Source organism: Bradyrhizobium sp. AUGA SZCCT0158 (assembly GCF_018130065.1).
GTDB lineage: Bacteria > Pseudomonadota > Alphaproteobacteria > Rhizobiales > Xanthobacteraceae > Bradyrhizobium.
The window spans coordinates 304,964-402,539 of record NZ_JAFCME010000003.1; the positions used below are offsets into that span (position 1 = coordinate 304,964).

Sequence of the window (97,576 nt, forward strand, 5' to 3'; positions counted from 1 at the left end):
TTCTCGGGTCGCTTGCACGGCGAGTTCTGAGCCTCGGCGTCAGAAGCTTCGGCATCACGCTGGCGTCGTGGCGGCATCGTCGATGCGCGTCGCCAGCGCCTTGTCGATACGCCGGCCGTCGAGATCGACGATCTCGAAGCGCCAGCCCTGCGCCTCCACGTGATCGCCGACGCCAGGTATCGCGCCGAACTGCTGGAGCAGGAAGCCGGCCATGGTTTGATACTGCCGCGACGACGGCAGGACGATCTGGAGCAGATTCGCAAATTCGACGGCAGGCATCCAGCCCGAGATCAGATACGAGCCGTCGTCCCGTTTCACCACCGCCGCTTCGGGCGGCCCCTCTTCGGTATGGAAACCGCCGACGATCGATTCGAGAATGTCGGCACTGGTCACGACGCCCTGGAAGGCGCCGTATTCATCATGCACCAGCCCCATATGCACGGGGGAGTCACGAAGCACCGCGACGACGTCCCTGGCATCGAGGAATTCCGGAATGATCGGCGCATCCCGGACCAGCGTGCGAATATCGGGTGCCTGCCCTGACAAATAGCTGTCCAGCATGTCCTTGGACTGGACAATGCCGAGCGCCGCATCCGGATCCTTGTCGAACACCACAAAGCGGGAATGGTTGCTGCCGGCAAGCGCAGCAAAGATAATTTCAGGCGGATCCGCCAGATTGATCATGCTGACTTCGGGGCGGGGCGTCATGACGGCGCCGACCGGAAGATCGCCAAGACGCATGACGCCCGCGATCATTTCCTTTTCGCCGGGCTCGAGTACCCCGGCGTTCTCGGCCTCGACCACCAATGTGCGGATTTCGTCCTCACTGACCTTGTCTTCGGCTTCACCCCGATGGCCGAGCAGCCACAACAGCCCCTTGCCGGAGCGATCCAGCAGCCACACCAGGGGCGACGAAATCTTCGAGAGCAACATCATGTAGGGCGCGACGCGCACCGCCACCGATTCCGGGTCGCGCAAGGCGATCTGCTTGGGGACCAATTCGCCAATGATGAGTGAGGCGTAGGTGATGACGCTCACCACGACGCCGACGCCGATCGCGTCAGCCAGGCCTTTCGACAATCCCGATTCGACCAGCAGGTTGGTCAGGCGCTGGCCCAGCGTGGCGCCGGAAAACGCACCCGACAGCACGCCGATCAGCGTGATCCCGATCTGGACCGTCGACAGGAACTTGCCGGGATCAGACGCCAGCGCGAGTGCACGGCGGGAACCCGTGACGTTCTTTTCGACGAGCGCGGCGAGCCGTGCCGGCCGCGACGAGACAATGGCAAGCTCCGACATTGCAAGCAGGCCATTGGTGATGATCAGGACCGTCACGATCCCGAGTTCCAGATAAAGCATTGTCTCCCTTTTTTACGGGCAGTCATTCCAGAGAGAGGCTTTATCAGAGCAGCGGCCCTGCGGCGATAGCTTGTCGTCCCGGCCTCGAGCCGGGATGACGTAAGCGTGAAGGCTCACCCCGCCGGCTGGAACGAATCCGCCCGGGCCATATCCCAGGCGTCGCGGAAGCGTGCATCGCTGGTGCCGTCGATCAGCTCGCCCGGGCGCAGCGGCGGATAAAGTTTCGCGAACGTCAATGTGTCGTTCGTGGAGGATCGCTGCGAGAAGTGGATCGGCCGTAACTGCTGCGGATGGTCGAGGCCAGCAGCGGCGAGCAGCTCGGCCAACGCATGCAAGGTGGCGTGATGATAGTTGTAGACGCGATCGATCTTGTGCGGCACCACCAGCGCGCGCGCGCGCGACGGGTCCTGCGTAGTCACCCCGGTCGGGCAACGGTCGGTATGGCAGCTCAGCGATTGGATGCAGCCCAGCGCGAACATGAAGCCGCGCGCCGAATTGCACCAATCGGCGCCGATCGCCATCGCGCGCGCCATGTCGAAGGCGGTCGCGATCTTGCCGGCGGCGCCGATGCGGATGCGGTCGCGCGCGTTGATGCCCACCAGCGCGTTATGGACGAAATTGACGCCCTCGCGCATCGGCATGCCCAGATGGTCCATGAATTCCAGCGGAGCGGCGCCGGTGCCGCCTTCATTGCCGTCGACCACGATGAAATCAGGATAGATCCCGGTCTGCAGCATCGCCTTGCAGATGGCCAGGAACTCCCAGGGATGGCCGACGCACAGCTTGAATCCGGCGGGCTTGCCGCCGGACAACCGCCGCATTTCACCGATGAAGGCCATCATTTCGAGCGGCGTCGAAAACGCGCGGTGGCTGGCCGGCGAGATGCAGTCTTCGCCCATCGGCACGCCCCGGATCTTTGAAATCTCTTCCGAGACCTTGGCCGCCGGCAACACGCCGCCGTGTCCGGGCTTGGCGCCCTGGCTGATCTTGAGTTCGACCATCTTGATCTGGTCGTCGGAAGCAATGCGCGCGAACAATTCGGGATTGAAGCCGCCGTCCCGGTTGCGGCAGCCGAAATAGCCGGATCCGATTTCCCAGATGATGTCGCCGCCGTTCTCGCGGTGGTAGGGACTGACGCCGCCCTCGCCGGTGTCATGCGCGAAATCACCTTTTTTGGCGCCCGCATTCAACGCGCGTACGGCATTTGGACTAAGCGCGCCAAAACTCATCGCCGAAATGTTGAACACCGAGGCCGAATACGGCTTGGTGCAATCCGGACCGCCGATGGTGACGCGAAACTGCTCGACGGCGCGAGCCTTCGGTGCCATCGAATGATGCATCCATTCATAACCGTCGCGATAGACGTCTTCCTGGGTGCCGAACGGCCGCTTGTCGAGCTGCATCTTGGCGCGCTGATAGACCAGCGCGCGGGTATCGCGGGAGAACGGCATGCCGTCCTTCTCGCTCTCGAAGAAATACTGCCGCATCTCCGGCCGGATCTCTTCCAGCAGAAAACGGATGTGCGCGGAGATCGGATAATTCCGCAGCACCGCGTGGCTCTCTTGCGTGAGGTCGCGAATGCCGAGAACGGTGAGCCCGCCGAAGATCACGATGGGAACCAGCAATATTTCCCACACCTTCAAATTTTGATCGAAGATGCCGATGCCGATCAGCAGTGCCGTGACGACCGCGCAGATCGTCAGCACGATGTAGCGTGGCGAGAACGGCATCAACAGCGTTTCCATGACAACCCCTCAGCCGGAATATTCTTGCGGAATTATTCTTGTCCGCCAGCAGCTTAATCCAACCATTGGCATAAGCACCATACGATATACGGTCCAGCCGTCGCCGACGTGACAGGGGATCGCAAAATATTTGCACAAGCTCGTGGTGGTTGAATCAATTGATCGGAAGCTGCTTTTGCAGTGCAGCGTAACCGTCGCGCCTCAGTGGCTGTGCAGCCGCATTTCCCCGGGAATCTTGCCCTGCTGCAGGCCATGGTGGGCGAGCCACGCATCTGTCGTGGCAATCGCGCGGTCGATGTGATCGGCGGTGCGCGAAAAATCGTAAGGTGATCCCACCAGTGGGCATAGCGGCGGCACCACGAAATATTCGATGCCGGGATCGAGGCCCTCCAGCTCAATGACCAATTGCCGCGCGATCAGCAGCGTCAGCGCATGCAGCGCATTGGCGACCGCGCCGACGGGTGGAGCCTGCGTGGCGCAGGCGTGCCCGGTTGGCAGGATGATCAACCGCTTGGCGCCTTTCTGAACCGCGACCTGGATCGGCGTGTTGCTGGAGATCGCACCATCGGCGAGATAGTAATTCTTGTAGGGGATCGGCGCGAAAGCGCCGGGGATCGCGGTCGAAGCGACGATCGCCTCCGAAGTCGAGCCTTCCGACAGCACAACGCTGTCGCCGGAAATGATGTCGGTGGTGACGATATGCACCGGCACCTTGGCATCCTGCAGATTGCGATAGGGAATGTGGTCGTCGATCAGTTTGCGGATGCCGTCGTGGGAAATCAGGAAATCGCGGCGCCACAGAAAGCTCAGCACCGTGCGCCAACTCATCGGAAACACGTCGTGCCGGGTTAATCCGCGCCAGATGTCGCCCAGCCGCTCCACGCCCTTGAGCGTCGGATCGCCGGCATAAAAGGCGCCGTTGAGGGCGCCGACGCTGGAGCCGACCACCATATCGGCGGAAATTCCGTGCGCGGCGAGCGAATGCAACATGCCGACCTGAATGGCGCCAAAGCTGCCGCCGCCGGCGAACACAAAGGCGGTCTTCACCGGGCCGATCTGATCGCGTACCGACAACGCCTGGCTCCCTGATCGCCGCGTCGGCACAGGCCGCATGGCGTTGGGAGGGTTATAGCAGCGGGGGAATGGGATGGGCTACTGGGAGAGCGACGCTCTTTCCCCACGTCGTCCCGGCCTCGAGCTCAGATGCGCAATTGCGCATCGGGGGACCCATACGCCGCGGCCCGCGTTGTTGGAAAAAGAAGATAACAACCAGCGTGCAGACCAATTGCCGCCGGTGGCTATGGGTCCCGGCTCAAGGCCGGGACGACATCGTTAGCGTTCCACGAACGCCTTTTCGATCACGAAGTGACCGGGCTGGCTGTGGCTGCCTTCGAGGAAGTCGCGGGTCTCGAACAGCTGGCGCAGTTCTTCCAGCATGCCGGGGCTGCCGCACATCATGATGCGGTCGGTCGCGATATCGAGCGGCGGCTGGTGGATGTCGTTGAACAGCTGTTCCGAGGTGATCAGGTCGGTGATGCGGCCGCGATTGCGGAACGGCTCGCGGGTCACGGTCGGATAATACAGCAGTTTCTCGGACAGTAGCGGCCCGAACAATTCGTCGTCGCGCAGCTTCGCGACCAGCTCCTCGCCATAAGCGAGTTCGGAAACCTGCCGGCAGCCATGAACCAGCACGATGGTTTCATAGCGCTCATAGACATCCGGGTCCTTGATCAGGCTCGCGAACGGCGCAAGCCCGGTGCCGGTCGACAGCAGCAGCAGGCGCTTGCCCGGAATCAGATTGTCGGTGATCAGCGTTCCCGTCGCCTTGCGGCCGACCAGGATGGTGTCGCCTTCGCGGATCTTCTGCAGCTTCGAGGTCAGCGGCCCGTCCGCAACCTTGATCGAGAAGAACTCGAGTTCCTCCTCGTGATTGGCGCTCGCCATGCTGTAGGCACGCAGCAGCGGGCGGCCCTCGACCTCGAGGCCGATCATCGCGAACTGCCCATTCTGGAAACGGAAGCCGGAATCGCGGGTGGCGGTGAAGCTGAAAAGCGTATCGGTCCAATGACGGACAGAAAGAACTTTCTCTCTATAGAACGCGCTCATGTGTTTTCGTTTTTCCTGACGTCTTGGTGTAGAACAAATCAGTTTCTTGCCGGTTTTTCGGGGCTCAAAGAGCTAAAAACCCGCGAAATCATTGGCGATTTGACGTTTCAATTGCGCCAATGACAGAGATAGTCAAGATCAATTGGCGTACAATTGAGAACTCGGAATGGCAGTCGGTTTATTTTGCGGAAAGGTTCGATTGGTCTTCGTTAATGGAGATCTCACACGCAATTAACTTGCTGAAATTGACGCCGATCTGGCAATAAATTGCTACGCGAATTTTAGAACGCGTCAAAAGAGACCGCATGCGAAGCGTGAAAGAATTTCGACAAGGTAAACCGGGCTTTTATCCGGACCAGTCGATCTACGCCGAATTCGCCTGCGCTGAATTCGGGCTCGCCTTTCGCGATCTCGACGGCGGCTCCGGGCTGCTCTTCAGCGTCGCTTCGCCGAACAAATTGCTGCATTTCGGCGCCGGCCGCTGCTCCTGGTATCCGCAGAACAATGCCACCGCCTCGACGCTGGCGTCCGATAAATACTTCACCGGCAAAGTTCTTGAAGAGGCCGGGATATCGACGATTAGCAGCAAGTACTTCTTCCTCCATGAACGCTATCGCGCACATCGCCCCCCAGGGCATGAGCGCGAGGACGCGTTGACACACTTTCGCGAATTGGGCGCATCCGCCTTCGTCAAGCCGCTGACGGGATCGCGCGGCGATTTCGCGCAAAGGATTCACGGCGAAGCTGCGCTCATTGGATATCTCGACGACGTCGCGAAATATTACGACGCGGTGCTGATCCAGCCGATCGTCGAGGGCACCGAGTACAGGGTCTTTCTGCTCGACGACGACGCGCTGTATTGCGCGCGCAAAAATCCGCCCTTCGTCCGCGGCGACGGCGTGCACACGTTGCGCGAATTATTTACCGCCCATAACGATGCCCTTCGCGCCCGCGGTCTCTCGCCGGCCTCCCCCGGGGAGCGCGACCCCTCGCTCGACGCCGTGCTGCCGCAAGGCGAGCGCCGCGACATTCCCGGGCGGATGAATCTGAGCGCCGGCGGAACGATGGTGCTCGAAGCTGCGCCTTCCGAAGCAGCCACGCTGGCGAAAAAAGCCGCAAGCGCACTTGGGCTTCGCGTCGCCGCCGTCGATCTGTTCGTCGGGATCGGCGGCGATCCCGGCGCCATGGCGGTGATCGAAGTCAATTCCAACCCGTCGATCCGGCTGCTGGAAGAATCCGACCGCGGCGATCTGATCCTGAAGATCTGGCAGCACACGTTTCACGCGATGGGACTGCTCGGTGTTTGACCTGCCAAAATACGGCGACGGCATCTGCCTCGCGCGCCTGGCCGAATTGCTCGACGCGCTCAAGATCGATCGCGCGCGGCTGCAGCGAAACTCGGTCGTGGTGACCGGCTCGAACGGCAAAGGCAGCACGGCTGCGGTGTGCGCCGCGATCGGCCGCGCCTGTGGCCTGCGAACCGGTCTTTTTACTTCCCCTCACTTGCTGCGCTTCAACGAACGCATCCGGATCGATGATGCCGAGATCGGTGATGATGATTTCGCCCGGTGCAAGCAAAGGGTTGAGACCGCCATCGCCGAAATCTCGCAGCAGCGCGGCGAACAGTTCGGCGCGTTCGAAGCGTTGTTCGCCCTCGCCTGCCTGCATTTCCAGGAAAACGATTGCGAATTCACGGTGTTCGAGGCCGGCATCGGCGGCCGCTACGATCCCGTCCGCCTGGTCGGCGCACGCGAAACCTGCGTGACGTCGGTCGATTTCGAACACGTCGAATTGCTCGGCAACACGCTGGCGCTGATCGCTTCCGACAAGAGCGACGCCTGCGCCGACGGCGGCACCATCATCTATGGCGAGAATTGCCGCGGCCTGCGGCGGCATCTGCTCGAATATAATCGCCATCGTGGAGTCACGTCGCTGTTCGTCCGCGATGAGATCGGTATCGACGGCGAGTCCGCGTCCCCGTCAGGACAGCGGTTCGATTACCGGTTCGGCCATCACCACTATCGCCACCTCGAGATGCGCCTGCTCGGCGCGGTTCAGTTCAACAACGCCGCGATCGCCGTCACGCTGTTCCTGCTCTGGCTGCAGGGCGCGCAGGCGAGCAAGGCGCCTGAGCGGATCGAGCAAGCTATCCGCACCGGCCTGCGCCAGACGCAATGGCCCGGCCGTCTCGAAATCATCGCGCAGGCCCCACTGACGGTGATCGATGTCGGCCATACCCCCGACGGCATCCGACAATCGCTGGCGAGCCTGAAGGCGATCCACGGCGCCGACGACTGGATCCTCGTCACCGGCGCCTCCGGCGACAAGAAGGCGAACGAGATCGTAGGCAGCCTGGCGCCGGCTTTCGACACGATCATCTGCACGGCGGCGTACCACAAGGGCGCCAAGCCGCACGACATCGCTGCCGCGGCGCGGTTCGCCAATCCAGCCGCGGATATTCGTGTCGCGGATACGATCGAAGAAGCGGTGCGGCTGGCCGGTGCGTTGGCGGCGTCGCAGAAGCGCAAAGTATATGTCGCGGGCGGACTGTTCCTGGCGATCGAATACGCCACGACCGCCCGCGGCGGACGCGCGCAGGATTTGCAATTCTTCTGAAGCCTGGATTCTTACAGCTCTGGAGGGAGACGCAACACAGCGAGTGCAATTGGCCGCCTGATATGCGATCAACTGCATCAAGAACGATCAAGCCGAGGGAGAAAACGCCATGAACGCCACCGTCAATCGCCAGATCCTGCTGGTGGAAAAGCCGACCGGCAAGCTCGGACCCGAGCATTTCAAGATGTCGGAGGGTGCAGTGCCGGAGCCGAAGGACGGCGAGGTGCTGGTGCGGGCGCGCTATATCTCGCTCGACGCCGCCAACCGCGCATGGATGCACGGCGCCACCTATCGCGCCGCGGTCGAAGCCAACACCGTGATGGCCGGCGGCGGCATCGCCGAGGTCGTGTCCTCGAAGGCACCTGGCCTCAGCCCGGGTGACATCGTGTTCGGCGACACCGGCTGGCAGGATTACGCGGCGGTGCCCGCAAAGCATTTGACCAAGATGCCCCGGATGGAGCCGATGACGCATCTGCTCAGCGTCTACGGCATTGCCGGCCTCACCGCCTATTTCGGCCTGCTCCATGTCGGCAAGCCTAAGGAAGGTGAAACCGTCGTGGTCTCGGCCGCCGCCGGCTCGGTCGGCTCGATCGTCGGCCAGATTGCGAAGATAAAAGGCTGCCACGTCGTCGGCATCGCCGGCGGCAAGGACAAATGCAACTGGCTCACCAGCGAGCTCGGCTTCGACGCCGCGGTCGATTACAAGGACGGCGCGACCTACAAGGCGCTGCGGGCGGCGGCGCCGAAGGGCATCGACGTCTATTTCGACAATGTCGGCGGCGACATTCTGGAGGCCTGCATCGCGCTGATGAACAACCGCGGCCGCATCTCCTGCTGCGGCGCGATCTCGCAGTATGACGGCGTGCCGTCGGCGACCGGCCCGCGCGGCGTGCCCGGCCTGATCGTGGTAAAGCGCCTGATCATGCAAGGCTTCATCGTGATGGACTACATGAACGAGCGCGATTCTGCGTTGAAGGACCTGCAGTCCTGGGTCGCTTCCGGCAAACTGAAGGTGCAGGAAGACGTCATCAACGGCCTGGAGAACACGCCGCAGGCGCTGATCGGATTGCTCGCCGGCGAGAACCGCGGCAAGCGGATGGTGAAGGTGTAGGCGCAACTCCATCAACCGTCGTCCCCGCGAACGCGGGGACCCATACGCCGCGGCGGTTATTGTTACGGAAGGTATCTAACGCCAGCGTTCTCGCCGATAGGCTGCGGCGTATGGGTCCCGGCTCAAGGCCGGGACGACACCGTGAGTCTAACGCGCACCCGGCGCCGCCTGCGCGCCCGCTTTCTTCCGCTTCCGCTCACTGAGCCAGTTCTCGAACCGCTGCACCACGACAAAGAACGTCGGCACGAACAGCACCGCGAGACAGGTCGAGGCCAGCATGCCCGAGAACACGGTGATGCCGATCGATTTGCGGGCGTTGGCGCCGGCGCCGGTCGCCAGCACCAGCGGCACCACGCCGAGGATGAAGGCAAACGAGGTCATCAGGATCGGGCGGAACCGGGCTCGCGCCGCCTCAACCGCGGATTCCAGCAGCGGCTTGCGGTCGCGCACATGAAGTTCGAGCGCGACCTCGACAATCAGAATGGCGTTCTTCGCCGACAGCGCGATCAGCAGGATGATGCCGATCTGGGTATAGAGGTTGTTCTCGATCCGCAGCCCCGTCAGCACGATCATCGGACCGAGCAGCGACAACGGCACCGCTAATATCACCGAGATCGGCGCGAACCAGCTTTCATACTGTCCGGCCAGCACGAGATAGACCAATAGCAGCGCGAGCCCGAACGCCCAGTAGATCTGGCCGCCGACGACCTTCTCCTGGTACGACATTGCCGTCCATTCAAAGCCGGTGCCCTGCGGCAGGGTCTTTCCGGCGATCTCCTCCATCAGTTTCATCGACTGGCCCGAGCTGTAGCCCGTGGCGGGCAGGCCGATGATGCTTGCGGACGGATAGAGATTGTACAGGCTGATCAGCGAGGGGCCGACCGAGGGCGTGATCTTGGCGACCGTGCCGAGCGGGATCATGTCGCCATTGCTGTTGCGCACCATCATGTTCGCCATGTCGCGCAAGGTCAGGCGATACTGCGCATCCGCCTGGGCATAGACCTGGAAGGTGCGGCCGAACTTGTTGAACTGGTTGACGTAGGTCGAACCCATGTAGGACGACAGCGTCGAGAAGATCTGGTCGGTCGTGACATGCAGGGTCTGGGTCTTGACCCGGTCGACCTCGACGTCGAATTGCGGCACCATCGAGCGGAACGACGAGCTGACGCGCTGCAGCGCGCTCTGCGTCTGCGCGTTGGAGACGATGGCGCCGGCAATCGCCTGCAGTTTGCCGTAGTCGGCATTGCCGTCGCGCAACTGAACCTGCATCGCAAAACCGGCAGCGTTGCCGATGCCCTGGATCGGCGGCGGCGGGATCACCAGGATTCGCGCCTCCTCGATGGCAGACATCTTATCGTTCAGGCCGACGAACAGCGAGCGCAGATCCTCGCCCTCGCCGCGCGCGCTCCACTCCTTCAAAATCAGGTAGGCGACGCCGGCATTGGCCAGGCTCGACGAACTATCCAGCGCCGAGATGCCGGAAATGCTGATGACCTGATCGACGCCGGGGTGCTTGCCGGCGATGTCGCTGACGCGGGTAAGCACTTGCTGGGTGCGGTCGAGCGAGGCCCCGTCGGGCAGTTGCACGGCGACCAGGAGATAGCCCTGATCTTCAATGGGAATAAACCCGGTCGGCACCCGCGACAGGCCATAGCCGGCGCCACAGATCAGGATGAGCGCTGCGATCACCGAGACGTTGCTGTGCGCGACCAGGCGGCCGATCAGCCGGGCATAGCCGCGCTCGAGCCGGTCGTAGACCGCGTTGAAGCCGCGGTAGAAGAAATTGCGCTGTTCCGGCGGCGCCGGTCGGCGCAGCCACAGCGCGCATTGGGTCGGCTTCAGCGTCGCGGCATTGATGGCGCTGAGCAGCGCGGTCGCCGCAATCACCAGCGCGAATTGCGAATACATGCGCCCGGTCAATCCCGGCAGGAAGGCCGACGGCAGGAACACCGAGATCAGCACCAGCGTGATGCCGACGATTGGCGCGAACAGCGCGTCCATCGCCGATATCGCGGCGTCATGGCCGGACATGCCCTTCTCGATGTTATGCGCGGCGCCCTCGACCACAACGATGGCGTCGTCGACCACGATGCCGATCGCCAGCACGATCGCGAACAGGGTCGAGATGTTGACGGTAAAGCCGAGCGCCGCCATCGCGGCGAAGGCGCCGATGATCGTCACCGGCACGGTGGTTGCCGGCACCAGCATCGCGCGCCAGTCCTGCAGGAAGATCAGGATCACGATCAGGACGAGGAAGCCCGCCTCGATCAGCGTCTTGTAGACCTCCTTGATCGATTCCGAGACGAATTTCGTGGTGTCGAACGGCGTGTCATGTTTCACGTCCTGCGGAAACGCCTTGGCGAGCACCGTCATCTTTTCCCTGACGGCCTTCTCGACCTCGAGCGCGTTGGCGCCGGGCGACTGGAACACGCCGATGCCGGTGGCGGGCTTGTTGTTGAGCGAGAACGCCTGGCTGTAGGTCTGGGCGCCGAGTTCGACCCAGCCGACGTCGCGGACGCGGGTGACATCGCCGTTGCTGCCGGTCTTGACGATGATGTCCTCGAACTCGCTCTTGTCGCTGAGCCGCCCGCTGACGTTCAGCGTGTACTGGAACGCCTGACCCGAAGGCGCCGGCGGGGCGCCGACCTGCCCTGCCGTGACCTGCTGGCTCTGCTGCTGGATCGAGGTGACGACATCCTGCGGCATCAGGTTGCGGACCTGCAGCTTGTTCGGATCGAGCCAGACCCGCATCGAATACTGGCCAGCGCCGAACACCGTGACGTTGCCGACGCCGGGCAGCCGCGACAGCTCGTCTCTGATGTTGATGGTAGCGTAATTGCTCAGGAACAGGCTGTCATAGGTCGCATTCGGCGACGTCAGCGTCACGAACAGCAGGACCGCCGTCGACTTCTTCTGCACGGTGACGCCCTGGTTCTGCACCGATTGCGGCAGCTGCGCCAGCGCGCTCGACACCCGGTTCTGCACCAACACCTGCGCGAAGTTGAGGTCGGTGCCGATCTTGAACGTCACCGTCAGCGAATAGGTGCCGTCGGCGCCGCTGTAGGACTGCATGTACAGCATGTCCTCGACGCCGTTGACCTGCTGCTCGATCGGCAGCGCCACGGTATCGATCACGGTCTTGGCACTGGCGCCGGGATAGCGCGTCGTCACCTGCACCGTCGGCGGCACCACATCAGGGTATTGCGCCACCGCGAGGCGAAACAGGCATACCCCGCCGATCAGGATCATCAGGATCGCGATGACGTTGGAAAGGACGGGCCGCTCGATGAAGAATTTCGAAATCATGGCCGGTCCCTATTTGGTTGGTGCCGGCGACGCTTCGATTTTCTTGATCTGCGGGTCGACCTTCTGACCGGGGATCGCGCGGAGGAGCCCGGCGGTGACGACGCGATCGTCGCCCTTCAAACCGCTTTCGATCACGCGCAAAGCGCCCTCGAGCGGCCCGGTTTGTACCTTGCGCTGTTCGACCACGTTCTCGCCGTTGACAACCAGCACGTAGCGGCCGGCCTGGTCGCTGCCGAGCGCGACATCGGGCACCAGCAGCGCATTCGACTGCTCGTCAAAGGGCACGCGGACCCGGACGAAGAATCCCGGCAGCAACGCCCGATCGGGATTCGGCAATAGGCCGCGCACCGCGAGCGTGCCGGTTGATTGATTGAGGGTCGGCGAGACGTAGTCGAGCTTGCCCTTGTGCGGAAAGCCGCTCTCGGTCTGCAATCCGACCTCGACCGGCAACTGGCGGATTTCCTCGACGGTTATGCCCCGCCGTCTTGCCTCTTCCCGGATCCGCTGCACATCCTGTTCGTTGACGTTGAAGTTCACATAGATCGGATCGAGCGCCACGATGTTGGCAAGCTGCGTCGGCGACGAGACGCCGACCAGTTCGCCGACCGACACCAGATGCGCGCTGACGATGCCGTCGAACGGCGCCGTGACGTTGGTATAGCCGTAGTTGACGGCCGCAATCTTGGTGTTGACCTGGGCCTGCTGCAGGTTCGCCTGCGCGTTCTCGCGCGCCGCCGTTGAAGTATCGAGCGTGGCCTGCGAGACCGCCTGTCGTTGCACCAGCTCCGACTGCCGTTTGAAATCGGCTTCGGCCTGCTTCATCGACGCCTGCATGCCGGTTTCGGCAGCCTGCGCTTGATCGAGCTTCAATTTGTAGGTTTCCGGCTCGATCGTGAACAGCGTGGTGCCTTCTTTCACGAAGGTGCCGTCCTTGTAGTTGATCGATTGCAGGAAGCCCTGCACGCGCGCGACCAGATCGACGTTCTTGATCGGCGCAGTATTGCCGGTCGCCTCCAGATAGCGCGTGATGCTGCGCTGCACCGGCACGGCGACCTCAACTTTCGGCGGCGGCGGCGGTACAAAAGTATTCTGTTCGCAGGCACTTAAGGCGCCGAATGCGGCAATGGCGACGACCGCGCGACACGCAATGGCGCCTCTCTGTCTGAAGGTGTCATGTGGTCTGCTGCATGCCAGCGAACGCGCAGATTTCATTTGCGTGCCTCAATACGTTTGTTCTTGCAAAGGGCGTTCTATTCAAATTATGGCGTTCGACCATCCCATAAAAATAGCAACAATCCACTTGCAGGGGAACCGGAAACCGAAAATGATGTCGCGCGCGAAATTTTCTTCGCTTTCTCGTTCATGATTTCACTTCTGTTGAAGCGGCGACTCCAGCGACGACAAAAGGATTTATTCAAATGTTCAACACGTTGACACGTGCGGCAACGCTCGGGGCGTTGATGACGGCAGTGATATTCGCAAGTGCAGCACCAGCTTTTGCGCAGGCGCCGAGCCAGGCGCAGCGCGACGCGATCAAGACCCAATGCCGGTCGGATTATATCGCGCATTGCTCCAGCATTCCGCCGGGCGGCGAAGCTTCGCTGCAATGCCTGCAGAAGAACATGTCGAGCCTATCATCGAGCTGTCAAAGCGCGGTGCGCGCCGTGGCAGCGCCGGCTGCCGCCGCGCCCGCGGCCAAGCCCGAATCCGCTCCGACCGCGGCCGGCGCAAAGCCTGCCACCACGACCGCGGCGCCCAAGGCCGATGCCAAGCCCGCGGCCGCAGCCGCGGGGCAGCCGTCGAGCGCGCAGGTTTCCGCGGTCCGCAGCGCCTGCCGCTCCGACTATCCAAAAGTCTGCGCCGGCGTGCCGACCGGCGGTGCGCCGGCGCTGCAATGCCTGGACAAGAACAAAGCAAAACTTTCGCCGGCTTGCGAGAAGGCGGTCACTGCGGCTGTCGGCGGTGGCGCAGCATCGGCGGCCGGCGCCGCTCCTGGCGCGGCGGCGGCTCCGGCAGCGGCAGGCGCGGCCGCACCCACCGTGATCGTGCTGCGGCCGCTGCGGCCGCGCGAAGAACTGCTCGTGCTACGCTCGGCTTGCGGCGCCGATGTCCGCACGATCTGCGGCGGCGTGGCACCGGGTGGCGGCCGTATCGTGCAGTGTCTCGCGACCAACGCGGGCAGGCTGTCGCCGGCTTGCCAGGACGTGCTGGCCCAGTTCAAGGCGCAGTAGCAGGCCGCGCTACCCGGTTCGCGCCGTGAAAACGGCGCGATCGGACTACGCATGCGCAACGGTACCGACGAACTGCTGCAATTCCGGCGTCCGCGGTGCGGCAAACACCTCTTTCGGAACGCCCTCTTCATGCACCTTGCCGTGGTGCATGAAGACGAGCTTGGTGCCGACGTCGCGGGCGAAACGCATTTCGTGCGTGACCAGGATCAGCGTCATGCCTTCGCGCGCCAACTGCTCGACCACGCGCAGCACCTCGTTGACCAGTTCCGGGTCGAGCGCCGAAGTGATTTCATCGCATAGCAGCACTTTTGGCCGCATCGCCAGCGAACGTGCGATCGCGACACGCTGCTGCTGGCCGCCGGAGAGCTGGTTCGGATAGGCATCCATCTTCTCGGACAGCCCGACCTTCGCCAGCACCTCGGCCGCAATGGCACGCGCTTCCTTGGAAGCCACCTTGTTGACGACGGTCGGCGCCAGCATCACGTTCTCGGCGGCGGTCAGATGCGGAAACAGATTGAACTGCTGGAACACCATGCCGACATGGCGGCGCAGTTCGCGCAGATTGGTGGTGGAGCCGCCGACCTCGATGCTGTCGGCGATGATCGCGCCGGACTGATAGGTCTCCAGGCCGTTGATGCAGCGGAGCAGCGTACTCTTGCCCGATCCGGAGCGGCCGATGATGGCGACCACGTCGCCCTTGGCGACCTCGAGCGAGACGCCCTTCAGCACCTCGTTCGGACCAAAACTCTTTCTGACGTCACGAATGCTAACGAGCGACATTGAGGCGGCTCTCGATTTTTTTCGCCCACCAGGACAGCGGGAAACACAGGCAGAAATAAATCAGCGCGACCAGCGAGTAGACCACGAACGGGCGGAAGGTCGCATTGTTGAGCATGGTGCCGGCCTTGGTCAGCTCGACGAAGCCGATGATCGAAGCCAGCGCGGTACCTTTGACCACCTGCACCGAGAAGCCGACGGTTGGCGCCACCGCGATCCGCGAGGCCTGCGGCAGGATGACGTAACGCATCTGCTCGATGTAGCTCATGGCGAGGCTGGAAGAGGCTTCCCACTGCCCCTTCGGAATCGACTCGACGCAGCCACGCCAGATCTCGGCGAGAAAGGCGCTGGTCCAGAACGTCAGCGCCAGGGTCGCGGCCATCCACGGGCTCACCTCGACGCCGAACAGCGCGATGCCGAAGAAGAACAGAAACAGCTGCATCAGCAGCGGCGTACCCTGGAACAGCTCGATGTAGATCTTGGTGGACCATTCCAGCACCGGGATCCGGGAGGTCCGCATGAACAGCAAGACCAGCCCGACAACGCCGCCGCAGACAAAGGCGATCAGCGACAGCACGATGGTCCACTGTGTGGCGATCAGGAGGTTCGACAGGATGTCCCAGAGGCTGAACTGCAACATGCTCACTTCGCCTTGAACAGGATGCGGCCGAGGCCGCGCAGCAGCGAACGCGTCAGCATGGCGAGCAAGAGATAGGCCAAGGCCACCAGCAGATAGACCTCGAAGTTGCGGAAATTGCGCGATGCGATGAGGTTGGCGGCGTAGGTCAGGTCCTGCGCCGAGATCTGCGACACCACCGCCGAGCCCAGCATGACGATGATGATCTGCGACGACAGCGCCGGATAGATCTTCTCGAACGCCTGCTTGAGGACGATGTGGCGCAGCACTTCCCATTTGGTCATGGCAAGGCTGATACCGGCCTCGATATGGCCTTTCGGCACCGCCTCGATGCCGGCGCGGATGATCTCGGTCGAATAGGCGCCGAGGTTGACGGTCATGGCGAGGAATGCCGCGGTCGATTCACTGAGCTTCAGCCCGGCGGCCGGCAGGCCGAAGAAGATAAAGAACAACTGCACGATGAACGGCGTGTTGCGGATCACCTCGACATAGGCCGCAACCAGGCTGCCCAGCCATTTCGGCCCGAAGGTGCGCGCCGATGCGCCGGCGGTGCCGACGGCGATACCGGCGACGGTCGAGACGACCGTGAGTACGACGGTGAACAGCAACCCCCACAGCAGCACATCCCAGTGGGGCAGCAATTCACCGAATTGAAGCTTGTAGTTCATGACGGGCTGACCGCCGCGACCAGGTCAAAAGCCCGGCGGCAAGGGCGCCTTTAGCCACTTCTCCGACAGTTTGGCGATGTCGCCGGACGTCTTGGCCTGCGCGATGATGTCGTTGAGCTTGGCCAGCAGCTTTGGCTCTTCCTTGTTGAGCCCGATGAAGCACGGGCTGTCCTTGATCACGAATTTGAGCGCGGGCGCCCGGGCCGGGACCTTCTCGGCGATGGCGGCGGCGACCGTATTGCCGGTCGCGATCAGGTCGACCTGTCCGGATACGAAGGCGGCAATGGTGGCGTTGTTATCCTCGAAACGCTTGATCGTGGTGTCAGCCGGCGCGAGCTTGGTCAGCTCCTGCTCCTCGATGGCGCCGCGGGTGGCGCCGATCGTCTTGCCCTTGAGCTCGTCGGCCGATGCCACCTTGATTTCCTTGGTACCGAACACGCCGGAGAAGAACGGCGCGTAGGCGACGGAAAAGTCGATCACCTTCTCGCGCTCGGCATTCTTGCCGAGGCTGGAAATGACGATGTCGGCCTTCTTGGTCTGCAGATAGGGAATCCGGTTGGCGCTAGTGACGGCGATGATCTCGACCTTCACCCCGAGCGCCTTGCCGATCAGGTTGGCCATGTCGATGTCGTAGCCCTGCGGCTTGAGATCGAGCCCGGCGGAGCCGAACGGCGCAAAATCCTGCGGCACTGCAACCTTGATGACCTTGGCCGCCATGATCGAGTCCAGCGCGTCGGCATGTGCCGGCGTGGTCAGCGCGGCGGTGACGAGCGCGAAAGCCGCGGCAAGCATCGATTTCTTGATCAGCATCCTATTGTCCCCTGTGCATCGCAACACCGGCGGGTCAGTTTGGCCGATGTCTTCGGATCCCCTTCGCAGTGCGGGACCCTGCCCGATGCTCAATCATCAGGCAATGCCTCGAACTGCTCCTAATTTTATCATCGACTGCCCTGGAATTAGGCTGCATTGGGTGACAGATTCACGTCCAAATGATACACGTCCTGCCATTCGATGCAGGGTTGTGGCGCGCTAGTCGCCACGAAACGCGAGGATCAATTGAACCAACCTCACGGATCGCGCGACATAACAAATCGTCATCGCGATCTGACACGCGGTGTGCCAATTGACCTTTGCCCTGCCGATACGATCAACGTTCCGATGATCAATTTTTCGACGTGCAGAAATATTTTCTTGGAAGCCGGCTCGACATGATCGGCACGGAATGAAAGCCATCCGGCTCTGATCTCCGCCATGGGTTCTCCTGATTTCGCAACAAAAAGGGAGCTTCAATACAGCGAGATCGAGAAGCAAGCAGGCGGCCTGGCTGACGCTTTGAGAACAACAATCATCAACCAACGCGAGGAGGAAAAACAGATGCTACGTGCCATCCTGACTGCATCCACCTTGTTGATTGCGTCGCAAGCGTTCGCGCAGGAGCTGACTGCCGCGCAACGCGACGCCTGCATGGGCGACTTCGAAAAATACTGCAAGAGCGTCACCCCGGGCGGCGGGCGGATCATCGCCTGCCTCTCCAAGGAAAGCGACAAGCTCACACCTGCTTGCAAGAAAGTATTGCAGGCGGCGGAGAAGAAATAGACGCGCGGCCTGAGACGCATCCGCAGCACCTTCCAGAAGAAACCTGAACACCAACCAAGATAAATCCAGGGAGAACAACATGCGTGCTTTTCTGCTCCTTGCCGCCGCCTTGCTCGCCATCGGCACTGCCATGACCTTCGAGTCGACCGATGCCAACGCGGCTGTCTGCGCAGACGGCGTCGTTCGCGCCGGCTGTGCGGGACCTCGAGGCGCGGTCGTCGTCAAAAAGCCAAAGCCGGCGGTCGTGTGCCGCACCGTGATCGTGAACGGCGTGAAGGTTCGCCGCTGCACCTGATCGAAGCTGATCCGGCTCAGAACTGAAGACATCTGCACTTGCCGGCCGCGGCTACCGTCATTGGCGGCGCCACGGCCGGCACTTGCCATTCCCTGTTTTGCCGGATCGCGCATGATGTGCCAGCATTGGACGCTGCGAAGTTCAATGGCTGTGAATCCGGAATGAGGAATTATTCAATCGCATTGCCATTCTGGGCCCGGGCGTTCCTGCTGGCGGGCCTTGCCGGCATTGTCCTCGGCGCCGGCCTTATCGCCTATCGTTACTACGACAGGCCGACGGTGCTGAGCGTCGCGGTGGGGTCGTTCGACGGTGAAGCTGCCAAGGTCGCGTCCGTCATCGCCGCCCGGCTGGAAGCCACCAAATCCGCGGTCCGTTTGAAGATCGTTCCGGCCGACAACGTGCTCGATTCCGCAAAAATCTTTGCCGAGGGAAAGACCGACCTTGCCATCGTGCGCGCCGATGTCGGCGATCTCTCGCTGGCGCGGAGCGTGGCGCTGATCACCAAATCGGTCCTGATGATCCTGGCCCTGCCGGGATCGCAGGTGACCAGCATCGAGAAGATGAAGGGCCACACCGTCGGCGTCGTCGGTGGCGAGATCAATCAGAAGATCGTCGAGGCCCTGAAAGCGGAATACGACCTCGGCGACAAGGTGATCTTCAAGAACATGGCGCCGGCGGATACGCCGGGCGCGATACAGTCGAAAGCGGCGAGCGCGTTCGTGCTGGTCGTCCCGCTCAGCGAAAAGTATATCTCCCTGGTGAGGCGCTTCTTCCGGGGCGGGCATAACTCCTTCCCCGCATTGATCCCGGTGGAATCGGCCGGCGCCATCGCCGATGTCGAAGGCGCCTATGAAAGCTTCGATATTCCGCAAGGCACGCTGCGCGGCAATCCGCCGGTGCCGGACGCCGACCTGACCACACTCCGCGTCGCGACTTATCTGGTGGCCAACAAGAAGATCGACCCGGACACGATCACGACGCTGACCCAGGCGCTGGTCACCGCCCGCAACGATCTCGTGCGCGACCAGCCGCTGCTGGCCGGGCTGACGGCACCCGATACCGACCCCGGCGCCTATATCCCGGTCCATCCAGGGGCAGCTGCCTACTACAACGGGACCCAGCAAAGCTTCATGGATAAATACGGCAACTGGATTTACCTGACGCCGATGGTGCTGGGCGCGCTGGCCTCGATCTTCGCAACCGCATGGCGGTTTCTTGGCGGCCGGCAGGAGCCAGCCGAGACGACGTTGCGCAGCCTGTTCGCCTTGCCGCGGCGGATCAGGGAAGTGAAGAGCGAGGCCGAACTGACCGAGATCGAAAACCAGGTCGACCAGGCGCTGGATGCCGAGATGGCGAGCGCGATCAGAAGCGAGAACGCACAGGATATTTCGACGCTGGTTTCAATGGCGCATCGGCTGGAAGATTCGATCTATCGCCGCCGGCAAATGCTGGCGGAGGAGCCTGCCGGCGCTATTGAATCGAATCGGCACACGTCATTCTGAGGTGCGAGCAAAGCGAGCCTCGAAGGATGGGTTACGGGCGCTTCTCATCCTTCGAGGCGCACAAGAGCGCGCACCTCAGGATGACGCGATACGGAGCGAGTGGTGGTATTAAATCTCGGCTCATCACGTTCCAGTCCCGGGTTGCACCCAGACAAGCATCCGCCTGGCCCGTTTTGGCAATTTTTTTGGTAGCGTCATTCCCCGGTCCGGTTTAGGGTGGCTCAAATAGTAAGTATACTGTCAATCAGGAGGGAACCTGTGCGTATCGCCGTCATCGGCGGAGGCCCCGGCGGTCTCTACTTCGCCTATCTCTGGAAGCGCCGTCATCCGGACGCAGAGATCGACCTGTTCGAGCAGAATCCCGAAGGCGCGACCTGGGGTTTTGGTGTCGTGTTCTCCGAACAGGCGCTGGAATTTTTGCGTGCCGACGACCCCGAGACGGTCGATGCGATCACGCCGCGGATGGAAAGCTGGAAGAACATCACGCTCAATTTGCGGGGCGAGAGCGTCGAGATCGACGGCGTCGGCTTCTCCTCGATCGGCCGGCTCGAATTGCTGACTATCCTGCAGCAGCGCGTGCGCGCCGCCGGCATCACGCCGCGATACGACACCATCATCCAGTCGCTGGACGAACTCAGGGGTTATGACCTGATCGTCGCCGCCGACGGGCTGAACTCACTGGTGCGCCGCAACTTTGAGAAGGAATTCGGCGCCTCGGTCTCGCATTCGACCAACAAATTTGCCTGGTATGGCACCAGCAAACGTTTTGCCACGCTGTCGCAGACCTTTGTGAAGACCGATCTCGGGTCTTTCAACGCGCATCACTACCGTTATGCGCCCGCCATGAGCACCTTCCTGGTCGAATGCGACGCGGCGACCTGGCAGGCCTATGGTTTCGAGCACAAGACCATCGAACAATCGCAGGCTATCTGCGAACAGGTCTTTGCCGACACGCTCGACGGCCATTCGCTGGTGTCGAACAAATCGGTATGGCGCAATTTTCCCTGGATCTGGAACGAGAACTGGTCGCACGGCAACATGGTGCTGATCGGCGATGCCCTGCATTCGGCGCATTTCTCGATCGGCTCGGGAACAAGGCTGGCGATCGAGGACGCCATCGCGCTGACCAAGGCGCTGGAGGCGGAAGCGGACATTCCGGCGGGCCTTGCCCGCTACCAGAGCGAACGCAAGCCGATCGTGAAGAAACTGGTGACGGCGGCGCGCACCAGCGCCGACTGGTACGAACATTTCCCCGAACACATGAAGCTCGATCTGATGGATTTTGCCTACAGCTACATCACCCGCTCCGGACGGATCGACGATGCGCGCCTACGCGCGATGTCGCCGGCCTTCATGGCGCGCTATGAAGCAGCAAAGAACAGCCGGAGCCGGTCATGATGATCGACGATCAGGTACCTCTGGAAAATCCCGGCGCGCGCGAAATCGGTTTCGCGATCCCGGAGCGCTACAACGCCAGCCGCATCCTGTTCGACAACCTCGTGCACGGCCGCGGTGAACGCCTGGCCCTGACCGGACCCGCCGGCACACGCAGCTATGTCGAGCTGTGCCGCGAGGCCTCGCAATGGGGTCACGGCTTTCAGTCGCTGGGGCTGAAGCGCGGCAACCGCATCCTGTTGTTCCTCGACGATACGCCGGCTTACCCGGCCGCCTTCTTCGGCGCGGTCCGCTCCGGCTTCGTGCCGCTGTTGATCAACACCCTGACGCCGCCGGACCTGCTGCAGTTTTATCTCTCGGACGCCGGCGCCGCTGTCGCGGTGACCGATGCCGAGTTCACTTCCCGATTCGACGCGGTCGCCTGCAAGGACACGCCACTGCACACGTTGATCGTGGTCAACGGCACCGCCGGCGAGCACGCCGTGCCGAAGACGCTTGCCGCCGATACCTGGCTGAAGGCCTTCCCAACCGAACTCGCGGAGGCCGACACGCACCGCAACGAGATGGCGTTCTGGATGTACTCGTCCGGCTCGACCGGGCGGCCCAAAGGCATCGTACATCTGCAGCACGACATGGCCTACAGCGAAGCCGCGTTCGCACGTAGCGTGCTCAAGCTCGCCCCCGACGATATCTGCTTCTCGGTGCCGAAGATTTTCTTCGCCTACGGCTTCGGCAATTCCATCACCTTCCCGTTCTCGGTCGGCGCCGCCACGCTATTATTGCCCGGCCAGCCGAAGCCCGCCGCTATCTTCGAGGCGATCGGGCGCTACCGTCCGAGCGTGTTTTTCGGATTGCCGACGCTTTATACGTCATTGACCAAGGCCGATGGCGCGGCGGCAGCCGACTTCTCGTCGCTACGGATGGCGCTGTCCGCCGCCGAGGTGCTGTCGGGTGAAGTGTTCAACGGCTGGAAGACGCTGACCGGGCTCGAGATCATCGAGGGCCTGGGTTCGACCGAGGCACTGCACATCTACCTTTCCAACCGGCCCGATCACAAGAAGCTCGGCGCGGCGGGGCTGCGTGTCCCCGGTTATGAAATCGCGCTCCGGGACAAGGAAGGACGCGACGTCGGCGACAACGAGGAAGGGATCATGTGGGTGCGCGGCGATTCCAATACGCCGCTGTACTGGAACCGGCCGGACAAATCAGCGGAGACGATCCGCGAGGGCGGCTGGATCTACACCGGCGACCGTTTTGTCCGCGATGCCGACGGCTTCCATTTCTTCCGCGGCCGCGCCGACGACCTGATCAAGATTTCCGGCCAGTGGGTCTATCCGCTCGAAGTCGAGCTCTGCCTTGCCGAGCACCCCGACGTCCGTGAATGCGCCGTCTTCGCTGCCGAGCTGCCGGACCGGCGCATGACGCTGAAGGCGGTGGTGGTGATGAACCAGGGCGGCTTCGACGCGGGCGATGCCACCAAGCGGCTGCAGGATTTCGTCAAGGCAAAGCTGTTGCCTTACAAATACCCGCGCGAGGTACGATTCATCGATGAACTGCCGAAGACCGGAACAGGCAAGATCGACCGGCAGGCGCTGTTGAGGATGTAGGACATACTCCGTGTCGTCCCGGCCTTGAGCCGGGACCCATACGCCGCGGCCCGCGTTGCTGGAAAGAAAAGATAACGACCAGCGTGCAAGATAATTCCTGCCGGTGGTTAAGGGTCCCGGCTCAAGGCCGGGACGACAATAACTAGTTGTCCGGCCGCCTCAACCCGATTTACCCAGATGCTCGAGCGCGTCCTCGGCGCGCAGCGGCACGCGCGAGGCCTCGTTGTTGAGATCGACGAGTTGCGTCATCAGCGTCAGCAACACCTTGCGGTCGGCGGCCTTCAGCGGCTGCAGCATCCGCGCCTGCGCCCGCTCGACCGATGGCATGATCTCGCGCAGCGTGGCGGCACCCGCTTTGGTCAGATAGAGCAATTTTACCCTCTTGTCCTCGCGGCCGGCCCTGCGCTCGATAAAGGCCTTTGCCTCCAGCCGCTCGATCACATTGCCGAGCGTCGAGCGGTCGAACGCGATCACCGCCGACAGCCGCGTCGCGTCGATGCCGGGATGGGTGTGGATCGAAACCAGCGCGGCATATTGCACCGGCGTCAGGTCGAAGGCCTTGCATTCCTCGACAAAGATCGCGACCGCGATCTGCTGCATGCGCCGAAACAAATAGCCCGGCGCCGCATAGACGGCGTCCATGGTGATGGGCGTGGGCTTACTCGGCATCGGGCTGCTTGTCCGGTGCGGCGTCGGCGAACGCCTTGATTTCCTTCGCCGCGGCTTTAGCCTTGAGCAGGCGCGGGAAGACCGAGACATCCACCCCGAAGCGCCGCGCGTTGCCGAGTTGCGGCACCAGGCAGAGATCGGCGATCGTCGGCGTTGCACCGAAACAGAATGGCCCCTTTTCGCCGGTGGCCAGTGCTTCGCAAGCCGTCAGTCCCTCGCGGTTGACCCAGGCCGCCCACTCCGTCACCTTTTCCTCGGGTAAACCGAGTTGCCGAAGCCGGTTCAACACTTTCAGGTTCTGCACCGGGTGGGTGTCACAGGCCAGCGCCATGGCGAAGGCGCGAACTTTTGCGCGACCCAGCGCATCGCCGGGCAGCAGCGCCGGTTCGGGATAGGTTTCATCCAGCCATTCAATGATCGCCAACGATTGCGTGAGTACGGCGCCGGCGTCGTCCTCCAGTGCGGGCACGAGCCCCTGCGGGTTGATGGCGAGATAGGCCGGCGCGCATTGTTCGCCCTTGCGAAGGTGATGCGGCAAATGTTCGGGTCGCAGCCCCTTCAGATTCAAGGCGATCCTGACCCGGTAGGCCGCGGCACTGCGGAAATAGCCGTGCAGCTTCATCGGAACCTCCCCGTAAATCTATCGTTGCGGTCTACGCCGTCATTGACGCTACCCATATTGTAAGTATGCTGTCAATAAATGGACGGACAAGAATAACGGGAGGCTATCTATGGAAGCCGTGCAGAAGACCCCGGAACGCGAGGCGTTCTACAAGAAGATCGACGGCGAGAACCTCTCCGCACTCTGGAACGTGATGGGCGATCTGATCACACCGGAGCCGCGCAGCGCCTGCCGGCCGCATCTGTGGAAGTTCGACCAGATCCGCGACTACATGACCGAGGCCGGCAAGCTGATCACCGCCAAGGAAGCCGAGCGGCGGGTGCTGGTGCTGGAAAATCCGGGCCTGCGCGGCCAGTCGAAGATCACGACCTCGCTGTTTGCCGGCGTGCAGATGGTGGTCCCCGGCGACGTCGCCCCGGCGCACCGCCACAGCCAGTCGGCGTTGCGTTTCGTGCTCGAGGGCAAGGGGGCGGCAACCGCGGTCGACGGCGAGAAGACGCTGATGGAGCCCGGCGATTTCGTCATCACGCCATCGATGACCTGGCATGATCATTCCAACGAAACCTCCGAGCCGATGTTCTGGCTCGACGGGCTCGACATTCCGATGGTGCAGTTCTTCGATGCGTCCTTTGCCGAAGGCTCGAACGAGGACCAGCAGAAGATCACGCGGCCTTCCGGCGACAGCTTTGCCCGCTACGGACGCAACCTCCTCCCCGTCGACGAGAAGCGAAAGTCGAAGACATCACCGATCTTCAACTATCCCTACAGCTACACCCGCGAGGCGCTGGAGCAGGCCAAGATCCGCAATGAGTGGGACGCCTGCCACGGGCTGAAGCTGAAATTCTCCAACCCCGAAACCGGCGAATTCGCGATGCCGACCATCGGTACTTTCATCCAGATGCTGCCGAAGGGTTTTAAGACAGCGCGCTATCGCTCCACCGACGCGACCGTGTTCGCCGCGATCGAGGGCAAGGGCCGCACGCGGGTCGGCGATCAGACGTTTGAGTGGGGCGCGCGCGATCTGTTCGTGGTGCCGAGCTGGCAATGGGTCACCCACGAAGCCGATGTCGATTCGGTGCTGTTCAGCTTCTCCGACCGTCCGGTGCAACAGAAGCTCGATTTGTTCCGCGAAGACCGCGGGAATGCGTGAGGCAACCACCGCTGTCGTCCCGGCCTTGAGCCGGGACCCATAACCACCGACGCTCATTTTGCGAACAGCGTTAGCTACCTCGGGCCATCGATAGATCACGCGGTATGGGTCCCGGCTCAAGGCCGGGACGACGGTGTTGTTTGTCGCGCCAATTTTGGCTCGCTCACGCCGACGCACATCACCGCCAGTGCAGCAGCCTTGCCTCCAGCAAATTAATCCCCTTCCCCACCACCAGCCCGAACACCGACAGGATCACAACGCCGGCCAGCAGCTGATCGGTCTGCATCAGATTGCCGGCCTGCAGCACGAAGGCGCCGATGCCGTATTGGGCGCCGATCATTTCCGCACTCACCACCAGCAGCAGCGCGACCGACGCCGTGATGCGAAAACCCGCGAGGATCGAGGGCAGCGCGCCCGGCCAGATCACGCGGCGCACGATCAGGTGGAACGGCACGTTAAAACTCTGCGCCATCCGGATCAGATTGCGCGGCACCGCGTCGACGCCGCTATAGACCGAGATCGCGGTGGAGAAGAACACGCCGAGCGCGATGGTCGCGATCTTCGGCTCCTCGCCGATCCCGAGCCACAGGATCAGCAGCGGCAGCAGCGCGATCTTCGGAATCGGAAACAGCGCCGAGATGAAGGTGATGCCGACACCGCGCGCCAGCGTCGATAACCCGATCCCGAAACCGACGATGACGCCGGCAGCCGTGCCGAGGATCCAGCCCGATCCGATCCGCATCACCGACCAGGACAGATGCTGCCAGAGCGCGCCCGATAGCGCGAGCTTGTAGATCGCAACCGCGATCGCCGAGGGGGGTGGCAGGAACAGAGCATTGACCCAGCCGGCGCTGCCGGCGAGCTGCCAGAACGCAATCACCAGGATAAGCGCGATCCAGCCGGAATAGCGGCCGGCGCTTGGCGTAAAGCCGGCGCCGCGAAACGCCACCGGCCGCGGCGTGATCTCGTCCTGCGTCCCCTGCGGCGCGCGGTCAAGCATGCTGGACCTCACGCTCGGCGTCGATCGCCTCCTCACGGATCAGCGACCACAGATCATTTTGTATCGCGAGCAGTTTTCCGCGGGCATTGATATCGCCGCGCTCGTCGCGCGTCATCGGGATGGTCACGACCTCGCGGACGCGGCCGGGACGGCGCGACAGCACCACGATGCGGTCGGCAAGGCGAACGGCTTCTTCGAGATTATGCGTCACGTAGACCGCGCCCATCGAACCGTCGGCGAGCAGGCGGATAAAATCCTCCATCAGCAGTTCGCGGGTCTGCGAATCCAGCGCCGAGAGCGGCTCGTCCATCAGCAGGATCGCCGGCCGCACTGCGAGCGCGCGCGCAATGCCGACACGCTGGCGCATGCCGCCGGACAATTGCTTCGGGTAGGCGCCGCGAAAATCGGTGAGCCCCGTGCGGCGCAGCGCGTCGTCGATCACGGCACGGCGTTCGCTTATGCCGAGCGCGGTATGCACCAGCGGGAATTCCACATTGGCTTCCACCGTACACCAGGGCAGCAGCGCAAAATCCTGGAACACGAAGGTCAGCGGGTTGAGGCTGCCCGCCGGCGGCGCGCCGCGCAGTTCGGCCTGGCCTCCGCTCGGCCGCAGCAGCCCGCCGAGGATCGATAGCAGCGTGCTCTTGCCGCAGCCGGAGGGTCCGACGATCGCCACCACTTCGCCGGCACGCACGGTGAACGAGACGTTGTCGAGCACGTCCAGCGTACCGAAGCGGTGGCTGATATGGCCGGCGATCAGGTCCATTGGGTTCTCAGTTCGAATCCTTGCACCGCTGCGCTCCCTCTCCCGCTTGCGGGCCCGCAAGCGGGAGAGGTAAACCTCAAATCAATCCGCCTTCACATATTCCTTGGCGATGATCGCATCCACGCCAAAGCCCTTGTCGACGAAACCCTGTTCCTGCAGCCAGCTGATCTGGTTGGCGACGTTCTTGACGTCGAGTTTGCCGTCGGGATCGATATAGGCGCAATTGCCGACCACCTGCTCGACCGGCAGATTGGTGTATTTGGCGATGATTTCCAGCAGCGGCTTTGTCTTGTCGTTGATCCCGGCCTTGCCGTCCTTCACGGAGGCCAGGATCACGTCATGATATTCGCGGTCGGCGCGGACCAGTGCGCCCAGCAATTTCGTCACCAGCGCGTTGTTGGTCAGTGCTTTTGGCGAAGCGAACGCCGCGCCGAGCTGCCACGGCGTCTCGTCGCCGACCCAGCCGAGCAATTTGGCACCGTCGGAATCCATCAGCGTGCGCGCGGTCGACACCGGCAGCAGCGCCGCATCGACGGTCTCGCCCTTCAGCGCCGCGGCAGCGTTCGACAGCGATTGCAGCGGCAGCACCTTGATGTCCGCGAGCTTGAAGCCGTATTTGTCGGCGAGCAGCCCCAGCGAATAATGGAAGCTGGAGCCGACTTGCGTCACCGCGATGCGCTTTCCGGCGAGATCCTTCGGCGTCTTCAGCCCGGCGGCATAGGCGTTGTTGCTGGCGAAATAACCGATCAGGGGATAGCCGGCCTTCTCGCGGCTCATGCCGCCGATCACCTTCAGCGTGCCCTTGCCGGCGAGATTATAGAGCCCCGCGGTGAACGCGGTGACGCCGAAATCGACATCGCCCGACGTCGTCGCCACCGCGATCGGCTGCGCCGCGTCGAAGAATTTCAATTCGATGTCGAGGCCGGCCTCGCGAAAGTAGCCCTTGTCCTGCGCGATGAACACCGGCGCCGACGAGGACAGCCTGAGCACGCCGATCCTGGCCTTCAGCGCATCATCGGCCCGTGCGATCCCGCTTGCCGCGATCGCCAGCAGGGCAGCCGCAGCGAGCCGAGCAAATCCCGTCATACCGTTTCCTCCGTAACTTCTCTTACAGCCCTTCGGGCACGCTCTGGCCGCGGCCGATAAAGGCGCCCTGTTGTTGCAATGCTTGTTGCAACTTTTCAACGGCAATGTCGCGTGGAATCGTGTTGCCGGACAGTGCCAAATCCGCAGCGATCCCAACCGCCTCGCCCATCGCAAAGCAGGCGCCGGAAACCCGCGCCGCCGACTGGCCGTCATGGGTCATCGAGGCGCAGCGCCCGGCCATCAAGAGGTTGTCGATACCCTCGGGCACCAGCATCCGATACGGCAGCTCGTTGAAGCCGCGTGATTCCGGGATCGGCGGGAACTTGAAGACCACGTCGCCCGCGACATGGGATTCCATCGGCCAGCCATTGACACCGATGGAATCCTCGAACGAGGCGCAGCCGAGCACGTCCTCGCCGGAGAGCATGTAGCCGCCAACGACGCGGCGGGTCTCGCGGATGCCGAGCTGCGGCGGAAGATCGACGATGTAGGATTGTTCGAAGCCCGGCACGGTGCGCAGGAACTCGAATGCCTGCACCGCCTGGCGGCGGCCCTCGATCTCGCCCCGGGTCATATCGTCAGGCTCAAGGCCGTTCACCGCCGTGCCGTCTTCGCGCGCGAGCTGGGTAAAATTCACCCGCCACTCGATTCCGTGGCGCTGTGGCCGGACGATCGCGGCCTTGCGCGGAAACTTGTGTGTGCCTGCGGCCTCGGCCTTTTCCATCAGCGCCGGAATGGTCCGCCAGGCGTCGCCAGCCTTTTCGGGGTCGATGCCGTTGAGGCGGAACATCATCGACGGGTACATCGTGCTGCCAGCGTTATCGCCGACCTCGAACGGCGCGCCGGCCCAGGCGGCCAGATCGCCATCGCCGGAGCAATCGATGAAGATTCCGGCGCGCACCGCCTGCCGACCCGCCTTGGTCTCGACCATCAGCGCATCGATGTGCCTCTCGTCATGCATCACCACGCCGGCGCCGAGCGCGTGAAAAAGAATGTCAACCTTGTGCGCGGCGAGGAGATCGTCGGCGGCGATCTTGTAGGCCGCGGTGTCATAGGCCTGTGCGAAGATCTTGCCCAGGATCAAATGCGGCGCGTTCAGCCCGCCGAGCCGGTCGATCCGATCCAGCAGTTCGGTCGCAATCCCCTGCACCACCCGGTGCATCTCGCCATGGACATTGGCGTGCAGCCCGCAAAAATTGGTGACGCCCGCCGCCGTGCCCATGCCGCCGAGGAAGCCATAGCGTTCGATCAGCAGGGTGCGACGGCCCGCGCGCGCAGCAGCAACGGCGGCCGCTATGCCTGCAGGCCCGCCGCCCAGCACGGCGACATCGTATTCGCCATAGAGCGGAATTTGGCGCGCAGGCTCGGTGATGGTTTTGGAGGGCAATTTTGGGGTTCCCGGCTGAAGTGCCGGCATCATGCCCTTCACAGGCGATTTTGGCTACGTGTCAAACGGTTGAAATAGAGACGGAAGACATTGCTCCCGCTACGCGGAATTGAGAAAGTGGGGACGAAAGGACTGACCGGTTTGAAAATCCTCGCTGCCCTCGTACCCGCCCTGATGCTCGGCGCTTCCCCCGCGCTGGCGGAAGTGGAGCAGTGCCGGTTCATCCAGGCCAAACCCGAGCGCGAGGCCTGTTACACGCGTCAGGAGGCTGCGCTGGCCGCCAAGCGCAAGCCCGCGCCCGCCATTGCCGACACGCGCAGCACCGACGCACGCATGATCGAATCGCTGCAGCAGATGCGGCGCGACGATGCCGAGGTCTACCGGAGTGTGAGCGGCATCTGCCGGGGCTGCTGAGTCGTGAAACTATCCCTTGCCGCCCCAATTCGCCGCGCGCTTTTCGGCGAACGAGGCCAGCCCTTCGGACGCCTCCGATGTCCGCCGCCGGTCCGAATGCATTTTGACCAGGCGTGTATAAGCGTCGTCGTCGACACTCATGCCGCCGAAGGAGCTTTCCAGCGCCAGTGCCTTGGTTTCGGCCAGCGCCTCGGGGCCGTTGGCCAGCAATTGCTCCACGACCTTTGCGCCCGACGCTTCAAGCTCCGCCAGCGGCACCACCTCATGCACCAGACCAATGCGGCGCGCGTCTTCGGCGCCGAAGCGCTCACCGGTCAACGCGTAGCGGCGCACCTGACGGACACCGATGGAATCGCAAAGCTGCGGGATGATGATCGCGGCCGTCAGGCCCCAGCGGACTTCCGTGATCGAGAACAGCGCATTGTCGGCGGCGATCACCACGTCGCACGCCGAAATCACGCCGGTGCCGCCGCCGAAGCAGCCACCTTGCACCAGCGCCACGGTCGGGATCGGCAGCGTATTGAGCCGCTGCACCGCCTCGAAGGTGGCGCGTGAGACCGCCTCGTTCTCTTCGGGCGATTTCGGCCGCACGCCATTGATCCATTTCAGGTCGGCGCCGGCCTGGAAATGCTTGCCGTTGCCCTTCAGCACCACGACGCGCAGGTGAGACTTCTGGCCGAGTTCATCCATCGCCGCCAGCACGCCGTTGATGAGCCCGGCATCGTAGGCGTTGTTCACTTCCGGGCGATTCAGCGTGACCGTCGCGACGCCGCGTTGATCGAGATCCCACAAGACTGGATTGGCAGACATTGACGGTCCTTTTTGGTTGCAGCAGTTTCGACAGGCAATATGCCGACACAGCGGCGATTGATCTATCCCTTTCCGTGATGCCTGCGATGCAAACGGCATCGCCGGTTGCGCTGCGGTGCAAGCTTGTGGAAACTGTCGCCTCACGGTTCCCCTCAGCAGGACATCAACTCGATGCGGATATGCGTTTTCGGTACGGGCGCCGTCGGCAGCCATTTCGCGGTGCGGCTCGCGCTGGCCGGACACGACGTTTCCTGCGTGATGCGCGGCCCGCACCTCGAAGCCGTGAGGGCCAACGGCCTGACGCTGCGTGTCGGCGAGGCCGAGTTCAAAGCCAAAGTGACCGCCTCGGACGACCCGGCTGATCTAGGTCCGCAGGATGTCGTGATCAGCACGCTGAAGGCGACGGGGGTGAGCGCGCTCGCCGCCGGTCTGCAATCCCTGTTGCGCGACGATACCGCCGTGGTCTTGGCCCAGAACGGGATCCCCTGGTGGTACGATATCGGGCTTCCCGCAAAACATCCGCCGACGCCCGATCTTGGCTTCCTCGATCCAAACGGCAAGCTGCGCGCGGCGATACCCAAAGAACGGATTATCGGCGGCGTGATCTATTCATCCAACGAGATTGTCGCACCCGGTGTGGTCGCGAATCTCTCACCTGATCGGAACCGGCTCCTGATCGGCGAATGCGACAATCGTCACAGCGAGCGGATCGCGCGGCTGCGCACAGCGCTCAATGAAGCTTCGATCGAATCGCCAGATGTCGCCGAGATCAGGGAAGCGATCTGGTCCAAGCTTTTGACCAACATGTCGATGTCGGTGCTGTGTCTGCTCACCGGCCAGACCGCCCGCGGCGTCCGGGACGAACCGGCGCTCGCCGAGGTGATCCCGCGTTTGCTGGATGAAGCCAACAGCATCGCCCAGAGCTGTTACCCCGAGGTCAAGCGCGTCACCCGCTCCGGACCTGCGCCCGCCCACAAGCCATCGATCCTGCAGGACTTTGAGCTCGGCCGCGCCATGGAGATCGACGTACTGGTCCGCGCACCCGCCGCATTCGCACGGGCCGCCGGGCTTTCGACGCCGATGCTCGATCTGATGGCGGGACTTGCAATTCGTCAGGCGCGCGACAAGGGGCTTTACCGGACTTGAACACCACACGCGGGACACGCCGAACAAAGAAGGAAGCTTCAGCATGAACGTCAAAGGCAAGGTCTGTGTCGTTACCGGCGCCGCGAGCGGCATTGGCGAAGCGGTGGCGCGTGCTTATGCCGACGCCGGCGCGCGCGGCGTGGTCGTCGCCGACCTGAAAACCTCGCGCGACCGGCTAGCGAATGTCGCCGGCGACATCGATGGATTGGCCGTGACCGCCGACGTCGGCCTTGAAGAAGACGTCAAGGCGCTGATCGCGGCAGCCGAGGACAAATATGGCCCGATCGACGTTTTCTTTTCCAACGCCGGCCTGTCGCGCAAGGGACAGGAAAGCGCGTCCGACGCCGACTGGGACGTCAGCTGGCGGGTCCATGTCATGAGCCACGTGTTCGCGGCACGCGTGCTGGTGCCGGGCATGCTCGCGCGCGGCTCGGGCTATCTGCTCAACACCGCATCCGCCGCGGGCCTGTTGGCGTCGCTGAATTCGATGCCCTACGGCGTCACCAAGAATGCCGCGGTGGCGCTCGCCGAACATCTCGCCATTCAATATGGCGACCGCGGCATCCGCGTGTCGGTGCTTTGCCCGCAGTCGGTGCAAACAGGCATGACGACACCCGGCCCGAGCGCCGCGCGGGTCGATGGCGTGCTGCAGGCGCCCGAAGTCGCGCGCATGGTGATCGAGGCGATGGAAGCCGAACGGTTTCTGATTCTGTCGCACCCGCAGGTCGCCGAATACATGCTGCGCAAGGCTTCCAGCCGCGAGCGCTGGCTGGCCGGCATGCGGCGGCTGCGCGACAAGATCTACGGCCCGCCGCAATCAGCCTGAAGCCTTCTCAGTTCTGCTCAACTCTTGGGCGCAAACGGCGCCAGCAGGCCGGTGTAGTCCTTGGCGCCCGGCAGCGCGTAGGCACCGCGCCGCGATGTGGTGAGCTTCAAGCCGACCAGTGCCTCGGCCTGCTTCACCGCGGCCGCGACGCCGTCGACGACGGGAACGCCGAATTTTTGCGAGAGCTTGGCTGCAAGGTCGGCCATCCCGGCGCAACCGAGCACGATGGCTTCCGCGCCCTTGTCGAGCGCGCGCGCAATCTCGGCGTCGAGTTTCTCTTCCGCGCCGGAGCCGGGCTTTTCGAGATCAAGCACCGCGACATTGCAGGCGGTGACATGCGCCCGTTCCGCAAAGCCGTAGCGCCGCACCAGTTCTTCCAGCGGCACGATCGAACGCGGCAGCGTGGTCACTATTCCGATGCGTTTTGCCAGTTGCCCCGCCGTCACCAAGGCTGCCTCGCAAATCCCAACCACCGGAAAGGGCGCGACCGATCGCGCGGCGTCGAGGCCGGTGTCATCGAAGCAGGCGATGATGCCGGCATCGGCATCCCTTGCGTTCAACAGCGCCTGGATCAGGCCGGGAACGGCGAAGGCTTCGTCATAAAATCCCTCGATCGAGACCGGCCCCATCGCCGACGTCACGTCGACGATCTCGGTGCCTGATGCCGCGACCGCGCGCGCGGCCTCGCCGATGGTTTTCGTCATTGACGCGGTCGTATTGGGATTAACGATGAGGATCTTGGCCATGGGGCCTGATTAGCATCCGCTGCGCCGTTCTGCCAACGCTATCCTGCGCCGATCGTCCCGGCCCACGCCGCGAACGCATCCAACACCTCGGTCATCACTTCGCGGTCGTTGCGGCCTGAACTCTTCAACACGTGGAAGGAATGATCGGCTTCCTTCACGAGATGCAGCGTCGCCTGCTTGCCCAGCTTCTTGACCACGGGTTCGAGCAGGCTCAATTCGGCCAGCGCATCGCGCGTCCCCTGCAGGAACAGCATCGGTATTTCGACCGCGGCGAGATGCTTGGCGCGGTCGCTGGAAGGCTTTCCGGCCGGGTGCAACGGAAAGGCGAAGAAGGCGAGCCCGCGAACGCCCGGCAAGGCATCGATCGCCTGCGCCTGCGAGGTCATGCGCCCGCCGAACGATTTTCCGCCCGCGATCAGCGGCAGCCCGCCGCAGCAACGCGCGGCTTCCGCCACGGCGGCCCGCACCGCGGCGTGCGCAACAGCCGGCGCATCGGGCCGCCTGCTGCCCTTTTCCATGTAGGGAAACTGATAGCGCAGCGTCGCGATGTCGCGGTCAGCGAGACCTGTCGCAATCGTCTCCATCGAAGCATGGGCCATGCCGGCGCCCGCCCCATGCGCGAACACGTAACACGCGCGCGCCTGCGGCGGATGGATCAGCAACGCGGACACCGGGTCCGCAGCAGTGATTTCGATTTTGAGCGGTTGCGCTGTGGCGGCTTTCAAATCGGCGATCCCGGGGTATGCTGCCGCTTGATTCTACATTCAGGGGCGGCGCGTGCAAACGCGTTCGGCGAACCCATCCGGCGGATTCGAAACGGCACCTTCCCGCTGCAGCAAAACGGCACAACGCGCAAAGCCGGCTTTATGGACAGTCGGCTTATGCTACTATAAGATGGCGATGTATTTGATCGCACGCCAAGGCTGAGTACGTGTTTGGCGATTTTTTAATGAGATACGCATATTTCGCGCTCAGGCGGCGCAATTGAACAAAGGGCTGATCATGCGGGGCAGGACCAAAATTGTTATCGCAGCCTTGATCGCCGTCGCCGGTTACGTCGCTTTCAAGGACGACATCGCAAAACTCTGGGAAAACCTTCACGTCAGGATCGCGGAGTACCCGCAGCCGAAGAAGACTGTCTGGCTCGACCAGGGCATCAGCAAAGAAAAACTCAGCTGGTTCTACCACGCCGACCAGGGAACGCGGACCTTCGGCATGCCCTTTGAATGGTTCATGGCGCTGGAGCAGCCGACGATTCCGTGGCTGGTCTTCACCGAGGCCGACCCGTTAAGCGACCCGGCCTATCTCGATCGCTACGGCTTCATTCCGGACACCATTATCCCCGGCAAGAAGGCGCTCCCGATCGGCATTGCGCAGGGCGGCCCGATGCTCGACCCGTCGGGCGCGCCCTGGCGCAACCCGCGCAACAAGCAGGACATGACCGGCGTCGGCCTGACCTGCGCGGCCTGCCATACCGGGCGGTTCACCTACAAGGACACCGCTGTCATCATCGATGGCGGGCCGGCGCTGACCGATCTGTTCAAGCTGAAGCAGGGAATGGGCGTGGCGCTGCTCTATACGCGGCTGATCCCCACACGCTTCGATCGGTTCGCCGAACGGATCCTGGGGCCGGACTCGGCGGTCGCGGATCGCGAGATCCTGAAATACCAGATCGACCAGGTCCTCACGCAATTGAAGGCCGTCAAGAATCTCGAGGAGGCCGTCGCTTCCCAGAGCGTGCTCGAAGGCTATGGCCGGCTGGACGCGCTGAACCGGATCGGCAATCAGGTGTTTTCAATCGACCTGAAGAAGCCGGAAAACTACGCGGGCTCCTCGGCGCCGGTGCATTACCCGCGGATCTGGAACACACCGTGGTTCGATTGGGTGCAGTATAACGGCTCCATCATGCAGCCGATGGTGCGCAATGCCGGTGAAGCGCTGGGCGTATCGGCCGAACTCAATCTGCTCGACCCGTCGAAGGGCCTGTTCAAATCGAGCGTCGACATCGACCGGCTCAACGAAATGGAGCAAATGATCGCGGGCGATCCGCCGAGCCTTGAAAAAGGCTTCTCGGGCCTGAAGTCACCGCGCTGGCCGAGCGACATCCTGCCGCCGATCGACGAAAAGCTCGCGGCCCAGGGCGGCGAACTCTACAAGGTGCATTGTCAGGAATGTCACCGTCCGCCGGTTTCGACCAAGGCGTTCTTCGATTTCAACAACAAGGATTGGTGGACCAAAAACGAGATCGGCCAGCCGATCCTCAAGATCGAAAACATCCCGATCGAGCATATCGGCACCGATCCTGCCCAGGCCGCGGACATGATCGCCCGGACGGTCGCGATCCCCCCGCATCTCGGAATCACGGAGACCGGATTCGGATTCGCGCTCGGCAAACTGGTCCAAAAGACCGTCGACGTCATTTATGACCAGCGGAAACTGGACGAGAAGCAACGCAATGCCCTGAACGGCAACGTGCCCAACGAAATCCAGGGCAAGCTTGAATACAAGGTCCGTCCACTGAACGGCGTTTGGGCGACCCCGCCCTACCTCCACAACGGCTCGGTTCCAAATGTCTACGCGCTGCTGTCTCCGGTCGACGAAAGGCCGAAGAAATTCTATCTCGGCAACCGCGAGTACGACCCGGTGAATCTCGGCTACAAATACGACAAGCTCACGAACGGCTTCGAATTCGACACCTCGATCCGCGGAAACTGGAACACAGGCCACGAATTCGCCGACAAGCCGCCGAAGACCAAGGGCGTGATCGGCAAGAAACTGGCCCCCGACGAGCGCAAGGCGATCATCGAGTACCTCAAAACGCTCTGAGACATGATGCCGCGCAGGCCGGGCTGGCTCCGGCCGCGATGCAACACGCTTGCGGAAACGAACGGCCGCGACCCTGCGCAACCCGCCCATGCGGTGGCACGATTGACGCTTCGCGCGCTTTGGTCTGATGTAGGCGCAGCTTTCGTCTTCATCGGGAAAAACGCATGGCTGCGGGCAAGCAAGATCAACAACAGCGTCCGGCCGAGGTTGATGCGGTGTTTGACGCCGTCATTGTCGGCGCCGGCTTCGCCGGCATGTACATGCTGCACCGCCTGCGCGGGCTTGGCTTCACTGCGCGGGTCTATGAGGCCGGCGGCGGCGTCGGCGGCACCTGGTACTGGAACCGCTATCCAGGCGCGCGCTGCGACGTCGAGAGCATGCAGTATTCGTTCTCGTTCTCGGAAGAACTCGATCAGCAATGGGACTGGTCGGAGAAATACGCGCCGCAGCCGGAAATCCTCGCCTACGCCAACCATGTCGCCGACCGGTTCGATCTGCGCCAGCACATCCGGTTCGACACCCGCGTCACGGATGCGAGCTTCGACGAAATTGCAAAAGGCTGGCGTATCGAAACCGACCACGGCGACAGGGTGTTCGCCAAGTTCTGCATCATGGCGATCGGCTGCCTGTCGGCGGCAAACCATCCGCCCTTCAAAGGACGTGAGGATTTCAAGGGGCCGGTCTATCACACCGGCGAATGGCCGCATGAAGGGGTCGATTTCACCGGGCTTCGCGTCGGCATCATCGGCACCGGTTCATCGGCGATCCAGTCGATCCCGATCATCGCGCAGCAAGCCTCCGCGCTTACCGTATTCCAGCGCACCGCGACCTATTCCGTGCCGGCCTGGAATGCGAAACTGACGCCGGAATACCGCCAATCGATCAAGGCCGATTATCCGGCGCTCCGGGCGAAAGCGCGGGCGCGGCCGACCGGCTTCTATTTCCCCTTCAACATGAAGCCGGCTCTGGAGGCCTCGCCGGAGGAACGCGAGCGACAATATGAAGAAGCCTGGGAGCGCGGCGGGCTGCCGTTCCTCGGCGCCTTCGGCGACCTCTTGTTCGAGAAGGAAGCCAACGACACCATCGCCGAATTCGCGCGCAACAAGATCCGCGGCATCGTGAAAGATCCCGCGACCGCCGAGCTGCTGTGCCCTTCCAACGTGTTCGGCTGCAAGCGTCTTTGCGTCGATACCGGCTATTTCGAAACCTATAATCTGCCGCATGTGAAACTGGTCGACGTGTCCAAAACGCCGATCGAGCGCTTCACCGCCAATGGCATCGAGGTCGACGGGTCAGAATATCAATTCGACGCCATTGTCTCCGCGACCGGTTTTGCGGCGATGACGGGCTCGTTCGACAAGATCCGCATCACCGGCCGCAAGGGGCAGACGCTCTCTGAGAAATGGCGCGCCGGTCCCCGCGCCTATCTCGGCGTGGCGACCGTAGGCTTTCCCAATTTGTTCACCATCACCGGGCCGGGTAGCCCGTCGGTGCTGGCGAGCATGATCCAGGCGATCGAACAGCATGTCGACTGGATGGCCGATTGCATGGCGCATATCCGCGACATCGGTGCTGATACAATCGAGCCCATCGAGCAATATCAGGATGAATGGGTCGAGCACGTCAACGAGGTCTCAAAGATCTCGCTGCGGTCGACCTGCAGTTCCTGGTATGTCGGCGCCAACATCCCCGGCCGGCCGCGCGTCTTCATGCCCTATATCGGCGGCTTTCCGATCTACGTGCAGAAATGCAACGAGGTCATGAGCAACGGTTTTGAGGGCTTTGTGATCGACGGCGCCGACCCGCACAACGAAGCACCGCGCGTGCGGCTGACCGAGCGCTGGCGCGTCCCGCTCGACATCGACGTCATTTCGCCGGCGGCGGTCGCCGCCCGGCGCGTGCCCGTGGTTTGAAACGCTTACTTTGGGGCGCTTACTCTGAAGCGCTTATCTGGAGACCACCAGCCGCAACCGCGGCTTGATCGTCTCGTCGAGTTCGGCCTTGAGCTCGTGCACGCGCGGATCGTCGGAACGCGCGGCACACACCGAGTATTGGTTGACCGAACGCACCAGCGCGCGTCGCTCATCGGCCCGTTTCGTCACCTGCGGGCTGGAGAGCCTCAGAACCATTTGCCCGAGTTGCACCAGCACTTCGTCGATCGCACGGTCTATCGCGGCAACTTCCTTCATCGCGCACCTCCTTCCCAAGGAGCAATGAACGGCCCGACCGGCCGTTCCCTGCGCTCCGCCGGTACGGATAATCAGGAGTAAACGAGGAACCAGCCTACCAAGCGACGCGCAAATTCTGCTTGATGGAATTCTTCGCAATTTAGCAAACTCGGCGGCATTCCCCGCTCGATGTTGCGTCGCCAAAGATGAGCGGGCGCAGCAGCGCGGCATCCTCGAGCCATGCGGCAAACCTAATTGCGGCAGCTTTGCGCGCGACCTAAGGTGCGGCCCTGTCCAACGCGAGGCATTCTACATGGTTACGCCGCTCGATCCCGTCATCGCCCAGATCATTCCGCTGTTGCCGCTGCGCGACCCCACGACGATGACGCCGCAGAGCGCGCGCGATGCGCTTCGCGCGCTGGCGGATGCCCGTGCCGCGGTGCCGCCGCCTCCGGTCGCCAGCGCAGAAAACACCAAGGTCAAGGGTGCTGCCGGTTTCCTCGCCGCGCGGGTCTATCGCAACACAGACGAAAAATCGCCGACGGTGGTGTTCTTCCATGGCGGCGGCTGGGTCGCCGGCGATCTCGAAACCCATGACCGGCAAGCGCGCCTGCTTGCGATCGAGACCAGCGCCGTCGTCATTTCAGTCGACTACCGGCGGCCGCCCGAGGTGCGCTTTCCCGGCGCCTTCGAGGACGCGTTCGCTGCCTTGAGGGACATCGTCGAACGCATCGCCGAGTTCGGCGGCGACATCAAGCGCGTCGGCGTCGCCGGTGACAGCGCCGGCGGCAATCTGGCGGCGGTGACCGCAATCGCCTGCCGCGACGCCGGCATCAAGCTCGCAGCGCAATTGCTGGTCTATCCCGTCACCGATGTTTTCGGCAATTTCGCGGATATCAAAGAGAACGCGCGCTTTCCCTCCCGCACTGAAAACGCCGAGGGCTATTTCCTGTCGCGCGCCGTCATGGAATGGTTCTGCGGTCATTATCTCGAGAGCGCCGCCGACGGCGCCGATTGGCGCGTCTCGCCGCTACGCGCAAGAAGCCTCGCCGGGCTCGCGCCGGCGATCGTCACCACGGCATGGTTCGATCCGCTCCGCGACGAGGGCAAGGCCTATGCGGATGCGCTCATCGCCGCCGGCGTCGCCACCAAATACTATGACGGCCCAGGCCTGATCCACGGCTATTTCGGGCTCGGAGAAGCCTCCGAGGCAGCTAAATGCGAAGCGCAACGCGCCCGCGCCGATTTCAAGGCGCTGCTTGAGCAGGGCGTATAGACACAGCGGGCCTTGTCAGCGCCATCGAGCTAAGCAACTATCCCGCATCATCGGGCCACCGTCAGTGCGGCCGGGGCGTTCGGACGTCAAGATCCGACCAGGGGGGATAGAAATGCTCGCATCCATCCGCTTGCGCGGCGTTGCCGTCGCCGCATTGTTGCTCGCGACCGTCTCCGTCGCATTCGCCGAAGGCCCCATCATCGCCAAACCGGAGGAGACGGGTTTCTCGAGCGCAGGGCTCGCGCGCATCGATGCCTATCTCAATAACGAAATTGCCACGGAGAAGATTCCGGGCGCGATCATGATGATCCAGCGCAACGGCAAGACCGCCTATTTCAACAGTTTTGGCGTTCGCGATCCCGGCACCAAGGCGCCGATGACGCCGGACACCATTTTCCGCATCTATTCGATGACGAAGCCGATCACCACGGTGGCGGCGGTGATGCTGGTCGAGGAAGGCAAGCTGCAGCTCGATGAGCCCGTGTCCAAATACATCCCGGCTTTCGCTGACGTGAAGGTTGGCGTCGAGAAGAAGGGCGAGGACGGCAAGATCGGACTCGATCTGGTCGCTCCCAGGCGACCGATGACGATCCAGGATTTGATGCGCCACACCTCCGGCCTGACCTACGGTGTCTTCGGCGATGGCGCCGTCAAGAAGCTCTATCGCGAGGCAAACTTGTTCGAGGGCGATCCTGACAACGCCCTGTTTGCCGAACGTCTGGCCAAATTGCCGCTGGTCTATCAACCGGGCTCGACATGGGAATACAGCCAGTCGACCGATATCCTCGGCCGCGTGATTGAGGTGGTCTCCGGAAAATCGCTCTTTCAGTTCATGAAGGAGCGCCTGTTCGACCCGCTCGGCATGACCAATACGAGCTTTTTCGTCACCGATGCGGCCAAACAATCGCTGGTGGCCGAACCGTTTCCGAGCGACCGCAAGATCGGTCCCGGTGCGGAAATGGGCGACCCGCGCGTCGCCCGCAAGTTTGAGGCCGGCGGTGCCGGCCTGGTTTCAACCATCGGCGATTATTCGCGCTTCGCCGCGATGCTGGTCAATGGCGGCACGCTCGACGGTAAGCGATATCTCAGCCCGAAGACGGTCGCCTATATGGGCTCGAACCATATCGGGCCGGGATCGGGCGTGACTCCCGGACCCGCCTATTCGCCGGGACCCGGTTTCGGATTCGGGCTCGGCTTCGCCGTCCGCATCGACGCTGGCGTCAGTCCGATCGAGGGATCGGTCGGCGAGATGAACTGGTCAGGCGCTGGCGGGACGACTTTCTGGGTCGATCCGAAGGAAAACATGTTCGCTGTCTTCATGTCGCAGACGGTCATGCACCGCGGCAGGCTTCGCATCGCTCTGAAAAATATCGTATACGGCGCTTTCGAAAAATAGCGATTTATCGAGCGACCGCAGAACGCTGCTTGGGCAGGGCGCATGGACGCCCTGCCCTTGAGCCTGAACTAGAGCTGCGGTCCTGATTCAGCCGAACCGTACCCGCGCCTATGCCGCCCGCACGCCGGCCAGGAAGCTCGACACTTCGTCCTGCAGTGCCTTCAGCTTGCGGCCGAGCCGGTCGCTGGACTCCAGCACCCTGTGCGCCTTGGCGCCGGTTTCCGTCGTCGCCGCGGTCACGTCCGAGATGTTCTGCGAGACCTGATTGGTGCCGGCGGCGGCCTTCTGCACGCTGGACGCAATTTCCTGCGTGGCCGCGCCCTGCTGCTCGACAGCGGCCGCGATCGAGGACGAAATCTCGTTCACTTCCATGATCGTCGAGCGAATGCTCTGGATGTTTTCGACCACCTGCTGGGTCTCGGCCTGAATGGCGTTGATCTGCGCGCTGATCTCTTCCGTCGCCTTGGCGGTCTGGCTGGCGAGCGACTTGACCTCGCTGGCGACCACCGCAAAGCCCTTGCCCGCCTCGCCGGCGCGCGCCGCTTCGATGGTGGCGTTGAGCGCCAGCAGATTGGTTTGGGACGCGATGTCGTTGATCAGGCCGATCACTTCGCCGATCTTGTGGGCGGCAGTCGCGAGGCCCTGAACGGTTTCGTTGGTGCGCTGGCCGTCGGCGGCAGCCTTGTCGGCGATCTGGGCGGCGTGACCGACGCGCTGGGTGATCTCGGAAATCGACGCGGAAAGCTCTTCGGCGGCCGACGCCACCGTCTGCACGTTCGACGACGCCTCCTGGGAAGCCATCGCCACCGCCTTGGAGCGGTCGCTCGCCTGGCTGGCCGTATGGGACATCCCTTGCGCGGTGCCCTGCATTTCGCTCGCATCCTTGATGACGTCGCCGACGACGGCCTGGACGCTGGCTTCGAACTTGCTGGCGAGATCCATCATCGATTTGCGCTTCTCGGCATCGGCATCGGTCTTCAGCTGGGCCTGCTCGGCGTGCATCTTGGTCACCGCCTCGGCATTGTCCTTGAAGACGCGCAGCGATTTGGCGAGCGCACCGACCTCATCCTTGCGCTGCGTATAGGGCACCTCGAAAGCGGTATCGCCGGACGCCAGCCGGTCGGTCAGGTTGGTGATGGTCGTGAGCGGCCGCGTCACGCTGCGGCCAATGAAGAACGAGCTGATCAGCACCAGCGCGAACACGGCCAGACACACCAGCGCGAACATCTGGGCGGTTTGCCGGAACACCGCATCGACGTCGTCGAGATAGATGCCGGTGCCGATGATCCAGCCCCAGGGCGCGAAGCCCTTCACATAGGAAATCTTCGGCACCGGTTGGTCGAAGCCGGGTTTCGGCCACAGATAGCTGTAGAAGCCGGCGCCCTTCGACTTCACGACGTCGACGAATCCGATGAACAGCCGGTTGCCGTTCGGATCCTTCATCTCTCCGAGATCCTTGCCGTCAAGCTCGGCCCTGATCGGATGCATGATCATCTTCGGCGACATGTCGTTGATCCAGAAATACTCGACTTTGTCGTAGCGCAGGCTTTTGATTTCCTGGATCGCCGCCTTCTGCGCGTCGTCGCGCGACAGCTTTCCGTCGGTTTCGAGCTTCTGATAATGGGTCAGGATTCCATTTCCGATGTCGACCATCTGCTGCGTCTTGACCTGACGGTCCGACATCATCTGCGCGCGCATGGTGTAGAGCGCGATCGGAGCCATCACGACCATGCCGGCGAGACTGAGACCAATCATGACGGCAAGCTTGAAGCTGATGCGGGAAAAGAACATCGGGTCAAATCCTGGGCCTGGGATGGGAAAACGACTGTCTCAATATAGCCGGGACTTGTTAGCGAACTTTTAAGCATGCACTGGGCGGCGGCAGGGACTCGGTTGTATTGATATTGTTGAGCTTTGTAGTCGCCCTGGAACACCTGAGTACCCGGCCGGCGTTACCGTCTCGCGCAGGCAGCCAGGTGTGAGGGGGCGTGTTTTCGCGCCGATCGCTCAAATGGAGTGCTTTGGCTTGCGTGTACCGGGCGTTTTGGGCGTCTTGATCTGGTCGAGCGCCGCGACAAGCCAGGCAACGCCCGCATCCATCATTGCAACCCTTGGGAGAACCGCGTTGATGGCGAAGTGGGGCAGCGCGATCGGCGCCTTGACAGCGACGATTCCAAAGCGCGGACCATGCATCTCGACGAACCGTCGCGGCAACGCCGAGATCAGATCGGTTTCAGCGAGCACGCCGAGGGCAAAGGTGAAGTTCGGCACCGTCAATGCGACACGGCGCGACAATCCTTGCCGGGCGAGTTCGACATCGACGAAGCCATAAGCATCTCCGGTATGCGAGACGACGAGATGCTGCATCTCGCAGTAACTCCGCAGGCTGGATGCTTTCCGGAAGCGGTGCCCCGCACGTGCCGCGATGACAAACTCTTCCTGATAGAGCGTTTGCTTGTGGAAGCGCACCGGCACATCGTCGAACGGGATCACGGCGATATCCATGCCGCGCGCTTCGAGATCGGCCAGCGCTTCCTTCCAGGCGAGGTCGGGCGTGGGCTGGCCCTGCGTCGGCAGAATCTGGCGGATGCCGATATCGATTCCCGGGGCTGTTTTCCGTAACGCTTCGAGCAATGGCGGCAGGAACACCGCCGACGTTCCGTCCGGCGCGCCGACGACGAAGCGGCGCGCCGATCGCGCCGGATCGAACGGCGCGCTGCTCGACACCACGCCCCGGATGCGGGTCAGGATTTCGGCAACGGGCGCCGCGAGTTCGCTGGCCCGCGCAGTCGGCACCACGCCCTTGGGCGTCCTGAGAAACAAGGGATCGTCAAGCAGTTTACGCAGGCGTCCGAGGCCATGGCTGACCGCCGATGGCGACAGGTTGAGCCGCTCGGCGGATCGCCCGGCGTGGCGCTCCTCCATCAGGATTTCGAACAGCACCAGCAGGTTCAGGTCGGCCCTGGATAGATCAATTTTGTTCATCATATCGGTGAAACCATATCATTTTATTCATCTGTGATGAAGTGGCAAATGCACTCCGCCGGACGTCCTGGATCCGGCCGAAATCAAATCGGGAGTGCTCACATGTTCGGATTCTTGCGCAGGACACGACGGCCATTGGACCAAGGTAAACCTACTGCCTGCCCGCTCGCCGGCATGTCGAGGCGCGCGGCGATAACGGCCGCGCTGACGGCATCCCTGTCGTTCCGGCCGTCGGGATGCCTGGCCAATTCAGCCGCCAGCGCGGGAAACCCGCCCGTTGAGCTGGTCCAGCGCACCGAAGCGCAAGCGGTCGCCTTCATGCGCGGCGAGATGGAGCAATGGTCTCGCATGATCCGCATCGCCGATGACTTCACGCTGATGCAGCCGTTCGGCGGCCCGGCCAGCCGCGGCTTCGATGCCAGCCCCGAACGTCTGGTACAGCTCGCCAAATACTTCAAAAATGGCGACGCGAAACTCGAACTGGTGCAGAGCTACGCATCCGACGGCCTGGTGGTTCTCGTGATGATCGAGCGCCAGCATGGCGAGGTCGGCGGCCTGCCCGATCAGGACTGGTCACTCCGCGTCACTCAGGTCTATCGCAAGCAAGGTTCGGAATGGCAGCTGGTCCATCGCCATGCCGATCCGCTGGTCCGTCACGTCGGCCTGGAGACGGCCGCAGCCATCGCCCGCGGCGCGCGGCTCGGCGAAAGGTCCTGAGGCCGTGGTGTCTTCAGGCGGCGCGGACCAAGACTCAGGAACTGGCCGACCTCGCGCTTGAGCCGACTGCTTTCGCCGGAGAGCGACTTGGCCGCAGCGATCACCTGGGAAGAAGCCGATCCGGTCTCGCAGCACGCATGCTGCTGGCGCCGCAACACGAAAATGCGGATCGTCAGCCACCGATCAACCCTGTAGCTGGCGCGAGAAATCGCAGGTAGTCCGCGCGAGTTCGGCGACACCAGCGGTGAAGGCGCTGGGGCGGTCGTGGCGATGCATCGCGACGTAGGGAATCGCCGGCAGCTCCGGATCGGTCCGGATGATCCTGAGCTTCCCCTCAGCGACAAGTGGCTTGAAGCATTGCAGCGGCAGATATGTCACGCCGAGGCCAGCGACGGTCAGTCCGAGCAACGCGATCAGACTGTCGCTGGAAAACAGGCGGGGAAGCATTGCACCTTCAGACTTCAGCCACTTGCTCACCCAAAGGCCGGTGCCCGATCGGTTTCCCTGGACCAGTATCGTGTACTCAGCCAACTCCGCGATCGAGAGCTTGCGCCGCGTACGTACGAGCTTTGGACTTCCCATCCACACGTTTCGGTTCTGGGCTAGCTCGACCGCGGTGATGTGTGCATCAGAAAACGCTTCTGGAATGATGATGACGTCGAGCCTGTCTTCCTGGAGCCGATCAGAGATCGCGGCTCATATCGACCTCGGTCTCGATCGTGACCCTTGGATATTTCGCGCGCAGACTCGCGATGAGGCGCGGAAGCCACGTCAGGGCAGTCAGTTCGGTTATGCCGAGCCGAAGCCGACGTACCGGTATCTCGTTTCCGTCTTTCAGATGAAGCACGCGTTGCTGCAACGCCAGCATTTCCTGCGCGAGCGCGAGCAGCTGCTCGCCCTGCTCGGTCAGGCGGGCGCTCCGCTGGCTCCGGTCGAACAACGGCGTGCCGGCAACGAGTTCGAGCTCTTGAATGCGTTTCGAGATGGCTGACTGGGTGGTGTTCAGCGGCGCGTTCGAACGTCCCGAGCCGCGCAATCCAATACAGTGCTTCGACCTGCTTCAGACTGAACATGCGTTCCCCGTTTCGATCTAGCCATCGCGCGAGAGCTGAACCGCGGCCATGCGCGCCGCTCCCCAGGAGCGTTTCGGTCGCGCGCTCCATTCATTCTTCCATGGAATGAATTTACATTCGATAATATCACTTTTTTATCGTGTCGTTGCGATCTCAGGCTCGACCAATATGGTGCAGCTCACCCAGGCCAGCAGCGCACGAAACCTCGGCGTTGCGGTGCTGGTCGCCAAGGACCAGGCGGAGGCGTTTCTGATGCTGGAGACCGGCCGCGCCGCCGCCTACGTCCTCGATGACGTGCAACTCGCCGTCGCGATCGCGCGGTCAAAAGACCCGTCGGCCTACATCATCAGCGAGGAGGCTTTTTCGAAGGCCTAACCCTACGGAATCATGCTGCGCAAGGACGATGCGCCGTTCAAGACCGTGGCGGATCGCGCGACTGCGAACCTGTACCGCAGCCCCGAGATCGAGGTGATCTACAAGAAGTGGTTCGAATCGCCGGTGCCGCCGAACGGCCTCAATTTCCGCAATCCGATGCCTAAGGTTTTGCGGAGCGCATTCGCAAATCCGTCGGACAGCGCGGACCCGGCAAGCTACGAGCGCTGAGGGCGCGAATGGCCAAGGGCGGCTGATGTTGCAAGGAACCAGCTGAACCTTCAGAGATCGCCGACAGCCCCTCCTCGAACACGTGTGCGTGTTCGATCCGCGGCGGCGTAACGCATGATCCTTGCCCCCGTAGGATAAAGGCTGGGGAAAGCAAGGAGACTTGCCATGAGCACATCCGTGCTGTTTTGGCGCCGGACCGATATCGAGGGCCTCGAGCGCCTGGAACTGGCAATCGAGCCTGACCGGATCACGGCCACCGCCACCACGATCTGCCTCGACGCCGGCGGCTATCGCATCGATCACCGCTGGCGGCTCGATCCCGGATGGCACGCGCTGACCGTCACCGTGGAGCGCTGGAACGCGCAAGGCCATGGTCTGCTGCATCTGGAACGCGCCGGAACCGGCTGGCGGGTCGATGGTGTGCTGCGGCCGGACCTCGAAGGGGCCGAGGAGCCGGACCTGTCGATCACGCCATTCTGCAACAGCTTCCCGATCCGCAGGACGCCCCTTGGCGCCGGAGAAAGCCTGCCGCTTGATACCGCCTTCATCGATGGCCCGGCGCTGGCGGTGGCGCGGTCGCGCCAGCGCTACGACCGGCAAGGCCCCGAACGGCTACGCTACGTCGATCTTGGGCTGTCGCTCGGCTTTGAAGCCGATCTGGTGGTCGACGAGAACGGACTGGTGCTGCATTACGAGCACCTGTTCGAGCGCGTTCCGCCGACCGCCTGACATGCGCGCGTCGCGAAACGCCGTCTTTAATTTGCGTTGCTGGATTCTGAAAACTGGCGATCCCGGCATGACTCGAACATGCGACCTACGGTTTAGGAAACCGTCGCTCTATCCGGCTGAGCTACGGGACCGCGAACCCGCTGAATCGGGCGGGTATCGCGATTCCATACCAGAGCGGAAGCCTGATCGCCAGCCTGCGATTGCGCCGTGATTTACAACGCAATCGCAGGATTGATCGGTGATTTTACCGCTACACCGTCGAAATGCCGTCGATCGGGCTGACATCGCCGACGAACCGCAGCAAATCGGCCATGGTGAAATCGCCCGGCGTCTTCGAAGGCAGCGTCGGCTTCCAGTTCTTGCCCTTGAGCCACAGATACGACTGGCGGTCGCCATGCACGAGGCCGACGAAGACTTCGGCGATGATCGTGGCGCCGACCGGTCCGAGTTTTTCGCCGCCGCCGCGTTGCTCGGCCTCTTTCAGGATGTAGTACCAGAGCGGGGTATGCTCGTGCAGGCCATGCTTCTTGGCCACCGCGCCGTCGGTGCCCTTGGCGATCTCGGCCGAAGTCAGCGGGTTTTTGATCCGCATCGCCTTGGCGACATCCTGTCCCGACGGCAATCCGAGCAGCACGCCGCGCTTCAAATTGCGGAACGGCAGGCTGCCGCCGCCGCCCGGCAGCGTATGCAGTTGCGGCACCACGAACGGATCGAGCTTGCGGGAGGGATTGAGCCTGACGTCAGCGGGATTGGTGGCCAGCCCTTCAAAGTAGCGCCGCCAGTCGATGATCCAGTTGCTGGACAGCAGTGGCAGCGGTAGCGGCGGGGTCGGCGGATTGGGCGCGAGATCGCCGATGATGCCGCCGGACAGTCCCGTGAACTTGAACAGCAGGTCGAGCGTGGCCGGGATTCCGCCGCCGCCGGGCGTGAAGATGCGGTTGTGGCTGTAGACCTCGCGCACCATGCTGTGGCCGATCCGGTAGGCGGCCGCGGAAAACTCGACCGGCATGTAGGGCGTCTTCCTGAAGCGGTAGAAGCGGCGGCCCTGCTCGAGGATTTTTGCGACGATGCCTTTTTCGGTGATGCGCTCGACGAAATCGTGCAGCACCATCCACTGATAGTGCCAGGTCACGATCTGGCGTGCCTCCGCAAAGATCTCGCCGACCGGCGTTCCCTTCGCCGCCAGCTGATCGCACACCTTGTTGTGGAATTTCAGCATCGCCAGATGCGTCTGCGCAACGACGAGGTTTTCATCATTGCGGTGATCGCCGATCAGCGCAAAGCCTTCGGGACTGCGCGGCAGATCGTTGCGAAGATCGCCGGTCACGCCACCGAGCGGCACGTTGATGGTCTTGCCGATCAGGAGTTTCGGACCCGGCCTCTTGCCGTCGAGGTCGCCGGGATTGCGCGCGTAAAGCTGCCGGCTGCCATCCGGACCGAGACCATAGACGTTGTCCAGATCGAGCGCCGGCGTGCGGAAATTTTCCACCGCGTTGGGATCGGCCTCCTTGTCGCCGAATGAGGTCAGATCGAGCGTGATGTCGTGATCGACGAACTGCCCGAGATAGGTGAAGCCGGCCGGCACCTTGGTGTTGTTCCCGGCGGGGTCGCCGGGGTTCGGGTCTTTCATCGCGTCGGCGAGTTCCTGCAGCGGCTTGTCATCGACCGCCAGCGGATCGAGGGTCGGAAACATCCGACCGAACATGCCGGGATCGTCGTGCCCGGAAAGCGTATCGAGAAATTGCCTTGTCGGATGACGGCCAGCTTTGCCATGGCCGGGCTGGACATTCACTTCTGTTGCCATCACGTTTCTCCAATCAGGAAAATGCTGCGAGGAGAGGGGCGCCAGTTGAGTCGTCTCAGTTCCTTAAAATGCGATTCGAAATTTCAGCATTGCCCCTCTGGGTGAGTGACAACAGCTATAATCCCATAGATTGTGGCTGATTGTTGCGTGGTTCACACTTCGCCGCGAAGTTTGCTGCGTCAATAGCGCTCAGGTGATTTCGAACTCTTTGCGGATTTCGGCGTCGGTGTAGAAGCAGATGCCGCCGTCGAGATCGTGGACCAGCCACTCTCCGAGATAGACGATCTGCGCGCCGCTCCGTCGCTCGTGTCGAAGCTCGAGTTGCCCGTCGTCGCCGCGTTGAAGCGAGCAGCTCGACTGCACCCAGTTCGGCCATTCGTACAGCGGCTGCCCGGTGAACTGCCAGGCGATCAATGCCGTATTGCTGGGACGGGGCTTCAACGTGAGTGTGCTGTTCACAACGATCTCCGAAACGGTGACTTTCGTAGTCGGACAACGCGCGGAAGCCATAAAGGTTGGCGCGGTTCCCGGAACTTCGCCACGAGTCGACCGCTTTTCCTATGCGTCTTTGGGATAGTCCGGGATCATACGGGCACGTTGCGGCAGCCGCCGCAGCCGCCCCTGCCAGGCGGGCCGCCGGATCGCGTCCCGAAAAATCAGGAAGATGAATACCGGGCCTTACGCCTTGATGTTGTTCTCGCGCACGACCTTGCCCCAGGCGCTGACCTGCTTGGCGAAGAACGTGCCGAAATCCTTGGCGTCGGCCAGCAGCAGCGTCATTTGCTGCGTTTCGCGCAGCTGCGCCGCGACCGCGGGCTCGCTCAGAATTTCGCGGACCGGCTTTGCGAGGCCATCGATGACATCAGGCGGCGTACCCTTGGGCGCAAAAATGCCCCACCAGGCCAGCGTCTCGGAATCGGGGTAGCCGGCTTCGATTCCCGTCTGCGTGTCCGGGAGCGATGGCATCCGCTCGCGCCCCAGCTGCAGGATGGGGCGAAGCGTATTGGTCCCCAACTGCGCCATGATCAGCGCCGCCGATCCCGCGATCAGGTCGACGTGTCCGCCGAGCACGTCGTTCATGGCCGGTCCGCCGCCGCGATACGGCACATGCGTGATCTCCACGCCGGCCTGCTTGGCGAGCATCGTCATCGCCAGATGGCCGAGGGTGCCGATGCCGACGGAGGCGTATTTGATCGAGCCGGGTTCTTTCTTCGACGCTGCAACGACATCGGCAAAATTCTTGAACGGCCGGCTCGCGTTCGCCGCGATCACATAGGGCGCGGTGCCGACGAGGAACACCGGCACCAGATCCTGCTCGACGTCGACCTGCGGCTTTTCGAGGATGGCCGGGATCACCGCATGCGAATCGAAGGTCACCAGAAACGACGATCCGTCCGGCGGGCTTTTCGCGACCTGCGTCGCGCCAAGCGAACCGGCGGCGCCCGACTTGTTCTCCACCAGTACGATACGGCCGAGCTTGGTCTGCAAATGAGACTGCAGCAGCCGCGCCAGCGCGTCGGTGGAGCCTCCCGGCGGGAATGGCACCACCAGCGTCAAGTTCTTCGCCGATTGTGCCAAGGCCAGCGACGGCGCGAAAGTGAATGCGGCCGACGCCGCCAGCATCGACCGTCTCGTGATCTTCTTCATTTCTCTCCCCCTGATTATTGCTGCGTTTGTTTTTTGTTTCGCAGAGCTATTGATTACCGAAACCCGATCCCGGCTTTTTGTACTCCGGCCGCGGCGGGCTGAAGATATCGAGCACGCGGGCACCGTCCGGCCCGGCGCGCATGGTGTGCGGCACGTTTCCCGGCGTGCGCCAGAAATCGCCCTTCTTCACCGCGATCTCCTCTTCGCCCTGTACGCGGATGGCCGAACCCTCGAGCAGCACGCCCCATTGCTCCTCGGGGTGATGATGCAGGGTGCCTTGCGAATGCGGCGCCAGCGTCACCACCGACAGCATGGCCTGCTCGCCGGCGAAAATGCGCGTGGTGAGACCCGGCGCGAGATCGCGAAACAGGCCGTCATCCGGGTTGTCCAGATTGTGAAACTCGTCCCTCTGACTCATCGTCGCTTCCCCAACGTCAGTTGTCCCAATGTCCGTTGCGTCTCGATCATGATTTGCCGTAGGAGCCCTGATAGCGCCCTTCGCGGATCGCTACCAACGTTTCCTCTTCTCGCCTGGTCTGGGCGCGCACCGCCTCGAGCAACGAAGGTGCGATCGCGGCCGGAAAGGACACCACGCCGTCCTCGTCTCCCACCACGATATCACCCGGCGATATCACCGACCCGCCGATCGAGACCGGCACGTTGATCTCGCCGGGGCCGCTCTTGTAGGGGCCGCGATGAATGACCGAACGGGCAAAGCACGGAAAGTCGGACGCGGCGAACGCGGCAACGTCACGGATCGCGCCGTCGATCACATAGCCGGCAGCGCCGCGATACTCAGCGATGTTCTTCATGATCTCGCCGACCAGCGCCCGGCTCTCGTCGCCGCCGCCATCGACCACGATCACGTCGCCGGGTCCAACCAGTTCGAGCGCCTTGTGAATGGCCAGATTGTCGCCCGGCCGGGTGCGGACGGTAAAGGCAACGCCCACGAGCCTGCCGCTGCGATGGAACGGCCGCAACCCCACGGCGCCCGGCAGCCGGGCAAGGTTGTCGCTGATGATCGACGTCGAGGCGCTCCTGAATGCCTCGATCAACTCAGACGCCGGCTTTGGCACGCTATCCATGGCAATGGTGACGCTCATGCAGTTGGTTTCCCCTGATGCTTCTTCTTGTTCGCGGACATCTTTGATAGCGCCAAACTCAGGCAATCAAATACCTTTTTGCACAGATTGGTATGCCCAAATTCTATTCCATTGGGCTGTATCGGAATCGACATCGCAGGAGATCGCCGAAAAATCGGGCGGCCGGTCGAGCGGATTTTCATCAGATGTGAACTCGCCCTTCATTGGTGCACGATGTTCGGCGAAACCGCGCCGGGCCGGCGCTGGGAATAAATGGCAAAGTCCTGCCACAATGCGTCAACAGGGGTGACTGCGGCGCAAGCCGCCTCCGGCCGACTTCCGCCCAACGGTCCAAACCGCTTTCGCGTTGAATTTCCAGAATAAATTCCAACGCACCGCCGGTCGGTTCCATCGATCACAGGCAAGAAATCAGCGCTGGAAAATCACCGGGTTCCGGGGGTGACAAGCCCTGTCAAAATGGCGACAATCCGTTTAATCCATGACCGCAAATCAACTTTGGAACTCGCGTTGTTGAGGAAACTCCGTCCGTGATTGCGTCACTATCATCGCTGCTCGCCATCGCAGCCGTCGCCGGCCTCGTCGTGCTGGGCCCGGTGCATGCGCATGCGCAGTGGTGGCGCGGCACGCCGGTCGATTTCGAATCTTGCGCTGACGCCGCCGAGAAGGCGAAGACCAAGGAAGACAGGACGTCAGCGCTTGCCGAATGCAACGCGAAGTTCGCCGGCCGCCGCAAGCCTGGCGGCGGCTACACCTATTACGACTTCATGCAGGACCGGACCTTCGACATCGCGGGGCCCAACCCGACGCCGGAAGAGCAGAAGAAGATCGACCAGCAATATACCGCCTATCTCGAAAGCCAGCGCCGCAGCAACATCGCGGCGGCCTTGACGGCCAAGCAACAACAGCAGCAAGAGCAAGAATCGCAGCGCGCCGTGCAGCAGGTGGCGTTGCGAACCGAGGTCGAAAGAATCCCGGTGCCGGTGGCAAGCCCGGTCAAGCAGGCCGCGCGCATCAAGGCTTCCAACTGCAAGAAAGATTCCTTCTCCTGCGAATGGCCGCGACTGTCGCAAAGCATCGACGATCTGAAGAAGCTGTTCAACCCGACGCCGGGCAACCCGCCGCCGGCCAAGCCGAAGCGGGGCTGATGTATTCCGTCGTCCCGGCGAAGGCCGGGACCCATACCCACCAGCGATCGTTGTTTTGCAGGCTGGTTATTGTCTTCCTTTTCCAATAACACGAGCCGCGGCGTATGGGTCCCGGCCTTCGCCGGGACGACAACATCAACCCGCAATCACCCTCGCATCAACCCGATCAGTTCACCGCACGCGCTTGGTCCGGCGCGGCGGCTTTGGCACTGGCGCGACCGATCTGTGGGCACGCGCCGCGGCGGCCCGCTGCTCCTGCAGCCGCGCCTCATAGCCCGGCGACGGCGTCGCAACGGGCGGCACGGCATACGCGGGAAGCACGGATAGCCAGCCAAGAAAGGCGGCGATCGTCAGAGAGGCTGTTCGTGTCGGTGTCATCCCGCTTCTCCCAGTGAACGCTCCCCGGCAAGACTCGCGCGCATCGGCGCCGTTTCAAGGCAACCAACCGCTTCATCTGCGGATCTGATCCGGTGTCAGCCCCGGCGAACCCTGGCCGGCGGCCTCGGCTTTGCGGATCAGTTCGACGACCCGGCGCGACAGCGGCACGTCCAGCCCGCGCCGCTCGGCGATCTCGGTGATGACGCCCTGAAAATAGTCGATCTCGGTGCGGCGGCCGCGTTGCAGATCTTCCCACATCGAGGAGCGCGCTTCGGGATCGATCTTCATCGTCCGCCCCAGCACGGCTTCGAAGATCATATCCGGCAAACGCAATAAAGGCGGCATCCAGCCCGCCGGCAGCGGCATCGGCGAAACCGGCTTGATGCCCTCTGCGCGCATCGCCGCCAATCCTTCCGTCACCTGCTCGGCAAACAATCGCCGCCAGGGCCGTTGTGCGAGTTGGCGGCGCAGCGGCAGATCGGCCAGCGCATTGAGCGCGTTGTTGAGATTGAGCAGCAGCTTGCCCCATTGCACGCCGTCGATATTGCCGGTGGGGCGCATGTTCAATCCGGGCACTGAAAGCTTTTCGGCGGTACCGGCGGCGTCCTGTTCGATCACGATGTCGCCCGACGTCGCACGATGAAACCGCCCCTCGCCTGCCGTGATCACATTGAACGGCACCATGCCGCCGAGCACGCGCCGGCCGGGCAAGCGATTGCGCAGCACCGCAACATTGCCGACGCCGTTCTGCAGGCTGACGACAATGACATCTGATGGAGCGTGCCGTGCGATGATATCCGCCATGTCAGCGGTATCGGCGCTTTTGACAGACACCAGCACGACGTCGGCATCCCCAAGGATCGCGGGATCATCCGACAGCGTGAGCTTCTTGGCATCAAGCGTTTGATCGAAACCTTCAAAGCTCGTCGGCCGCAGGCCCCTGGCCTCGATCTCGGCGATCACGCGCGGGCGTGCCAGCAAGGCGACACGGCGGCCGCCGGCCGCCAGCATGCCGCCGACGAAGCAGCCGATGCTGCCCGCGCCCGCCACGCCAATCGTTCGGCCTGCGTTCATCTTCAATTGTCTCTATTGCCGGCCCTTCGATAGCAGAACCGGCACCCGGTGCCTATCGAAGGCGCAAACGCTTATCCGGGCGCGCCTTGTAACCGTCATGGGCCACCGTTATGTTTCGCCCGGGGGCTGACCACGCTGCAGGAGACCACCATGGGTTTACTCGACATACTCAACGGCATGCAGAACGGCCCGCGCGGCCCCGGCAACCCGAACGCGCAATCGGACAGCAAGGAGGGCATGTCGCCGATGACCATGGCGATCCTGGCCCTGCTGGCCTGGAAAGCCGTGAAACATTTCGGCGGCAGTCAGCCCGGTGCAGCGCCGTCGACGCCTTCTGCCCCGCCGAAACTGCCCGGTAACGTGACTGCGGGCCTGCCCGACGGCCTGGGTAACGCCATGGGCGGAGGCGGCCTCAGCGATCTGATGAAGGGCGGCCTCGGCGGCTTGCTCGCGGGCGGCGCCGCCGGCAGCATCCTCAGTGGCGGTCTCGGCGACCTGCTCAAGCAGTTTCAGGAAAAGGGCCAGGGCGACGCGGCGAGTTCATGGGTCAGCAACGGCCCCAACAAGGAGATCGCACCGGGCGATCTCGCCAGCGCGCTCGGCGCCGATCAGATCGAATCGCTGTCCTCGCAGACCGGCATGTCGCGCGATGATCTGCTGCAGGGTCTCAGCCAGTATCTGCCCGACGTGATCAATCACCTGACGCCGGACGGAAGGCTGCCGGACGAGAACGAAATCTCAGGCCGGCTTTGATACCGCGGCGCGCTCGCGCGCCGCATTCTCCCTCATAGAACATTGCAAAGGACCATCGCCATGGGTGGCATTATCTGGGTCATCGTCGTCGGCTTTGTCGCCGGAATTATCGCGCGCCTGCTTTCGCCCGGCCCCAACAACCCGAGCGGCTTCATCCTGACCACGGTGCTCGGCATCGCCGGCGCGTTTCTCGCGACCTTCATCGGCCAGGCGATGGGCTATTACAGCGCCAACCAGGGCGCCGGCTTCGTCACCGCCACCATCGGCGCGCTGATCGTGCTGTTCATCTGGAATCGGCTGGTGGCCAGCCGCGTGATTTCGGATCCGGGCAACAGATAGAAAAACTATCCGTCGTCCCGGCGAAGGCCGGGACGACAAATGATTGCATCCTCACAAAACCAAATGCATCCCCGCGTCCATGCGCACGAATTCGCCGGTCATCTGTCCCGACGCCGGCGAGGCGAGGAAGCAGACCAGTTGCGCGATATCGTCGGCCGTTGAGGCCGTCTTCAGCGGCACCTTCGCAATCACCGAATCCCGCACCGCCTTGGCGCCGGCCTCGCCGCGGCCCTTGGTGAACCAGGGCGTATCGATGTAGCCCGGGCATACCGTATTGACGCGGATCAACGGCGCCAATGCGCGCCCCAGCGATTGCGTCATGGTGTTGAGCGCGCCCTTGCTCGCGGCATAGGCGACCGACGAGCCGCCACCGGAAATGCCGGCCACCGACGACACGTTGACCACGGCGGACGCCCGCCCGGCGGCCTTGGCGCCCGCTTCGAGCTGCGCGCGCGCGGCGCGGATCATCTGGAACGGGCCGATGGTGTTGACGGCATAGATGCGCTGGAAATCTTCCGCCGTCAGATCATCCATCTTGTCGTGCGGCACATGCTTGGTGGTGCCGGCATTATTGACGAGGACGTCAAGCCGTCCCCAGGATGCGGCAGCCGCGGCGATCTTTTTGCAGTCCTCGTCGCGCGAAACATCGCCCTGCACCACGATGACTTCGGCGCCCGCCGTGCGGCAGAGGTCAGCGGTCGCTTCGGCCTCGGTCTTGCTGTTGGAGTAATTGACGACGATACGCGCACCGCCCTTGGCCAGAATGGCCGCGGTCGCAGCCCCAAGGCCGGATGCCGAACCCGTTACGATCGCGCACAAACCATCCTTCGACATCCGCATTTCCTCTTTTTGTTTTGAAACTTTGTTCGAGCCTATTTCCGCGTCTACCATATCGCGGGGCAAAGTCCCTGCAAATCGAGGAAATCCGTCGCGCGGAATTTATTCTTCGCCTGTCGCTCTGTATGCCGCCGCCGCAGGCGGCCCTGCGGGCAGCGCTTGTCAGGGCTATGGCTTTTCCGCATCATAAAGCGCAAGAAAAGACCGCACCTGAAGCCGGCGGAACAGCCGGGCCCGGTGCCAATAGACTGAGCCAATCAAGATGAGGAACGCTGTGGCGGAGAGTGAGAACATCGTTGCCGAGACCGCGGAGAAGATCTTCGCCGATCTCGCCGACGCCCAAACCATCAATCGCGACAAGAACGGCGCGTGGAAGGCCCCGCTCTGGCAGGCGCTGAGCGAATCCGGCCTGCCGCTGTCCTGGGTGCCGGAGGATTGCGGCGGTTCGGGCGCGAGCCTTGCCGAGGGCTTTTCCGTTCTCAGCGCCGCCGGACGTTTTGCGGTCGCGGTACCGCTGGCCGAAACCATGCTGGCGGGATGGCTGCTGGCGCAGGCGAAAATCTCCTCGCCCGACGGCGAAATGACGGTCGCGCCCGCAAGCCCGAAGGACCGCATCACGCTCAATGCCGATGGCAGCCTGTCGGGCAAGGCCCGCGGCGTGCCGTTTGCGAAAGCCGCCAAGCACATCGCGGTTGTCGCCGGCGATGCCAAGGGTCTCTCGATCGCGCTCGTTGAAGCCGCCAAGTGCCGGATCGATTCCGGCCTCGGCCTCGGTGGCGATCACAGCGACACCGTGACCTTCGACAAGGTGCAGCCGGTGACGACCAAGCCGGCGCCGAAAGGTTTTGAGCAGACCCATCTGATGCTGATGGGCGGCGTCGCCCGCTCCCTGCAGATCGCCGGCGCGCTGGAATCGATGCTGGAAATTTCCGTGCGCTATTCCAACGAGCGTGTCGCCTTCGAGAAGAAGATTTCGAAATTCCAGGCGGTGCAGCACAATTTGGCGCGGCTCGCGGGCGAGTCGGCCGCGGCGCTGGCTGCAGCGACTTCGGCCGCAGATGCCATCGCCAACGCCACTTCATTCAACGACGAAGTGTTCCTCGAAGCGGTATCGGCCAAAATCCGCTGCTCGGAAGCAGCTGAAAAGGGCGGCGGCATCGCCCATCAGGTGCATGGCGCGATCGGCTTCACCAGCGAGCACATTCTGCATCGCTACTCGCTGCGGGCGCTGGGATGGCGCGACGATTTCGGCTCGGAAAGCTACTGGGCGGTCGAGCTTGGCAGACTGGTGGCCAACCGCGGCGCCGATGAATTGTGGCCGCTGGTGGCCTCGCGCTGATTTTCTCAACCGTTTGCCTGCATAGAGACGCACCATGACCGCAGCCCTCCGTTTCGATCCGATCCGCCTGCCGCCCGAATGTGAACAGCTTCGCAAGGAAGTGCGCGCCTTTCTCGCCGAGGAAATCGCCGCCGGCACCTTCGATCCGCACCAGCCCAACCGCGAAGACACCGACGCGCCGGAATTTTCCCGAAGGGTCGGCGCCAAGGGCTGGCTCGGCATGACCTGGCCGAAGAAATATGGCGGCCATGAGCGCTCGTTCCTCGAACGCTATGTGGTCACCGAAGAGATGCGCGTCGCCAACGCTCCGACGCGGCGCTTCTTCGTTGCCGACCGTCAGAGCGGCCCGGTGTTGCTGAAATACGCGCCCGAGAACATCAAGATGGACATCCTGCCGCGCATCTGCCGCGGCGAGGTCTGCTTTGCCATCGGCATGAGCGAGCCCAACTCCGGCTCCGATTTGTTCGCGGCCAAAACCCGCGCCACCAAGACCGACGGCGGCTACCTGATCAACGGCACCAAGATCTGGACCTCGTCGGCGCATATCGCCGACTACATGATCGCGATCTTTCGGACGTCACCGCCCACGAAAGAAAACCGCCGCCACGGCCTGACGCAGTTTCTGGTCAAGATGAAGCAGCCGGGCATCGAGGTGAACCCGATCCAGCAGATCACCGGCCAGTACGAGTTCAACGAGGTTGTTTTCACCGACTTCTTCGTCCCCGAAGATCACGTGCTCGGCGAAGTCGACGGCGCCTGGAAGCAGGCAACCTCGGAGCTCGCCTATGAACGGAGCGGCCCGGAACGTTTTCTCGAGACCTATTACGTGCTGACCGAACTGGTCCGCGCCGTCGGCAACAACCCGGATACCCGCAGCGCCGAAGGCATCGGCCGACTGGTGGCGCAGCTGCACACGATGCGGCGCATGTCGGTGTCGGTAGCGGGCATGCTGCAGGCCGGCAAGGAGCCGGTGGTGGAAGCCTCCATCGTCAAAGACATCGGCACGGTGTGGGAACAGGCGCTGCCGCACCGGGTGCGCGACCTTGCGGCGTTCGTCGAGGAAACCGCCACCAACCGCGAGACGCTGGAGAACCAGCTCTCGTTCGCGATCAAGACCGCACCAAAACTGACGATCCAGGGCGGCACCACCGAAGTGCTGCGCGGCATCATCGCCCGCGGGCTTGGTTTGCGCTAGCGCGCGGCCTGGCTTGCGTTCATTCAACGAGGAAACAAAATGGCAAAATACACGGATATCGGCGTCGAGAAGCACGGCCACGTCGGCCTGATCGAAATCCAGCGGCCGCCGCTGAACTTCTTCGACATTTCGCTGATCAACCAGATCGCGGATGCGCTGGAGGAATTCGATCAGGATATCGAGATCCGCGCGTCGGTTCTCGCCGCCCAGGGCAAGGCGTTTTGCGCCGGCGCTAATTTCAGCGATCCGAAGCGGCAGGAGCAGGAAGCGGCCGAGGCGGCAGCAGCCAAAAAGGGCGACCCCGCCGACAGCCTCGGTTCGATCAACAGTCTTTATCTGCACGCGGTGCGCATCTTCCGCGCCAAGAAGCCGGTCGTCGCGGCGGTCCAGGGCGCAGCCATCGGCGGCGGCCTTGGTCTTGCGGTATCGGCTGACTTCCGCGTCACCTGCCCCGAAGCGCGCTTTGCCGCCAACTTCACCAAACTCGGTTTTCATCCCGGCTTCGGGCTGACCACGACGCTTCCCGAACTCGTCGGCAAGAACAACGCGGAACTGATCTTCTACACCAGCCGCCGCATCACCGGCGAGGAGGCCACCAAAATGGGCCTCGCCAACCTCTGCGTGCCGCAGGATCAGGTGCGCACTGAGGCCATGAAGCTCGCAGCTGAAATCGCCGAATGCTCGCCGCTCGGCCTGCTCTCGACCCGCGCCACCATGCGCGCCGGCCTCGCCGACCGCGTGCTGGCCGCGACCAACCACGAACTCGCCGAACAATCCCGCCTGCGCGCCACCGAAGACTTCAAGGAAGGCGTCAAGGCCACGGCCGAGCGAAGGGTCGCGAACTTCAAGGGGCGGTAGTCTCTTCTTCCTTCTCCCCTTGTGGGAGAAGGTGGCGCGAAGCGCCGGATGAGGGGTCTCTATCCTCACCCGCGTCTTACCGTGAGGAGAGAACCCCTCACCCGTCCGCGATGCTGCGCATCGCGTCCACCCTCTCCCTCAAGGGGAGAGGGAAGCAAGCGCAGGGACGACGTGTTGTTAGTTCTTGCGTACGACTAACGCATCGACAACCGTCAAGCCCTGCCCCTCCGGGTGCACCAGCACCGGATTGATCTCCATCTCCGAAATCTCACTCGCATGTTGCGCCGCCAGCACCGACAGCTCTGAAATCAACCGCGACAATGCAGCCACATCGGCCTTAGCAGCGCCACGAAACCCGTTCAGCAGCGGCGCTGCCTTCAGAGCTCCCAGCATCACCGTCGCCTCTTCCGCACTCACCGGCGCCGGCCGGTAGATCACGTCGCGAAACAATTCCGTGGTGATGCCGCCGAGGCCGACCATGATGACCGGCCCGAAAACCTTGTCCGTCAGCGTGCCGACGATGATCTCGACGCCCTTTTTGGCCATCGGCCCGACCAGCACGCCCTGGATCGCGGCATCCGGCCGGTGTTTTCGCGCGCTGTCGAGCAGCATGCCGTAGGCCGTAAACGCTTCGCCCTTGGTCGTGATATTGACGCGGACGCCGCCGACCTCGCTCTTGTGCGGGATGTCGCGCGACTGGATCTTCATGACCAGCGGAAAGCCCGCGCGGGCGATTGCGGCGTCGAGTTCGCCCCGCTCGGTCACCAGCATCTCGTCCGGCAATGCAATGCCGGCATCCCGCAGCAGCGACTTGCTGTCGAACTCCGACAGCGCCGGTGATGTCAGATGCGCGGATAGATCGCGTGACGGCACTGTCGCCATATCCGCAAGCGCCGCCAGCTTGAAATTGGAATACTCCACCAGAGCCCGCATCGCGACGCCGACATGCGTGAGGCCCGACAGCACCACGACGCCGGATTTTGCGAGTTCTCCGCGCGCGAATGCCGACGGCAGCGTGTAGGAATAGAACACGATCGGCTTGTTCTGCGCCGAGATCACCGGCTTCAGCTCGGCCTCCTTGAACCACATCCGCACCTCGCTCGACAGCGACAGCACCACCAGGATGGCGTCGACTTCGTCGGAGACGGCGAGCAGATCGATGGTCTTCTGCAGGCCGCCGCTGCTGACGCCTTGTGCGGTAACATCGATCGGATTGCCCGCGGCGCCATAGGACGGCATCCACTGCTTGATCTGATTCTGGACGGCCTGCGACAGTTCCGGAACCTTCAGCCCCTGCATTGAGACGGTGTCGGCGCCCCAGATCCCGCCGCCACCGGACACGGTCAGCACCGCGACACGGTCGCCCTTCGGCAGCGGGTTCGTCGTCAGCACCGCGGCGATCGTCACCGCTTCGTCGAGATCGTTGGAGACGATAAAGCCATACTTGGCGAACACCGCGTCATAGGCCGCCGACCATCCGGCCATGCTGGCGGTGTGCGAGGCCGCGGCGCGCTCGCCCGCGCCGGAACGGCCGACTTTTGTCACGATGACGGGCTTTCGCATTTCCGCGGCGCGGCGGGCCGCGGCGCGGAATTTGTCGACGTCGCGGATGCCCTCGATGAACAGCAGGATGACGTCGGTGGAAGCATCCTGCACCATGTAATCCAGAAATTCGCCTGCGCCGAGATCGCTTTCATTGCCGGCGCTGACGCAATAGCTGATCGCAACGCCGAGCGCCTTGGCGCGATGCTTGATGGCAAAACCGATGCCGCCGCTTTGCGCGACAATGGCGATCCGCCTTGTGGTCGCGACCAGCGGAACATGACCCGGCTTGACGTCGACCGTCGGGCTGAAGGTCGCCGCGACCTTCTGCACTTCGCTCAGGAAACCTTCGGCATTGGGACCTGAAATCCGCATGCCGGTGCGCTTCGCAATCGCGACGATCTTGTCCTGCATGACAACGCTGTCGCCGCCTTCCTCCGCAAAGCCGGAGGAAATGATGACGGCATTCTTGACGCCGACCGCGGCACACTGCTCCAGCGCGCCCACCACGGCGGGGGCGGGAATGATGATGATGGCGAGATCGACCGGCGCGCCGACCTCGGCGATTGTCTTGTAGCATCGCAGCCCGTCGATATCGGGATAGTTCGGATTGATCGGATAGATCCTGCCCGGATACTCGTTCTTGCGCAGCATCGACAGCAGCCGCCCCGGAATCTTCTCATGATCGCGCGAGGCGCCGATCAGCGCGATGCTGTCGGGCGCGAAGAAACTGTCGAGCGGATGCGGCATGGGGGATGCGCCTATCTCCGTCATGGCCGGGCTTGACCCGGCCATCCACGTCTTGCTTTCCGCTGGACTTTAAAGACGTGGATGCCCGGGACAAGCCCGGGCATGACGACTGGGTGAACGCGCGTCAATCACGCCGTGAGATTAAACCTCACCCCGCACAGATCAAACCCGTCCCCGGTCACCTTGCAGCCCTTCGCCCTGGCCGCATCCCGCACCTTGGCGATATCGGCAACCTTGAACGTCAGCCCGCTCATCAGATCGGCCGGACCCTTGACGAAATGGAAGCTGGCATTGGGCAGTTTCAGCTCCGGCTCGCCCTTCGCGTTCTTGCTCACGGCGACGCCGATGATCTGGCCCCAATGCGCGGCCAGCACCTCCGGTTCCGGGCTTTCCATCTCGACGTCGGTCAGCGCCAGCGTTACATCCTTGGCGATCGACTTCTGCCAGTCGGGGCCGGCCGGCGGATAGGGTCCCAGAATGTCGTCGCTGCCTTCGGTGTGGTTGAACTCGATGAAGGCGGCGCGGCAATCGCGCGGGTGCAGTTGCACGCCGTGATAGGGCGCGTGCGTGATCACGTTCGCGGTGCGCACGCCCATCTCGTTGGCGCGCCTGCCGTAGGCATCCGGGTCATCGCAGCAGAAGATCGCCATATAACCGCCGCGGCCGCCATTCTTGTCGATGAAGCGCCCCGCCGCGGTGCCCGGCTGGAACGGCGCTACCACTTCGAGCAGGATGGTGTCGACCGGCAGCAGCGCGTTCTCCAGGCCGTATTTGGCGACGTTGCCGTCACGGAAGCACTCGTTCAGCCCCATGATCGCGGCAATGTCCGAAATCACGGGCTCCAGCTTCGGCGCCACCAGGCAGATCTGCCGCAACCTCATATACCCGGCCATGTCACTACCTCAATGGTTCTGGAACACGGGCTTGCGCTTCTCGACAAACGCCTTTGCCGCTTCCTTGTGATCGAGGGTCTCGCCGGAGCGCGAATGGTGGATCGCCTCGGCGTCAAAACATTCTTCCAGCGACATCGTCTCGGCGTTGTTGATGTTGCGCTTGATGTAGCCGAGCGTGATCGACGGGCCCTGCGCCAGCGACAGCGCCAGATCATACGCGACCGCCTCGACTTCCGCGTCGGGCACCACCTTGGTCACCATGCCGAGATTGTAGGCCTCCTGCGCGCTGAGCACCGGCGAGGTCAGATACAATTCGCGCGCCTTGGCGCTGCCGAGCATTTGGGTGAGAAAATACGTGCCGCCGTAGTCGCCGGACAGTCCGACCTTTGCAAACGCCGTCGTGATCTTGCAGGACGCGCTGGCGATCCGCAGATCGCAGGCGAGCGCGATCGAGAGCCCGGCGCCGGCCGCGGCGCCATCGACCTGCGCCACCACGGGCTTTTGCATCTGGTGCAGGATGCGCGAGACTTCCATGCCGCGGCGGAGATTGACCATCTTGGCTTCGAACGACAGCGGCGCCCGCCCCTCCGCCATCGACTTGACGTCGCCGCCGACGCAGAACGTGCCGCCGGCGCCCTTCAGCAGCACCGCGCGCACCTCGTGATCCTCGGCCGCGCGCCGCGCCGCCTCGACAAGACCACGCGTCATGTCCGGATTGAGCGCGTTGCGCCGGTCGGGACGGTTCATGATGATGGTGAGCAAGCCCTGGTCGAGCTGCTGGAGGACCATTTCGTTCTGGCTCATGTGCGGGTTCTTTCGTGGTTATTGTTGGTTGAAATCTCTCAACGTCATTGCGAGGAGCGTAGCGACGAAGCAATCCATTCTATCTTCTTGCCGCGCTATCGATTGCTTCGCTTCGCTCGCAATGACGAGGTCCCAATTTCTATTTCTTCACCAGCGGGCAGCGCGACAATTCCAGCGACTGGAACGCCTCGTTACCGGGAATGGTCGCCAGCAGCTTGTAGTCGTCCCAGCGGCCTTTCGATTCCGACGGCTTCTTGACTTCAAACAGGTACATGTCGTGCACCATGCGGCCGTCTTCACGGATCTTGCCGTTCTTGGCGAACATGTCGTTGATCGGCGTCTCCTTCATGATTTTCATGACGGCCGCCGAATCGGTGGTGCCCGCGGCCTTGACCGCCTTCAGATAATGCGTGACGGAGGAATAGACGCCGGCCTGCGCCGACGTCGGCACGCGCTTGATGCGATCCATGAAGCGTTTTGAGAACGCGCGGGTATCGTCGTTGAGGTCCCAGTAAAACGCTTCGGCGAGCAGCAGGCCCTGCGCGGTCTCCAGCCCGATGCTGTCGATATCGGTGACGAAGGCGAGCAGCGGCGCGACCTTCTGGCCGCTCTTCATCAATCCAAACTCGGCTGCCTGCTTGATGGCGTTGATGGTGTCGCCGCCGGCATTGGCGAGGCCGATCACCTTGGCCTTGGAAGACTGCGCCTGCAGCAGGAACGAGGAGAAGTCGGACGTGTTGAGCGGATGCCGCACGCTGCCGAGCACCTTGCCGCCGGACTTCGCCACCACATTGCCGGTATCCTTTTCCAGATCATGTCCGAACGCATAGTCCGCGGTCAGGAAGTACCAGCTGTCCAGACCCTGCTTGACGGAAGCCAGGCCGGTCACATTGGCCTGGCCGTAGGTGTCGAACACATAATGGACAGTCAGGGGACCGCAGGCTTCGTTGGTGAGGCGGATCGAGCCGGGGCCGTTGAAGATCACGATCTTGTTGCGCGCCTTGGCGATCTCGCCGGCGGCCAGCGCGGTGGCGGACGCCGCGACGTCGAACAGCATTTCGACGCCCTGATTGTCGAACATGTCGCGGGCGATGTTGGCCGAAAGGTCGGCCTTGTTCTGATGATCGGCCGCGATGATCTCGATCTTGCGGCCGAGCACCTCGCCGCCGAAATCCTCCACCGCCATCTTGGCCGCATACTCGCTGCCGGGGCCGGTAATGTCAGCATACAGGCTCGACATGTCGAGGATGCCGCCGAGCTTGAGCGGCGGTTTGGCCTGCGCCAGCGCAGCCGTGCTCGACATCGCCAGGCTGATCGCCGAGACAGCGGCGAAAATGCCCGTGACAAACCGTTTCATGAAGGCCTCCCTTTTCTTGGCTGCCGCATTGCCAGCGGCTTCGAATTTCACTCGGCGCGATCATGCCGCATGGCTCCCACAGCGGCAAGGCGCGCGCGGAGCGCGTCTCGCATGCGTTTTTCCGTTAAGCGGAATGGCGCCTCATGTAGAGTTCGTCATGGCCGGGTTTGTTCCGGCCATCCACGTCTTCCTTCTCGCTCTAAAGAAAGAAGACGTGGATGCCCGGCACAAGGCCGGGCATGACGACGTTCGGTACCAAGGCGCTATTTCATGGATCTCTTTTTGAGAGAGACTCTGAGGGGCTTACAAAGCAAGCGTCTCGAAGGACGAAGCCAGAGAGGATCACCGGAGGCCTCATGGTTCGAGACGGCGCATGCGCGCCTCCTCACCATGAGGATTGATGATGCGGTATGATGATATCACAAGGAGCAGACACCAACGATATGAGACGCGTGGACCACAACCGTCACAGTTCGCACATCGCGGTCATGCTGATATGTGGCTCGGCCGTCATGGCCACCACTCCCGCCAACGCCGCCGGCTGCATCTTCGAACCGCAAGGCGAAGGCCGCGTCGCCGCCGTGATCGACGCGCGCAGTTTTCGCCTCGATGACGGCCGCGAAGTCCGTCTCGCCGGCATCGTGTCCGCCGCCTCGGACAAAACCAAAACGGCGGGCGCGGCAGCCCTGTCTTCGATCGTTACCGGGCGCGATGTGACACTGCACGGCGACGACGACGCGCCGGACCGTTATGGCCGCCAGTCCGCCTTCGTGTTCCTGCCGGGTTCCGAGACGCCGGTACAAAGCGAGCTGCTGCGCCGCGGGGAGGCGCTGGTTTCGACCGAAATGGCCGACAAGGACTGCGCCGCGGAACTGGCGGCCGCCGAGGCCGAGGCGCGCCGGGCCAAAAGGGGAACCTGGGCTGATCCGGCGGCCATAAAAAACGCGGAAAGTCCCGGCGATATTTTGGCCGGGATTGGGCGCTTTACGGTGGTCGAGGGCAGGGTTTTGTCCGTGCGGCAGGCAGGGGCAACGACCTATCTGAATTTTGGCCGGAACTGGACACGGGACTTTGCTGTGACTATTTCAAGGCGCATGATACCGGCGTTCGAGGCGGCCGGGCTGTCGCCTAAGTCCTTCGAAAATCGACGGATTCGTGTCCGCGGCTATGTCGAGGCGCGGGGTGGGCCACGGATCGACGTGCTTCGGGTGGGACAGATTGAAGTACTCGGCGGGAATTAGCTCGTTCGGAAGAGAAGAGTGGGCTGACGTGACGAAGCGTTCAGGACGGCGCGAGGGAAGTACAGGCCGCCGCCTTTTGGCTGCGCCGGCCGTGCTGTGCGCTGCTTTGACGCTGTCGGCCTGCGGCAGTGTCGGCGGCCGGTTCGAGACCGCAGCGCCGACGACGGCCACTTCGCCCGCCAAACCGAACCGCACCGTGGCGCAGACGCCGGCGAGCGAGCGCGAGCATGAGCGCATCCTCTCCTCCTATGGCGGCGCCTATGACGATCCGAAGCTGGAGGCGCTGATCGGCAAGACCGTCGACCGGCTGGTCGCGGCCTCCGACCGTCCCGACCAGGCCTATCGGGTGACAATCCTGAATTCCGGCGCGGTCAACGCGTTCGCACTGCCGACCGGCCAGCTCTATGTGACGCGCGGCCTGATCGCGCTCGCCAGCGACACCTCGGAATTGTCTTCGGTGCTGAGCCACGAAATGGCGCATGTGCTGGCCAAGCACGCCTCGATCCGCGACGACAAGGCAAGGCAGGCGGCCGTCGTCACCCGCGTCGTCACCGATATGAGCAACGATCCGGATCTGACCGCGCTGGCGCTTGCGAAAACAAAACTGACGATGGCGAGCTTCTCGCGCGCCCAGGAATTCGAGGCCGACGGCATCGGCGTCGGTATTTCGGCGCGCGCGCATTTCGATCCCTATGGCGCCTCGCGCTTCCTGAGCGCGATGGAGCGCAACGCAGCGCTGAAGGCCGGCAAGACCTCGCTCGATCCTCGCGCGCAGGACTTTCTGTCGTCGCACCCGGCAACCCCGGAGCGCGTGCAGAATGCGCAGAACTCGGCCCGGCAGTTCTCTTCGCCGGAGGGCGGCGAGCGCGACCGCGAGACTTATCTCGCCGCGATCGACAACATCGTCTATGGCGAAGACCCCAGCGAAGGCTTTGTGCGCGGCCGGCGCTTCCTGCATCCCAAGCTCGGTTTCACGTTTGCCGCCCCCGACACGTTCACGCTCGACAACACCGCGCAGGCCGTGATCGGCGTCCGCGAAGGCGGCACGCAGGCGATGCGCTTCGACGTGGTCCGGGTGCCGGCCGAGCAGACGCTCGGCGACTACCTCAATTCCGGCTGGATGGAAGGCGTCGAGAAGGCCTCGACCGAGGACCTCACCATCAACGGCTTCCCGGCGGCGTCGGCCTCGGCGAGTGGCGACCAGTGGCAGTTCAAGGTCTACGCGCTGCGCTTCGGCAGCGACGTCTACCGCTTCATTTTTGCCGCCAAGCAGAAGACCACCGAAAGCGAGCGCAACGCGCGCGAGACCGTCAACTCGTTCCGCCGCCTGACGCTCGAGGAGATTCAGGCGGCACGTCCGTTGCGCATAAAAGTCATCACCGTGCAGCCCGGCGACACCGTGGAATCGCTCTCGCACCGCATGTCCGGCGTCGACCGCCCGGCCCAGCGCTTCCGCATCCTCAACGGTCTCGACGCCAACGCCCAGGTCAAGACCCGCGACCGCGTCAAGATCGTGGTGGATTGACGCGCGAAATTGCTTGGGCGGAGGGGCGATCAGCCACCGTCATTGCGAGCGAAGCGCAGCAATCCATAGCCGCAAAGCAAGCATGGATTGCTTCGTCGCTTCGCTCCTCGCAATGACGATGCAGATCAATGCCTGCTCGGCTCAAGCACCACGACTACACCCGTCATTTCCGGTTCATGCGGCCTCAGGCTTGTGAGCGTCGCATCGCTCCAGTCGGCGAGACTGACGACTTCGCCGCTTTGGGCTTCCGTCTCCGGCGCCCCGGTAGGTTCGAGAACCTTGAGGCCGCGGGTATCCAGAAAGAACGTGTGGTTGCCGAACAGATTGTTCAGTTGGGCGACCGCCGGATGATCGTCGGGAAGAACCTCGGCCTGGAACTGGCTCAGGGTTTGTTTAACCTGTGTCGAATTCAGCTTCATGATCTGCTCCACTTTCGATGTTAAGCACGTCTTCGGTGCTAGCCGGTCTGCGTGTGCTCGCCTCCCGGACGCGAAACCAGGCTCAACGCTTCCCCGGCCACGCCATCGCCGTCGACAACGGCGACGTCTCCCAGCGACAGAATGCCGACGAGGCGCTTGTCGCGATCGAGGACCGGCATGCGCCGGACCTGGATCTCACCCATATTGAGGGTCACCTCTCCGATATCCTGGTCGTCAAAGCAGTATTTGACGTCCGTCGTCATGACGTCACGGACTCTCGCATCCGGGCCCTTGCCGTCTGCAACACCGCGAATGGCGATGTCACGATCGGTGACCATGCCAATGAGCCGGTCGGCGTCACCGACGGGCAGGACTCCCGAATCAAGCCCCGCCATGGCGATCGCCGCCTGCTGGATGGTTTCGTCCGGACTGGCGACGTAGACGTCGCGCGTCATTGCTTCGCTCACTCTCATCGACACACCTTCCGTGCTTGTTGAACCGTTCTTGCTAGAGGGTTTGTCCGTTGCCGCATTTGTGGCAAGCGGATCCGATGGCAAAAGCCAACCACCAATCATGGATTGATGCAGCCGGAGCCCTGCTTGCCGGCCACTGCATTGCGGCCACCACATGCTCCGAATGATTGCGCTCAGGAAACGTTCCCGATCATCGCGGTAAACTTTATCTGGCTTCGATCGGACCCGGCGCGGCGCTCGTTTCGCCGTGAGTCGGTTTGCGAAGAATCCGGACAAGCGGCTCAAGCCGCGACAAGCCGCTCGATTTCGGCAACCGGATGCGACGTCAGTTCCTTTGGAATCTCCGCGGTCACACACGCGATGACCTCCGCGTGGAGGGCCTTGCGAAGATTACCCAGCACTTTCGGCGGGGCGATAATGACAAGCTTCTTGAAAAGATTGGCATGGGCATGGCGATACAGCGCGTCGGCAAGCTCGCCGGCAAATCGCTCCTCGGCAATGTGGTGCCAGTCTGTTTCTTCCATGGCGCTCTTCGCCACACCAACACTTGCGTTGGATCGCCCCGGACGATCGGTACCCTGCTCGCGGGTCGGCGGATTGTCGCGCTCCAGGACTTGTTCGACGACCAGCCGGACGTTTTGGGCATGGCCTTTGTTGCGCAGGAAGAGTGCCTTTTGACCGTCGCCGACGAGGATAAGCGCGTTATGGGGAACATAGGTTGCGGGTTCCGTGGCCATTCTTGCTCCAATCGGTTGCGTTGATTGACAACGCCAGAGCCAACATAGGGTTTCCGCAAGGTGATGCCGGCGTCGCTGCCATCGCCGCAAATGCACGCCATCGTGCTCCGTCATTGCGACCGAAGCGAAGCAATCCATCGAGCCGCAAAGCAAGCGTGGATTGCTTCGTCGCGGAGCCTGTCATCGGGCGCGCATTTGCGCGACCCGTTGGCTCCTCGCAATGACGGTGGTTGTCCCAAACAAAAAGCCCGGTCTCTCGACCGGGCTTTTCGCAATTCAAACTGTGAAGCGTAGCTTACGCCGCCTCGTCCGCAACGGCCGCGTCGTCACCGTCGGCGTCGGCGTCATCGCCTTCACCGTCGGCTTCGCTACCGGCTTCGGCCTTGGCGCCGCGGCGCGGGCTCTTGGCGAGCTGGCTTTCGATTTCCTTGACCGCTTCGGTCTCCGTCGAATGCTGGACGACGGCGATTTCGCGCGACAGGCGATCGAGCGCCGCTTCATAGAGCTGGCGTTCGCTGTAGGACTGTTCGGGCTGCGATTCCGAGCGATAGAGATCGCGCACCACTTCGGCGATCGCAACGATGTCGCCCGAATTGATCTTTGCTTCGTATTCCTGCGCCCGGCGCGACCACATCGTGCGTTTGACGCGCGCGCGGCCTTTGAGCGTCTCGAGGGCCTTCTTGACCAGCGCCGGATCGGACAGCTTGCGCATGCCGACATTGGCGACCTTGGCGGTCGGCACCCGCAGCGTCATCTTGTCCTTCATGAAATTGATCACGAACAGCTCAAGCTTGGCGCCCGCGATCTCCTGCTCCTCGATCGCCAGGATCTGGCCGACACCGTGAGCGGGATAGACCACGAATTCATTGGCCTTGAAGCCCTGACGCTGGGTCACGACCTTCTTCGGCTCCTCCACGCGCGGGGCGGCAGCCTTCGGCGCCACGACAGCGGCCTTGGGCGCAGCAACGGCAGCCTTCGGAGCAACAGCGGCTTTAGGGGCAGTCTTCGGAGCGGCCTTCGAAGCAGTGGTCTTCGAAGCCGTCGCTTTCGCGGCAGTTTTTGCAGTCTTGTCAGGCATTGAGCTTCTTTTGTTTTTCGAGGACTTTGTGGCTGCAGCCTTCTTGGCTTCCTTTACGGACGCCTTGGCACGGCCTTTGGTTGCGCCGCGGCTGGCCGCGGCGGCTTTTTTCGAAGTCTTTGAAACACTCTTTTTACGCGTTTTCTGTGACACAGCCTGCGCGCGGAACTGCCACGCCCCTGTTCGATGTTTTTTACGGAACCACCGGGAGGGCCAAAGTTACGCAAGGCCGGATCCGGCTTGTAATGTGCCCAATATAGCACATTTTCCGCAAAAATCAATGATTTACGCCCCGTTTCGGACCTTTGCAGGGACCTTTCGGTCATAAGTCCGTCAACAAGGTTAAATCGGCAGGCTGTGTATGGGTCTGGTGGCTCCGAATTAGGTTCAAATTAGGTCGGAGCGGTCTCAACTGGTCCGGAAAGGGCGATCCGGCGAATCAGTCCCCGCTACCGGGTTCCTTGGAAAAATATTTCTCGAACTTGCCTTCCACACCCTCGAATTCTTTCGCGTCGGGCGGCTGGTCCTTCTTCTGGGTGATGTTGGGCCAGGCCTTGGCGTATTCGGTATTGACCTCGAGCCACTTCTCCAGACCCGGCTCGGTGTCCGGCTTGATGGCGTCGGCGGGACATTCGGGTTCACAGACGCCGCAGTCGATGCACTCGTCGGGATGGATGACCAGCATGTTCTCGCCCTCGTAGAAGCAGTCCACGGGGCAGACTTCAACGCAGTCGGTATATTTGCATTTGATGCAGGCATCAGTGACGACGTAAGTCATCCAGGGCTCCGAAACGGTCAACTTTTTCCGGGGTTTGCGTAGCGCATGAACTGCGCAGCCGCAAGGGAAGAGCAAGGCAACAACACGCAGGCCACAGCGCCGGAAAGCTTGGGTCTTCAAGCGCCTGACGGGCTCGTTTGCAGATAGTCATTCCCTGCGGTTCTGCAAATCCTCGTAGGTTACGCGCGCGGCCGCGGCATCGCCCCGCCGCTCGGAGAAGCCTGCGACTTTCAGCACTCGCACCGAATTGTCGAGCCCGATGGTGACGACGTCGCCGAGCTTCACGGCATGTCCCGGCGCTTTCTCGCGCACGCCGTTGATGCGGACGTGGCCGGCCTCGACCAATGCGGCGGCACTTGTGCGGGCCTTCACCACCCGCGCATGCCACAGCCATTTATCGAGACGCTGTCGATCCAATGAGGACCCTTTTAGGGATCAGCGATCCTTGTTGCCGGCGAGCTGTTCCTTCAGCGCCGCGAGTTTGGCGAATGGCGAATTGGGATCGATTGGCCGGTCACGCTCGCGCGGCGCGGCGCTGGTGGCGTATTGCCGATGCGACGGACCGGAGTCGCGCTTGTCACGGCCGCCCTTGTCACGCCCGCCGAAATCGCGGCCGCCTTTATCGCGCCCGCCACCCTTGCTGCGGTCACCCTTGTTGCGATCGCCGCCGAATTTCTCCGGACGACCACCGCCCTTGTTGTCGCGGCGGTTGTCATTGTCGCGGCCCTTGCCTTCGAAGCGCGCGCGCGGCGGACGGTTGTCGGCACGCGCCTCCTGCGGTGCGCCCTCGGCGGGCGGCGTGGCGTTGGCGTCAACAGGCGCGCCCTCGCGCGGCTTGCGGAACTCGTTGTGACGACGGCCGCGGCGATGACGCTGCTCGCGTCCCGCAGCCTCGCCACCTTCGCCGGCAGCGGCCGCGGGCGCAGCACCGTCCTGCGAGGCCTGCGCGCGATCGTGCTGATGGCCGTGACGACGCTGGCGGTTGCGGTCGTGGTGCGGACGGCGTTCTTCCGAACGGCCACCGGGCCGCCAGACTTCCACCATTTCGGGCACGACAGGCGCATCGGGCTTGGCCTCAGTGGCGGCTTCTGTTGGTGCAGCGTCCGCCGGGGCAGCATCGCTGGCGACGGTTTCGGTCGTTGCTTCAACAGCAACCGCGTCGGGAGCCGTGGCCGCCTCAACAGCGGCAGTCACGTCAGGCGCGGCCGGCTCCTCCGATGCGGTCAGCACCTGGGCTTCCTCGACCGGTGTCTCCACGGCCTCGGCTTCGACCACCTCCGGCGCGGCTTTCACCGCGGGCTCTTCGGCCGGCGCCGGCGCGAGGGTGACCTCGGGCAGCAAGGCGGCCGATGGTGCGGGGTCGCCGGAGACCGGCTGGGCGATGGTCTCGTCAGCGGTTTGCGCGGGCGCCTCGGACGACGCTTCTGCCGCAGCTTCCAGCGGCGCGTCTGCCGCGACGTCGGTCGGCGCGGCCGCATCGGTTACAGCATCCGTGACCTCAACCGGCGCGGCTTCCACCACCACCGGCTCAGTCGCCGCGACCGCCTTCGGCGGCAGCGGAGCACGCCGCTCGGAGCGATAGCCGAGCGCGCGCAGGATCGAGGCGAAATCCTCGCCGGCCGATCCCGTCAGCGAGGTCATCGCCTGCGTCACCACAAAGCTGCGGCCGTCGAACGCGCCGGCGGGCTTTTCGCCCGGCGAGCTTTCGCGCCACGCCAAAGCGGGGCGGATCAGATCGGCAAGACGCTCCAGGATATCGACGCGCACCGCGCGCTCGCCGCACTGGCGATAGCCGAGCACGCGATAGGCATCGCGCGCCAGCGCCTTGTCGACCGCGAACGAGGTCCGGCCGCTACTCGCCAGATGCTGCGCGCCTGACAGCGCCGACATATCGACATTGTCCTGCTTCTCGGCCCACAGCAGCGAGGCGAGAGAACGCGCCGCAGGCTTCAACAGGCCCGGGAAATAGATGTGATAGGCGCCGAAGCGCACGCCGTATTTGCGCAGCGTCGCGCGCGAGGGCTGGTCGAGATCCTTCATCTCGGCGGTAATCTTCGAACGCTCGAGCACGCCGAGCGCCTCGATCAACTGGAACGCGATGCCGCGCGCAATGCCGGTGATGTCCTCGGCCTTGGCAAGCCCGAACAGCGGGCCCAGCAGCTTTTCGATATGCGTTTTGAGCCACAGATCGAGCCGCGTCTGCACGGCTTCGCGCGCCGCGCCATTGAGGCGATCGTCGGAGATGATGCGCAGCCGCGGATGCAGCGCGTCGTCGGCGGCGACCAGCTTCGCCACCGCATCGCCGGTCCAGCGGATGGTGCCATCTGACGTCAGCACGAAGGCGTCGTCGGGCGCAGCCGCAAGCTTTTCGGCGCGCGTGTCGATCTCGCCGGCCAGCACCTGCTGTGCTGCCGCCTGCAACGCCTTGGCGTCGCTTCCGGCCTCCGCCGCATCTGGTGCAAAGGTGAATCCGTCGAGGCGGCCGATCACATGGCCTTCAACGATCACTTCGCCGGTCTTGCCGATTTCCGTATTCAAAACACTGTTCTCCCGCAGGCGGCGCATCAATACACTGGTACGGCGGTCAACGAAACGCTCCGTTAGCCGTTCATGCAGCGCATCGGACAATTTATTTTCGACCTCGCGCGTGATCCCCTGCCAGTGATCGGGGTCACCCAGCCAGTCCGGCCGGTTGGCGACGAAGGTCCAGGTGCGGATTTGCGCGATCCGGCCCGACAGCGTGTCGATATCGCCGGTGACGCGGTCGGCCTGGTCGACCTGGGCGGCGAACCATTCATCAGGAATCCGGCCCTTTTTCATCAGGAATCCGTACAGCGTGGTCACCAGTTCGGCATGGGCGGCCGGCGCCAGGCGCCGGTAATCCGGGATCTGGCAGGCGTCCCACAGCCGTTCCACGGCCGCCGGCCCATGGGCCATTTCCCGCACATCGCCGTCGCGGGCCGCATGATCGAGCACGCGCAGATCCTCCGCAATTGGCGCGCGCGTGAGCACTTCATGCTGCGGCGAGAGCGCCAGCGAGACCTGCAGGCTGCCGAGCGAGGCGAAATCCAGCTTCGAATTGCGCCACTGCAGCATTTTGACGCTATCAAAAGTGTGGTTCTGCAGCGCGTTCACCAGTTCCGGCTCGAACGGCGCGCAGCGGCCCGTGGTGCCGAAGGTGCCATTGCGCGTGGCGCGGCCGGCGCGGCCCGCGATCTGCGCAAACTCGGACGGATTCAGGCGGCGGAACTGATAGCCGTCGTATTTGCGGTCGGAGGCGAACGCGACGTGATCGACGTCGAGGTTGAGGCCCATCCCCACCGCGTCGGTCGCGACGAGATAATCGACGTCGCCGTTCTGGAACATCTCGACCTGCGCATTGCGCGTGCGCGGTGACAGCGAGCCCAGCACCACTGCCGCGCCGCCATGCTGGCGGCGGATCAATTCGGCGATGGCGTAGACTTCATCGGCCGAGAACGCGACGATCGCAGTGCGCCGCGGCTGGCGCGTGATCTTGCGGTCGCCGGCAAATTCGAGCTGCGACAATCTGGGACGCGTGACGATCGACGCGCCCGGCAGCAGCCGCTCGATGATGGGCCGCATCGTCGCAGCGCCCAGCAGCAGCGTCTCGTCGCGGCCGCGGCGGTGCAGGATGCGATCGGTGAAGACGTGCCCGCGTTCGAGATCCGCCGCGATCTGGATTTCATCGACCGCGAGGAACGACACGTCGATGTCGCGCGGCATCGCTTCCACCGTCGAGACCCAGTAGCGCGGGTTCTTCGGCTTGATCTTCTCCTCGCCGGTGATCAGCGCGACGGCCTCAGTGCCCGCGCGCGCCGCGATCTTGTTGTAGACCTCGCGCGCCAATAGCCGCAGCGGCAGGCCGATGATGCCGGACGAATGCCCCAGCATCCGCTCGATCGCCAGATGCGTCTTGCCGGTGTTGGTCGGCCCCAGCACCGCGGTAACGCCGGCGCCGGGAGCGCGTTCATGTCCAAACGTGGACGAGTAGGAGAAAGCCATAATTTGCAGGTGTTTCTTTGATTCTCAGCGGCGCCGCGCGGTTTGTTATGTGTGTCACTTTGCGACGGTGATGCGGTCGCGGCTTAAGCTCTGGAACGAGTCTAGAACGAATCGCGAAGGAATCGCTGACTCTTACTTAAACTGGCTTCGTTCACCGCAACATCCAGCGTTAGCGCTCATGATGCGGCACTAGATCAAGTTTGCCTGGGGTCCACAAGGCGGTGATTTCAGGTGAGTTTCCTTAAAATTGAGAGCGCTCGGAGTCGAATCAGAAGCGGTCAAGAGTCAATGGGATTCATCTTCATGAGTTGCATCGATCGCGCCGCGAGCGACAGTGCGCTCCCTCCCCCCTTGCGGGGGAGGGCGGGGGAGAGGGGTAGCCACAAGCGAGACTGCCCGTGAGAACCCCTCTCCCCGACCCTCCCCCGCAAGGGGGGAGGGAGCGATAGAGCGCGTTGCTATATCACTGCGTCTTCGCCACCCTTGGCGGCGCGGCTGTGGTGACAAAACTGGTGGCTTCCAGCATCGCGGGGCCGAACGGGGTCGGGATCGTCATGCGGAATGGAACCAGGATGCGCGTGCCGGCGATCGGCACGAAGGCGATCTCGATGTTGCGCTGGCTGGCGAGGTGCTTGATCACGGGACGATCGGGGATATAGCCCGCGATCGGCGTGAAATAGACCGCGCAGACCACGGCCGGCCCATGATAGCCGCGCTCGGCCTTCACATTTTCCATGCGCTTGTAGTCGAGCTTGAGGTCATAGCGCAGCCGGCCATCGAAAATGCCGGTGCCGGTGCGGCAGGCCTCCGGCGACAGCGGATCGCCGGTTCCAGGCACGCGGATCATCGCGCCCGTCATCGGATCGAGCACGTTTTTGCGATGCGCTTCGGTCACGACGATACGGTCCGGATCAACAGGCGGTTCCGGATCGATGGTGAAATCCTTCACGCCCCCGTTCGCGATCGAAAGGCGGATGGTCTCGGATTTCTTCGAACTCGTGGTGGTCGCGGTATAGGCGTTGGCGACCAGCGCGCCACCCACGACGCGGCCCTGCGAGGCGCCGGAACCCTTGCCGCCCGAAAACGCCTGTAATAGCCCGGTGGAACCGCCCTGCGCGGAGGCGGAAAACGCGTCATCGCCGATTTCGATGGTCCAGGTGCCCTTGCCGACGGGAATGCCCGCCAGCGACGCCTCATAATGGGCATCGAGCCGGCCCTGCGCGGAGGCTTCCAGCGGCGCAAGCCACAGCAGCGCGCCGGCCGCAAGACTGCCCATCAGGCCGAAACGATGCGAAATGGCACGTGTGGTCACGTAACTGACGGTCCTGCTGGCGCGAGCTCTTGTTTATGTAATCAGAAATATCCGGCAATCAACGCGTGGCGGTCCCTCGCGGTGGCTCAATCCGCAGGGAACTGAAGATGTCGGTGGGGATTGCGCCCTTTATATGGTCCTAACGTCTTGATATCCTTAAACCCTTGTAATGGCTTCCAAACCGGCAATGCCGCCTTCTTGAGAGTACGCAAAATCTTAAGCGAAACCCCGCAAAACCTTGACGCCTAGGGCCTACAGCCCTATACGTCCGCGGTTCCTGGAAATGGACATGATTTTGGACCCCCGCGCGGCGCCATGATGCGCTTGCTGATTGCGGGGATGGAAGAGGATTTTGTGCGATGTCTCGGCGCTGCGAACTGACGGCCAAGGGCCCGCTGGTGGGTAACAAGGTGAGCCACTCGAACATCAAGACCAAGCGGCGCTTCCTGCCGAACCTGGTCAACGTCACCTTCATCTCGGACGCGCTCGGCCGCAACGTGCGCCTGCGCGTCTCGACCAACGCGCTAAAGAGCGTCGACCACAATGGCGGCCTCGACGGCTACCTCCTCAAGGCCAAGGCCGACGTGCTGTCGCCCCGCGCGCTCGACTTGAAGCGCGCGATCCAGAAGAAGGTCGGCAAGCCGGTGTACGAGAAGAAGGCGAGCTAAGGGTTAGCTCCGCTTCATCGGCGGGTTTAGAGTTTTGAACGGCTGGGTCGAAAGACCCGGCCGTTTTTGTTTGGCGCACGCGCAATCTAAAGTTGGATCGCTCCAAGGTAGCGACTCAGGTACCTTCGAAAACGGGTATGGAGAATAGTGTGCCAATCACCGCGCTCACCGACGCCGAAATTATCGCTCGCTGCCAGTCAGGGGAATTACTCGATGATATTGGACGTCGGGAGGCAGACATTGCTGACCCGGCTTCGCTGCTGAACCGCTGCATCGCCCTTCACAATGCCAGGCAGATCGATTTGCTGTCATTATGGCGCGGTTTGATTCACTCGGTGGATCAGCATTTTTCGAACGACAGAACTTTTTCTACAGGGCGATCCCTCTACTTGAAACAACTGCCCCTCCGTTGATGGAGGCGGTTGAGGCGCTAGTTAGCAAGGGCGGAAATGATCTCGCTTCGAATCGCCCATACGAAGCCTTTCGCAATTGGTGCATTGCCGATCTCACACGTGCACATGCAATTGTTGCCAGTGCTCGAGCAGGCGACCCCCAAGCTGTTGCCTTCGTCACCTTTGCGCTGACTGCTCTGGACGACTCGGCATTAGCACGATCATTCGCCGAAGATTTTTCCGACAAGAGGCGCTTGTCGGCCCTGTTTGCGCTCGGCCGTATAAAACCAGTCGATCTGATGGACGCAGAAAATACCGTCGGAGTTCTGCTTCCCTTCGTTGACCCATCCAATGATGAAGCGCCGCGCTGCAATGCCCTGATGTCACTTTTGGAAACCTGCAAACGATTTCCGGATTTGGGGCCAGTTTGGGTGCCGAAGGCAATCGCAGCAGCCACGGTAACCCCGACGCCCGGCCTGCTGTTCAACATGGCTCGAGCCATTTGGGATTACATCGAGCTCTTCGATCGTACTTCGTTAGAGCGTGCACTCAATGCGCTCAAGGCAACCGATCCCGCCATGGAAGGTATCATTAAGCAGATCGATATCGCTCTAGAGAAAATTCTCGCTACTTCTAATGAGGATTTAGCACAAGACTTTCTCACTGAAGTTATCGCATCGGGCAACGGTGTCGACTTAGAGAAATTCCCGAGCACCAAGCACAACATTGCTAATGGCGATCGGGGCAGACTTTTCAAGTTGCTGGTGCGCTGGCTTACCAGTGGCGATTCCAATCTCGAAGCAAGCTCGCCTAAGATATTGTCTACCGGCGAGCCACCCATTCCATTCGATACATCCACCGCCGATCTCGGCCTTAGTGAACCTGATCACATCTTTCTTGTCCATAAAGCCGTCGGTTGGCTGTTCATGAACAACGTCGCTGCCGCCTCCATTTTGGTTGCGTGCTTGCGGGGTTGCGATGCCGCGACTGCAGCCGTCATTAGCGGACTTCTGTTTGACCCCCTATTGGTGAACTACGGTGGCAAGGCCCGAGACTATCTTCATACAATCAAGAGCGGCGATGTTGCTTATCAGTCGGTCAAAAAAGCCCTCAACGCAGCGGACATCTTCCTAAAGGGATTACGGATTGATCCGCCGATCAAGGAACTGCGTCCGTCGGAACAACAACTCAGCGTCATGCGCCGACACGACTACGATTGGATGCGGGGCGTACGAAAGGATGCTGAGAAGCGTTCAATTTTTTTCGGCTTGGTACATCGTTCTATCATCTTATACGGACGGCGCTCGATAACCTTTGTGCGAGAGCCGGACGGGAGGCGTCGTGCTGTCAGTATGGACATGCATTCGTTCAGCCATGCGATCGAGCTCCCACGGTCTGAGATTGTCGATCCGGTCGGCCTGAGCATTGCGATTCTCAGCTTGAGGAGCGCGTCCCGAAAATGAAGCTGCTAATTCGTGACTACGTGGCATCACTCAAGGAACGACAGGAATTGGATGCCATCCTGCCAGACCTCTTAAGCGAACTCGGCTTTCATGTCATTTCACGTCCTGGTCGCGGTACGGCCCAACGCGGCGTCGATGTTGCGGCAGTTGGCAAGGACTCCAGGGGCAAGCAAAAAGTTTATCTTTTCACCATTAAGCCCGGCGATCTAACCCGCCAGGAATGGGACGGAACCTCCCAGAAGGTGCGATCCTCCCTAAATGAGATAATAGACGAGTACATTCCAACTCGGATTCCCGCAGCGTATCGCAAACTGAAGGTCGTCATTGTTCTCTGCTTTGGGGGAGATGTGCACGAGAGCGCTCGCTCGCTGGTAACACAATTTACTCGGCGGCATACGACGAGGAGCATCTCATTTGAAGAATGGAACGGCGACAAGATCGCTGAATTGCTGTTGACCGGAGTACTACGGGAGGAATTGCTGCCAAAGCCGTTGCGATCGAGCTTCCAGAAAGCGGTGGCGATGGTAGACCAGCCCGATATTGCTTATGAGCATTTCGCGCTCCTTTTGGCAGCACTCAGAAATGGTATAACGACTGGTAAAGACGCGGTGCGCGTCTCACGACAGATGTACATCTGTCTTTGGGTACTGTTCGTTTGGGCGCGCGACATCGATAATCTAGACGCCCCCTATCGTTGCAGCGAGCTTGTGCTGCTCAACTTGTGGGAAATAGTTAAGCCGTCAATTGGCAAGGGAACTGTGCAGGCGCGCTCGCAGGTAGCGGTCGTTCAGCATACGATCAATCTCCATATTCAGATCGGCACACTCTTGATTGAGCGCAAGATTTTTCCTCACGTAGATCGCCGCAATGCTCTTTCTGCAGCCGTCGCCACGCGCACACATGTCGACATCAATCTTAAGATGTTCGACATGCTTGGCCGGATAGCGATGACGGGTCACTGGATGGTGTGGGTAAGCTCTTTGGGAGGTCCCATCGATCCTGATTTACCAAGGGCCTTGGACCGAATAGCTCAAGCCGGCATGCAGATGATCCAAAACAATCCGGCGCTCTTCCTACCGCTCAAGGACGAGCAGGCTATCGAGGTGGCATTGTTCTTGATGTACGCTGTACGTACCGGCGCCTTCGATCGTGATATACACGCATGGCTTCACGAAATGGCGCAACGATTTCAGCTCGCCGTCCATTTCAATAGTCGTTATCCTTGCCGCTTCGCGGACTATGAAGATTTGATCGAGCATCCAAAGGATGGGAGCGATGAGTATCGCAACGATGCCCTGGCCGGGAGCATTCTCATTCCACTACTTGCAGCTTGGCTCGCAGCAGCGAAGGACCGCGTCGCGCTAGACAGATTGACGGCGCTGAAGGCGGACTATTTTAAGGACTGCACGCTTCAACTCTGGTTGCCCGGAAGAGAAAGTGAAAATCATCTCTATCTCAACGACGAGATGCATGGCGACGCGCTGACGGATCTGCCGGTCGAGGGTGACGGGGCCGAGCTGTTGCAGTCCATCGTCGAAGCCTGTGAAGCGAACGAAGGCTTCATGGCTCTAAGCGCGAACAGAACAGGCTATTGGCCCGTGGTCCTGACAGCATGTCGACACTACCGATTGCCAATACCACCGCAATTCTGGATCGCAACTCTGACCGCGCCGGAACCCACTGTTTCGACGGAAACTTCGGCAGCGCCCGATGCAAAACCTAGGTCCGGCAGACGCACCTCCTCGAAAGGATCATCCGAATAGTCTGTCCCCTGGGCAATTGCCAAGAGGACGCAGCGACACGCTTACATACACAATGGTCGAAATTACCAAAATCGCGATGTGCCCGCAGAGTTAATTCAGGGATGCACCCTCATGGAATCCAGAAACATCGTCATCTGCTGCGACGGCACCGGCAACGAGATTTCCGAAAACATCTCCAATGTGCTGAAGCTCTATCGCTGCCTGCGCAAGACCGAGAAGACCGAGCCGCGGCAGCTGGTGTTTTACGATCCCGGGGTCGGCACGCTGGCGCGGCCGAACACGTGGCACCGGCTCAGGCAGAATTTCAACGCCATCCTGGGGCTCGCCACCGGCTATGGGCTCGATGACAACGTGCTGGCGGCCTATTGCTTCCTGGTGCAGAACTGGCGCGAGGGCGACCAGATCTATCTGTTCGGCTTTTCCCGCGGCGCCTACACCGTGCGGGTGCTGGCGGGGCTGATCCACAAGATCGGCCTGATCACGGAAGAGCAGGCCAATCTCGCCGGCAGCGGCCTGATCGCCTACAAGGCGTTCTCCAGCGACGAGGCGCCGAAGCTGCGCGAAAAATTCAGGGGGCGCGTCGACGCCGCCGCCGCTGAGGATGCCGAGCCGCCCTCGCCGTTCGACAACGCCGCGCAGTTCGCGCGCATCACGTCAGCGCGCTGGCCCGTCATCCGCTTCGTCGGCGTCTGGGATACGGTGGCGAGCGTGATCGTGCCGCGGCCCGACCGGTTTTATCTGCCGAGTCTCGAGGAACTGGCCTGGACGCTGCAGAACCCGAGCGTGCAGATTTTCCGCCAGGCGATCTCGATCGACGAGCGGCGCTGCATGTTCCGCCTGAAGAAGTGGGACGCGCCGCAGACCTACAAGCCGGTCCGCTTCAACGACATCAAGAACACGCCGCAGGATATTTTGCAGGTGTGGTTTTCAGGCGTGCATGCCGATATCGGCGGCGGCTATCCCGAAAAGCAATCCGGCCTCTCCAAATATCCGCTGCTCTGGATGATCGACGAGGCCGAGAAAGCCGGCCTCAAATTCAACCACGCCAATGTCAACCAGCTCGCCTGGGGCATTCCGCGCAAGAACAGCCCGTTCTCCTATGTCGCGCCTGATGTGCGCGGCGAGGTGCATAATTCGCTTGTTGGCGCGTGGTGGCTGCTCGAATTCCTGCCGAAGAGCGCGAAGTACAGGGAATGGCCGAAGCGGCAGGTATATTTTGGGTTTTACTTTCCGGATGCGGAGCCGCGGGTGATTCCGGAAGGTGCTGTCATTCATGAGTCGGTGGTGAAGCGGATGGCCGAGGTGAAGGATTATCGGCCGGTGAATCTGCCGGAGAGGTATGAGACGTGGCCGATGCCGGTGAAGGCGGAAGCGGTGGAGATGCCGGCGGAGGTGTGAGGCACACTGGCGCCACACGAACGGTGCGTTCCCTCCCCCCTTGCGGGGGAGGGCTAGGGAGAGGGGTGGCGGCAGCGGGACTGCCGGTGTAACCGTTGCCCGATCCGCGCACGCGGTGACGAGGCGATCCCTTCACACACCGCCGATGACGCCACCCCTCTCCCCCGCCCTCCCCCGCAAGGGGGAGGGAGCGACCGTTCGGGCGGCTCGCTTCTCGCAAACAAGCCGAAACCGCGACTTCCGCTTTTCAGAATCCATGTCAAGCTCTAATTTTCCGACAATCAAAAATATTTCGCTTTCCATCGCCCCCAAATCACCTGCACATCAATAGCCATCCCGTCCCACTCAGAGGGGCGTCGGCCGTCGTCATGACGAGGGGCGGGGATGCGGTGGACGCTGAGGTTGCGATTGACGGTCGCGGCCGATGCGTACGGTGAAAGCGTGTGGTCCTGGCGCCCGTAACGGCGTCAAGCTCCGAAGAAGCTAACGCTTCGAGGGGTGACGGTGGCAATAGAGGCCGTCTCACCGGGGAGAGCGCGCTATAAGCCGTAAAGCCACTGCGCAGGGAATGTCGGATGTTCTCCGCTGCCCTGTATGCTCATGTGCAGCTTTTTTAGCACAGAACGCACATGAGACCGCGGGTGCAGCGCGCATCCGGCATTCCCTGCGCCCTCTGGATTTGGGGGGCGGAACGAAATTGCATAACTCGGGTGAAACCTGCCGCGGGAATGCGGAGGTGTGTTTGCTTCTTATGGTGGGTCACCAATCGTGCGGCACGAACGGTCGGCTCCCTCCCCCCTTGCGGGGGAGGGCTGGGGAGAGGGGTCCACACGGGCAGTCCCGATGACGCCACCCCTCTCCCTAACCCTCCCCCGCAAGGGGGGAGGGAACGCAGTTGGGCTCGCGATGACAGCAGTGCAAAAATCCCTACCCCACCTTCCCCATCAGTGCGTCGCCAAACGCGGCGACCCAAATCTCCGTAGTTTCACTGAGTATCTCGCCCGATGGATTGCTTCGCGGAGCCTGTCATCGGGCGGCGCTTCGCGCCGACCCGTTGGCTCGCAATGACGGTGAGAGGCCCGCCAGGCAGCCCGAACTTTACCGACTGTTCAGCTATTCCCCATACCCTTTTCCCCTGTGCCAGAATTGGCTTCGAACGCTCAGGACGAGCGATGCTAGAACAATCCATCGCCGATGAGGTCGAGGCGGCCATCAAGGCCGGCTCGGCGCAAAAACACCTCGAGACTTTCCGCCGCGTCACGGACCTGTTCCTGACCTCGGCCGACGGCTTCAATGGCGAACAGATCGAGCTGTTCGGCGACGTGCTCGAACGGCTGATCAGGACCATCGAGCTGCGCGCCATCGCCGACGTCAGCGCGCGCATCGCGCTCGCCGAAATGAGCAGCCAGCTCGCATCGGTGAAGCAGGCGCCGCACGCCGTGATCCGCCGCCTCGCCCACAACGAGGATATTTCGGTCGCAGCGCCCGTGCTGACCGAGTCCGCGCGGCTGTCGGCGGAGGATCTGGTCGAGCTGGCGCAGAGCAAAAGCGAGGCGCATCTGCTCGCGATATCCGGCCGCTGGTGGCTCGCCGAGATCGTCACCGACGCGCTGCTGGCGCGGCATTATCCGAGCGTCAGCCGCAAGCTGGTCGCCAATCCCGGCGCGAAGGTTTCGACGAACGGTTTTGCGGTGCTGCTGGCGCAGGCCGAACACGATCCGGAACTGGCGATCGAGACCGGCATCCGCATCGACCTGCCGGCGGATATCAGGCGGCAATTGCTGCGCGACGCCACTGAAGCGGTGCGCACGCGGCTGCTGTCGCGCGCGCCGCCGCATCTGTTCGAGGAAATCCGCGGCGCCATCGCGGCCGCCGCCGACGGCGCCAGCCGCGAAATGTCGCGCGTGCGCGATTTCGCCGCCGCCAAGCGCTACGTGACGCTGCTCGCGAAAAACGGCCAGCTCAACGAAGCCGCGCTGTTGAGTTTTGCCAAACAGCGCAAATACGAGGAGACGGTGGCGGCGCTCGCCGAACTGTCGCGCTCCGGCATCGACGTCATCCGCCCCTTGATGCAGAGCCTGCGCGATGAAGGCCTGCTGGTTCCCTGCCGCGTCGCCGGCCTGCGCTGGGACACGGTGGCCGCCGTGCTCGACAGCCGCTTCACCTCAGGCCATCTCGGCCCCCACGAACTGGCGCAGGCCAAGGCGCAATACAGCAGGCTGACGCTGGACAACGCGCAGCGCATGCTGCGGTTCTGGCAGGTGAAGGCGACCGATGCACCGGGAATGAATTGACGGATGCTGCGCGGCGATGCGCACTCCCTTCCCTTCTCCCCTTGTGGGAGAAGGTGGCGCGAAGCGCCGGATGAGGGGTCTCTCACCGCAAGGTCTGTACTCGCGGATAGAACCTCTCACCCGTCTCGCCGTCGCTGCGCGCCGTCGATCCACCCTCTCCCACAAGGGGAGAGGGGAAGCAATCACGCCGCGCGGATCAAGCTCGCGTCGAGATGCTTCAGGCGCGGCATCACTTCCTGCTTCAGGAGCCGCAGCGAATGGTGCCACGCTTCCGGCTTGTGCTTGTAGTCGAAGCCAAAGACCAGAAGCGTGCCAAAGCCGCCGACCTCATGATAGATCTTCTCGATCTTCTCGGCGCAGGTCGAGGGCGAGCCGACGATCCAGTTGCGCTTCGCGCAATATTCGGCTGTCACATCCGAGTCAGGCACGTCGGGCGCGTGCTTGAGGTAGTCCTTGAAACCGAAATGCCCGAGCAGAGGGAGGAAGTATTCGGTCATCATCCGGCCCATCATGTCGCCGACCGACAGCCGCCATGCCTCCTCGTCGGTGTCGGCGATGAACACCTCGCGCACCAGCCGCCAGTCCTGCCGGTTCGGCTTGCGGCCGGTTTTGGCGGCGCCGATCTCCACCGATTCCCAGTGGCTGCCGACATAGGCCGGGTTGAGGTTGAGGCTCATCGGGATATAGCCGCGCTCGCCCGCGAGCTTGAGCGTATCCGATCCCTTGGAGAGGCCGGCAACGCCGATCGGCGGATGCGGCGCCTGCAGCGGCTTGAGGTGCGGCTTGAGGAAGTCGAACATCACGTCAGGCTTGTTCACCGTCCAGAACTTGCCTTGGTACGACCACGGCGCGTCCTCGGTCCACATTTTGAGGATGATCTCCAGCGCCTCGCGGGTCATGTCGCGGTTCTGGCCGGACATGCCGTCGACGTTGAACATCGCCCAGTCGCTCGGCAGGCCCGAGGCTGCGACGCCGAAATTGAGCCTGCCGCCGGAGAGATGGTCGAGCATGGCGACGCGGTTGGCGAGTTCGGCGGGGTGGTGATAGGGCAGCAAAAAGCCGCCGGGGCCGAGGCGGATATTTTTGGTCTGCAGGAACGCCTGCGCGAGGATCAGGTCCGGCGAGGGGTGCGGCTCCCAGGGGGCGGTGTGGTGTTCGCCGATCCAGGCTTCCTGATAGCCGAGCTCATCGAGCCATCGCAGCGTCTGCAAGTCCCAGTCGTGACCCTCCTTCAACCCGCACTCCGGCGGATGGGACGGCATCGTGAAATATCCGATCTCCATGGGGCGTCCTCTCGCTGTTTTTTCAAAACGCGTCTGTCGCGCGCAAGCCAGAGCATAGCACGCCTTGCGTGTGGCCGAGATATGACGAAACCAATGGGCAGAAATTCGCGAGGCGGCGCGCGAAATTTCCCGCTACCGCGTGCCGAACGTGGTGGCGCCGAACAGCGCCTTTTGCGTCGAGGGTTGCGAGCGCCAATATTGCGGCGGTGCAAACACTTCGCCGCCGAGTTCGGCGGCGGCGTGCCAGCCCCAGCGCGGGTCGTAGAGCATGCCGCGGGCCAGCGCGACCATGTCGGCCTTACCGGACGCCACGATCTCCTCGGCCTGTCTGGCTTCGGTGATCAGCCCGACCGCAATCGTCGTGAGGCCGGTCGCCTGCTTGATGGCTTGCGCGAACGGCACCTGATAGCCGGGGCCGAGCGGGATTTTTTGCAACGGGCTGACGCCGCCCGAGGACGCGTCGATCCAGTCGACGCCGCGCTGCTTCAGCGCCTTGGCATATTCGAGGGTCTGCGCCAGATCCCAGCCGCCCTCGACCCAGTCGGTCGAGGACAGCCGCAAGCCCACCGGCTTGTCGTGCGGGAACGCCGCGCGCACCGCGTCGAACACTTCGAGCGGAAAGCGCATGCGATTCTCCAGCGACCCGCCATATTGATCGGTGCGCTGGTTGGAGATCGGCGACAGGAACTGATGCAGCAGATAGCCATGGGCGCTGTGCACCTCGATGGCGTCGATGCCGAGCCGCTCGGCGCGCCTGGTGGCCGCGACGAACGCATCGCGCACCCGGACAAGCCCCGCCGCGTCGAACGCCAGTGGCGGCGTCTCGCTCTCCTTGTGCGCAATCGCCGACGGCCCTTCCGGCCGCCAGCCGCCTTCGGAAACCGGGATCAGCTGGCCGCCGTCCCACGGCGTGTGGCTCGACGCCTTGCGGCCGGCATGGGCGAGCTGGATCATCACGGCCGCCTTGGAGCGCTTGCGCACCGAGGCCAGGATCGGCTTCAGCGCGGCCTCGTTGGCGTCGTTGTAGAGGCCGAGGCAGCCCGGCGTGATCCGGCCGATCGCCTCGACGGCGGTGGCCTCGATGCAGAAGATCGATGCGCCCGACAGCGCCAGCGAGTTGATGTGCGTGAAGTGCCAGTCATTGGCGTCGCCATCGACAGAAGAATACTGGCACATCGGCGCCACCATGATGCGGTTGGCGAGTTTCAGGCCACGCAGCTGGATCGGGGAAAACAGGTTGCTCATGTGGGATTCCTGGGGAATTTCCGGACCGAATGGAAGCATGCTGGCCTCCTCTGTAGCGAGCTGCCCCCTTCCCCTCAACCCGCCGCCAGCGCAACCCTCCTCCTACCGTTTGATACCGGCGCGATACCAGGCGGCATGGGCTGGAGGAAAGCCGCCTCAATCCACCAGCGTGAACTGCAGCAGCAGGTTGCGCTGGATCATCGAGAAATTGTCGTCGGAGATCAGCGTCAGCACCGTATCGCCCTCGTCGGTCACATGGGCGTCGATGCCTTCCAGATTGTCGATCTCGCTGCCGAGATCGGCGGTGAAGATCGTGGGACCGTCGATCACGGCGCCGGGGGCGATGGAGTTGGGCGCGATGCGCCGGATCCGGACGCCGATGCCGCCGAGCATGGAAAACTTGCGCTCCAGCAACAGCAATTGACCGGAAGGCAGCAACACCGCGTCGCTGACGTCGAAATTCTCGGTGCGGCGGATGCCGAACTGACCGGGCGTCTTGCCGCCGATCAGAAAGCCGATGATGTTGCCGCCGGCGTCGAGGCCGCGTTCGGAGATCGCGATCAGCGTCCCCGCCAGGGCAAAGCCCTTCGGCACCATCACCAGCGCTTCGAGCCCCTTGTTGAACGGCAGCTTGCGCGTCGCCGGCGGCAACGGCATCACCTCGCCGAGCGAACGCGTAAAGCCCTTGGCGAAATCGAACCGCAGTATCTGATTGACGCGTTCCAGGCTGACATAAACGTAAGAACCATCGAGTGCGATCGCCTCGGTGTCGTACCAGCCGCGCGCGGTGATCGGCTTGCCATCGGGACCGAGAATCGGCGACGCCTCGACATCATCGAGGCCGGTCATCTCGCGGCCCTTGCAAACGATGCGGCCGGTGAACCAGCCGCCCTTGTCGCTGATGGCGATGAAGCGCTCGCCCTTGGCATCGAGCCGCAGCCCCGACAGGCCGCCGAAGCCGCGAAACCTGGAGGTCAGGATCAACCCGCTGCGATATTCCAGCGAGCCAAACCGCACGTGGGAGCGGTCGCGGGTATCGAACGACGGCAGCGGCCTAGCATTGACCTCGATCGAGACCGGCGCGGTGACGGCATATTCATCCGGGGGAGCCGGCTTCGGCGGCCGCTGAACTGCGGTCTGCGCATGCGCGATGGCGGGCAGCGCCACGGCCGAGAACCCCGCCGCTGCAGTTTTCAGGAAGCGACGGCGGCTTACCGGTGCGCGCATACTCTCAGGAATGCAGACGGCGTGGCCGGCGCGTTGTCGTGGGTGCGGCGCCGTGGGTCTCGCTGAAGAGCTCGGCAAGCTTTTCGGTGATGGCGCCGCCGAGTTCCTCGGCATCGACGATGGTAACCGCACGGCGATAATACCGCGTCACGTCGTGACCGATGCCGATCGCGATCAGTTCGACCGGCGAACGGGTTTCGATCTCTTCGATGATGTGGCGCAGATGCCGCTCGAGGTAATTGCCCGGGTTGACCGACAGCGTGGAATCGTCGACCGGCGCGCCGTCGGAAATCATCATCAGGATCTTGCGCTGCTCAGGACGTCCGAGCAGGCGCTTGTGCGCCCAATCCAGCGCCTCGCCGTCGATGTTTTCCTTCAAAAGCCCCTCGCGCATCATCAGCCCGAGATTTTTCCGCGCGCGGCGCCAGGGGGCGTCGGCGGATTTGTAGATGATGTGGCGCAGGTCGTTCAGCCGGCCAGGATTGGCCGGCTTGCCGGCGGCAAGCCACGCCTCGCGGGACTGCCCGCCCTTCCAGGCCCGCGTGGTGAAGCCGAGGATCTCGACCTTGACGCCGCACCGCTCCAGCGTGCGCGCCAGAATGTCCGCACAGGTCGCCGCCACCGTAATGGGACGGCCGCGCATCGAACCGGAATTGTCCAGCAGCAACGTCACCACGGTGTCGCGGAAGGTCGCTTCCTTCTCGTGCATGAACGAGAGCGGATGATAAGGATCGGTGACCACGCGCGACAGCCGCGCCGGATCAAGGATGCCTTCCTCGAGATCGAACTCCCAGGCGCGGTTCTGCTGCGCCATCAAGCGGCGCTGCAGCCGGTTGGCCAGCCGCGCGACGATGCCCTGCAGATGCGCGAGCTGCTTGTCGAGATAGCTGCGCAGCCGTTCCAGCTCGTCATGGTCGCAGAGATCTTCGGCCGCGATCACCTCGTCGAACTTCGGCGCAAAGGCGTGATATTCCGGCCCGCGCGGTTCGTTGGCGCCGCGCGAATTCGGCCGCGTCGCCTCGCCCGGGGTCTCGTCGTCGCCGAGTTCGCCGTCGTCGAAGGTGTCCGACGTGGAAGCCTGCGCGCTTTCCATCGCACTTTCAGACATTTCGTCGGTCGAGGCCTGGGCCTGATCGGCGCTCATTTCCTGCGCGGCGTCAGAGTCGGGCGAACCTTCGGCGCCGGACTGATCGTTCTCGCCGTCCTGATTCTCCTCGTTGTTCTCGTCGTCGTCGGCATCGGCGTTGCGGTCGTCGCCAAGGTCGAGCGCCGACAGCAGATCGTGCACGAGGTCGCCGAACTTGGCCTGGTCTTCGGTAACGCGGCTCAATTGATCGAGGCGCGCGCCGATCCTGTCTTCCAGCACCGGACGCCAGAGGTCGACCATCTTCTTCGCCGCCGCCGGCGGCGCCATGCCGGTCAGCCGTTCGCGCACCAGCATCGCCAGCGCATCCGACAGCGGCGCGTCGGCGCGGTCGGTGATCTCGTCGAACTTGCCGCGATGGAAATGATCGTCGAGCATCGCGGTGAGGTTTTTCGCGACACCGGCCATCCGCCGCGAGCCGATCGCTTCGACGCGCGCCTGCTCGACCGCCTCGAACACGCCGCGCGCCTGCGGATTGCCCGGCATCAGCTTGCGGTGAACTTTTGGATCGTGACAGGCGAGTTTCAGCGCGATCGAGTCGGCATGGCCGCGCACGATCGCGGCATCGCGTTTCGTCATTTTGCGCGCAGGTTCGGGCAGCCGGGCCTTGCCCGGCGCGAGACCCGGACGTTCGGCCGCGAACGTCACTTCGAGTTCGGGGGCCTTTGCGATCGCGCGCAGGCACGACGTCACCGCGCGCTTGAACGGCTCGGTCGGCGCTTCCTTGGATCCGGTGCGGAATTTGGAGTTGGATGTGCTCATAGCGCTTTCGTGAACCAATGGCGCGTCACGCCTTCAGGATAACCGTCGATCGAACCGAATTCCTCATAGCCGCAGGCGCGGTAGAAACCCGGCGCCTGAAAACTCATCGTATCGAGATAGGACCGCGTAGCCCCAAACCGTCTCGCTTCGTCTTCAATCGCCTTGATCAGCTTTGTTCCAAAATCCTTGCCGCGAAGTTTCTGCTCCATCCAGAACAACTGTATGAACAGCACCGTGGTCCAGACCTCACCGACAATCCCGCCGACGATCTTGTCGCCTTCGCGCAAGGAGATGGCGAGGCGCTTGTATTTCTGCTTCCCCATCTTCTCGGTGTTGTAGCCGATCAATCCGCCGAGCACCGCCTTCTTGGTCTTTCCAATGGTGCGCTCGACGGAAATGGTTGGCATGGGCTAGCTGAGCGCCACGTTGACCGAACTCTCGGCCAGCTCCGCGTTGAAGCAGCGCTGATAGAATTCAGCCACCAGCGGCCGTTCCAGTTCGTCGCACTTGTTGAGGAAGGTGACGCGGAACGCAAAGCCGATATCGGAGAAGATATCGGCGTTCTCCGCCCAGGTGATCACCGTGCGCGGGCTCATCACCGTCGAGAGGTCGCCATTGGCGAACGCGTTTCGGGTGAGATCGGCAAGCCGCACCATCTTGTTGACGATGTCGCGGCCTTCCTGCGTGCGATAGTGCTTCGCCTTGGCGAGCACGATTTCGACTTCCTCGTCATGCGCCAGATAATTCAGCGTGGTGACGATCGACCAGCGGTCCATCTGGCCCTGGTTGATCTGCTGGGTGCCGTGATAGAGGCCCGACGTATCACCGAGACCGACCGTGTTGGCGGTCGAGAACAGGCGGAACGACGGGTGCGGCTTGATCACCTTGTTCTGGTCGAGCAGCGTCAGGCGGCCGGAGACTTCCAGCACGCGCTGGATCACGAACATCACGTCGGGACGGCCGGCGTCGTATTCGTCGAACACCAGCGCGATGTTGTGCTGCAGCGCCCAGGGCAGAATGCCGTCGCGGAATTCCGTGACCTGCTTGCCGTCCCGCACGACGATGGAGTCCTTGCCGACCAGGTCGATACGGCTGATATGGCTGTCGAGGTTGACGCGCACGCAGGGCCAGTTCAGCCGCGCTGCGACCTGCTCGATATGGGTCGATTTACCGGTGCCGTGATAGCCGGTGACCATGACGCGGCGGTTCTTGGCAAAACCGGCGAGGATCGCAAGCGTGGTGGCGCGGTCGAAGCGGTAATCCGAATCGACTTCCGGCACGTGCGGGTCGACTTCGGAATAGGCGGGCACTTCGAGATCACTATCGATTCCAAAGACCTGCCGGACCGACACCTTCATATCGGGCAGACCGACGGGTTCCGTATTCTTGCTCATGGCGGCGGTCGTCATCAATCCTCCGAGGTCCCGGGCGTTCCCGAAACCAGATTTGTTGAATGGCTGCGGATGGGTGCTGGCTGCGAACCTAGCAGAGAGCAACGGCCGGAAGAAGCCCGCCGCGCAATGAAAGTTCCGCTGCCTTATCATTGAGATAGGCACTGAACTCGATTTTTGGAGGGCAGCCCTGCGAATCACGCCGTACTTTTGCCGGGTGGCCGGGCAAGCCGCCCCGGAACCGGCCCCTCGGGACGGCTCTTCCCGGCCCCTTGGCGAGTTGTTAGGTCTGGGCCGTCAGGCAAACCACGCGACCGCAACGGGAATTTGTGGCCTCCTTCCTCGACCCTCTGATCGCTTTTGTCTCGGCCCATCCGTGGCTTGCCTACCTGACGCTGTTCCTCGCCGCCCTGCTGGAAGCCGTTCCGGTGGTCGGCTCGCTGGTGCCGGGATCGACCATCATCCTCGCCTTGAGCGCGCTGGTGCCGGGCGGCGAACTGAAATTGTGGGCGGTGCTGGCGGCGGCGATTGCCGGGGCCGCACTCGGCGACGGCACCGCGTTCTGGGTTGGCCATCGCTCGCAGCGCGAGATTCTCAGCGTCTGGCCGCTGAAGAACTATCCCGCCGTGGTGGCGCAGAGCGAAGCCTTCTTCGAAAGCCGTGGCGCGCTTGCGGTGTTCTTTGCGCGTTTCGTGCCGCCGATCCGCGCCTTCGTACCGGTCACGGCGGGCGCGCTGGGCATGCCGCCGCTGCGGTTCTACGGCGTGAATATTCCGGCCATCCTGCTCTGGGCGATGGCCCATGTGCTGCCGGGCGTATTCGCAATCTCCGTGCTGCACGAATATTTCGGGCATCATCACGGCACGGCCAAGCATCTCTGGGTGCTCGCGGTGCTGGTCGGTGCGCTGGTTATCGCGCTTGCGATTTGGATCATCCGCCGCCGCCAGGGCGGCGGCGTGATCGAGCCGACCAGGCCGGTCAAGTAATCCGGGCGCGTCCAGGCGCAGGGCCAACATAGCGCGCCCGCGGGCGAATCAGCCGCTCCTGGCGCAATTGTTCGCTCGCATGCGCGATCCATCCGACCGTGCGGGCCATCGAAAACAGCACCAGCTCATGGCCCGGCGGCAGGCCCAGCGTGTGCACCAGCACCGCCAGCGCATAGTCGATATTGACGAATTCGCCGGTCGCTTCCGCAATGCGTTCCGGGATTTCGTGGGTCAGTTTGCGCTCTGCGCCGGAGCGCGCCAAAGCCTCCAGCAAGGCCTGCGCGCGGGGATCCCCGAGCTTGTAGACGCCGTGGCCGAAGCCCGCGAAACGCTCGCCCAGCGCCACCCGTTCGCGAATCAGGGGCGCGACGTCGCCCTTCACGAGCGTCTTGAGCAGCTGCGCCGCCAGCACGCCGGCGCCGCCATGCCTGGGACCTTTCAGGGCGACGAGGCCCGCGATCATCGCGTCATAGAGGTTCAGGCCGGTCGACGCCGCGCAGCGCACGGTGAAGGTCGAAGCGTTCAATTCATGATCCGCCAGCAGCACCAGCGCGCGGCGTATCAGATCGGCGGCGTGCTTGTGATCGGGCGCCCAGGCCCTGGCGATCTGCAGGTGCAGCGGCTGCGGCGAGGTCTTCGCGTTCAGCATGGTCGCGACCACCAGACGCAGGATGCGGCCGCCGACCATCGCGCGTCCCTCGGGCGCGCGGGTAAAGGCGCGCGGATCGGCAACGGCCGCCAGCGCCAGCACCGCAATGGCGCGATCGATCGCGTTGGCGCCGCGGGCGGCCTCGGCCACCGCGCGCATTTCATCCGAGATCGACGGGCAATTATCTGATGCAAACGGGTCGACGCCGGTGACGTCCCACAGCAGCGTGGCGGCATGTTCGAGCGTATCGCGCTCGGCGAGATCGACGCAGTTGACACCGCGATAGATCGGGCCGTCCTCGGTGATGGTCGCGATCGCCGAATCCATCACCGGCAAATCCGCATCGAAACTGCGCATCCCGCGCGGCTCCGGCGCCGGCGCCCGCCGCTCCTTCAGCGTGCGGACGTCCTCGGCCCGGTAGCGGTGGCTGCGCGAATCGGCCGACGGCTCGGAGCGGATCAGGCCGCGGCTGACATAGGCGTAGAGCGTCGCCTGCGAGATCGCGAGTTCGGCGGATGCCTCGCGGGCCGATAGATAAAGGCCGGCGGATTTTTTCATATTGATTTACATAATCAAGATTGATCAATCTGTCGAGAGGGCCGACCTTTGCGGTGCACAAAGGAGATCCGACCATGAACATGCAGCTTTCAAAGACCCCGATCGGCCTCGACGGCGTCCCCGCCGCGGAAACCGTGCTGAGCCATGTCGACGGCGAGCGCGGCGAATTGATCATTGCCGGCGAGCGCGTCGGCGAACTGGCGCGCAAGACCGGGTTCGAGGGCGTTACCGCCCGCCTATGGAGCGGCGGCACCGGCCAGCCGGTCGGCGAGGCCGCGGTGCGCGCCGCGCTTGGCGCCGGGCGCGAACGCGCCTTCGCCCGGCTGCCGGAACTGTTGAGAAGCACGCGAGGTCTGTCGATCGTCGATGGTTTTCGCGCGGCGATCGCGGGGCTGCGCGCGGAAGCGGGACTGACGCACGAGGCCACCATTGTCGGCGCATTTCCTGTCATCGCAGGCGCGCTGGCGCAGCGCGCCAAGGGCAACGATCCCGTGCCGCCCGATCCGACCGCGAGCCATGCAGCCGACACGCTGTCGATGATGCTCGGCCGCAAGCCCGACGGGCGCGAAGCGGCGGCGCTCGACGCCTATTTCGTCACGGTGTGCGACCACGGCATGAACGCCTCGACCTTCACGACGCGCGTCATTGCCTCGACCCATGCCGATCTGTTTGCGGCGGTGACGGGCGGCTATTGCGCGCTGACGGGGCCGCTGCATGGCGGCGCGCCGGAGCCGGTGCTGGAAATGCTCGACGCCATCGGATCGAGCGAACGCATCAAGCCCTGGGTCGACAGCGCACTGGCGCGCGGCGAGCGGCTGATGGGCTTTGGCCATCGCGTCTATCGGGTGCGCGATCCCCGCGCCGACGTGCTCAAGGGCGCGATCGAGCGACTCGCCGGCAGCGGCATGGATCTGCCGTTCGCGGGCGAAGTCGAGGCCTATATCCGCGACGCCTTGAAGCGGAAAAATCCGGACCGGCCGCTCGATACCAATGTGGAATTCTTCACCGCGATCCTGCTCGACGCGCTGAAAATCCCGCGCCAGGCGTTTACGCCGATCTTTGCGGTGGCGCGCGCCGCCGGCTGGACCGCACACGCCCGCGAACAGCAGCGCACGGGGCGGCTGATCCGGCCGAGCTCGGCGTATATCGGCCCGATGCCTAAGTGACTCTACGCAGATATCTGCGCGTGTCGCCCCGGCCTTGAGCCGGGGCCCATACGCCGCGGCCTGTATTGTTGCAAAAAGAAGATCACGACCGGCGTGTAAGACAAAGACCGACGGTGGCTATGGGTCCCGGCCCCCCGTGCGCAATTGCACTAGGCCGGGACGACAAACAATTACGCCCCGCGCACTACCGTCTTGAGGTAATTATACGCCTTGATGATCTCGATCAGGCGGTCCTCGGTGGAGCGGTCGCCGCCATTGGCGTCGGGATGGTGCTGCTTCACCAGCAGCTTGTATTTTGCCTTCACCGTTTCCAGCGTCGCATCGGGCCCGAGTCCCATCACCTGCAGTGCCTTGCGCTCGGCGTTCATCACTTTTCGGGTTTCGGGCTTGGTCTCGCCGGCAGCGCCTCCCGGACCAGGCCGCCAACGGCCGCGGCCGTTGAGCTCCGAGAACATACTGAACGGATCGGAAGCGGCGTCGATATCGGGCTCGGCGCCGGCCTTGCCCTTCTTGCCGCCGTTGGCGCCCATCTTCCAGGTCGGGCGGTGGCCGGTCAGCGCATCCTTCTGGTAGCGCGCGACGGAGTCGGCGCTCATGCCCTGGAAGAAATTGTAGCCCTGGTTGTATTCGCGGACGTGGTTGAGACAGAAGTGCCAGTACTCTTTCGAGTTCTCACGGCCCTTGGGCGCGCGGTGCGGGCCCTTGTTCTTGCACTCCGGCCATTCGCACATGGCGGATTCTTCGCGCGCCGCAGCCTGCTGCTTCGCGCTCAGCTTGTTGGGCTTGATGCGAATGGAGTCGAAGAATTTGGATGAATCGATTGGCATGGCTGACTTTGACTACGCAATGCCCAAGGCTTCAAGTCTTGACATTGCGAATACCTCTGTTCCGATCTGGCATTGACGAAAAACGGTCCCGGACGTAATGCCGCCGTCATGAGCACCAAGGACGATATCATAAACAAGTTGCGTGAAGCTTTCGTACCCGAAAGCCTCGACGTAACAGACGAATCACATCTGCATGAGGGCCATGCCGGCCACAGGCCGGGCGGCGAGACACACTTCCGGGTATATATTGTGTCGCCGGCCTTCGAAGGGAAGAGCCGGATCGAACGCCATCGCATGGTCAATGCGACGCTCGACGCGGAACTCAAGGGGTCCGTGCACGCGCTGGCGATCAAGGCGCAGGCACCCGGGGAAACTACGGGCCGCTGACTATATCACCCCTGCCACGGATGTAAGCGTCCGATGACCACGCTGAAGCTCATTGTGATGGCCGGACTTCCCGGTTCCGGGAAGAGCACGCTGGCGGAAGGGCTTTCCCGGCATTTTTCGCTGCCGCTATTGTCGGTCGATCCGATCGAGGCGGCGATGTGGCGCGGCGGCCTCTTGCGGGATCAAACGGGGATCGCGGCCTATGAGGTCGCACAAGCCCTGGCAGCAGAACAATTGCGGCTCAATCATTCCGTCCTGATCGACGCGGTCAATCCGGTCGAGTCCCCGCGCGCGGCGTGGCGAAAGCTTGCGGCAAAATATCGCGCGGATTTGAAGATCATCGAATGCATCTGCGTCGACCAGGCGATCCACCGCCGCCGTATCGACGCCCGTATCCGCAATATCGAAGGGATGGCCGAGATCGACTGGGCCAGGGTCGAACAACGGCGCGCCGAATATGAGGCGTGGACCGATGCAAGGCTGACGCTGGACGCCTCGGCGGAGCCGGCGGATCGGTTGCTCGCGGAAGCGATCCGCTATCTGGCCTGAACGTGCGGCGACGCCGATGCGAAGATCGGCCAGGGACGGTGGCAGCGCCTTCATCTTTGTGAGACAATCGGACGCGCGATGGTTCGGTTCGAGAGAACGCGGGGTCGGGCCGACACTGATGCCATCGCCGGCAGATGAGGTCGTCCGATGCGTCGATGGGCACATCAGGGGTTGGCTGCGGCCGTTATGGCGTTGATGGCCGCGTGTCCCATCAAGACCTTCGCGCTCGACATGCCCGGCCCGGCCGCTCAGGAGGTGCTGGTGAAAAGCATTCTGGTGACGCTGAACGACGCGGTCGGATCCGACAATTTCACCGTCCTCCACGCCAAGATCTCAAAACCGTTTCGCGAGCAGTTCCCGCCGGAAAAGCTGCGGGCCGTGTTCAAGGACCTGGTCGAGAAGCACGCGGTGTTCGACGCCGTGGTGGCGCAAAAAATGATTATCGACGAGGACGCCAGGATCGACGAACAGGGCGTGTTGAAACTGAAGGGCCGTTTCCAGACGGCGCCCAAGCAGGTCAAATACCAGCTTGGCTTCATCGAATCGGAAGGGACGTGGAAGCTCAGCGGCGTTGCGATCGATATTGAATAGTACCGCTAGAGCCTTTTCCGTTCCGATGGAATCGGAACGGGGCTCTAGTGTCCCGAATCTGAAGTTCAGCGGACTCGAAATCG

Annotated in this window: 88 protein-coding genes, 1 tRNA gene and 2 pseudogenes (1 of these 91 only partly in view); 39 read left to right on the forward strand and 52 right to left on the reverse strand. The window is 62.9% G+C overall.

Going from position 1 to position 97,576, the window contains the following annotated elements:
- Nucleotides 1-30: the final stretch of a carbohydrate porin gene (locus JQ574_RS06250; protein WP_212209699.1), read on the forward strand. The gene continues 1,971 nt to the left of window position 1, outside the view; the window shows 30 of its 2,001 coding nt (coding positions 1,972-2,001); its start codon lies off the left edge, out of view; it ends in the stop codon at nt 28-30.
- 24 nt (nt 31-54) lie between these two features.
- On the opposite strand, the gene JQ574_RS06255 is transcribed toward JQ574_RS06250, so the two are convergent.
- From JQ574_RS06255 to JQ574_RS06270, 4 genes are all read right to left on the reverse strand, one after another.
- A complete protein-coding gene (locus tag JQ574_RS06255) occupies nt 55-1,359 on the reverse strand; it encodes a hemolysin family protein (protein ID WP_212209700.1) in 1,305 nt (434 codons plus the stop codon).
- Nucleotides 1,360-1,472: 113 nt separating this feature from the next.
- A complete protein-coding gene (locus JQ574_RS06260; protein ID WP_212209701.1) occupies nt 1,473-3,104 on the reverse strand; it encodes an FMN-binding glutamate synthase family protein in 1,632 nt (543 codons plus the stop codon).
- Between the two features lie 201 nt (nt 3,105-3,305).
- On the reverse strand, nt 3,306-4,178 hold the full coding sequence (locus tag JQ574_RS06265; RefSeq protein WP_249119138.1) for a patatin-like phospholipase family protein: 873 nt from the start codon (nt 4,176-4,178) through the stop codon (nt 3,306-3,308).
- A gap of 258 nt (nt 4,179-4,436) precedes the next feature.
- Nucleotides 4,437-5,210 carry a ferredoxin--NADP reductase gene (locus JQ574_RS06270; protein WP_212209703.1) on the reverse strand — a complete coding sequence of 258 codons (774 nt, stop codon included), beginning with the start codon at nt 5,208-5,210 and terminating at the stop codon, nt 4,437-4,439.
- A 305-nt stretch (nt 5,211-5,515) separates the two neighbouring features.
- On the opposite strand from JQ574_RS06270, the gene JQ574_RS06275 reads away from it, so the two are divergent.
- From JQ574_RS06275 to JQ574_RS06285, 3 genes are all read left to right on the forward strand, one after another.
- On the forward strand, nt 5,516-6,517 hold the full coding sequence (locus JQ574_RS06275) for a RimK family alpha-L-glutamate ligase (RefSeq protein ID WP_212209704.1): 1,002 nt from the start codon (nt 5,516-5,518) through the stop codon (nt 6,515-6,517).
- Entirely contained in the window at nt 6,510-7,826 is a 1,317-nt protein-coding gene (locus tag JQ574_RS06280) for a glutamate ligase domain-containing protein (protein ID WP_212209705.1), read from the forward strand. The genes JQ574_RS06275 and JQ574_RS06280 overlap by 8 nt, the downstream gene beginning before the upstream one ends.
- Nucleotides 7,827-7,935: 109 nt before the next feature.
- The gene (locus JQ574_RS06285) at nt 7,936-8,937 is read left to right on the forward strand and encodes an NADP-dependent oxidoreductase (protein WP_212209706.1); all 1,002 of its coding nucleotides are present in this window, start codon (nt 7,936-7,938) and stop codon (nt 8,935-8,937) included.
- Between the two features lie 147 nt (nt 8,938-9,084).
- Here JQ574_RS06285 and JQ574_RS06290 read toward each other — a convergent pair whose 3' ends face one another.
- The gene (locus JQ574_RS06290) at nt 9,085-12,243 is read right to left on the reverse strand and encodes an efflux RND transporter permease subunit (protein WP_212209707.1); all 3,159 of its coding nucleotides are present in this window, start codon (nt 12,241-12,243) and stop codon (nt 9,085-9,087) included.
- 9 nt (nt 12,244-12,252) lie between these two features.
- Complete coding sequence (locus tag JQ574_RS06295; RefSeq protein WP_212209708.1) at nt 12,253-13,455, reverse strand: efflux RND transporter periplasmic adaptor subunit; 1,203 nt, start codon at nt 13,453-13,455, stop codon at nt 12,253-12,255.
- Nucleotides 13,456-13,661: 206 nt separating this feature from the next.
- Here JQ574_RS06295 and JQ574_RS06300 point away from each other — a divergent pair, with 206 nt between their 5' ends.
- Nucleotides 13,662-14,474 carry a hypothetical protein gene (locus JQ574_RS06300; RefSeq protein WP_212209709.1) on the forward strand — a complete coding sequence of 271 codons (813 nt, stop codon included), beginning with the start codon at nt 13,662-13,664 and terminating at the stop codon, nt 14,472-14,474.
- A 45-nt stretch (nt 14,475-14,519) separates the two neighbouring features.
- On the opposite strand, the gene JQ574_RS06305 is transcribed toward JQ574_RS06300, so the two are convergent.
- The 4 genes from JQ574_RS06305 to JQ574_RS06320 are packed head-to-tail and all read right to left on the reverse strand — an operon-like array spanning nt 14,520 to nt 17,348.
- Nucleotides 14,520-15,254, reverse strand: coding sequence for an amino acid ABC transporter ATP-binding protein (locus JQ574_RS06305; RefSeq protein ID WP_212209710.1), 735 nt, complete (start codon nt 15,252-15,254; stop codon nt 14,520-14,522).
- Nucleotides 15,241-15,891: an amino acid ABC transporter permease gene (locus tag JQ574_RS06310; RefSeq protein ID WP_212209711.1), complete on the reverse strand. Its 651-nt coding sequence runs from the start codon at nt 15,889-15,891 to the stop codon at nt 15,241-15,243. Before JQ574_RS06310 ends, JQ574_RS06305 begins: the two co-directional genes overlap by 14 nt.
- A gap of 2 nt (nt 15,892-15,893) precedes the next feature.
- Nucleotides 15,894-16,556 (reverse strand): amino acid ABC transporter permease, encoded by a 663-nt coding sequence (locus tag JQ574_RS06315; RefSeq protein ID WP_212209712.1) that lies wholly within the window; start codon nt 16,554-16,556, stop codon nt 15,894-15,896.
- A 24-nt stretch (nt 16,557-16,580) separates the two neighbouring features.
- Complete coding sequence (locus JQ574_RS06320; protein ID WP_249119157.1) at nt 16,581-17,348, reverse strand: transporter substrate-binding domain-containing protein; 768 nt, start codon at nt 17,346-17,348, stop codon at nt 16,581-16,583.
- Between the two features lie 459 nt (nt 17,349-17,807).
- Between JQ574_RS06320 and JQ574_RS34905 the strand changes: the two genes are divergently transcribed.
- The 5 genes from JQ574_RS34905 to JQ574_RS06345 all read left to right on the forward strand — a co-directional run bounded on the left by JQ574_RS34905 (nt 17,808) and on the right by JQ574_RS06345 (nt 22,951).
- The gene (locus JQ574_RS34905) at nt 17,808-18,152 is read left to right on the forward strand and encodes a cysteine rich repeat-containing protein (RefSeq protein ID WP_249119139.1); all 345 of its coding nucleotides are present in this window, start codon (nt 17,808-17,810) and stop codon (nt 18,150-18,152) included.
- Between the two features lie 79 nt (nt 18,153-18,231).
- The gene (locus tag JQ574_RS06330; RefSeq protein WP_212209714.1) at nt 18,232-18,447 is read left to right on the forward strand and encodes a hypothetical protein; all 216 of its coding nucleotides are present in this window, start codon (nt 18,232-18,234) and stop codon (nt 18,445-18,447) included.
- Between the two features lie 161 nt (nt 18,448-18,608).
- Nucleotides 18,609-19,949, forward strand: a complete 1,341-nt coding sequence (locus tag JQ574_RS06335) for a TAXI family TRAP transporter solute-binding subunit (protein ID WP_212209715.1) — start codon at nt 18,609-18,611, stop codon at nt 19,947-19,949.
- A gap of 258 nt (nt 19,950-20,207) precedes the next feature.
- On the forward strand, nt 20,208-21,347 hold the full coding sequence (locus tag JQ574_RS06340) for an FAD-dependent monooxygenase (RefSeq protein ID WP_212209716.1): 1,140 nt from the start codon (nt 20,208-20,210) through the stop codon (nt 21,345-21,347).
- A complete protein-coding gene (locus tag JQ574_RS06345; protein ID WP_212209717.1) occupies nt 21,344-22,951 on the forward strand; it encodes a benzoate-CoA ligase family protein in 1,608 nt (535 codons plus the stop codon). The genes JQ574_RS06340 and JQ574_RS06345 overlap by 4 nt, the downstream gene beginning before the upstream one ends.
- 159 nt (nt 22,952-23,110) lie before the next feature.
- Here JQ574_RS06345 and JQ574_RS06350 read toward each other — a convergent pair whose 3' ends face one another.
- Both JQ574_RS06350 and maiA read right to left on the reverse strand, forming a co-directional pair.
- Nucleotides 23,111-23,620 (reverse strand): MarR family winged helix-turn-helix transcriptional regulator, encoded by a 510-nt coding sequence (locus tag JQ574_RS06350; RefSeq protein ID WP_212209718.1) that lies wholly within the window; start codon nt 23,618-23,620, stop codon nt 23,111-23,113.
- A complete protein-coding gene (gene maiA / locus JQ574_RS06355; RefSeq protein ID WP_212383396.1) occupies nt 23,610-24,242 on the reverse strand; it encodes a maleylacetoacetate isomerase in 633 nt (210 codons plus the stop codon). The genes JQ574_RS06350 and maiA overlap by 11 nt, the downstream gene beginning before the upstream one ends.
- Nucleotides 24,243-24,351: 109 nt before the next feature.
- Here maiA and gtdA point away from each other — a divergent pair, with 109 nt between their 5' ends.
- On the forward strand, nt 24,352-25,392 hold the full coding sequence (gtdA, locus tag JQ574_RS06360) for a gentisate 1,2-dioxygenase (protein WP_212209720.1): 1,041 nt from the start codon (nt 24,352-24,354) through the stop codon (nt 25,390-25,392).
- Between the two features lie 178 nt (nt 25,393-25,570).
- On the opposite strand, the gene JQ574_RS06365 is transcribed toward gtdA, so the two are convergent.
- The 4 genes from JQ574_RS06365 to JQ574_RS06380 form a co-directional block, all read right to left on the reverse strand.
- Nucleotides 25,571-26,392: an ABC transporter permease gene (locus tag JQ574_RS06365; protein WP_212209721.1), complete on the reverse strand. Its 822-nt coding sequence runs from the start codon at nt 26,390-26,392 to the stop codon at nt 25,571-25,573.
- Nucleotides 26,385-27,158 (reverse strand): ABC transporter ATP-binding protein, encoded by a 774-nt coding sequence (locus tag JQ574_RS06370; RefSeq protein ID WP_212209722.1) that lies wholly within the window; start codon nt 27,156-27,158, stop codon nt 26,385-26,387. Before JQ574_RS06370 ends, JQ574_RS06365 begins: the two co-directional genes overlap by 8 nt.
- Nucleotides 27,159-27,239: 81 nt before the next feature.
- Nucleotides 27,240-28,244, reverse strand: a complete 1,005-nt coding sequence (locus JQ574_RS06375) for an ABC transporter substrate-binding protein (protein ID WP_212209723.1) — start codon at nt 28,242-28,244, stop codon at nt 27,240-27,242.
- A gap of 22 nt (nt 28,245-28,266) precedes the next feature.
- On the reverse strand, nt 28,267-29,631 hold the full coding sequence (locus JQ574_RS06380) for an FAD-dependent oxidoreductase (RefSeq protein ID WP_212209724.1): 1,365 nt from the start codon (nt 29,629-29,631) through the stop codon (nt 28,267-28,269).
- A 117-nt stretch (nt 29,632-29,748) separates the two neighbouring features.
- On the opposite strand from JQ574_RS06380, the gene JQ574_RS06385 reads away from it, so the two are divergent.
- Nucleotides 29,749-30,045, forward strand: a complete 297-nt coding sequence (locus JQ574_RS06385) for a hypothetical protein (protein ID WP_312014585.1) — start codon at nt 29,749-29,751, stop codon at nt 30,043-30,045.
- Between the two features lie 9 nt (nt 30,046-30,054).
- On the opposite strand, the gene JQ574_RS06390 is transcribed toward JQ574_RS06385, so the two are convergent.
- Nucleotides 30,055-30,855, reverse strand: a complete 801-nt coding sequence (locus JQ574_RS06390) for an enoyl-CoA hydratase-related protein (RefSeq protein ID WP_212209725.1) — start codon at nt 30,853-30,855, stop codon at nt 30,055-30,057.
- Between the two features lie 171 nt (nt 30,856-31,026).
- Between JQ574_RS06390 and JQ574_RS06395 the strand changes: the two genes are divergently transcribed.
- Nucleotides 31,027-32,001: a 2-dehydropantoate 2-reductase gene (locus JQ574_RS06395; RefSeq protein ID WP_212209726.1), complete on the forward strand. Its 975-nt coding sequence runs from the start codon at nt 31,027-31,029 to the stop codon at nt 31,999-32,001.
- Between the two features lie 43 nt (nt 32,002-32,044).
- A complete protein-coding gene (locus tag JQ574_RS06400) occupies nt 32,045-32,827 on the forward strand; it encodes an SDR family oxidoreductase (protein ID WP_212209727.1) in 783 nt (260 codons plus the stop codon).
- A gap of 17 nt (nt 32,828-32,844) precedes the next feature.
- Here the strand turns inward: JQ574_RS06400 and JQ574_RS06405 are convergent, their stop codons facing one another.
- Both JQ574_RS06405 and JQ574_RS06410 read right to left on the reverse strand, forming a co-directional pair.
- Complete coding sequence (locus JQ574_RS06405; protein WP_212209728.1) at nt 32,845-33,573, reverse strand: aspartate/glutamate racemase family protein; 729 nt, start codon at nt 33,571-33,573, stop codon at nt 32,845-32,847.
- 38 nt (nt 33,574-33,611) lie between these two features.
- On the reverse strand, nt 33,612-34,298 hold the full coding sequence (locus tag JQ574_RS06410) for an alpha/beta family hydrolase (RefSeq protein WP_212209729.1): 687 nt from the start codon (nt 34,296-34,298) through the stop codon (nt 33,612-33,614).
- Between the two features lie 259 nt (nt 34,299-34,557).
- Here JQ574_RS06410 and JQ574_RS06415 point away from each other — a divergent pair, with 259 nt between their 5' ends.
- Together JQ574_RS06415 and JQ574_RS06420 are read left to right on the forward strand one after the other, a co-directional pair.
- Nucleotides 34,558-36,399, forward strand: coding sequence for a di-heme-cytochrome C peroxidase (locus JQ574_RS06415; RefSeq protein WP_249119140.1), 1,842 nt, complete (start codon nt 34,558-34,560; stop codon nt 36,397-36,399).
- Nucleotides 36,400-36,563: 164 nt separating this feature from the next.
- Nucleotides 36,564-38,312: an NAD(P)/FAD-dependent oxidoreductase gene (locus tag JQ574_RS06420; protein ID WP_212209730.1), complete on the forward strand. Its 1,749-nt coding sequence runs from the start codon at nt 36,564-36,566 to the stop codon at nt 38,310-38,312.
- 33 nt (nt 38,313-38,345) lie between these two features.
- On the opposite strand, the gene JQ574_RS06425 is transcribed toward JQ574_RS06420, so the two are convergent.
- On the reverse strand, nt 38,346-38,588 hold the full coding sequence (locus tag JQ574_RS06425; protein ID WP_211998296.1) for a hypothetical protein: 243 nt from the start codon (nt 38,586-38,588) through the stop codon (nt 38,346-38,348).
- A gap of 292 nt (nt 38,589-38,880) precedes the next feature.
- Between JQ574_RS06425 and JQ574_RS06430 the strand changes: the two genes are divergently transcribed.
- Both JQ574_RS06430 and JQ574_RS06435 read left to right on the forward strand, forming a co-directional pair.
- On the forward strand, nt 38,881-39,843 hold the full coding sequence (locus JQ574_RS06430; protein ID WP_212209731.1) for an alpha/beta hydrolase: 963 nt from the start codon (nt 38,881-38,883) through the stop codon (nt 39,841-39,843).
- A 112-nt stretch (nt 39,844-39,955) separates the two neighbouring features.
- Nucleotides 39,956-41,239 (forward strand): serine hydrolase, encoded by a 1,284-nt coding sequence (locus JQ574_RS06435; RefSeq protein ID WP_212383398.1) that lies wholly within the window; start codon nt 39,956-39,958, stop codon nt 41,237-41,239.
- Nucleotides 41,240-41,347: 108 nt separating this feature from the next.
- On the opposite strand, the gene JQ574_RS06440 is transcribed toward JQ574_RS06435, so the two are convergent.
- A complete protein-coding gene (locus JQ574_RS06440) occupies nt 41,348-43,030 on the reverse strand; it encodes a methyl-accepting chemotaxis protein (protein WP_212209733.1) in 1,683 nt (560 codons plus the stop codon).
- A gap of 216 nt (nt 43,031-43,246) precedes the next feature.
- The gene (locus JQ574_RS06445) at nt 43,247-44,227 is read right to left on the reverse strand and encodes a LysR family transcriptional regulator (protein WP_212209734.1); all 981 of its coding nucleotides are present in this window, start codon (nt 44,225-44,227) and stop codon (nt 43,247-43,249) included.
- A 132-nt stretch (nt 44,228-44,359) separates the two neighbouring features.
- Here JQ574_RS06445 and JQ574_RS06450 point away from each other — a divergent pair, with 132 nt between their 5' ends.
- Nucleotides 44,360-44,941, forward strand: a complete 582-nt coding sequence (locus JQ574_RS06450; protein WP_249119141.1) for a YybH family protein — start codon at nt 44,360-44,362, stop codon at nt 44,939-44,941.
- A gap of 183 nt (nt 44,942-45,124) precedes the next feature.
- On the opposite strand, the pseudogene JQ574_RS06455 reads toward JQ574_RS06450, so the two are convergent.
- Nucleotides 45,125-45,977: pseudogene (locus JQ574_RS06455) on the reverse strand (LysR family transcriptional regulator).
- Nucleotides 45,978-46,155: 178 nt separating this feature from the next.
- On the opposite strand from JQ574_RS06455, the pseudogene JQ574_RS06460 reads away from it, so the two are divergent.
- Nucleotides 46,156-46,617: pseudogene (locus tag JQ574_RS06460) on the forward strand (amino acid ABC transporter substrate-binding protein); the annotation flags it as partial.
- Nucleotides 46,618-46,782: 165 nt separating this feature from the next.
- The gene (locus JQ574_RS06465) at nt 46,783-47,346 is read left to right on the forward strand and encodes a putative glycolipid-binding domain-containing protein (RefSeq protein WP_212209736.1); all 564 of its coding nucleotides are present in this window, start codon (nt 46,783-46,785) and stop codon (nt 47,344-47,346) included.
- A 54-nt stretch (nt 47,347-47,400) separates the two neighbouring features.
- Here the strand turns inward: JQ574_RS06465 and JQ574_RS06470 are convergent.
- The 6 genes from JQ574_RS06470 to JQ574_RS06495 form a co-directional block, all read right to left on the reverse strand.
- Nucleotides 47,401-47,477: transfer RNA gene (locus JQ574_RS06470), tRNA-Arg, on the reverse strand.
- A 119-nt stretch (nt 47,478-47,596) separates the two neighbouring features.
- Nucleotides 47,597-49,150, reverse strand: coding sequence for a heme peroxidase family protein (locus JQ574_RS06475; protein ID WP_212383400.1), 1,554 nt, complete (start codon nt 49,148-49,150; stop codon nt 47,597-47,599).
- 189 nt (nt 49,151-49,339) lie between these two features.
- Nucleotides 49,340-49,609 carry a hypothetical protein gene (locus JQ574_RS06480; protein ID WP_212209738.1) on the reverse strand — a complete coding sequence of 90 codons (270 nt, stop codon included), beginning with the start codon at nt 49,607-49,609 and terminating at the stop codon, nt 49,340-49,342.
- A gap of 219 nt (nt 49,610-49,828) precedes the next feature.
- On the reverse strand, nt 49,829-50,797 hold the full coding sequence (locus tag JQ574_RS06485) for a tripartite tricarboxylate transporter substrate binding protein (protein ID WP_212209739.1): 969 nt from the start codon (nt 50,795-50,797) through the stop codon (nt 49,829-49,831).
- Nucleotides 50,798-50,843: 46 nt separating this feature from the next.
- Nucleotides 50,844-51,215 carry a cupin domain-containing protein gene (locus JQ574_RS06490; RefSeq protein ID WP_212209740.1) on the reverse strand — a complete coding sequence of 124 codons (372 nt, stop codon included), beginning with the start codon at nt 51,213-51,215 and terminating at the stop codon, nt 50,844-50,846.
- 46 nt (nt 51,216-51,261) lie between these two features.
- On the reverse strand, nt 51,262-51,900 hold the full coding sequence (locus JQ574_RS06495; RefSeq protein ID WP_212209741.1) for an RraA family protein: 639 nt from the start codon (nt 51,898-51,900) through the stop codon (nt 51,262-51,264).
- Between the two features lie 527 nt (nt 51,901-52,427).
- Here JQ574_RS06495 and JQ574_RS06500 point away from each other — a divergent pair.
- The gene (locus JQ574_RS06500; protein WP_212209742.1) at nt 52,428-53,045 is read left to right on the forward strand and encodes a hypothetical protein; all 618 of its coding nucleotides are present in this window, start codon (nt 52,428-52,430) and stop codon (nt 53,043-53,045) included.
- A gap of 171 nt (nt 53,046-53,216) precedes the next feature.
- On the opposite strand, the gene JQ574_RS06505 is transcribed toward JQ574_RS06500, so the two are convergent.
- On the reverse strand, nt 53,217-53,423 hold the full coding sequence (locus JQ574_RS06505; protein ID WP_249119142.1) for a hypothetical protein: 207 nt from the start codon (nt 53,421-53,423) through the stop codon (nt 53,217-53,219).
- Nucleotides 53,424-53,495: 72 nt separating this feature from the next.
- A complete protein-coding gene (locus JQ574_RS06510) occupies nt 53,496-54,497 on the reverse strand; it encodes a 2-dehydropantoate 2-reductase (protein WP_212209743.1) in 1,002 nt (333 codons plus the stop codon).
- A 150-nt stretch (nt 54,498-54,647) separates the two neighbouring features.
- Between JQ574_RS06510 and JQ574_RS06515 the strand changes: the two genes are divergently transcribed.
- Both JQ574_RS06515 and JQ574_RS06520 read left to right on the forward strand, forming a co-directional pair.
- Nucleotides 54,648-55,250 carry a YidB family protein gene (locus JQ574_RS06515; RefSeq protein ID WP_212209744.1) on the forward strand — a complete coding sequence of 201 codons (603 nt, stop codon included), beginning with the start codon at nt 54,648-54,650 and terminating at the stop codon, nt 55,248-55,250.
- Between the two features lie 60 nt (nt 55,251-55,310).
- Nucleotides 55,311-55,589, forward strand: a complete 279-nt coding sequence (locus JQ574_RS06520) for a GlsB/YeaQ/YmgE family stress response membrane protein (RefSeq protein WP_212209745.1) — start codon at nt 55,311-55,313, stop codon at nt 55,587-55,589.
- Nucleotides 55,590-55,640: 51 nt separating this feature from the next.
- Here JQ574_RS06520 and JQ574_RS06525 read toward each other — a convergent pair whose 3' ends face one another.
- The gene (locus JQ574_RS06525) at nt 55,641-56,423 is read right to left on the reverse strand and encodes an SDR family NAD(P)-dependent oxidoreductase (protein WP_212209746.1); all 783 of its coding nucleotides are present in this window, start codon (nt 56,421-56,423) and stop codon (nt 55,641-55,643) included.
- A gap of 277 nt (nt 56,424-56,700) precedes the next feature.
- Between JQ574_RS06525 and JQ574_RS06530 the strand changes: the two genes are divergently transcribed.
- The 3 genes from JQ574_RS06530 to JQ574_RS06540 are packed head-to-tail and all read left to right on the forward strand — an operon-like array spanning nt 56,701 to nt 59,818.
- A complete protein-coding gene (locus JQ574_RS06530; RefSeq protein ID WP_212209784.1) occupies nt 56,701-57,765 on the forward strand; it encodes an acyl-CoA dehydrogenase family protein in 1,065 nt (354 codons plus the stop codon).
- 34 nt (nt 57,766-57,799) lie between these two features.
- Nucleotides 57,800-58,960 carry an acyl-CoA dehydrogenase family protein gene (locus JQ574_RS06535; protein ID WP_212209747.1) on the forward strand — a complete coding sequence of 387 codons (1,161 nt, stop codon included), beginning with the start codon at nt 57,800-57,802 and terminating at the stop codon, nt 58,958-58,960.
- Nucleotides 58,961-58,999: 39 nt separating this feature from the next.
- Nucleotides 59,000-59,818 carry an enoyl-CoA hydratase/isomerase family protein gene (locus JQ574_RS06540; RefSeq protein WP_212209748.1) on the forward strand — a complete coding sequence of 273 codons (819 nt, stop codon included), beginning with the start codon at nt 59,000-59,002 and terminating at the stop codon, nt 59,816-59,818.
- A 177-nt stretch (nt 59,819-59,995) separates the two neighbouring features.
- Here JQ574_RS06540 and JQ574_RS06545 read toward each other — a convergent pair whose 3' ends face one another.
- The 4 genes from JQ574_RS06545 to JQ574_RS06560 form a co-directional block, all read right to left on the reverse strand.
- The gene (locus JQ574_RS06545) at nt 59,996-62,110 is read right to left on the reverse strand and encodes an acetate--CoA ligase family protein (RefSeq protein WP_212383402.1); all 2,115 of its coding nucleotides are present in this window, start codon (nt 62,108-62,110) and stop codon (nt 59,996-59,998) included.
- Nucleotides 62,111-62,238: 128 nt separating this feature from the next.
- Nucleotides 62,239-63,003 carry a hypothetical protein gene (locus tag JQ574_RS06550; protein ID WP_212209750.1) on the reverse strand — a complete coding sequence of 255 codons (765 nt, stop codon included), beginning with the start codon at nt 63,001-63,003 and terminating at the stop codon, nt 62,239-62,241.
- A gap of 9 nt (nt 63,004-63,012) precedes the next feature.
- Nucleotides 63,013-63,807 carry an enoyl-CoA hydratase gene (locus tag JQ574_RS06555; protein ID WP_212209751.1) on the reverse strand — a complete coding sequence of 265 codons (795 nt, stop codon included), beginning with the start codon at nt 63,805-63,807 and terminating at the stop codon, nt 63,013-63,015.
- Nucleotides 63,808-63,946: 139 nt separating this feature from the next.
- A complete protein-coding gene (locus tag JQ574_RS06560) occupies nt 63,947-65,164 on the reverse strand; it encodes an ABC transporter substrate-binding protein (protein WP_212209752.1) in 1,218 nt (405 codons plus the stop codon).
- Between the two features lie 488 nt (nt 65,165-65,652).
- On the opposite strand from JQ574_RS06560, the gene JQ574_RS06565 reads away from it, so the two are divergent.
- Both JQ574_RS06565 and JQ574_RS06570 read left to right on the forward strand, forming a co-directional pair.
- Complete coding sequence (locus tag JQ574_RS06565) at nt 65,653-66,405, forward strand: thermonuclease family protein (RefSeq protein WP_249119161.1); 753 nt, start codon at nt 65,653-65,655, stop codon at nt 66,403-66,405.
- A gap of 28 nt (nt 66,406-66,433) precedes the next feature.
- Complete coding sequence (locus tag JQ574_RS06570; protein WP_312014586.1) at nt 66,434-67,930, forward strand: M48 family metalloprotease; 1,497 nt, start codon at nt 66,434-66,436, stop codon at nt 67,928-67,930.
- 125 nt (nt 67,931-68,055) lie between these two features.
- On the opposite strand, the gene JQ574_RS06575 is transcribed toward JQ574_RS06570, so the two are convergent.
- From JQ574_RS06575 to JQ574_RS06610, 8 genes are all read right to left on the reverse strand, one after another.
- On the reverse strand, nt 68,056-68,349 hold the full coding sequence (locus JQ574_RS06575; protein WP_212209754.1) for a hypothetical protein: 294 nt from the start codon (nt 68,347-68,349) through the stop codon (nt 68,056-68,058).
- 38 nt (nt 68,350-68,387) lie between these two features.
- Nucleotides 68,388-68,822 (reverse strand): CBS domain-containing protein, encoded by a 435-nt coding sequence (locus JQ574_RS06580; protein ID WP_212209755.1) that lies wholly within the window; start codon nt 68,820-68,822, stop codon nt 68,388-68,390.
- A gap of 281 nt (nt 68,823-69,103) precedes the next feature.
- On the reverse strand, nt 69,104-69,559 hold the full coding sequence (locus JQ574_RS06585; protein WP_212209756.1) for a host attachment family protein: 456 nt from the start codon (nt 69,557-69,559) through the stop codon (nt 69,104-69,106).
- 295 nt (nt 69,560-69,854) lie between these two features.
- The gene (locus JQ574_RS06590) at nt 69,855-70,637 is read right to left on the reverse strand and encodes a CarD family transcriptional regulator (RefSeq protein WP_212209757.1); all 783 of its coding nucleotides are present in this window, start codon (nt 70,635-70,637) and stop codon (nt 69,855-69,857) included.
- A gap of 439 nt (nt 70,638-71,076) precedes the next feature.
- Entirely contained in the window at nt 71,077-71,415 is a 339-nt protein-coding gene (gene fdxA, locus JQ574_RS06595; RefSeq protein WP_192736497.1) for a ferredoxin FdxA, read from the reverse strand.
- A 147-nt stretch (nt 71,416-71,562) separates the two neighbouring features.
- Nucleotides 71,563-71,832: an RNA-binding S4 domain-containing protein gene (locus tag JQ574_RS06600; RefSeq protein WP_212209758.1), complete on the reverse strand. Its 270-nt coding sequence runs from the start codon at nt 71,830-71,832 to the stop codon at nt 71,563-71,565.
- Nucleotides 71,833-71,850: 18 nt separating this feature from the next.
- Nucleotides 71,851-75,438: a helicase-related protein gene (locus JQ574_RS06605; protein WP_212383404.1), complete on the reverse strand. Its 3,588-nt coding sequence runs from the start codon at nt 75,436-75,438 to the stop codon at nt 71,851-71,853.
- A 463-nt stretch (nt 75,439-75,901) separates the two neighbouring features.
- Nucleotides 75,902-76,714 carry a DUF3108 domain-containing protein gene (locus JQ574_RS06610; RefSeq protein WP_212209786.1) on the reverse strand — a complete coding sequence of 271 codons (813 nt, stop codon included), beginning with the start codon at nt 76,712-76,714 and terminating at the stop codon, nt 75,902-75,904.
- A 395-nt stretch (nt 76,715-77,109) separates the two neighbouring features.
- Here JQ574_RS06610 and rpmB point away from each other — a divergent pair, with 395 nt between their 5' ends.
- From rpmB to JQ574_RS06635, 5 genes are all read left to right on the forward strand, one after another.
- Nucleotides 77,110-77,418 (forward strand): 50S ribosomal protein L28, encoded by a 309-nt coding sequence (gene rpmB, locus JQ574_RS06615; protein ID WP_211998265.1) that lies wholly within the window; start codon nt 77,110-77,112, stop codon nt 77,416-77,418.
- Between the two features lie 313 nt (nt 77,419-77,731).
- Entirely contained in the window at nt 77,732-79,273 is a 1,542-nt protein-coding gene (locus tag JQ574_RS06620) for a hypothetical protein (RefSeq protein WP_212383406.1), read from the forward strand.
- A complete protein-coding gene (locus JQ574_RS06625; protein ID WP_212209761.1) occupies nt 79,270-81,036 on the forward strand; it encodes a hypothetical protein in 1,767 nt (588 codons plus the stop codon). Before JQ574_RS06620 ends, JQ574_RS06625 begins: the two co-directional genes overlap by 4 nt.
- A 111-nt stretch (nt 81,037-81,147) precedes the next feature.
- On the forward strand, nt 81,148-82,434 hold the full coding sequence (locus JQ574_RS06630) for a DUF2235 domain-containing protein (RefSeq protein WP_212209762.1): 1,287 nt from the start codon (nt 81,148-81,150) through the stop codon (nt 82,432-82,434).
- Between the two features lie 1,172 nt (nt 82,435-83,606).
- Nucleotides 83,607-84,728, forward strand: a complete 1,122-nt coding sequence (locus JQ574_RS06635) for a DUF2336 domain-containing protein (RefSeq protein ID WP_212209763.1) — start codon at nt 83,607-83,609, stop codon at nt 84,726-84,728.
- 182 nt (nt 84,729-84,910) lie between these two features.
- Here the strand turns inward: JQ574_RS06635 and JQ574_RS06640 are convergent, their stop codons facing one another.
- From JQ574_RS06640 to cobS, 6 genes are all read right to left on the reverse strand, one after another.
- A complete protein-coding gene (locus JQ574_RS06640; protein ID WP_212209764.1) occupies nt 84,911-86,011 on the reverse strand; it encodes an LLM class flavin-dependent oxidoreductase in 1,101 nt (366 codons plus the stop codon).
- Nucleotides 86,012-86,143: 132 nt separating this feature from the next.
- On the reverse strand, nt 86,144-87,256 hold the full coding sequence (locus JQ574_RS06645) for an NADH:flavin oxidoreductase/NADH oxidase (RefSeq protein WP_212209787.1): 1,113 nt from the start codon (nt 87,254-87,256) through the stop codon (nt 86,144-86,146).
- 156 nt (nt 87,257-87,412) lie between these two features.
- A complete protein-coding gene (locus tag JQ574_RS06650; protein ID WP_212209765.1) occupies nt 87,413-88,483 on the reverse strand; it encodes an esterase-like activity of phytase family protein in 1,071 nt (356 codons plus the stop codon).
- A 4-nt stretch (nt 88,484-88,487) separates the two neighbouring features.
- Nucleotides 88,488-90,389, reverse strand: coding sequence for a cobaltochelatase subunit CobT (gene cobT / locus JQ574_RS06655; RefSeq protein ID WP_212209766.1), 1,902 nt, complete (start codon nt 90,387-90,389; stop codon nt 88,488-88,490).
- The gene (locus JQ574_RS06660; RefSeq protein WP_212209767.1) at nt 90,386-90,796 is read right to left on the reverse strand and encodes a GNAT family N-acetyltransferase; all 411 of its coding nucleotides are present in this window, start codon (nt 90,794-90,796) and stop codon (nt 90,386-90,388) included. Before JQ574_RS06660 ends, cobT begins: the two co-directional genes overlap by 4 nt.
- 3 nt (nt 90,797-90,799) lie before the next feature.
- Nucleotides 90,800-91,798, reverse strand: a complete 999-nt coding sequence (gene cobS, locus JQ574_RS06665; RefSeq protein WP_212209768.1) for a cobaltochelatase subunit CobS — start codon at nt 91,796-91,798, stop codon at nt 90,800-90,802.
- A 311-nt stretch (nt 91,799-92,109) separates the two neighbouring features.
- On the opposite strand from cobS, the gene JQ574_RS06670 reads away from it, so the two are divergent.
- Nucleotides 92,110-92,766 carry a DedA family protein gene (locus JQ574_RS06670; RefSeq protein ID WP_212209769.1) on the forward strand — a complete coding sequence of 219 codons (657 nt, stop codon included), beginning with the start codon at nt 92,110-92,112 and terminating at the stop codon, nt 92,764-92,766.
- On the opposite strand, the gene JQ574_RS06675 is transcribed toward JQ574_RS06670, so the two are convergent.
- Nucleotides 92,759-93,973, reverse strand: a complete 1,215-nt coding sequence (locus JQ574_RS06675; RefSeq protein ID WP_212209770.1) for a citrate synthase family protein — start codon at nt 93,971-93,973, stop codon at nt 92,759-92,761. The two genes, JQ574_RS06670 and JQ574_RS06675, sit on opposite strands and share 8 nt — an antisense overlap.
- 74 nt (nt 93,974-94,047) lie before the next feature.
- Here JQ574_RS06675 and JQ574_RS06680 point away from each other — a divergent pair, with 74 nt between their 5' ends.
- A complete protein-coding gene (locus JQ574_RS06680) occupies nt 94,048-95,139 on the forward strand; it encodes a citrate synthase/methylcitrate synthase (protein ID WP_212209771.1) in 1,092 nt (363 codons plus the stop codon).
- Nucleotides 95,140-95,309: 170 nt separating this feature from the next.
- Here the strand turns inward: JQ574_RS06680 and JQ574_RS06685 are convergent, their stop codons facing one another.
- Complete coding sequence (locus tag JQ574_RS06685) at nt 95,310-95,966, reverse strand: J domain-containing protein (RefSeq protein WP_212037041.1); 657 nt, start codon at nt 95,964-95,966, stop codon at nt 95,310-95,312.
- 108 nt (nt 95,967-96,074) lie between these two features.
- Between JQ574_RS06685 and JQ574_RS06690 the strand changes: the two genes are divergently transcribed.
- The 3 genes from JQ574_RS06690 (at nt 96,075) to JQ574_RS06700 (ending at nt 97,493) form a co-directional block, all read left to right on the forward strand.
- The gene (locus JQ574_RS06690; RefSeq protein ID WP_212209772.1) at nt 96,075-96,353 is read left to right on the forward strand and encodes a BolA family transcriptional regulator; all 279 of its coding nucleotides are present in this window, start codon (nt 96,075-96,077) and stop codon (nt 96,351-96,353) included.
- Between the two features lie 33 nt (nt 96,354-96,386).
- Nucleotides 96,387-96,902 (forward strand): ATP-binding protein, encoded by a 516-nt coding sequence (locus tag JQ574_RS06695; protein ID WP_212209773.1) that lies wholly within the window; start codon nt 96,387-96,389, stop codon nt 96,900-96,902.
- 147 nt (nt 96,903-97,049) lie between these two features.
- Nucleotides 97,050-97,493 (forward strand): hypothetical protein, encoded by a 444-nt coding sequence (locus JQ574_RS06700; protein WP_249119144.1) that lies wholly within the window; start codon nt 97,050-97,052, stop codon nt 97,491-97,493.
- The last annotated feature ends 83 nt before the right edge of the window (nt 97,494-97,576 follow it).

Coding starts and splice junctions, on each gene's coding strand:
- JQ574_RS06255 (WP_212209700.1), bottom strand. CDS start 1,359: ATGCTTTATCTGGAACTCGGGATCGTGACGGTCCTGATCATCACCAAT.
- JQ574_RS06260 (WP_212209701.1), bottom strand. CDS start 3,104: ATGGAAACGCTGTTGATGCCGTTCTCGCCACGCTACATCGTGCTGACG.
- JQ574_RS06270 (WP_212209703.1), bottom strand. CDS start 5,210: ATGAGCGCGTTCTATAGAGAGAAAGTTCTTTCTGTCCGTCATTGGACC.
- JQ574_RS06275 (WP_212209704.1), top strand. CDS start 5,516: ATGCGAAGCGTGAAAGAATTTCGACAAGGTAAACCGGGCTTTTATCCG.
- JQ574_RS06285 (WP_212209706.1), top strand. CDS start 7,936: ATGAACGCCACCGTCAATCGCCAGATCCTGCTGGTGGAAAAGCCGACC.
- JQ574_RS06290 (WP_212209707.1), bottom strand. CDS start 12,243: ATGATTTCGAAATTCTTCATCGAGCGGCCCGTCCTTTCCAACGTCATC.
- JQ574_RS06295 (WP_212209708.1), bottom strand. CDS start 13,455: ATGAAATCTGCGCGTTCGCTGGCATGCAGCAGACCACATGACACCTTC.
- JQ574_RS06300 (WP_212209709.1), top strand. CDS start 13,662: ATGTTCAACACGTTGACACGTGCGGCAACGCTCGGGGCGTTGATGACG.
- JQ574_RS06305 (WP_212209710.1), bottom strand. CDS start 15,254: ATGTCGCTCGTTAGCATTCGTGACGTCAGAAAGAGTTTTGGTCCGAAC.
- JQ574_RS06310 (WP_212209711.1), bottom strand. CDS start 15,891: ATGTTGCAGTTCAGCCTCTGGGACATCCTGTCGAACCTCCTGATCGCC.
- JQ574_RS06315 (WP_212209712.1), bottom strand. CDS start 16,556: ATGAACTACAAGCTTCAATTCGGTGAATTGCTGCCCCACTGGGATGTG.
- JQ574_RS06320 (WP_249119157.1), bottom strand. CDS start 17,348: ATGCTTGCCGCGGCTTTCGCGCTCGTCACCGCCGCGCTGACCACGCCG.
- JQ574_RS34905 (WP_249119139.1), top strand. CDS start 17,808: ATGGGTTCTCCTGATTTCGCAACAAAAAGGGAGCTTCAATACAGCGAG.
- JQ574_RS06330 (WP_212209714.1), top strand. CDS start 18,232: ATGCGTGCTTTTCTGCTCCTTGCCGCCGCCTTGCTCGCCATCGGCACT.
- JQ574_RS06335 (WP_212209715.1), top strand. CDS start 18,609: ATGAGGAATTATTCAATCGCATTGCCATTCTGGGCCCGGGCGTTCCTG.
- JQ574_RS06345 (WP_212209717.1), top strand. CDS start 21,344: ATGATGATCGACGATCAGGTACCTCTGGAAAATCCCGGCGCGCGCGAA.
- JQ574_RS06350 (WP_212209718.1), bottom strand. CDS start 23,620: ATGCCGAGTAAGCCCACGCCCATCACCATGGACGCCGTCTATGCGGCG.
- maiA (WP_212383396.1), bottom strand. CDS start 24,242: ATGAAGCTGCACGGCTATTTCCGCAGTGCCGCGGCCTACCGGGTCAGG.
- gtdA (WP_212209720.1), top strand. CDS start 24,352: ATGGAAGCCGTGCAGAAGACCCCGGAACGCGAGGCGTTCTACAAGAAG.
- JQ574_RS06365 (WP_212209721.1), bottom strand. CDS start 26,392: ATGCTTGACCGCGCGCCGCAGGGGACGCAGGACGAGATCACGCCGCGG.
- JQ574_RS06370 (WP_212209722.1), bottom strand. CDS start 27,158: ATGGACCTGATCGCCGGCCATATCAGCCACCGCTTCGGTACGCTGGAC.
- JQ574_RS06375 (WP_212209723.1), bottom strand. CDS start 28,244: ATGACGGGATTTGCTCGGCTCGCTGCGGCTGCCCTGCTGGCGATCGCG.
- JQ574_RS06390 (WP_212209725.1), bottom strand. CDS start 30,855: ATGTCTGCCAATCCAGTCTTGTGGGATCTCGATCAACGCGGCGTCGCG.
- JQ574_RS06395 (WP_212209726.1), top strand. CDS start 31,027: ATGCGGATATGCGTTTTCGGTACGGGCGCCGTCGGCAGCCATTTCGCG.
- JQ574_RS06400 (WP_212209727.1), top strand. CDS start 32,045: ATGAACGTCAAAGGCAAGGTCTGTGTCGTTACCGGCGCCGCGAGCGGC.
- JQ574_RS06405 (WP_212209728.1), bottom strand. CDS start 33,573: ATGGCCAAGATCCTCATCGTTAATCCCAATACGACCGCGTCAATGACG.
- JQ574_RS06420 (WP_212209730.1), top strand. CDS start 36,564: ATGGCTGCGGGCAAGCAAGATCAACAACAGCGTCCGGCCGAGGTTGAT.
- JQ574_RS06425 (WP_211998296.1), bottom strand. CDS start 38,588: ATGAAGGAAGTTGCCGCGATAGACCGTGCGATCGACGAAGTGCTGGTG.
- JQ574_RS06430 (WP_212209731.1), top strand. CDS start 38,881: ATGGTTACGCCGCTCGATCCCGTCATCGCCCAGATCATTCCGCTGTTG.
- JQ574_RS06435 (WP_212383398.1), top strand. CDS start 39,956: ATGCTCGCATCCATCCGCTTGCGCGGCGTTGCCGTCGCCGCATTGTTG.
- JQ574_RS06440 (WP_212209733.1), bottom strand. CDS start 43,030: ATGTTCTTTTCCCGCATCAGCTTCAAGCTTGCCGTCATGATTGGTCTC.
- JQ574_RS06445 (WP_212209734.1), bottom strand. CDS start 44,227: ATGATGAACAAAATTGATCTATCCAGGGCCGACCTGAACCTGCTGGTG.
- JQ574_RS06465 (WP_212209736.1), top strand. CDS start 46,783: ATGAGCACATCCGTGCTGTTTTGGCGCCGGACCGATATCGAGGGCCTC.
- JQ574_RS06475 (WP_212383400.1), bottom strand. CDS start 49,150: ATGGCAACAGAAGTGAATGTCCAGCCCGGCCATGGCAAAGCTGGCCGT.
- JQ574_RS06485 (WP_212209739.1), bottom strand. CDS start 50,797: ATGAAGAAGATCACGAGACGGTCGATGCTGGCGGCGTCGGCCGCATTC.
- JQ574_RS06490 (WP_212209740.1), bottom strand. CDS start 51,215: ATGAGTCAGAGGGACGAGTTTCACAATCTGGACAACCCGGATGACGGC.
- JQ574_RS06495 (WP_212209741.1), bottom strand. CDS start 51,900: ATGAGCGTCACCATTGCCATGGATAGCGTGCCAAAGCCGGCGTCTGAG.
- JQ574_RS06505 (WP_249119142.1), bottom strand. CDS start 53,423: ATGACACCGACACGAACAGCCTCTCTGACGATCGCCGCCTTTCTTGGC.
- JQ574_RS06510 (WP_212209743.1), bottom strand. CDS start 54,497: ATGAACGCAGGCCGAACGATTGGCGTGGCGGGCGCGGGCAGCATCGGC.
- JQ574_RS06515 (WP_212209744.1), top strand. CDS start 54,648: ATGGGTTTACTCGACATACTCAACGGCATGCAGAACGGCCCGCGCGGC.
- JQ574_RS06520 (WP_212209745.1), top strand. CDS start 55,311: ATGGGTGGCATTATCTGGGTCATCGTCGTCGGCTTTGTCGCCGGAATT.
- JQ574_RS06525 (WP_212209746.1), bottom strand. CDS start 56,423: ATGTCGAAGGATGGTTTGTGCGCGATCGTAACGGGTTCGGCATCCGGC.
- JQ574_RS06535 (WP_212209747.1), top strand. CDS start 57,800: ATGACCGCAGCCCTCCGTTTCGATCCGATCCGCCTGCCGCCCGAATGT.
- JQ574_RS06540 (WP_212209748.1), top strand. CDS start 59,000: ATGGCAAAATACACGGATATCGGCGTCGAGAAGCACGGCCACGTCGGC.
- JQ574_RS06545 (WP_212383402.1), bottom strand. CDS start 62,110: ATGCCGCATCCGCTCGACAGTTTCTTCGCGCCCGACAGCATCGCGCTG.
- JQ574_RS06550 (WP_212209750.1), bottom strand. CDS start 63,003: ATGGCCGGGTATATGAGGTTGCGGCAGATCTGCCTGGTGGCGCCGAAG.
- JQ574_RS06555 (WP_212209751.1), bottom strand. CDS start 63,807: ATGAGCCAGAACGAAATGGTCCTCCAGCAGCTCGACCAGGGCTTGCTC.
- JQ574_RS06560 (WP_212209752.1), bottom strand. CDS start 65,164: ATGAAACGGTTTGTCACGGGCATTTTCGCCGCTGTCTCGGCGATCAGC.
- JQ574_RS06565 (WP_249119161.1), top strand. CDS start 65,653: ATGCTGATATGTGGCTCGGCCGTCATGGCCACCACTCCCGCCAACGCC.
- JQ574_RS06575 (WP_212209754.1), bottom strand. CDS start 68,349: ATGAAGCTGAATTCGACACAGGTTAAACAAACCCTGAGCCAGTTCCAG.
- JQ574_RS06580 (WP_212209755.1), bottom strand. CDS start 68,822: ATGAGAGTGAGCGAAGCAATGACGCGCGACGTCTACGTCGCCAGTCCG.
- JQ574_RS06585 (WP_212209756.1), bottom strand. CDS start 69,559: ATGGCCACGGAACCCGCAACCTATGTTCCCCATAACGCGCTTATCCTC.
- JQ574_RS06590 (WP_212209757.1), bottom strand. CDS start 70,637: ATGCCTGACAAGACTGCAAAAACTGCCGCGAAAGCGACGGCTTCGAAG.
- fdxA (WP_192736497.1), bottom strand. CDS start 71,415: ATGACTTACGTCGTCACTGATGCCTGCATCAAATGCAAATATACCGAC.
- JQ574_RS06605 (WP_212383404.1), bottom strand. CDS start 75,438: ATGGCTTTCTCCTACTCGTCCACGTTTGGACATGAACGCGCTCCCGGC.
- JQ574_RS06610 (WP_212209786.1), bottom strand. CDS start 76,714: ATGGGCAGTCTTGCGGCCGGCGCGCTGCTGTGGCTTGCGCCGCTGGAA.
- rpmB (WP_211998265.1), top strand. CDS start 77,110: ATGTCTCGGCGCTGCGAACTGACGGCCAAGGGCCCGCTGGTGGGTAAC.
- JQ574_RS06620 (WP_212383406.1), top strand. CDS start 77,732: ATGGCGCGGTTTGATTCACTCGGTGGATCAGCATTTTTCGAACGACAG.
- JQ574_RS06625 (WP_212209761.1), top strand. CDS start 79,270: ATGAAGCTGCTAATTCGTGACTACGTGGCATCACTCAAGGAACGACAG.
- JQ574_RS06630 (WP_212209762.1), top strand. CDS start 81,148: ATGGAATCCAGAAACATCGTCATCTGCTGCGACGGCACCGGCAACGAG.
- JQ574_RS06635 (WP_212209763.1), top strand. CDS start 83,607: ATGCTAGAACAATCCATCGCCGATGAGGTCGAGGCGGCCATCAAGGCC.
- JQ574_RS06640 (WP_212209764.1), bottom strand. CDS start 86,011: ATGGAGATCGGATATTTCACGATGCCGTCCCATCCGCCGGAGTGCGGG.
- JQ574_RS06645 (WP_212209787.1), bottom strand. CDS start 87,256: ATGAGCAACCTGTTTTCCCCGATCCAGCTGCGTGGCCTGAAACTCGCC.
- JQ574_RS06650 (WP_212209765.1), bottom strand. CDS start 88,483: ATGCGCGCACCGGTAAGCCGCCGTCGCTTCCTGAAAACTGCAGCGGCG.
- cobT (WP_212209766.1), bottom strand. CDS start 90,389: ATGAGCACATCCAACTCCAAATTCCGCACCGGATCCAAGGAAGCGCCG.
- JQ574_RS06660 (WP_212209767.1), bottom strand. CDS start 90,796: ATGCCAACCATTTCCGTCGAGCGCACCATTGGAAAGACCAAGAAGGCG.
- cobS (WP_212209768.1), bottom strand. CDS start 91,798: ATGACGACCGCCGCCATGAGCAAGAATACGGAACCCGTCGGTCTGCCC.
- JQ574_RS06675 (WP_212209770.1), bottom strand. CDS start 93,973: ATGAAAAAATCCGCCGGCCTTTATCTATCGGCCCGCGAGGCATCCGCC.
- JQ574_RS06680 (WP_212209771.1), top strand. CDS start 94,048: ATGAACATGCAGCTTTCAAAGACCCCGATCGGCCTCGACGGCGTCCCC.
- JQ574_RS06685 (WP_212037041.1), bottom strand. CDS start 95,966: ATGCCAATCGATTCATCCAAATTCTTCGACTCCATTCGCATCAAGCCC.
- JQ574_RS06690 (WP_212209772.1), top strand. CDS start 96,075: ATGAGCACCAAGGACGATATCATAAACAAGTTGCGTGAAGCTTTCGTA.
- JQ574_RS06695 (WP_212209773.1), top strand. CDS start 96,387: ATGACCACGCTGAAGCTCATTGTGATGGCCGGACTTCCCGGTTCCGGG.
- JQ574_RS06700 (WP_249119144.1), top strand. CDS start 97,050: ATGCGTCGATGGGCACATCAGGGGTTGGCTGCGGCCGTTATGGCGTTG.